General features: G+C 50.7%; 111 protein-coding genes, 1 tRNA gene and 1 pseudogene (1 of these 113 running past the window's edge). 46 read left to right on the forward strand and 67 right to left on the reverse strand.

Annotation, left to right across the window (positions count from 1 at the left end; all coding sequences use genetic code 11):
- Positions 1–210 precede the first annotated feature (210 nt).
- From shiA to FDW98_RS15065, 3 genes are all read left to right on the forward strand, one after another.
- On the forward strand, positions 211–1,533 hold the full coding sequence (shiA, locus tag FDW98_RS15055; protein WP_096757535.1) for a shikimate transporter: 1,323 nt from the start codon (positions 211–213) through the stop codon (positions 1,531–1,533).
- 118 nt (positions 1,534–1,651) lie between these two features.
- Positions 1,652–3,106 carry an AMP nucleosidase gene (locus FDW98_RS15060; protein WP_096757536.1) on the forward strand — a complete coding sequence of 485 codons (1,455 nt, stop codon included), beginning with the start codon at positions 1,652–1,654 and terminating at the stop codon, positions 3,104–3,106.
- A gap of 15 nt (positions 3,107–3,121) precedes the next feature.
- On the forward strand, positions 3,122–4,900 hold the full coding sequence (locus FDW98_RS15065) for an aminopeptidase P family protein (protein WP_096757537.1): 1,779 nt from the start codon (positions 3,122–3,124) through the stop codon (positions 4,898–4,900).
- Positions 4,901–4,955: 55 nt separating this feature from the next.
- On the opposite strand, the gene ptsG is transcribed toward FDW98_RS15065, so the two are convergent.
- The 14 genes from ptsG to yceD form a co-directional block, all read right to left on the reverse strand.
- Positions 4,956–6,389, reverse strand: coding sequence for a PTS glucose transporter subunit IIBC (gene ptsG, locus FDW98_RS15070; protein ID WP_096757538.1), 1,434 nt, complete (start codon positions 6,387–6,389; stop codon positions 4,956–4,958).
- Positions 6,390–6,806: 417 nt separating this feature from the next.
- On the reverse strand, positions 6,807–7,604 hold the full coding sequence (locus FDW98_RS15075) for a metal-dependent hydrolase (RefSeq protein WP_096757539.1): 798 nt from the start codon (positions 7,602–7,604) through the stop codon (positions 6,807–6,809).
- A gap of 10 nt (positions 7,605–7,614) precedes the next feature.
- Positions 7,615–8,619: a DNA polymerase III subunit delta' gene (holB, locus tag FDW98_RS15080; RefSeq protein ID WP_096757540.1), complete on the reverse strand. Its 1,005-nt coding sequence runs from the start codon at positions 8,617–8,619 to the stop codon at positions 7,615–7,617.
- Positions 8,616–9,257 carry a dTMP kinase gene (gene tmk / locus FDW98_RS15085; protein ID WP_096757541.1) on the reverse strand — a complete coding sequence of 214 codons (642 nt, stop codon included), beginning with the start codon at positions 9,255–9,257 and terminating at the stop codon, positions 8,616–8,618. The genes holB and tmk overlap by 4 nt, the downstream gene beginning before the upstream one ends.
- Positions 9,247–10,269: a cell division protein YceG gene (gene yceG / locus FDW98_RS15090; protein WP_096757542.1), complete on the reverse strand. Its 1,023-nt coding sequence runs from the start codon at positions 10,267–10,269 to the stop codon at positions 9,247–9,249. Before yceG ends, tmk begins: the two co-directional genes overlap by 11 nt.
- Before the next feature lie 2 nt (positions 10,270–10,271).
- Positions 10,272–11,081 (reverse strand): aminodeoxychorismate lyase, encoded by an 810-nt coding sequence (gene pabC / locus FDW98_RS15095; RefSeq protein ID WP_096757543.1) that lies wholly within the window; start codon positions 11,079–11,081, stop codon positions 10,272–10,274.
- Positions 11,082–11,210: 129 nt separating this feature from the next.
- Complete coding sequence (fabF, locus tag FDW98_RS15100; RefSeq protein ID WP_096757544.1) at positions 11,211–12,452, reverse strand: beta-ketoacyl-ACP synthase II; 1,242 nt, start codon at positions 12,450–12,452, stop codon at positions 11,211–11,213.
- Between the two features lie 85 nt (positions 12,453–12,537).
- Positions 12,538–12,774 (reverse strand): acyl carrier protein, encoded by a 237-nt coding sequence (gene acpP / locus FDW98_RS15105; RefSeq protein ID WP_000103754.1) that lies wholly within the window; start codon positions 12,772–12,774, stop codon positions 12,538–12,540.
- A 155-nt stretch (positions 12,775–12,929) separates the two neighbouring features.
- Complete coding sequence (gene fabG / locus FDW98_RS15110; protein ID WP_096757545.1) at positions 12,930–13,664, reverse strand: 3-oxoacyl-ACP reductase FabG; 735 nt, start codon at positions 13,662–13,664, stop codon at positions 12,930–12,932.
- A gap of 12 nt (positions 13,665–13,676) precedes the next feature.
- Positions 13,677–14,606 carry an ACP S-malonyltransferase gene (gene fabD, locus FDW98_RS15115; RefSeq protein WP_096757546.1) on the reverse strand — a complete coding sequence of 310 codons (930 nt, stop codon included), beginning with the start codon at positions 14,604–14,606 and terminating at the stop codon, positions 13,677–13,679.
- Positions 14,607–14,621: 15 nt separating this feature from the next.
- The gene (gene fabH, locus FDW98_RS15120) at positions 14,622–15,575 is read right to left on the reverse strand and encodes a beta-ketoacyl-ACP synthase III (protein WP_096757547.1); all 954 of its coding nucleotides are present in this window, start codon (positions 15,573–15,575) and stop codon (positions 14,622–14,624) included.
- 77 nt (positions 15,576–15,652) lie between these two features.
- On the reverse strand, positions 15,653–16,732 hold the full coding sequence (gene plsX / locus FDW98_RS15125) for a phosphate acyltransferase PlsX (protein ID WP_096759432.1): 1,080 nt from the start codon (positions 16,730–16,732) through the stop codon (positions 15,653–15,655).
- 122 nt (positions 16,733–16,854) lie between these two features.
- Complete coding sequence (gene rpmF / locus FDW98_RS15130; RefSeq protein ID WP_003036242.1) at positions 16,855–17,028, reverse strand: 50S ribosomal protein L32; 174 nt, start codon at positions 17,026–17,028, stop codon at positions 16,855–16,857.
- A gap of 16 nt (positions 17,029–17,044) precedes the next feature.
- Complete coding sequence (yceD, locus tag FDW98_RS15135) at positions 17,045–17,566, reverse strand: 23S rRNA accumulation protein YceD (RefSeq protein ID WP_096757548.1); 522 nt, start codon at positions 17,564–17,566, stop codon at positions 17,045–17,047.
- A gap of 197 nt (positions 17,567–17,763) precedes the next feature.
- Between yceD and FDW98_RS15140 the strand changes: the two genes are divergently transcribed.
- Positions 17,764–18,348: a nucleoside triphosphate pyrophosphatase gene (locus FDW98_RS15140; protein WP_096757549.1), complete on the forward strand. Its 585-nt coding sequence runs from the start codon at positions 17,764–17,766 to the stop codon at positions 18,346–18,348.
- A gap of 82 nt (positions 18,349–18,430) precedes the next feature.
- Here FDW98_RS15140 and rluC read toward each other — a convergent pair whose 3' ends face one another.
- The gene (gene rluC / locus FDW98_RS15145) at positions 18,431–19,384 is read right to left on the reverse strand and encodes a 23S rRNA pseudouridine(955/2504/2580) synthase RluC (protein WP_167456044.1); all 954 of its coding nucleotides are present in this window, start codon (positions 19,382–19,384) and stop codon (positions 18,431–18,433) included.
- 699 nt (positions 19,385–20,083) lie between these two features.
- Between rluC and rne the strand changes: the two genes are divergently transcribed.
- Positions 20,084–23,371 (forward strand): ribonuclease E, encoded by a 3,288-nt coding sequence (rne, locus tag FDW98_RS15150; RefSeq protein ID WP_096757551.1) that lies wholly within the window; start codon positions 20,084–20,086, stop codon positions 23,369–23,371.
- Between the two features lie 40 nt (positions 23,372–23,411).
- Here rne and FDW98_RS15155 read toward each other — a convergent pair whose 3' ends face one another.
- Positions 23,412–24,437 (reverse strand): LysR family transcriptional regulator, encoded by a 1,026-nt coding sequence (locus tag FDW98_RS15155; RefSeq protein ID WP_096757552.1) that lies wholly within the window; start codon positions 24,435–24,437, stop codon positions 23,412–23,414.
- Between the two features lie 21 nt (positions 24,438–24,458).
- Here FDW98_RS15155 and FDW98_RS15160 point away from each other — a divergent pair, with 21 nt between their 5' ends.
- On the forward strand, positions 24,459–25,658 hold the full coding sequence (locus tag FDW98_RS15160; protein ID WP_096757553.1) for an MFS transporter: 1,200 nt from the start codon (positions 24,459–24,461) through the stop codon (positions 25,656–25,658).
- A 78-nt stretch (positions 25,659–25,736) separates the two neighbouring features.
- On the opposite strand, the gene flgL is transcribed toward FDW98_RS15160, so the two are convergent.
- The 11 genes from flgL to flgB form a co-directional block, all read right to left on the reverse strand.
- On the reverse strand, positions 25,737–26,690 hold the full coding sequence (gene flgL, locus FDW98_RS15165) for a flagellar hook-associated protein FlgL (protein WP_096757554.1): 954 nt from the start codon (positions 26,688–26,690) through the stop codon (positions 25,737–25,739).
- 14 nt (positions 26,691–26,704) lie between these two features.
- The gene (gene flgK / locus FDW98_RS15170) at positions 26,705–28,375 is read right to left on the reverse strand and encodes a flagellar hook-associated protein FlgK (RefSeq protein ID WP_096757555.1); all 1,671 of its coding nucleotides are present in this window, start codon (positions 28,373–28,375) and stop codon (positions 26,705–26,707) included.
- A 64-nt stretch (positions 28,376–28,439) separates the two neighbouring features.
- Positions 28,440–29,390 (reverse strand): flagellar assembly peptidoglycan hydrolase FlgJ, encoded by a 951-nt coding sequence (gene flgJ / locus FDW98_RS15175; protein WP_096757556.1) that lies wholly within the window; start codon positions 29,388–29,390, stop codon positions 28,440–28,442.
- Positions 29,390–30,487, reverse strand: a complete 1,098-nt coding sequence (locus tag FDW98_RS15180) for a flagellar basal body P-ring protein FlgI (protein ID WP_096757557.1) — start codon at positions 30,485–30,487, stop codon at positions 29,390–29,392. The genes flgJ and FDW98_RS15180 overlap by 1 nt, the downstream gene beginning before the upstream one ends.
- A 12-nt stretch (positions 30,488–30,499) precedes the next feature.
- Positions 30,500–31,198, reverse strand: coding sequence for a flagellar basal body L-ring protein FlgH (locus tag FDW98_RS15185; protein ID WP_096757558.1), 699 nt, complete (start codon positions 31,196–31,198; stop codon positions 30,500–30,502).
- A 57-nt stretch (positions 31,199–31,255) separates the two neighbouring features.
- The gene (gene flgG / locus FDW98_RS15190) at positions 31,256–32,038 is read right to left on the reverse strand and encodes a flagellar basal-body rod protein FlgG (protein WP_045441663.1); all 783 of its coding nucleotides are present in this window, start codon (positions 32,036–32,038) and stop codon (positions 31,256–31,258) included.
- 13 nt (positions 32,039–32,051) lie between these two features.
- Positions 32,052–32,807 (reverse strand): flagellar basal body rod protein FlgF, encoded by a 756-nt coding sequence (locus tag FDW98_RS15195; protein WP_096757559.1) that lies wholly within the window; start codon positions 32,805–32,807, stop codon positions 32,052–32,054.
- A gap of 20 nt (positions 32,808–32,827) precedes the next feature.
- Complete coding sequence (gene flgE, locus FDW98_RS15200; RefSeq protein ID WP_096757560.1) at positions 32,828–34,042, reverse strand: flagellar hook protein FlgE; 1,215 nt, start codon at positions 34,040–34,042, stop codon at positions 32,828–32,830.
- Positions 34,043–34,068: 26 nt separating this feature from the next.
- On the reverse strand, positions 34,069–34,767 hold the full coding sequence (gene flgD, locus FDW98_RS15205) for a flagellar hook assembly protein FlgD (RefSeq protein WP_096757561.1): 699 nt from the start codon (positions 34,765–34,767) through the stop codon (positions 34,069–34,071).
- Between the two features lie 11 nt (positions 34,768–34,778).
- Positions 34,779–35,183, reverse strand: a complete 405-nt coding sequence (gene flgC / locus FDW98_RS15210) for a flagellar basal body rod protein FlgC (RefSeq protein WP_096757562.1) — start codon at positions 35,181–35,183, stop codon at positions 34,779–34,781.
- Positions 35,184–35,186: 3 nt separating this feature from the next.
- Positions 35,187–35,603 (reverse strand): flagellar basal body rod protein FlgB, encoded by a 417-nt coding sequence (gene flgB / locus FDW98_RS15215; RefSeq protein ID WP_096757563.1) that lies wholly within the window; start codon positions 35,601–35,603, stop codon positions 35,187–35,189.
- A gap of 157 nt (positions 35,604–35,760) precedes the next feature.
- On the opposite strand from flgB, the gene flgA reads away from it, so the two are divergent.
- The 3 genes from flgA (at position 35,761) to flgN (ending at position 37,233) form a co-directional block, all read left to right on the forward strand.
- Positions 35,761–36,420 carry a flagellar basal body P-ring formation chaperone FlgA gene (flgA, locus tag FDW98_RS15220; protein ID WP_096759433.1) on the forward strand — a complete coding sequence of 220 codons (660 nt, stop codon included), beginning with the start codon at positions 35,761–35,763 and terminating at the stop codon, positions 36,418–36,420.
- Between the two features lie 93 nt (positions 36,421–36,513).
- Positions 36,514–36,807: a flagellar biosynthesis anti-sigma factor FlgM gene (gene flgM, locus FDW98_RS15225; RefSeq protein ID WP_096757564.1), complete on the forward strand. Its 294-nt coding sequence runs from the start codon at positions 36,514–36,516 to the stop codon at positions 36,805–36,807.
- Positions 36,808–36,810: 3 nt separating this feature from the next.
- A complete protein-coding gene (gene flgN, locus FDW98_RS15230) occupies positions 36,811–37,233 on the forward strand; it encodes a flagella biosynthesis chaperone FlgN (RefSeq protein WP_096757565.1) in 423 nt (140 codons plus the stop codon).
- 83 nt (positions 37,234–37,316) lie between these two features.
- Here the strand turns inward: flgN and murJ are convergent, their stop codons facing one another.
- The 4 genes from murJ to rimJ all read right to left on the reverse strand — a co-directional run bounded on the left by murJ (position 37,317) and on the right by rimJ (position 41,371).
- Positions 37,317–38,852: a murein biosynthesis integral membrane protein MurJ gene (gene murJ, locus FDW98_RS15235; protein ID WP_096757566.1), complete on the reverse strand. Its 1,536-nt coding sequence runs from the start codon at positions 38,850–38,852 to the stop codon at positions 37,317–37,319.
- A 323-nt stretch (positions 38,853–39,175) separates the two neighbouring features.
- A complete protein-coding gene (locus FDW98_RS15240) occupies positions 39,176–40,099 on the reverse strand; it encodes a Gfo/Idh/MocA family protein (protein WP_096757567.1) in 924 nt (307 codons plus the stop codon).
- Between the two features lies 1 nt (position 40,100).
- Complete coding sequence (locus tag FDW98_RS15245; RefSeq protein WP_096757568.1) at positions 40,101–40,751, reverse strand: YceH family protein; 651 nt, start codon at positions 40,749–40,751, stop codon at positions 40,101–40,103.
- Between the two features lie 35 nt (positions 40,752–40,786).
- Positions 40,787–41,371, reverse strand: a complete 585-nt coding sequence (gene rimJ / locus FDW98_RS15250) for a ribosomal protein S5-alanine N-acetyltransferase (RefSeq protein ID WP_096757569.1) — start codon at positions 41,369–41,371, stop codon at positions 40,787–40,789.
- 258 nt (positions 41,372–41,629) lie between these two features.
- Between rimJ and mdtH the strand changes: the two genes are divergently transcribed.
- The 9 genes from mdtH (at position 41,630) to FDW98_RS15295 (ending at position 48,398) form a co-directional block, all read left to right on the forward strand.
- On the forward strand, positions 41,630–42,838 hold the full coding sequence (gene mdtH, locus FDW98_RS15255; RefSeq protein WP_096757570.1) for a multidrug efflux MFS transporter MdtH: 1,209 nt from the start codon (positions 41,630–41,632) through the stop codon (positions 42,836–42,838).
- Between the two features lie 114 nt (positions 42,839–42,952).
- The gene (locus tag FDW98_RS15260; protein ID WP_096757571.1) at positions 42,953–43,513 is read left to right on the forward strand and encodes a lipoprotein; all 561 of its coding nucleotides are present in this window, start codon (positions 42,953–42,955) and stop codon (positions 43,511–43,513) included.
- A gap of 105 nt (positions 43,514–43,618) precedes the next feature.
- Positions 43,619–44,665, forward strand: coding sequence for a dihydroorotase (gene pyrC / locus FDW98_RS15265; RefSeq protein WP_096757572.1), 1,047 nt, complete (start codon positions 43,619–43,621; stop codon positions 44,663–44,665).
- A 74-nt stretch (positions 44,666–44,739) separates the two neighbouring features.
- Complete coding sequence (dinI, locus tag FDW98_RS15270; RefSeq protein WP_096757573.1) at positions 44,740–44,985, forward strand: DNA damage-inducible protein I; 246 nt, start codon at positions 44,740–44,742, stop codon at positions 44,983–44,985.
- Positions 44,986–45,326: 341 nt separating this feature from the next.
- Positions 45,327–45,581 carry a biofilm formation regulator BssS gene (gene bssS / locus FDW98_RS15275; protein ID WP_096757575.1) on the forward strand — a complete coding sequence of 85 codons (255 nt, stop codon included), beginning with the start codon at positions 45,327–45,329 and terminating at the stop codon, positions 45,579–45,581.
- Between the two features lie 128 nt (positions 45,582–45,709).
- Complete coding sequence (gene solA / locus FDW98_RS15280; RefSeq protein WP_096757576.1) at positions 45,710–46,828, forward strand: N-methyl-L-tryptophan oxidase; 1,119 nt, start codon at positions 45,710–45,712, stop codon at positions 46,826–46,828.
- 50 nt (positions 46,829–46,878) lie between these two features.
- Positions 46,879–46,992 carry a YceO family protein gene (locus FDW98_RS15285; protein WP_096757577.1) on the forward strand — a complete coding sequence of 38 codons (114 nt, stop codon included), beginning with the start codon at positions 46,879–46,881 and terminating at the stop codon, positions 46,990–46,992.
- Positions 46,993–47,254: 262 nt separating this feature from the next.
- On the forward strand, positions 47,255–47,821 hold the full coding sequence (locus FDW98_RS15290) for a cytochrome b (protein ID WP_096757578.1): 567 nt from the start codon (positions 47,255–47,257) through the stop codon (positions 47,819–47,821).
- Between the two features lies 1 nt (position 47,822).
- Positions 47,823–48,398 carry a YceI family protein gene (locus FDW98_RS15295; protein WP_096757579.1) on the forward strand — a complete coding sequence of 192 codons (576 nt, stop codon included), beginning with the start codon at positions 47,823–47,825 and terminating at the stop codon, positions 48,396–48,398.
- Between the two features lie 59 nt (positions 48,399–48,457).
- On the opposite strand, the gene FDW98_RS15300 is transcribed toward FDW98_RS15295, so the two are convergent.
- Positions 48,458–49,510, reverse strand: a complete 1,053-nt coding sequence (locus FDW98_RS15300; protein WP_096757580.1) for a rhodanese-related sulfurtransferase — start codon at positions 49,508–49,510, stop codon at positions 48,458–48,460.
- Positions 49,511–49,731: 221 nt separating this feature from the next.
- Between FDW98_RS15300 and FDW98_RS15305 the strand changes: the two genes are divergently transcribed.
- The 3 genes from FDW98_RS15305 (at position 49,732) to FDW98_RS15315 (ending at position 52,482) form a co-directional block, all read left to right on the forward strand.
- On the forward strand, positions 49,732–50,652 hold the full coding sequence (locus FDW98_RS15305) for a Kdo(2)-lipid IV(A) acyltransferase (RefSeq protein ID WP_096757581.1): 921 nt from the start codon (positions 49,732–49,734) through the stop codon (positions 50,650–50,652).
- Between the two features lie 153 nt (positions 50,653–50,805).
- Positions 50,806–52,026: a multidrug efflux MFS transporter MdtG gene (mdtG, locus tag FDW98_RS15310; RefSeq protein WP_096757582.1), complete on the forward strand. Its 1,221-nt coding sequence runs from the start codon at positions 50,806–50,808 to the stop codon at positions 52,024–52,026.
- Between the two features lie 81 nt (positions 52,027–52,107).
- Entirely contained in the window at positions 52,108–52,482 is a 375-nt protein-coding gene (locus FDW98_RS15315; protein ID WP_096757583.1) for a MysB family protein, read from the forward strand.
- Here the strand turns inward: FDW98_RS15315 and FDW98_RS15320 are convergent, their stop codons facing one another.
- From FDW98_RS15320 to mdoG, 3 genes are all read right to left on the reverse strand, one after another.
- A complete protein-coding gene (locus tag FDW98_RS15320; RefSeq protein ID WP_217439126.1) occupies positions 52,483–52,722 on the reverse strand; it encodes a YceK/YidQ family lipoprotein in 240 nt (79 codons plus the stop codon). It abuts the gene before it with no gap.
- 66 nt (positions 52,723–52,788) lie between these two features.
- Positions 52,789–55,317: a glucans biosynthesis glucosyltransferase MdoH gene (mdoH, locus tag FDW98_RS15325; protein WP_096757584.1), complete on the reverse strand. Its 2,529-nt coding sequence runs from the start codon at positions 55,315–55,317 to the stop codon at positions 52,789–52,791.
- Entirely contained in the window at positions 55,310–56,845 is a 1,536-nt protein-coding gene (mdoG, locus tag FDW98_RS15330) for a glucans biosynthesis protein MdoG (protein ID WP_096759435.1), read from the reverse strand. Before mdoG ends, mdoH begins: the two co-directional genes overlap by 8 nt.
- Before the next feature lie 271 nt (positions 56,846–57,116).
- Between mdoG and mdoC the strand changes: the two genes are divergently transcribed.
- Complete coding sequence (mdoC, locus tag FDW98_RS15335) at positions 57,117–58,277, forward strand: glucans biosynthesis protein MdoC (protein ID WP_096757585.1); 1,161 nt, start codon at positions 57,117–57,119, stop codon at positions 58,275–58,277.
- Positions 58,278–58,292: 15 nt separating this feature from the next.
- Here mdoC and FDW98_RS15340 read toward each other — a convergent pair whose 3' ends face one another.
- From FDW98_RS15340 to csgB, 6 genes are all read right to left on the reverse strand, one after another.
- Entirely contained in the window at positions 58,293–59,780 is a 1,488-nt protein-coding gene (locus FDW98_RS15340) for a phospholipase D family protein (protein WP_096757586.1), read from the reverse strand.
- Entirely contained in the window at positions 59,716–60,258 is a 543-nt protein-coding gene (gene ymdB, locus FDW98_RS15345) for an O-acetyl-ADP-ribose deacetylase (RefSeq protein ID WP_096757587.1), read from the reverse strand. Before ymdB ends, FDW98_RS15340 begins: the two co-directional genes overlap by 65 nt.
- A 100-nt stretch (positions 60,259–60,358) precedes the next feature.
- Positions 60,359–60,679, reverse strand: a complete 321-nt coding sequence (locus tag FDW98_RS15350) for a type 1 fimbrial protein (RefSeq protein ID WP_096757588.1) — start codon at positions 60,677–60,679, stop codon at positions 60,359–60,361.
- 150 nt (positions 60,680–60,829) lie between these two features.
- Positions 60,830–61,162, reverse strand: coding sequence for a curli assembly chaperone CsgC (gene csgC, locus FDW98_RS15355; protein ID WP_096757589.1), 333 nt, complete (start codon positions 61,160–61,162; stop codon positions 60,830–60,832).
- A gap of 60 nt (positions 61,163–61,222) precedes the next feature.
- On the reverse strand, positions 61,223–61,678 hold the full coding sequence (gene csgA, locus FDW98_RS15360) for a curli major subunit CsgA (RefSeq protein ID WP_096757590.1): 456 nt from the start codon (positions 61,676–61,678) through the stop codon (positions 61,223–61,225).
- 40 nt (positions 61,679–61,718) lie between these two features.
- Positions 61,719–62,174, reverse strand: a complete 456-nt coding sequence (csgB, locus tag FDW98_RS15365) for a curli minor subunit CsgB (protein WP_096757591.1) — start codon at positions 62,172–62,174, stop codon at positions 61,719–61,721.
- A 763-nt stretch (positions 62,175–62,937) separates the two neighbouring features.
- On the opposite strand from csgB, the gene csgD reads away from it, so the two are divergent.
- Genes csgD through csgG form a run of 4 tightly spaced genes read left to right on the forward strand, consistent with a single transcriptional unit; the run spans position 62,938 to position 65,283 of the window.
- A complete protein-coding gene (gene csgD, locus FDW98_RS15370) occupies positions 62,938–63,588 on the forward strand; it encodes a biofilm master transcriptional regulator CsgD (RefSeq protein ID WP_096757592.1) in 651 nt (216 codons plus the stop codon).
- Between the two features lie 4 nt (positions 63,589–63,592).
- Entirely contained in the window at positions 63,593–63,985 is a 393-nt protein-coding gene (csgE, locus tag FDW98_RS15375) for a curli production assembly/transport protein CsgE (RefSeq protein ID WP_096757593.1), read from the forward strand.
- Between the two features lie 25 nt (positions 63,986–64,010).
- Complete coding sequence (gene csgF, locus FDW98_RS15380) at positions 64,011–64,424, forward strand: curli production assembly/transport protein CsgF (RefSeq protein WP_096757594.1); 414 nt, start codon at positions 64,011–64,013, stop codon at positions 64,422–64,424.
- A gap of 25 nt (positions 64,425–64,449) precedes the next feature.
- Positions 64,450–65,283, forward strand: coding sequence for a curli production assembly/transport protein CsgG (gene csgG, locus FDW98_RS15385; RefSeq protein ID WP_096757595.1), 834 nt, complete (start codon positions 64,450–64,452; stop codon positions 65,281–65,283).
- Between the two features lie 52 nt (positions 65,284–65,335).
- Here the strand turns inward: csgG and FDW98_RS15390 are convergent, their stop codons facing one another.
- From FDW98_RS15390 to ghrA, 4 genes are all read right to left on the reverse strand, one after another.
- Positions 65,336–65,818, reverse strand: coding sequence for a DUF1097 domain-containing protein (locus FDW98_RS15390; protein ID WP_137398877.1), 483 nt, complete (start codon positions 65,816–65,818; stop codon positions 65,336–65,338).
- A gap of 101 nt (positions 65,819–65,919) precedes the next feature.
- Positions 65,920–66,474, reverse strand: coding sequence for a molecular chaperone (locus tag FDW98_RS15395; protein ID WP_096757597.1), 555 nt, complete (start codon positions 66,472–66,474; stop codon positions 65,920–65,922).
- Positions 66,475–66,498: 24 nt separating this feature from the next.
- Entirely contained in the window at positions 66,499–67,236 is a 738-nt protein-coding gene (locus tag FDW98_RS15400) for a phosphatase (protein WP_096757598.1), read from the reverse strand.
- A 119-nt stretch (positions 67,237–67,355) separates the two neighbouring features.
- Entirely contained in the window at positions 67,356–68,294 is a 939-nt protein-coding gene (ghrA, locus tag FDW98_RS15405; protein WP_096757599.1) for a glyoxylate/hydroxypyruvate reductase GhrA, read from the reverse strand.
- Positions 68,295–68,526: 232 nt separating this feature from the next.
- Here ghrA and FDW98_RS15410 point away from each other — a divergent pair.
- A tRNA-Ser gene (locus FDW98_RS15410) sits at positions 68,527–68,614 on the forward strand.
- Between the two features lie 235 nt (positions 68,615–68,849).
- On the opposite strand, the gene phoH is transcribed toward FDW98_RS15410, so the two are convergent.
- From phoH to putP, 5 genes are all read right to left on the reverse strand, one after another.
- Positions 68,850–69,638 carry a phosphate starvation-inducible protein PhoH gene (gene phoH, locus FDW98_RS15415; RefSeq protein WP_168246965.1) on the reverse strand — a complete coding sequence of 263 codons (789 nt, stop codon included), beginning with the start codon at positions 69,636–69,638 and terminating at the stop codon, positions 68,850–68,852.
- 531 nt (positions 69,639–70,169) lie between these two features.
- The gene (gene efeB, locus FDW98_RS15420; protein ID WP_096757600.1) at positions 70,170–71,453 is read right to left on the reverse strand and encodes an iron uptake transporter deferrochelatase/peroxidase subunit; all 1,284 of its coding nucleotides are present in this window, start codon (positions 71,451–71,453) and stop codon (positions 70,170–70,172) included.
- A gap of 5 nt (positions 71,454–71,458) precedes the next feature.
- Positions 71,459–72,586, reverse strand: coding sequence for an iron uptake system protein EfeO (gene efeO, locus FDW98_RS15425; RefSeq protein WP_096757601.1), 1,128 nt, complete (start codon positions 72,584–72,586; stop codon positions 71,459–71,461).
- A gap of 58 nt (positions 72,587–72,644) precedes the next feature.
- Entirely contained in the window at positions 72,645–73,478 is an 834-nt protein-coding gene (efeU, locus tag FDW98_RS15430) for an iron uptake transporter permease EfeU (RefSeq protein ID WP_096757602.1), read from the reverse strand.
- Between the two features lie 742 nt (positions 73,479–74,220).
- Positions 74,221–75,729 (reverse strand): sodium/proline symporter PutP, encoded by a 1,509-nt coding sequence (gene putP, locus FDW98_RS15440; RefSeq protein WP_096757603.1) that lies wholly within the window; start codon positions 75,727–75,729, stop codon positions 74,221–74,223.
- Positions 75,730–76,151: 422 nt separating this feature from the next.
- Here putP and putA point away from each other — a divergent pair, with 422 nt between their 5' ends.
- Together putA and FDW98_RS15450 are read left to right on the forward strand one after the other, a co-directional pair.
- A complete protein-coding gene (putA, locus tag FDW98_RS15445) occupies positions 76,152–80,114 on the forward strand; it encodes a trifunctional transcriptional regulator/proline dehydrogenase/L-glutamate gamma-semialdehyde dehydrogenase (protein ID WP_096757605.1) in 3,963 nt (1,320 codons plus the stop codon).
- 587 nt (positions 80,115–80,701) lie between these two features.
- On the forward strand, positions 80,702–81,097 hold the full coding sequence (locus FDW98_RS15450; protein ID WP_096759436.1) for a lysozyme inhibitor LprI family protein: 396 nt from the start codon (positions 80,702–80,704) through the stop codon (positions 81,095–81,097).
- Here FDW98_RS15450 and rutR read toward each other — a convergent pair.
- A complete protein-coding gene (rutR, locus tag FDW98_RS15455) occupies positions 81,094–81,732 on the reverse strand; it encodes an HTH-type transcriptional regulator RutR (RefSeq protein ID WP_096757607.1) in 639 nt (212 codons plus the stop codon). The genes FDW98_RS15450 and rutR overlap by 4 nt on opposite strands.
- Positions 81,733–81,926: 194 nt before the next feature.
- Positions 81,927–82,100 carry a general stress protein gene (locus FDW98_RS15460; protein WP_096757608.1) on the reverse strand — a complete coding sequence of 58 codons (174 nt, stop codon included), beginning with the start codon at positions 82,098–82,100 and terminating at the stop codon, positions 81,927–81,929.
- Between the two features lie 385 nt (positions 82,101–82,485).
- Here FDW98_RS15460 and wrbA point away from each other — a divergent pair, with 385 nt between their 5' ends.
- Both wrbA and FDW98_RS15470 read left to right on the forward strand, forming a co-directional pair.
- Positions 82,486–83,082: an NAD(P)H:quinone oxidoreductase gene (wrbA, locus tag FDW98_RS15465; protein ID WP_096757609.1), complete on the forward strand. Its 597-nt coding sequence runs from the start codon at positions 82,486–82,488 to the stop codon at positions 83,080–83,082.
- Positions 83,083–83,102: 20 nt separating this feature from the next.
- The gene (locus FDW98_RS15470; RefSeq protein WP_096757610.1) at positions 83,103–83,330 is read left to right on the forward strand and encodes a YccJ family protein; all 228 of its coding nucleotides are present in this window, start codon (positions 83,103–83,105) and stop codon (positions 83,328–83,330) included.
- Between the two features lie 47 nt (positions 83,331–83,377).
- On the opposite strand, the gene agp is transcribed toward FDW98_RS15470, so the two are convergent.
- The 5 genes from agp to FDW98_RS15495 all read right to left on the reverse strand — a co-directional run bounded on the left by agp (position 83,378) and on the right by FDW98_RS15495 (position 88,170).
- On the reverse strand, positions 83,378–84,619 hold the full coding sequence (gene agp, locus FDW98_RS15475) for a bifunctional glucose-1-phosphatase/inositol phosphatase (protein WP_096757611.1): 1,242 nt from the start codon (positions 84,617–84,619) through the stop codon (positions 83,378–83,380).
- Between the two features lie 143 nt (positions 84,620–84,762).
- Positions 84,763–85,269 (reverse strand): protein disulfide oxidoreductase, encoded by a 507-nt coding sequence (locus FDW98_RS15480; protein ID WP_096757612.1) that lies wholly within the window; start codon positions 85,267–85,269, stop codon positions 84,763–84,765.
- On the reverse strand, positions 85,259–85,882 hold the full coding sequence (locus FDW98_RS15485; protein ID WP_096757613.1) for a DsbA family protein: 624 nt from the start codon (positions 85,880–85,882) through the stop codon (positions 85,259–85,261). Before FDW98_RS15485 ends, FDW98_RS15480 begins: the two co-directional genes overlap by 11 nt.
- Entirely contained in the window at positions 85,879–87,759 is a 1,881-nt protein-coding gene (locus tag FDW98_RS15490; protein WP_096757614.1) for a protein-disulfide reductase DsbD domain-containing protein, read from the reverse strand. The genes FDW98_RS15485 and FDW98_RS15490 overlap by 4 nt, the downstream gene beginning before the upstream one ends.
- Before the next feature lie 48 nt (positions 87,760–87,807).
- Positions 87,808–88,170 carry a copper resistance protein gene (locus FDW98_RS15495; protein WP_096757615.1) on the reverse strand — a complete coding sequence of 121 codons (363 nt, stop codon included), beginning with the start codon at positions 88,168–88,170 and terminating at the stop codon, positions 87,808–87,810.
- Positions 88,171–88,520: 350 nt separating this feature from the next.
- On the opposite strand from FDW98_RS15495, the gene dsbA reads away from it, so the two are divergent.
- The 3 genes from dsbA to cbpM all read left to right on the forward strand — a co-directional run bounded on the left by dsbA (position 88,521) and on the right by cbpM (position 90,574).
- On the forward strand, positions 88,521–89,144 hold the full coding sequence (gene dsbA, locus FDW98_RS15500) for a thiol:disulfide interchange protein DsbA (RefSeq protein ID WP_096757616.1): 624 nt from the start codon (positions 88,521–88,523) through the stop codon (positions 89,142–89,144).
- A 204-nt stretch (positions 89,145–89,348) separates the two neighbouring features.
- Positions 89,349–90,269, forward strand: coding sequence for a curved DNA-binding protein (cbpA, locus tag FDW98_RS15505; RefSeq protein ID WP_096757617.1), 921 nt, complete (start codon positions 89,349–89,351; stop codon positions 90,267–90,269).
- A complete protein-coding gene (gene cbpM / locus FDW98_RS15510) occupies positions 90,269–90,574 on the forward strand; it encodes a chaperone modulator CbpM (RefSeq protein ID WP_096757618.1) in 306 nt (101 codons plus the stop codon). The genes cbpA and cbpM overlap by 1 nt, the downstream gene beginning before the upstream one ends.
- A gap of 75 nt (positions 90,575–90,649) precedes the next feature.
- Here cbpM and FDW98_RS15515 read toward each other — a convergent pair whose 3' ends face one another.
- Positions 90,650–91,009, reverse strand: coding sequence for a YcgJ family protein (locus tag FDW98_RS15515; RefSeq protein ID WP_096757619.1), 360 nt, complete (start codon positions 91,007–91,009; stop codon positions 90,650–90,652).
- A 440-nt stretch (positions 91,010–91,449) separates the two neighbouring features.
- Here FDW98_RS15515 and FDW98_RS15520 point away from each other — a divergent pair, with 440 nt between their 5' ends.
- Positions 91,450–92,607 (forward strand): efflux RND transporter periplasmic adaptor subunit, encoded by a 1,158-nt coding sequence (locus FDW98_RS15520; protein WP_096757620.1) that lies wholly within the window; start codon positions 91,450–91,452, stop codon positions 92,605–92,607.
- Positions 92,608–92,635: 28 nt separating this feature from the next.
- A complete protein-coding gene (locus FDW98_RS15525) occupies positions 92,636–95,755 on the forward strand; it encodes an efflux RND transporter permease subunit (RefSeq protein ID WP_096757621.1) in 3,120 nt (1,039 codons plus the stop codon).
- Between the two features lie 133 nt (positions 95,756–95,888).
- On the opposite strand, the gene FDW98_RS15530 is transcribed toward FDW98_RS15525, so the two are convergent.
- Positions 95,889–96,725, reverse strand: coding sequence for an alpha/beta fold hydrolase (locus FDW98_RS15530; RefSeq protein ID WP_096757622.1), 837 nt, complete (start codon positions 96,723–96,725; stop codon positions 95,889–95,891).
- A gap of 349 nt (positions 96,726–97,074) precedes the next feature.
- On the opposite strand from FDW98_RS15530, the gene FDW98_RS15535 reads away from it, so the two are divergent.
- Positions 97,075–98,283 carry a multidrug effflux MFS transporter gene (locus tag FDW98_RS15535; protein WP_096757623.1) on the forward strand — a complete coding sequence of 403 codons (1,209 nt, stop codon included), beginning with the start codon at positions 97,075–97,077 and terminating at the stop codon, positions 98,281–98,283.
- A gap of 39 nt (positions 98,284–98,322) precedes the next feature.
- Here FDW98_RS15535 and FDW98_RS15540 read toward each other — a convergent pair whose 3' ends face one another.
- Entirely contained in the window at positions 98,323–98,805 is a 483-nt protein-coding gene (locus FDW98_RS15540; protein ID WP_096757624.1) for a glutathione peroxidase, read from the reverse strand.
- A 204-nt stretch (positions 98,806–99,009) separates the two neighbouring features.
- Here FDW98_RS15540 and FDW98_RS15545 point away from each other — a divergent pair, with 204 nt between their 5' ends.
- The 5 genes and pseudogenes from FDW98_RS15545 to FDW98_RS15570 all read left to right on the forward strand — a co-directional run.
- Positions 99,010–99,606 (forward strand): urea carboxylase-associated family protein, encoded by a 597-nt coding sequence (locus tag FDW98_RS15545; RefSeq protein ID WP_096757625.1) that lies wholly within the window; start codon positions 99,010–99,012, stop codon positions 99,604–99,606.
- 371 nt (positions 99,607–99,977) lie between these two features.
- Positions 99,978–100,277 carry a putative quinol monooxygenase gene (locus tag FDW98_RS15555; RefSeq protein ID WP_096757626.1) on the forward strand — a complete coding sequence of 100 codons (300 nt, stop codon included), beginning with the start codon at positions 99,978–99,980 and terminating at the stop codon, positions 100,275–100,277.
- Positions 100,278–100,420: 143 nt separating this feature from the next.
- A complete protein-coding gene (locus FDW98_RS15560) occupies positions 100,421–101,272 on the forward strand; it encodes an aldo/keto reductase (RefSeq protein WP_096757627.1) in 852 nt (283 codons plus the stop codon).
- Between the two features lie 388 nt (positions 101,273–101,660).
- The gene (locus tag FDW98_RS15565; protein WP_110498415.1) at positions 101,661–102,887 is read left to right on the forward strand and encodes a site-specific integrase; all 1,227 of its coding nucleotides are present in this window, start codon (positions 101,661–101,663) and stop codon (positions 102,885–102,887) included.
- Between the two features lie 8 nt (positions 102,888–102,895).
- Positions 102,896–103,192 (forward strand): annotated as a pseudogene (locus FDW98_RS15570) (tyrosine-type recombinase/integrase); the annotation flags it as partial.
- A gap of 83 nt (positions 103,193–103,275) precedes the next feature.
- Here FDW98_RS15570 and FDW98_RS15575 read toward each other — a convergent pair.
- Positions 103,276–104,928, reverse strand: coding sequence for a hypothetical protein (locus FDW98_RS15575; RefSeq protein WP_228304187.1), 1,653 nt, complete (start codon positions 104,926–104,928; stop codon positions 103,276–103,278).
- Between the two features lie 140 nt (positions 104,929–105,068).
- Positions 105,069–106,154 carry a DUF4297 domain-containing protein gene (locus tag FDW98_RS15580; protein ID WP_110498419.1) on the reverse strand — a complete coding sequence of 362 codons (1,086 nt, stop codon included), beginning with the start codon at positions 106,152–106,154 and terminating at the stop codon, positions 105,069–105,071.
- A 727-nt stretch (positions 106,155–106,881) separates the two neighbouring features.
- Here FDW98_RS15580 and FDW98_RS15585 point away from each other — a divergent pair.
- Together FDW98_RS15585 and FDW98_RS15590 are read left to right on the forward strand one after the other, a co-directional pair.
- Entirely contained in the window at positions 106,882–108,465 is a 1,584-nt protein-coding gene (locus FDW98_RS15585) for a hypothetical protein (protein ID WP_137398878.1), read from the forward strand.
- Positions 108,466–108,544: 79 nt separating this feature from the next.
- Positions 108,545–109,426, forward strand: coding sequence for a toll/interleukin-1 receptor domain-containing protein (locus FDW98_RS15590; protein WP_087857520.1), 882 nt, complete (start codon positions 108,545–108,547; stop codon positions 109,424–109,426).
- 144 nt (positions 109,427–109,570) lie between these two features.
- On the opposite strand, the gene pilV is transcribed toward FDW98_RS15590, so the two are convergent.
- Positions 109,571–111,100 carry a shufflon system plasmid conjugative transfer pilus tip adhesin PilV gene (pilV, locus tag FDW98_RS15595; protein WP_110498423.1) on the reverse strand — a complete coding sequence of 510 codons (1,530 nt, stop codon included), beginning with the start codon at positions 111,098–111,100 and terminating at the stop codon, positions 109,571–109,573.
- A 182-nt stretch (positions 111,101–111,282) separates the two neighbouring features.
- Between pilV and FDW98_RS15600 the strand changes: the two genes are divergently transcribed.
- Positions 111,283–111,681, forward strand: coding sequence for an H-NS family nucleoid-associated regulatory protein (locus FDW98_RS15600; RefSeq protein ID WP_032667101.1), 399 nt, complete (start codon positions 111,283–111,285; stop codon positions 111,679–111,681).
- A 127-nt stretch (positions 111,682–111,808) separates the two neighbouring features.
- Here FDW98_RS15600 and FDW98_RS15605 read toward each other — a convergent pair whose 3' ends face one another.
- The 3 genes from FDW98_RS15605 to FDW98_RS15615 form a co-directional block, all read right to left on the reverse strand.
- The gene (locus tag FDW98_RS15605; protein WP_032667102.1) at positions 111,809–112,162 is read right to left on the reverse strand and encodes a conjugal transfer protein TraD; all 354 of its coding nucleotides are present in this window, start codon (positions 112,160–112,162) and stop codon (positions 111,809–111,811) included.
- Positions 112,159–112,410, reverse strand: a complete 252-nt coding sequence (locus FDW98_RS15610; RefSeq protein ID WP_032667103.1) for a hypothetical protein — start codon at positions 112,408–112,410, stop codon at positions 112,159–112,161. The genes FDW98_RS15605 and FDW98_RS15610 overlap by 4 nt, the downstream gene beginning before the upstream one ends.
- Positions 112,411–112,612: 202 nt before the next feature.
- A complete protein-coding gene (locus FDW98_RS15615; RefSeq protein WP_223229567.1) occupies positions 112,613–112,945 on the reverse strand; it encodes a DUF3892 domain-containing protein in 333 nt (110 codons plus the stop codon).
- A gap of 681 nt (positions 112,946–113,626) precedes the next feature.
- On the opposite strand from FDW98_RS15615, the gene mobQ reads away from it, so the two are divergent.
- On the forward strand, positions 113,627–115,027 hold the full coding sequence (gene mobQ / locus FDW98_RS15620) for a MobQ family relaxase (protein WP_137398879.1): 1,401 nt from the start codon (positions 113,627–113,629) through the stop codon (positions 115,025–115,027).
- A gap of 286 nt (positions 115,028–115,313) precedes the next feature.
- Here mobQ and FDW98_RS15625 read toward each other — a convergent pair whose 3' ends face one another.
- Positions 115,314–115,343, reverse strand: the 3' end of a protein-coding gene (locus tag FDW98_RS15625; RefSeq protein WP_137398880.1) for a radical SAM protein. The gene runs 927 nt beyond the window's last position; only the last 30 of its 957 coding nucleotides appear in the window; the start codon falls outside the window, past its right edge; its stop codon occupies positions 115,314–115,316.

Consider the following 115,343-nt stretch of genomic DNA (forward strand, 5'->3'; position numbering starts at 1 on the left):
TAAGAAGCCTGCTTAGGAAACTAAGCAGGATTTTTGCTTTTCTACTTTCTCTTTCGTCCTATTTGTCATCTTACTCCGTTGTAACAGATAAAATCGTTTTCTCTTCCCGCCTGTCGCTGTAGTCTCATCACAGTCGCTAATATATCGACTGCAATGTGCGTAACCTTATTCCAATACTAATAACAAAAAATCAGTACAGACAGGATAGCTATGGATTCCACCCTCATCTCCGCGAGTCCTCAGGAGGACTCCTCTTTACATCATCGCGATCGCGCTCGACGTGCCGCACTGGGCAGCTTCGCCGGTGCCGTAGTCGATTGGTATGATTTTCTGCTGTATGGCATCACCGCCGCGTTAGTCTTTAACCGCGAGTTTTTCCCGCAAGTCAGCCCGGCGATGGGCACGCTCGCGGCCTTTGCCACCTTTGGTGTCGGATTTTTATTCCGCCCATTAGGCGGAGTTATCTTCGGTCACTTCGGCGATCGTCTTGGCCGCAAACGTATGCTGATGCTTACCGTCTGGGTGATGGGTATTGCTACGGCGTTGATTGGCATCATCCCCTCTTTTGACACTATCGGTTGGTGGGCTCCAGTACTGCTGGTAACACTACGCGCCATTCAGGGATTTGCCGTCGGCGGCGAATGGGGTGGCGCGGCGTTACTCTCTGTCGAAAGCGCGCCAAAAAATAAAAAAGCCTTCTACAGCAGCGGCGTGCAGGTGGGTTATGGCGTTGGCCTATTGCTCTCGACCGGATTGGTTTCGCTGATCAGTTCGCAAACAACCGATGAGCAGTTCCTGAGTTGGGGCTGGCGCATCCCATTCCTGTTCAGCATCGTGCTGGTGCTTGGTGCATTATGGATGCGTAACCGCATGGATGAATCAGCTGAGTTCGAGCAGCAAAAACAGGAACCTCTGCCCGAGAAAAAGCGGCTGCCGGTCGTTGAGGCGTTAATCCGCCATCCGGGCGCGTTTTTAAAGATAATCGCCCTGCGCCTGTGTGAGCTGCTGACCATGTATATCGTCACCGCGTTTGCACTCAACTATTCCACGCAAAATCTGGGTCTACCGCGCGAGCTATTTCTGAATATCGGTCTGTTAGTGGGTGGGTTGAGCTGTCTGACCATCCCCTGTTTCGCCTGGCTTGCTGACCGCTTCGGCCGCCGACGGGTCTACATTACCGGCGCTCTGGTCGGCACGCTCTGTGCCTTTCCGTTCTTTATGGCCCTTGAGGCACAGTCTATCTTTTGGATTGTATTCTTCGCCATTATGCTGGCAAACATCGCCCACGACATGGTGGTCTGCGTACAACAGCCAATGTTTACCGGGTTGTTTGGCGCCAGTTACCGTTACAGCGGTGCTGGCGTTGGCTATCAGGTAGCCAGCGTCGTTGGCGGCGGCTTTACCCCGTTTATTGCCGCGGCACTGGTGACCTTCTCGGGCGGAAACTGGCACAGCGTAGCCATATACCTGATGGCGGGGTGTCTTATTTCTGCCGCGACCGCAATTCTGATGAAAGATAAACCACACGGCTAAGCCGTTCTGCGAGGGCCGTTCGGCCTTCGCAGATTCTTCCTTAACGTCTGACTTTTGTTTCACATTCCTGTGACATACTATCGGGAGAGCAGCACATCTGTGGAACAAGGAGACAGACATGAACAATAAGGGCTCCAGCCTGACCCCGGCTCAGGCACTGGATAAACTGGACGCATTGTATGAGCAATCGGTTAAGGCTCTGCGTAGCGCCATTGGCAAGTACATTGAAACCGGGACGCTTCCTGACATCATCGCCCGAGATAAAGGTCTTTTTGTTTACCCTTCACTTTCTGTGACCTGGGATGGCAGCGCAACGAATCCTCCAAAAACACGCGCCTATGGCCGTTTTACCCATGCTGGCTGCTATACCACGACCATTACTCGCCCGTCTCTGTTCCGACCTTATCTTGAAGAACAGCTCACCCTGCTGTACCAGGATTACGATGCGCATATCTCTGTCGAACCGTCCCAGCACGAGATCCCCTATCCCTACGTGATAGACGGTTCTGAGTTGACGCTCGACCGCTCAATGAGCGCCGGATTAACGCGCCATTTCCCCACTACCGAACTGTCGCAGATTGGCGATGAAACCGCGGATGGAACATTTCACCCGGCAGAATTTTCTCCCCTGTCGCACTTCGACGCCCGACGCATTGATTTTTCACTTGCACGCCTGCGCCATTACACCGGCACACCGGTAGAACATTTTCAGCCCTTCGTACTGTTCACCAACTACACTCGCTATGTCGATGAGTTTGTGCGCTGGGGCTGTAGCCAGATCCTCGACCCGGACAGTCCGTATATTGCGCTGTCATGCGCAGGTGGAATTTGGATTACCGCAGAAACTGAGGCACCGGAAGAGGCTATTTCCGATCTTGCCTGGAAGAAGCACCAGATGCCCGCCTGGCATTTAATCACCGCCGACGGTCAGGGGATCACACTGGTGAATATCGGCGTTGGCCCGTCAAACGCCAAAACCATTTGCGATCACCTGGCGGTCCTGCGTCCTGACGTCTGGCTAATGATTGGGCACTGTGGAGGCCTGCGTGAGAGCCAGGCCATTGGTGATTACGTTCTCGCCCACGCCTACCTACGTGACGACCACGTGCTGGATGCCGTACTGCCGCCAGATATTCCGATTCCGAGCATCGCCGAAGTCCAGCGCGCGCTGTATGACGCCACCAAAGAGGTCAGCGGCATGCCCGGTGAAGAGGTCAAACAGCGACTGCGTACCGGCACCGTCGTCACCACTGACGACCGTAACTGGGAGCTACGCTATTCTGCCTCTGCGCTGCGTTTTAACCTCAGTCGTGCCGTCGCTATTGATATGGAGAGCGCCACGATTGCCGCGCAGGGTTACCGTTTCCGCGTACCTTACGGCACCCTGCTTTGCGTCTCCGATAAACCGCTGCACGGAGAGATTAAACTGCCAGGCCAGGCCAACCGTTTTTATGAAGGTGCAATTTCCGAGCATCTGCAAATCGGTATTCGGGCAATCGATCGGCTTCGCGCCGAAGGCGATCGCCTGCATTCCCGCAAACTACGTACGTTCAACGAACCGCCGTTCCGTTAAGGCCTGAAGGTAACTATGCATAACTCAACGCCCCTTTCCGCACTGCGCAATCTCCTGTTAGCACAGGGACTGGATGGTATGATTGTTCCACGCGCCGACGCTCATCAGAGTGAGGATTGCACACCACACGACAATAAACTGGCCTGGCTTACCGGCTTTAGCGGCTCAGCTGGTCTGGCATTGGTGCTTCGCGATCGCGCATTGATGTTTGTCGATGGACGTTACCAGGTCCAGGTCCGTAACGAAGTCTCCCTGGACGATTTCGAGATTCATCATTTACACGACGAGCCGCTGGCCGATTATTTGCAGACGCATGTGCCAGCAGGTACCCGCATTGGCTTTGAGCCTCTGCTGATGGTCAACAGCCAGTTTGAGGCGCTTTCGGCCACTCATTGCGAACTGGTCGCGCTGGAATCCGACCCCTTCGATACAGTTTGGCTCGACCGTCCGGCTGCCCCCTGCGGCATCATCCGCGAAATGCCTATTGAGATCAGCGGCGAAAGCAGTGCGCAGAAACGCGCACGGATCGTCGAGCAACTTGCTCAGCATCAGGCTGACTTTCTGGCAATCACCCTGCCCGATAACATCGCCTGGCTGCTCAATGTGCGCGGTTCAGATCTCAATATGGTTCCGGTGCCTTTTTCGTTTGCCTTGCTGCATCGCAGTGGTGAACTGGAGTGGTTTGTGGATGCCAACAAAACGCAGCAGTTACCCGAAGCGCTACTGAACGCATTAACGATTTCGCCACAAGAGGATTTTCTGTCTCGCTGCCAGCAACTTGCCCACGGGAAACGCTTCCTGGTCGATAAAGACTATGCGCCAGTTGCACTGCGATTCGCCATTGAACAGCACGGCGGCGAACTCCTCTGGGCACCCGATCCCATAACGCTTATCAAAGCACATAAAAATGACACTGAACTGGCGGGTTATCGCGAATGTCATGAGCAGGATGGTGCCGCTTGGGTGAACTTCCTCGCCTGGCTGGCGCATGAAGTCCCCTTACGTGAAGCGGCGGGTAATCCGGTAACCGAACTGGAAGCCCAGGAAAAACAGTTGGCGTTTCGCCAGCAGCAGCCTGGGTTTATTGAGCAAAGTTTTGGTACGATCTCAGCATCAGCCAGCAATGCGGCAATGTGTCATTATCATTCCAGCGAAAAAACCAATACCCCCATCACCTCTCAGGCGATGTATTTAAATGATTCTGGTGGTCAGTATCAGAACGGCACTACGGATACAACGCGCACCCTCGCCTTTGGCCCGCAGGATCCACAGCGTCGACTGCATTACACTGCGGTGCTGAAAGGCTTTTTATCACTGATCACGTTGCAATTCCCGAGCGGTACTCAGGGGCATCAACTGGATGCGTTTAGCCGTCGGGCACTTTGGGCGCTGGGCCTGGATTACGATCATGGCACCGGCCACGGTGTCGGACATCAGTTGTTGATCCACGAGCAGCCGCACCGCATTGCGAAGAAAGTGAATCCCTGGCCTCTGGTTGCGGGCAACATTATTACCATCGAACCAGGGTATTATCTGGCCGGACAATACGGTATCCGCATTGAGAATCAGGTGGAGATTATCGACAGTCGCCCTGGCTTTTGCCGCTTCTCCACGTTGACGCTGGTGCCCATTGATTTGAATCTGGTTGAGTTGCATCTGCTGAGCGAGAGCGAAAAGCAGTGGATTGATGATTACCATCAGCAAGTCAGAGAAACCTTGTCACCGCGCGTAAACAGTGATGCTCGTCCATGGCTATTTGCTGCCACCGCGCCGATTCGTGTTCAGGCCAATTAATGCATTAAAAAAGGCAGCCCGCAGGCTGCCTTAGTTCTCCCCAACATCTTATGGCTTAACTGTTACGGATGTATTCATCCATTTCAGTTTTCAGGTTATCGGACTTGGTGCCGAAAATAGCCTGAACACCAGAACCTGCAACCACCACGCCTGCTGCACCCAGTTTCTTCAGGCCAGCCTGATCCACTTTGGCGACGTCAGCCACGCTGACACGCAGACGCGTAATGCACGCATCGAGGTTAGTGATGTTTTCTTTTCCGCCGAACGCAGCAACCAGGGCCGGAGCCATTTCACCCGTTGCGCCCGCTTTGCTGTCTTCAGTCGCGTCTTCACGACCCGGTGTTTTCAGGTCCAGCGCTTTGATCAGCACACGGAAGATGGTGTAGTAGGCGATAGCATAGCCAGCACCGACAATTGGGAACAGCCACAGTTTGCTGCTGTTACCGGACAGAACGATAAAGTCGATCAGACCATGAGAGAACGACGTACCGTCACGCATACCCAGCAGGATACAGATCGGGAATGCCAGGCCTGCCAGAATCGCGTGGATGATGTACAGGATCGGCGCCACGAACATGAAGGAGAACTCGATCGGCTCGGTAATACCGGTCAGGAACGAGGTCAGCGCCGCGGAGATCATGATACCGCCCACTTTCGCGCGGTTTTCTGGTTTTGCAGAATGCCAGATAGCAATAGCGGCAGCCGGCAGACCGTACATTTTGAACAGGAAGCCACCAGACAGCATGCCCGCAGTCGGGTCACCCGCCATATAGCGAGGGATATCGCCGTGGAACACCTGGCCCGCAGCGTTGGTGTATTCGCCAATCTGCATCTGGAATGGAACGTTCCAGATATGGTGCAGACCAAACGGTACCAGGCAGCGTTCAATGAAGCCGTAGATACCGAACGCCACAACCGGGTTCTGGTATGCAGCCCATTGGGAGAATGTCTGAATAGCAGTACCGATCGGCGGCCAAATGAAGGACAGGACCACACCCGTAAAGATGGCAGCCAGACCAGAAATAATTGGAACAAAGCGCTTACCGGCAAAGAAGCCAAGATACTCAGGCAGTTTGATACGGTAGAAACGGTTGAACATATACGCTGCTATCGCACCGGAGATAATCCCCCCGAGAACACCCGTATCAGCAAGGTGTTTAGCTGCGATCTCTTCAGCAGGTAAATGCAGAACCAGCGGCGCAACCACAGCCATGGTCTTGACCATGATGCCGTAGGCAACCACTGAAGCCAGTGCGGAAACACCGTCATTGTTGGTGAAGCCTAACGCCACACCGATGGCGAAAATCAGCGGCATGTTTGCAAAAACAGAACCGCCTGCTTCTGCCATTACGTGCGATACAACGGCTGGCAGCCAGCTGAAGTTAGCGGAACCGACGCCCAGCAGGATACCTGCGATCGGGAGTACGGATACCGGCAGCATCAGCGATTTACCGACCTTTTGCAGGTTAGCAAATGCATTCTTAAACATAATTGAGAGTGCTCCTGAGTATTTGTGCTTATACACTTCATCCTTCCAAGCGCCTCAGCGTTGGCTGCGTTCGTTCACCCCAGTCACTTACTCAAGTAAGCACCTGCGATTCACTCACTTGCCGCCTTGATGCAGCTTGAATGATTTTGTGTATTTCTACGTTCTCACGCATTGGCGAGGGGGGAGAACCTCGCCGTGAACAGGGCATCTAAGTACCCTTTATTTATTACACAGAGTAAAATAATTCAGCTTATTTTTGTTTGACGGTTATCACAATTCAGCTGTGGATAGCCGTTAAATTCGCACAATCCGATAAAATGAGTATCTGAATGTGTCTAACTGGTTATTCACCGCCCATTTCACGGCGGTGAACTTTACTCGGTTTACTTATTAATTACGAGCTTTAAAAAAACTCGGTTAACGGATAGATTGCAGGCGAGAAGCGTTGATGTGAAACAGGCGGGCAAAGTTATCAGTGGTGATTTTCGCCAGTTCTTCAACGGCAACACCTTTTAATACAGCCATATACTCTGCAACATCACGAACCATGGCGGGCTGGTTCTCTTTACCACGATGCGGTACCGGCGCAAGATACGGAGAGTCAGTCTCAACTAACAAACGGTCCAAAGGAACATAGCGTGCGGCTTCGCGCAGCTGTTCAGCGTTACGGAACGTGACGATGCCGGAAAAAGAGATATAGAATCCGAGATCCAGCAATTTGCCCGCAGTTTCCCTGTCCTCTGTAAAACAGTGTAGTACGCCGCCACAATCCGTCACGTTTTCTTCGCGCAGAATAGATAGCGTATCGGCTCGCGCATCACGGGTATGGACAATCACTGGTTTTTGCAGTTCGCGGCCAATCTGAATGTGATGAATGAACGACTCCTGCTGACGCACTTTGGTTTCCGGGGTGTAGAAATAGTCCAGCCCGGTTTCCCCCATCGCCACCACACCGTCTTCCGCGGCAAAGCGACGCAGGTCTTCTACATCATAGGCTTCATCCTGATTTAACGGATGTACACCGCAGGAGAACACCACATTATCGCGCTCGCCAACCAGGTCGCGCATATTGCGGTATCCGGGTAAGGTGGTCGCCACGGCAAGACAAAACTTCACATCACGCGCTGCCGCTTTCGCCAGCACGTCATCCACGTCCTTATGCAGAGATTGATAATCCAGGCCATCAAGATGGCAGTGTGAGTCGACTAAAAACATAATGTCTCTCTCAAAGATGGGGAACAGGCAGTACGGTGCCTGGTTGCAGGTAATGCTCAATACGCAGGATAAGATCGGTTAATACCAGTTCACGATTGACGCCCGTCACGTTGAGCAGTTGCTGACGGCAGTGGCACACATCACCCAGCATCGCCTGAATCTGCGCCACGGAGAACCGTTCAGCAATGGATGAAATCAACGCCAGTGCATCAGGGTTAGTTAAATGGGCAGCACCATACGGACGTTTGAGCGCATCCGTAAACAGCGTTGCCAGCCAGTGTAAGCGGACTGCAGCTTGTTCATGGTTGAGCGCCGCCAGCAGCTGATACCAGTCGCCGGAATGCAAGGTGTTCGCCAGTGCCGCGCAAAAATCGCTACGGTGCGCCCAGCTTTCTGCCTGAAGCAACATGAGTGCCGCCCCAGGAGACCCGGCGCTCAGGCGCAGTGCGCTAAGAAGTGCATCCTGCGGGGCGGTCACTTCGCGGGCCACCCAGGAAACCGCATACGATTCCTCCGGGGGAGCAAGGTGATGCAATCGACAACGGCTACGTAATGTGGCAAGTAAGCGTGCCGGCTCGATAGTAGCCAGGAAAAACCACGTTTGCGCCGGCGGCTCTTCTAACGTCTTTAGCAGAGCATTGGCTGCCGCATCCGTTAACTGGGCAGCATCGGGGATCCACACCACTTTGGCACCGCCCAGACGCGAATGTTCGTACAGCTTTTCAGTGACTTCACGTACCGCGTCAACACCCAGCGTATTCTTTCCTTTTTCCGGCAGCAGAGAATAATAATCAGGATGCGTACCTGCCTGCATCAACTGGCAACCACGGCAATGTCCGCAGCTTTTATGCCCTTCCGGCTGCTGGCACATCAGATAGCGGCTAAGGGCGTAAATCAGCGCGTCGTCACCCATACCGGGTAACGCCTGAATCAGTAACGCATGGTGACCGCGACCCGCCTGGTAACTGGCGACAAGTTTTTCAAAATCGGGTCGTAACCATGGGTACCATTTCATGCGCCTTGCTCCTGTACCCAGTGGGTAATGGTGCTACGGATATCATTCATGACAGCTTCAAGCGGCTGCGTGGCATCTATGGTACGGATACTGGGATCTATCGCCGCCAGTTCCACATAGCGGGCGCGGGTGCGATTAAAGAAGTCAAAAGACTCCTGTTCAATGCGGTCCAGCTCACCACGAGCACGGGCACGCTTTAAACCCACTTCAGGCGTCACATCCAGATAGAGCGTCAGGTCCGGGCGAAAATCACCGAGTACCGCATCACGCAGAGTGGCCAGCATCGTTTGGTCGATGCCACGGCCACCGCCCTGATAGGCCTGGGTCGACAGATCGTGACGGTCGCCAATCACCCAGGTACCTTTTGCCAACGCAGGCTTAATGACGGTTTCGACCAGCTGAACACGTGCGGCGTAGAACATCAGCACTTCCGCTTTATCGGTAATCACTTCGTCACCGACCGACTTGATGTCCAGCACCAGGCTTCTTAACTTCTCTGCCAGTTGGGTTCCACCTGGCTCGCGGGTAAACACCATGTCGCGGATACCGAGTTGCTCAAGTGTCTCCACCACTACATCGCGCGCGGTGGTTTTTCCGGCGCCTTCCAGGCCCTCGATGACGATATAATTACTGCCCATTTTTTTCCTTAAGCACTTTCAGGTAATCCTGCACTGACCGGTTGTGGCTGGCAAGATTGGTATTAAATGTGTGACCACCTTTACCGTCAGCCACAAAATAAAGATACGGTGTTTTTGCCGGATGCGCGGCGGCCTGCAATGAGGCTTCACCCGGCATAGCAATTGGGCCTGGCGGCAGCCCGGTAATGGTATAGGTGTTATAGGCGGTCGGCGTTTCCAGATCGACACGCGACAATTTACCATTATACCGTGTACCCATCCCGTAAATCACGGTCGGATCGGTCTGTAAGCGCATGCCAATACGTAAACGGTTTATAAACACCGAGGCCACCTGATCGCGCTCGCTGGCGACAGCGGTTTCTTTTTCAATAATAGAGGCCATGGTCACCAGCTGATTTTTGTCGGTATACGGTAGACCTTCGGCACGCCCTTCCCAGGCAGTATCAACAGCTTTGACCATTTTCTGGTGCGCACGCTTCAGTAGCGCCACATCCGAGGTGTTGGCGGTATACATCCAGGTATCCGGCCAGAACCAGCCTTCCACCCATTCCGGGTTCTCCAGCTTCAGCGCCTCGGCAACGGTAGCATAGTTATCGTCGCTCAATGTGTGCTTGATATAGGGCGCATCGCGCAGCTGTTTAAGGTAATCACTCAGGCGCATGCCCTCAACCAGACGTAATGGGAACTGTGCTTCTTTTCCGCTTTCCAGCAGTTGCAACATTTCCCGTACGGTCATATCAGGCGTCAACCGGTAGGTCCCGGCTTTAAAATGCGAAAGGTCGGGTTCAATACGCAGTAACCACTGGAATACGCGTGGACGATTAATCACCTTATCTGCATACAGCTGCTCACCCAGAGCCAGACGACCCGTGCCCGCTTTCAGCGTAAAAATCGTTTCATCTTTAATCAATAATTTACTGTCCGCCAGATGGCGTACTTTCCACATTCCCACACCCGTGGCAATGCCCAGCACAACCAGCAATAAAAGAACAACGCATAACAATTTTTTCATGACTAATTTGGGTGCTCACAAAGTGGGGCTAAAAAATCGAATAACAAACGTGAAGACAACATCCTGTCACCACAGGCACGCACGGGAACCACCGGCATTAATGCATTACAGACAACCATCTCATCCGCCTGCATCACGTCCTCTTCCCGCGCATACACGTCGACAATCTTGAACGGTGATTGTGCCAGCATCCGCATACAGAATTGTCGCATAATGCCGTTCACGCCAGCCTGATCCAGTCGAGGGGTATAAACGACATCGTCTTTACGCCAGAACACATTAGCCGCACAGCATTCCGTAACCCATCCCTCACTGTCAAGAACCAGCGCTTCATCGGCGTCTGTCTGCTCAAGATGAGAACGAATCAGCACCTGCTCCAGTCGGTTCAAGTGTTTAATTCCGGCAAGCATCGGATTGCGCCCCAGACGCACAGGACTTACAGCCAGAACAATCCCATCGTTCTGCCAACGAGCGTAATGTGTGGGAAAGGCAGAAGTAGAGAGAATACGCGTGGGCGAATGACAGTTCGCGCCACTATAGCCCCTGCCCCCACTACCACGACTGATGATCACTTTCAGTACACCACGTGTATGCCCGACCGCCAGCATTTGCATTTCATCTTGCAGTTCTGACCACTTATCGAAGGGGATCAGCAATTTTTTGCATGCGTCGTCTAAACGCTGGAGATGCGCCGAAAGAAAACACACATTACCATCGACAATTCGCGCGGTGGTAAAACATCCGTCACCAAACTGCGTCGCACGATCGCTTGCAACCAACGTGCCCTGCTCACGGCCATTAATTAAGAACATGGTGGCTCCTTATACGTGGTCAGCTAGTTTGGCAGGATGCCAAAGCCAGGACAAGGTCGAAAAATCGAATAAAAAAAGGTCCGGCAAGCGGACCTTTTTTTATGACGCCAGGTAAGTTACCTGCGGGACTTAGATCTTTTTAAAGATCACCGAACCGTTAGTACCACCAAAGCCGAAGGAGTTACAAAGAGCATATTCCATGCCGCTGACCTGACGTGCTTCGTGCGGAACAAAGTCCAGGTCACAACCTTCATCCGGGTTATCCAGGTTGATGGTTGGTGGAACCGCCTGATCGCGCAGCGCCAGAATAGAGAAAATAGACTCTACCGCGCCCGCCGCACCCAACAGGTGTCCGGTCATGGATTTGGTCGAACTGACCATCACGCTACGTGCCGCATCACCAAAGACAGATTTCACTGCCCGAGTTTCCGCTTTATCGCCTGCTGGTGTAGACGTGCCATGTGCGTTGACATAGGCAATCTGACCGGGTTCGATAGCCGCGTCACGTAATGCGTTGACCATCGCCAGTGCAGCACCCGCGCCGTTTTCCGGCGGCGAAGTCATATGGTAAGCATCGCTGCTCATCCCAAAACCGACCACTTCAGCGTAAATTTTTGCACCACGCGCTTTTGCATGCTCGTACTCTTCCAGTACCACCATACCTGCGCCGTCGCCCAGCACAAAACCGTCACGCTCTTTGTCCCACGGGCGGCTTGCCGCTTGCGGGTTATCATTACGCGTAGACAGCGCACGTGCTGCGCCAAAACCACCCACACCCAGCGGTGTACTGGCTTTTTCAGCACCACCCGCAACCATCGCGTCTGCATCGCCGTATGCAATGATACGCGCGGCATGACCGATGTTATGCACGCCTGAAGTGCAGGCGGTAGCGATGGAGATGCTTGGCCCTTGCAGGCCGTACATGATGGTCAAGTGACCGGCCACCATGTTAACAATCGTCGACGGAACGAAGAATGGACTGATCTTACGTGGTCCACCGTTTACCAGCGAGGTATGGTTTTCTTCGATAAGACCGAGACCACCAATACCGGAGCCAATAGCGGCGCCAACACGGTGAGCGTTCTCTTCCGTAATTTCGAGACCAGAATCCTGCATGGCCTGAACGCCAGCGACAATTCCATATTGAATGAAGGCATCCATCTTGCGCTGTTCTTTGCGCGAGATAATGTCATCACAGTTAAAATCCTTTACTAAGCCAGCAAATTTCGTTGCATAGGCGCTAGTATCGAAATGGTCGATCAGGCTGATGCCACTCTGACCGGCAAGGAGAGCTTTCCAGGTAGACTCTACGGTATTGCCGACAGGAGACAACATGCCCAGTCCGGTCACAACTACACGACGCTTAGACACGGTTGTCCTCCAGGGAGGGAAAATAATTCAAGTGGGATAAAAAGATAAAACTCAGGCGGTCGAATGACCGCCTGGAGATGTTCACTTACGCCTGGTGACCGTTGATGTAATCAATGGCAGCCTGAACGGTAGTGATTTTCTCAGCTTCTTCGTCCGGAATCTCAGTATCAAACTCTTCTTCCAGAGCCATTACCAGCTCAACGGTGTCAAGAGAATCTGCGCCCAGGTCTTCAACGAAGGAAGCATTGTTGGTTACTTCTTCCTGCTTAACGCCCAGCTGTTCGCCGATAATTTTCTTAACGCGTTCTTCGATAGTGCTCATACTCTTAAATTTCCTATCAAAACTCGCTTTCGCGATGGTTTTCGTAGTGTATAAAATGTTGAAAAATTTGCAACTAAATCCCGGCAGGTCTTACCACGATTTTGCGTTATTTTGAGGGCATTCACCCTAATAACGCAAATTTTTTTATCTCGTGGTTAAACCATGTACATCCCGCCGTTGACATGCAAAGTCTCACCTGTGATGTAACTTGCTTCGTCAGAAGCTAAAAATGCAACCGCATTGGCGATTTCATTTGGGGAGCCAAGGCGCCCCGCAGGAACTGCCGCCAGCGTACCCGCACGCTGCTCATCAGTCAGCGCACGCGTCATGTCCGTTTCAATAAAGCCCGGAGCAACAACGTTTACAGTAATGCCACGAGACGCAACTTCACGCGCCAGTGATTTACTGAAGCCGATCAAACCCGCTTTCGCCGCAGCGTAGTTGGCCTGACCCGCATTTCCCATGGTACCAACCACAGAACCAATAGTGATAATACGACCATGACGCTTTTTCATCATAGCGCGCATTACCGCTTTTGACAGACGGAAAACAGATGACAGGTTGGTTTCGATGATATCGTTCCACTCGTCATCTTTCATGCGCATTAACAGGTTATCACGAGTAATCCCGGCATTATTAACCAGAATATCGACTTCCCCAAATTCTGCGCGAATATTTCCCAGAACAGATTCGATAGATGCAGGATCGGTCACATTCAACACCAGACCTTTACCATTTGCACCTAAGTAATCGCTAATGGCCTGCGCACCGCTTTCGCTGGTTGCAGTGCCAATCACTTTCGCGCCACGGGCAACGAGTGTTTCAGCAATTGCGCGGCCAATGCCACGGCTTGCACCGGTAACCAGCGCGATTTTTCCTTCAAAACTCATGGTTTTCCTCTTTTATTGCGCAAGCGCCGCAGTCAGCGCCGCCGGCTCATTCAATGCCGAAGCAGTCAGGGTATCAACAATACGTTTTGTCAGACCCGTGAGGACTTTACCCGGCCCCACTTCATACAGATGCTCTACGCCCTGGGATGCCATAAACTCGACGGTTTTGGTCCACTGAACCGGGCTGTACAGTTGGCGAACCAGCGCATCGCGGATCGCGTCTGCGTGGGTTTCGCACTTCACATCGACATTGTTCACAACCGGAACGGTCGGTGCGTTAAAAGTGATCTTCTGCAGTTCAACGGCCAGTTTTTCTGCTGCTGGTTTCATCAACGCGCAGTGAGACGGCACGCTAACCGGCAGCGGCAGAGCACGTTTCGCACCTGCGGCTTTACATGCTGCGCCTGCGCGCTCTACGGCTTCTTTATGCCCGGCAATCACCACCTGGCCCGGTGAGTTAAAGTTAACCGGTGATACAACCTGACCTTCTGCTGACTCTTCACAGGCTTTCGCGATGGACGCATCGTCCAGGCCGATGATAGCAGACATGCCGCCCGTACCTTCCGGCACCGCTTCCTGCATGAATTTGCCACGCAGTTCAACCAGGCGTACGGCATCAGCAAAGTTGATGACACCCGCGCATACCAACGCAGAGTATTCACCCAAGCTATGCCCGGCCATCAGCGCAGGCGTTGCGCCACCCTGCTGCTGCCACACGCGGTACAATGCAACAGAGGCCGTTAACAGCGCTGGCTGCGTTTGCCAGGTTTTATTCAGTTCTTCTGCTGGTCCCTGCTGGGTAAGTGCCCACAGATCATAGCCCAGCGCAGCTGAAGCTTCAGCAAAAGTTTCTTCAACAATGGGGTAGGCTGCAGCCATTTCAGACAACATCCCAACGGTTTGAGATCCCTGACCCGGGAACACAAATGCAAATTGCGTCATGTTAAAATCCTTATACTAGAAACGAACCAGCGCCGAGCCCCAGGTGAATCCACCCCCGAAGGCCTCAAGCAATATCAGCTGACCGGCTTTAATTCGCCCGTCGCGGACGGCTTCGTCCAACGCACATGGAACGGAAGCGGCTGACGTATTGCCATGTCTGTCCAGCGTTACCACGACATTATCCATCGACATGCCCAGCTTTTTCGCCGTCGCGCTGATAATGCGCAAGTTTGCCTGGTGCGGTACTAACCAGTCCAGGGCAGAACGGTCGAGATTATTCGCTGCCAGCGTTTCATCAACGATGTGTGCAAGCTCGGTAACCGCCACTTTAAAGACTTCGTTACCCGCCATGGTCAGATGAATCGGGTTCTCCGGATTCACACGATCGGCATTCGGCAGTGTCAACAGTTCGCCATAGCGACCATCAGCATGCAAATGAGTGGAGAGAATGCCTGGCTCTTCTGAGGCACTCAGTACCACCGCGCCGGCACCATCACCAAAAATAATGATCGTCCCGCGATCGGTCGGATCACAAGTACGCGCCAGCACATCAGACCCGATCACCAGCGCGTGCTTCACTGCGCCAGACTTAACGTACAGGTCAGCCACGCTCAGGGCATAAGTAAAACCGGCGCAGGCAGCCGCGACGTCAAACGCCGGGCAGCCTTTAATTTCCAGCATACTTTGGATCTGGCACGCCGCACTCGGAAAAGCGTGCGTTGATGATGTGGTCGCAACCACAATCAGACCAATTTGATCTTTATCGATGCCAGCCATTTCAAGTGCGCGGTTTGCGGCGGCAAAGCCCATCGTCGCAACGGTTTCATTGGGCGCGGCAATATGGCGTTCACGGATACCTGTACGAGTGACAATCCACTCATCAGATGTCTCGACCATTTTTTCCAAATCGGCGTTAGTACGCACTTGTTCAGGCAGATAGCTGCCAGTACCAATAATCTTCGTATACATGTACGCTCAGTCACTTTTTGGTTATATACCGCTACGAACAAATCACGGGTAGGTAGGCTACGCTCTCGACCGCACTATCATCTGCGCGCCCGCGAGCGTGTCGTTTCGCCACCATCCAGCAGTTCGAATCCAGCTGGGTATACAGATTCCAGGCGAGCGGCAATTCGCTGAGGAACTTGTCGCTGCACCGCCTGCACTGCCTGTTCAATCGCGACTTCAAATGCTCGCTGATTGGCCGCACCATGACTTTTTATCACTGTGCCGCGCAATCCTAACAGACAGGCGCCATTATACTGGTCGGGGTTGAGGTGACTGAATCGCCTCGTTAGGCTTTTTTGTAACCAACGTTTTAATAACAGCAGCCACCACGACCGTTTTTTGCCCTCACCCTGAGATTTCAGCAGTGAAAGGAACATTCTTACAACACCTTCCATCGTCTTTAATGTGACATTGCCTGTAAAGCCGTCACAAACCAACACATCGGTTTTGCCAGTCAACAACTCATTGGCTTCAAGATAGCCGATATAGTTAATGGAAGGGATTGTTTTTAGCACAGCAGAAGCATCCCGAATACTGTCGAGACCCTTAGTTTCTTCTTCACCGATATTAAGCAATGCAACGCGAGGGCTGGCAATCCCAACCACCTCTTCTGCCAGCACGGAACCCATGACGGCAAATTGCACCAACATCGTGCTGTCGCAATCAACGTTAGCGCCCAGATCCAGCACTACCGTTTTGCCCTTCTGCTGATGCGGCAACACCGTCACCAACGCAGGCCGCTCAATCCCTTCAAGGGGTTTGAGTAATAACTTCGCCAGTCCCATTAGCGCGCCCGTATTACCGGCGCTCACACAGGCTTCTGCACGACCTTCTTTCACGAGCTCCAGGGCAACACGCATAGAGCTACCACGACTGGCGCGAATAGCCTGCGAGGGCCGGGCATCACTGGCAATAACTGACTGAGCAGGGATAATCTGCAGACGTGAACGTTGTTCGAAGTCAGCTTTGGCAAGTAATGGCGTGATTGTATCGGGATCCCCGACTAAAAGAAGTGTGAGTTGCGAATTAGAATTCAGTGCCTGCAGTGCTGCAGGCACTGTCACGGTAGGGCCAAAATCGCCCCCCATGACATCTAACGCCAGGGTTAGACGTGTCAAGGTATCGTCGCTGCTCGGCCAGGTGTTTCCCCAGTTACCCGGGGAAAGCCTCACTAAGCTTCATCACGCTGGTTCTCTTTGTCTTTCTCACCGAGGTGGGAAATTCATTGAGCCATGCGTGATTACTTAGCGATTACCTTACGGCCGCGGTAGAAACCATCGGCAGTGATGTGGTGACGCAGGTGTTGTTCACCAGAAGTTTTGTCTACAGACAGGCTGGTGACTGCGGTCAGAGCGTCATGAGAACGACGCATGCCACGTTTGGAACGGGTTGGTTTATTCTGTTGTACGGCCATGGACCTTACTCCTCAATTACTTACGCTTTAAGCTGGCTAATACGGCAAATGGATTTGGTTTTTGCGCTTCATCAGGCAATTCACCAAAGACCATGTCCGCCTCGGACACTTCACAGTGTTCAGAATCATGCACCGGAACTACCGGCAAGGAGAGGATAATCTCATCTTCAACCATTGCAAGTAGATCGATTTCACCGAATTCGTTAACCTCAATCGGTTCATACGCTTCCGGCAGTGCTTCAGCCTGCTCGTCAGAACGGACAGGACTAAAACAATATGTTGTGTGGACATGGAGTGGGAACGGTTTCCCGCAACGCTGGCATGCGAGCGTAACCGAGGCCTTCGCATCACCGGTAATAACGGCAAGACGTTGGTTATCGATCGCGAACGACATGGAGCATTCCACATCACTGTCCACACTGACTACAAAATCGGTGACGCGCTCTAACAGATCAGAAGTATAGATACCTTCATAATCGAGGCGTTTTTGAGCCGTACGAACCGGATCAAGAGTCAGGGGTAATTTTACCTTTTGCATAGGGCGCGCATATTAACTTTGTAACGTCATAGAGTCAAAGAAAAAGGCAGCCTGAGGTTGCCTTTTGCCAATAATTCGCACACATTGCGGGTCATCGACTTAAAATCACTCAAGTCTGGCCATAGCAGCCAACTTGAAGGTCGAGAGCCCTAGTTTAAAATGGCTCTCATCATTACGCTATATGCGAGGGAAAAAATATGCCTCAACTCATTCTTGCGTCTACCTCTCCCTGGCGTCGCGCCTTGCTTGAAAAACTGGCCATCCCGTTCGAATGTGCAGCACCTGAGGTTGATGAGACACCGCAGCCTGGCGAAACACCTCGGCATTTGGTATTACGTCTGGCCCAGGAAAAAGCGCAATCTCTTGCCCACCGCTACACATCACACCTCATTATTGGATCCGATCAAATCTGTGTACTTGATGGAGAAATAACCGGAAAACCGTTAACAGAAGAAAAGGCCAGACAACAATTAACCAAAGCCAGCGGCAATATTGTGACGTTTTACACCGGACTGGCGCTGTATAATTCTGCAAACGGACATTTACAAACCGAAGTCGAACCGTTCGATGTTCATTTCCGTCATTTAAGCGAGACGGAAATTGACGATTACGTACGCAAAGAACGTCCGTTACATTGTGCCGGCAGTTTTAAAAGCGAAGGATTAGGTATTGCGCTCTTTGAGCGTCTGGAGGGCCGCGATCCTAATACGTTGGTTGGCCTGCCGCTGATTGCGTTGTGTCAGATGCTACGCCGGGAAGAGATGAATCCGCTGAAAGCCTGATTAATCTTCCTGATGGCGACGCGGTACGTCTTATCAGGCCTACGGCGCATAACGCAATGGTAGGCCTGATAAGCAACGCGCATCAGGCTTTGCTGCGTAATACCTCAAGGCAGCGTTTCAGCTGATTGTCCATCGGGGCTTCAACACGCATGACCTCACCGGTCCCCGGATGGGTAAATTTCAATGCTGCGGCGTGCAGAAACAGTCGGTTCAGCCCCGTACCGGCCAACTGCTTGTCGAACTCACGGTCGCCATAGCGATCGTCAAAAGCAATAGGATGTCCAGCATACTGGGTATGAACGCGAATCTGGTGAGTCCGCCCGGTTACCGGACTACAGCGCACAAGCGTGGAAAACGCATAGCGCTCTTCCACTTTAAATCGCGTCTCCGACGGTTTACCTTCCTGATTTACCCGCACGATTCGCTCACCGCTTTGCAGAATATTCTTTAACAGCGGCGCCTGTACGGTTTTGACATGCGACTGCCACTGACCTCTTACCAGCGCCAGGTAATCTTTTTGCATTCCCTTTTCGCGCAACTGTTCATGCAGCGAACGCAGTGCGGAACGTTTTTTGGCAACCAACAGCACGCCAGACGTGTCACGGTCGAGGCGATGCACCAATTCAAGGAAACGCGCCTCCGGGCGTAACGCTCGCAGACCTTCAATTACCCCAAAGCTTAATCCGCTGCCGCCATGCACGGCCGTGCCTGATGGTTTGTTGAGCACCAGAATATGGTCATCTTCATACAGAATAACATCGGCCAGCGCGGCGACCTTCTGCAGATGCGGTGAAATAGCTTCTTCTTCGCGCTCAGCGACACGCACTGGCGGAATACGCACAATATCTCCGTCCTCGAGCTTGTACTCGGGTTTGATGCGTTTTTTATTCACCCGCACTTCGCCCTTACGCAAAATGCGATAAATCATACTTTTTGGCACGCCTTTAAGCTGGGTGCGCAGAAAGTTGTCGATGCGTTGCCCTGCTTCGTCGGCAGTAATGGCAACAATTTTTACGGCTGGAGTCTCTGTTTTCATGGGTGCCGATTTTAAATAGCCATCAAGATTCGCGCCACACATTTTTCTATGCTTATATTAACTGCTATACCCTATTACACAGGTTTGACAGTTTCGATTTGGTGGTTATTAAACCAATCACTGTACGGAAGTGTAAAAACTGTGAGTAACCGGGTGGTAAATGGCAAAAGTCATCTTGCTATAACAAGGTTAGCAGTGGAATAATGAGGTCGTCTCCGTGTTGAATCTTGTTAAAACAAGAACTTTTCCGGAATGACCCAATTTTGCCCGACCGATCATCAACGCAGCAATGGCGTAAGACGTATTGATCTTTCAGGCAGTTAGCGGGCTGCGGGTTGCAGTCCTTACCGGTAAGTGCTCTATGAATTTCGCGTTGTAGGAAGACGGCAAGTCTGGGAACCCCCAAGAATTTACTCCGGTGAGTGACTGGGGTGAGTAGATGAAGCCAACGCACCGATAGCGTGAAAGACGACGAGCATAATGGAAGCGTTTCTGGAGAGTAACACCCAGACTGTTCCCCTGATAATTGCGCTGTGTTTCCGTATGAAATACAGGCAACCGACACTCTGCGCCTCTTTGAGCTGACGATAACCGTGAGGTTGGCGACGCGAATAGACACGAGGCCATCGGTTCACACCCGGAAAGGCATTACTCTGCCCGCAGCTTAGTCGTCAATGTAAGAATAATGAGTAAGTTACGATGAAAAGAATGTTAATTAACGCGACTCAGCAGGAAGAGTTGCGTGTCGCCCTTGTAGATGGGCAGCGTCTGTACGATCTGGATATCGAAAGTCCTGGACACGAGCAGAAAAAAGCCAACATCTATAAAGGTAAAATTACCCGTATTGAACCGAGTCTGGAAGCCGCTTTTGTTGATTATGGCGCTGAACGTCACGGTTTCCTCCCGTTAAAAGAAATTGCCCGCGAATACTTCCCCGCTAACTACAACTCCCATGGCCGTCCCAACATTAAAGATGTGTTGCGCGAAGGTCAGGAAGTGATTGTTCAGATTGATAAAGAAGAACGCGGCAACAAAGGTGCTGCACTGACCACCTTTATCAGCCTGGCGGGTAGTTATTTGGTTCTGATGCCTAACAACCCGCGTGCGGGTGGTATCTCTCGTCGCATCGAAGGCGATGACCGGACAGAACTCAAAGAAGCGCTGGCAAGCCTGGAACTGCCTGATGGCATGGGGCTCATCGTACGCACTGCGGGTGTTGGTAAATCCGCAGAAGCGCTGCAGTGGGACCTGAGTTTCCGTCTGAAGCACTGGGAAGCGATTAAAAAGGCCGCTGACAGCCGCCCTGCTCCGTTCCTGATCCATCAGGAAAGTAATGTCATCGTTCGCGCATTCCGCGACTATTTACGTCAGGATATCGGCGAAATCCTCATTGATAACCCAAAAGTCATGGAGATGGCGCGTCAGCACATCGCCGCGTTGGGTCGTCCGGATTTCAGCAGCAAAATTAAGCTCTACACCGGTGAAATCCCGCTGTTCAGCCACTATCAAATCGAGTCTCAGATTGAGTCTGCGTTCCAGCGTGAAGTACGTCTGCCTTCTGGGGGTTCTATCGTTATCGATAGCACCGAAGCACTGACCGCAATTGATATCAACTCCGCACGTGCCACGCGCGGCGGCGATATCGAAGAGACCGCATTTAATACCAACCTTGAAGCGGCCGATGAAATCGCTCGCCAGCTGCGTCTTCGTGACCTCGGCGGCCTGATTGTTATCGACTTCATCGACATGACGCCGGTTCGTCACCAACGTGCCGTTGAGAACCGTCTGCGTGAAGCCGTTCGTCAGGACCGTGCGCGTATCCAGATTAGCCATATTTCTCGCTTCGGCTTGCTGGAGATGTCCCGTCAGCGTCTGAGCCCGTCATTAGGCGAATCCAGCCATCACGTCTGCCCGCGTTGCTCCGGCACAGGTACCGTGCGTGATAACGAATCGCTGTCGCTGTCTATTCTGCGCCTGATTGAAGAAGAAGCGCTGAAGGAAAACACCCAGGAAGTCCATGCGATTGTCCCGGTGCCGATTGCGTCTTATCTGCTTAACGAAAAACGTACTGCGGTCAATGCCATTGAAACCCGACAGAACGGCGTACGCTGTGTGATCGTGCCCAACGATCAAATGGAAACACCGCACTACTCTGTTCTGCGTGTTCGCAAAGGTGAAGAGACATCGACCCTGAGCTATCTGCTGCCGAAACTGCACGAAGAAGAGATGGCGTTACCGACGGAAGAAGAGTACGTCGAACGTAAACAGCCTGAACAGCCTGCGCTGGCGACCTTCGCCATGCCAGACGTACCGCCAGAACCTGCTCTGCAGGAGCCTGCCGTTACAGCCGTTGCTGCCGCACCAAAAGCAGCCGCAGTCGCAGCAGGATCCGAACAGCCTGGTTTGTTTGGTCGTTTCCTCGGCGCACTGAAGTCCATCTTTGGTGGCAATGAAGAAGCCAAGCCTGTTGAGCAGCCAGCACCGAAAGCGGAAGAGAAATCTGAACGCCAGCAGGATCGTCGTAAGCCTCGTCAGAACAATCGCCGTGACCGCAACGATCGTAACGATCGTCGTGATAATCGCGATAACCGTGGCGAACGTGATAACCGCGATCGTGATAACCGTAATGAACGTTCTGATAGCAGCGAAAACCGCGATGAAAATCGCCGCAACCGTCGCCAGCCGCAGAATGCCGAAGCGCGCGATACCCGCCAGCAATCCACCGATGTTGCTGATAAAGCGAAGTCAGGTGACGAGCAGCAGGCTCCACGTCGTGAACGCAACCGCCGTCGTAACGACGACAAGCGTCAGGCACCGCAGGAAGTTAAAGAACTGAACCTGGTTGAACAACCGGCACAGGATACGGATCAGGAAGAGCGCGTTCGCCAGCCTCAGACTCGCCGTAAACAGCGTCAGTTGAACCAGAAGGTTCGTTACACCGATAGCGCAACCGTCGAAACCGAAGCCGTAACCGCTGCAGTGGTTACCGAAACGGTTGTGGCTGAGCCTGTGGTACAGGCCGCTGTTGCCCAGCGAACTGAACTGGCTAAAGTCGACCTGCCTGCCGTTGTCACTACCGAGCATGAAGATAACAACGATGCACGTGATAGCAACGATGCACGTGATAGCAACGGTATGCCGCGTCGTTCTCGCCGCTCGCCTCGCCATCTGCGCGTAAGCGGACAGCGTCGTCGTCGCTATCGTGACGAACGTTACCCGACACAGTCGCCAATGCCGATTACTGTCGCCTGTGCATCTCCAGAATTAGCCTCTGGTAAAGTCTGGATCCGCTACCCTGTTGCCCGTGCACAGGAACTGCAGGTTGAAGAGCAGCATCAGCAGGAAGTGGCCCAGGTGCAGCCGGTTATCGCCGAGCAGCAAACCATTGCAGCGGTCGTTGCACCAGCAGTGGAAACCGTAGCGGCATCTGTCGCGGTCACAGAAGCGCCGGTAGTCACCGAAACCGTCGTTGTCGAACCTCAGGTTGTGGCGGTTGAAACCACACATCCGGAGGTTATCGAGACGGCTGTTGAGGAACAACCGCAGTTCATCGTTGACGCTGACGTCCCGGTTGCAGAAGAGGTTGTTGCTGAAGCGGAGCCCGTAGCAAACGTGGTAGAAGCACCGATTACCGAAGAACCTGTCCAGGTTGACGTCGCTGTCGCCCAGCCAGACGTTGCTGAACCGGTTATCGAGGCCGCGCCAATTGCCCCGGTTACGCAGGAAGAAGTCGCACCGGTTGCACCAGTCGTTGTCGCTGAAGCTGTGGTAGAACCTGCGTCTGTTGCCGCTGTACCCGTAACGGTTCACAGCCACGCAACTGCACCGATGACCCGCGCACCTGCGCCGGACTACGTACCAGAAGCGCCGCATCAGAGCGACTGGCAGCGCCCTGCTTTCGACTTCGAAGGCAAAGGTGCCGCAGGCGGTCACAGCGCCACGCATCAGGCTACTGCCCCAGCCACACGCCCGCAGCCTGTTGAGTAAGCCGTAATCAACATCAAAGCCGACCTTCGGGTCGGCTTTTTTATTTCTTATCGATTTGTTTCATTCCCGTCAGCTGCGGCATCACATCCTTCATCAGCGCCAGAAATTTACGCAGTCGGACCGGATAATAACGCGCCCAGGGATACACCAGATGCACCGGCAGCGATGCCGCAGGCCAGTCTGCGAATAGCTCGACTAAACGCCCGTGAACAATATCTTCTTCTACCATCCAGCTTGACACAATGGCTACCCCCAGCCCTGCCAGAGCCGCATTTCTGGCAACATAAATACTGTCTGTGCTTAATCGGGGAGAGATATTTATCGTGATGGGTTCATTTCGCTGTTGATGGCGCAGCGACACACTATGCTGATAAAACGTGTTTACAGCAATCCACGGCAGCGTTGATAACTGTTCGGGATGCGTAGTATCGCCATACTGCGCCAGCAATGCCGGGCTGACCACAATGCTTCGAGGCACTTCGGCCAGCAGAACGGAGACCGTTGCCGGATCAACTTCCGCACCCACTCGGATCGCGCAATCAATATTGTCGCTAAGGAAATCCACCGTTTTGTCATTGAGCATCCACTCCACCGATAACTGCGGATAACGGGCCAGAAATTGCAGCAGCGGTTCAAGCAGTTGTTGCTGACCAAACGCATGAGGCGCTCGTACCCGCAGCGTACCGACGGGTTCATCCTCCGTGATATTCAGCCCATCTTCCAGCGCTAACCAGGCATCGATAATATGCTTAGCATGCTGATATCCCCGTTCTCCGTCATCAGTCAATTTCATCGCGTGGGTGGTGCGTAAAATCAGTTTCACACCCAGCAGTGTTTCCAGGGATTGCAGTCTCCGACTGACGGTCGCCTGGGTGGTCCCCATCTGTTTTGCCGCCGCAGAGAGCGATCCTGCCTCAACGATGCGCACAAACGTCCGCATCAGCTCCACTCTGTCTATACGCTCATTTTTCAAAATAATTACTTTCATCATACGCCAAACGTATAACTGTTTTACCACCACGCCCGCTACCGTGCCAGTGAGGGAAAGATAAAAATAGCCGCACATCCTGTGATTGAGGAATCATTTGTGAACACATCTACCGCACTTTCCCGTTGGGTCATCTTTGTTCTGGCACTTGGCGCCGGTTTCAGCGTGGCGGCTATCTACTATGCCCAGCCTCTTCTGCCACTGATCGGTCAGGACCTGACCCTAAGTCTCACCGGTATGGGGCTGGTGCCGACGCTTACCCAGGCCGGGTACGCGCTGGGGATTTTGTTTCTCTTGCCGCTTGGCGACCGCTATGACCGCCGGACATTAATCTTGCTGAAAAGCATCTCACTTGCCGTGCTGCTTCTGGCCTGCAGCTTTAGCGGGCAACTGCATTCACTGCTGTTGATTAGCTTGCTGGTGGGAATGGCAGCAACCATGGCACAGGACATCGTTCCCGCAGCAGCCATACTCGCCCCTGCGGGGAAACAGGGAAAAACGGTCGGTACGGTGATGACCGGCCTGTTGCTGGGCATTTTGCTCTCCCGCACCGTCAGTGGTCTGGTGGGCGAAGCGTTTGGCTGGCGCGAGATGTATCAACTCGCCGCCATCAGTATTGCCATTATTACGGTGGTGATGTGGAAAATGCTGCCTCACTTTGCGGCCAATTCCACGCTGAGCTATCCGTCGTTAATGCTCTCAATGGCCAAACTCTGGCAACGGTATCCTGTACTGCGCCGGGCGGCGCTGGCACAGGGATTCCTGTCAATTGCCTTCAGTGCCTTCTGGTCAACGCTGGCGGTGATGTTATCCGAGCATTATCACATGGGCAGCGCAGCCGCCGGGGGTTTTGGTATTGCAGGAGCAGCAGGCGCGCTTGCCGCACCGCTAGCCGGACATCTTGCTGACAGAGTTGGCGGCGAAAAGGTCACGCAACTGGGGGCATTATTAGTGACGCTTTCTTTCGCGCTGATGTTCTTACTGCCCGCTCTGCCGGTACAGGGGCAGTGGCTACTGATTGCCCTTTCAGCGGTTGGCTTCGATCTTGGGCTGCAATCCAGCCTGGTGGCCCACCAGAATCTGGTCTATAGCCTGGAGCCTCAGGCGCGGGGCCGCCTGAACGCCCTGCTGTTTACCCTGGTGTTCATCGGTATGGCACTGGGCTCAGTTCTCGGCACCCAAGTTTACGCCCTGGCAAACTGGCAAGGCGTTGTCGGGTTGGCAACCGTCAGTGGCGCGATTGCCCTGATGATAAGACTGACGGGTAATACCGTGGTGAGCCAAACAAAAACGGCCTAAAAAAATGCCCGCGCCGGGGTGTAAGTGGCGCGGGCAGACAAACATATCCAGTTTCATGATATGTTTCAAAAAAAGGCGTTAACGATTTAACTGGAACAACGACATTCCCTGCATATCGGTAAACGCTTTATAGGATGCCTGCAGCGCAGCCTGCTGCATAACATAGGACGAAATCGCTGCGTTCCAGTCGACATCCACCAGGTTACTCATCTGCTGAGTTTGCCCTAACGCACGATCGGCGCCCAGCGAATCCAGCGAGCTCAGTTCACTGAGCTGTGTGCCTAATTCAGCACGGACGGACAGGACGTTATTGAGCGAGTTCTTCAGCCCACGGTTAGTTTTATCAATCGCTTCAGCAGCCTTTGCTTTTGCCACATCATCGCCTTCTATCGGCGTATTTAACGCGGCAATCGCCGTATCCAGCATGACAAATAAATTCGTTTCTGGCTTGCTTCCGTCAGGTTCCGGAACGGCATTACTGGTTACGGAGTTAAAAATTTTGTCCCCGGTGTGGCCAATGACCATCAAACGGGCAGCATCCACCTGTTGAGTGATATTCTCCGTCCCGCCAGAATAGGTACCATCAGTCTGAGCAAACGGCGCCGCTTCCGTTTTGTATCCACCAAAAATATAGCGCCCATTGCCATCAGTACTGTTTGCCAGATTCATTAACTGGTCGCGGATCCCCTGCAAATCTTTGGCCAGGGACGCCCGGTTATCATCACTTAACGTGCCGTTCCCGGCGCTGACGATTTTTTCCTGTGCCGCAGTAATCGCCGTCGTTGCCCGGCCTAAAACGTTTTCTTCCAGTGAAACTTTCTGCGTCGCAAAAGTGCGTGCCAGCGTATACTGGCTATTCTGCGCTTGAGCCTGAGACAGCACCACGGCCTGTGAGGCGGCAATCGGATCGTCAGACGGATTGATGACCCGTTTGCCCGTCGACATTTGCTCGCCGAACTTCATCCATTCAGCCTGAGAGTTAGTGATGCCGCGCATATTCTGCTGGTACATCATCTGGGTACTGATACGCATTATGTCCCTCTCCCTTAGCGAATATTAATCAGTGCATCAAATAGCGTATTCGCGGTTTGCAGCACCTGAGCGTTAGCCAGGTAATATTGCTGATAACGCTGCAAATTGCCGTACTCTTCGTCGAGGTTAACCCCGGAAATAGACTGCTGCTGGTTAGAGATCTGCGTGACCACGTTTTTTTGCGTGGTGCTGCTGGTTTTCAGCGTCGCGGTTTTGTTACCGACATCGCTTACCATCGTGGCATACGCGTCGTTGAAAGTTTTATTCCCGACGGTCGCTTTGGTTTGCAGATCCAGCAGTTTTTGACCGTTACGGTTATCGCTTTTACCCTTGTCTTTATCCGGATCAACGTCGTTCTTAGACACTTCCGCCATGGCGATTTTTGACTCGTCAGTCACCATCACCTTCATATTGACAATGGCATTGCTAACCGGTTTCAGAATAAAACTGTCGTTATCTTTCGCGCCGGTGGGATTATCCGTCACCGTCACTTTCAGACCATCAATGTCCAGTTTACCGTTGGTATCCGGTTTGGCTTCAAACGTTGAATTATCCGCGAGGCGCGTGACTTGCCACTTGCCACCGTTAAACACAACTTTATAGTCAGTCGCCTGCACTTTAGAACTGTCATCAACTTCAGCGGTTAACTCCGCTTTACCGGTGTTTTTAGCATTACTGGTCACCGACGGATCGCCGATGGCGAAGAAATCCTTACCCGCAACGCCATCGGTATCAAAACCGGCTTTATGCTGCGTGTTAAAGGCATCGGCAAATGCCAGAGCCAATTGGCCCAGCGTATTACGTGTCTGGTCCAGTTCCTGAGAGCGGAACGTTAACAACCCACCCAGTGAGCCGGTGTTGAGCAGTTTTTCCGGGATTTCAATATTCCCCGCAACCCCATCGACATAGGCCACGGTGGTGCGGTTTGGATCGGCGCTGGACGGTACAGCAGCAAGCTGGCGGGCGCTGCTGCCCTGCACCAGCGAATAGCCATTCGCCATGGTGATGTTGTAGGTGCCGCCGTCCTGAATGCTAACCTCAACGCCGACAATTTTGTTCAACTCGCTCACCAACTGATCGCGCTGGTCCAGCAGATCGTTCGGCGAAGCCCCCGCGCCGACGCCAGTCAGACGAGAGATTTGGTCATTGAGGCTGGCAATTTGCTTCGAGTAGTTGTTGATCTGGTCAACACTGGCGGAGATCGCGATATTAACCTGCTTATCCTGATCGCGCAGATACTGATCGGTAGTTTTGAACTGGTTGACTAAACCGTCTGCTTTGCCAATCAGCGCCTGACGCGCCGCCGGGTCTTCTGCGTTACTGACCAGCGTTTGTAAGCTGGTGAAAAAGCCTTGCATCGAGGTAGAAATAGAACTGGTCTTGCTGGCAAGCAGGTTATCGATTTTCGACATTTGCTCATAGCGCGTTGTCAGGCCACTGCTTTGGTTCTGCGCGGCGCGTAACTGATTACTGATGAACGAGTCATACTCACGCTGCACGCCAGAAACATAGACGCCATTGCCAACCCAGCCCCCCGCACCCAGCGTGCTGTTCGCTTGCGCCATGATGGTCGTCTGACGGGTATACCCGGCCACGTTATAGCTGGTGATGTTATTACTGGCAGTGTTCAACGCGGCCTGCGCTGCGCTGAGACCACTCATGGCGTTGTTAATCAAGCTGGACATGGAGGTTCCTTGTAATCCTTCAATACTGGTTATTATCGGCAGCGAGTGGGCAGACTTGAGCTATTTAAAACAGATTGTCGAGATTGCTACTGTAGGTTTTGCTCACTTTCTCACTCATCGATTTCAACTGCTGGATCATGGTGGTTAATTTACGCGCATAGTGCGGATCGGTGGCGTAGCCTGCATTCTGCAAGGCCTGTGCACCCTGCTCGGCAGTCGCTGCGCCGGTGACTGCAGCGTAGCGCGGATTACGCGATATCAGCCCGACATAATCCGACAGCGCCTCAAGGTACGAGCTATAGACACGGAATCGGGCTTTCACTTTTTTCGCCTCACCGTTTTCATATTCGGTAGTGGTGATTTCGGTGGTCGGCCCTTTCCAGCTCCCCGAAGCCTTCACGCCGAAAATGTTAAAGCTCGGCTCACCGTTCTCACGGCGGATTTGGCGTTGCCCCCAACCGGATTCCAGCGCCGCCTGCGCCAGGATCAGATGATGAGGTACCCCGCTTTGTTGACTCGCCAGTTTTGCTGGTAGCGATAGCTGAGCAAGGAAGTCTTTACTGTCGCCCGACAGCGGTTCGTCATTCCCTTCCACCGCTTTCGGTAGCGCTTTACGCACCATCTGCGTCAGTGCCTGGTTTTGATAGCTGGTCACCGTTTCCAGTGAAAACTTCATCGGTACCTGCGGCGCATCATCCGCAGGCGTCCCCTGGCCTTCGGTCATCTGCTTAACCATCATTTCAGCCAGCCCCAGACCTTTGCCTGCTGTCATCTGCTGGGCTACTTGCTGGTCATACATGCTGGTGTACAAGCGCGTCGAGTCGCTGCTAAAGACGCCATCTTTTGGCAGCGCTTCACGCATGCTTTTCAGCATCATCTGGACAAACATCCCTTCAACCTGGCGGGCGACCGGACGGATATTTGCCGCCGGATCCTGACCCGCCTTCGCTTTCAGTTCGTTCAGCGATTGCGCATCCCAGGCGGCGCTGGTCAGCAGTTTGCTGTCACCAATCATCAGATAATTTCCAGTTTGGCGCGTAAACAACCCGCACTTTGCATGGATTGCAGAATTGACATCAAATCCATTGGCGTGGCACCGAGCGCATTGAGGGCGCGAACCACATTGTTCAAATTGGCGCTGGAGCGCACGCTCTGCAACGAGCCGCCGCTTTGACGCATATCGATTTGGGTTTGCGGAGTAACCACGGTTTGCCCACCGCCAAACGGCGTATCGGGCTGACTGACGTTGGCCTGGCGATTCACCGTGATAGACAAGTTGCCCTGCGCGACCGCGCAACTGTCCAACGTAACTTCGCGGTTCATCACTACCGATCCCGTACGGGAGTTGATAATCACCTTCGCATCCTGCGGCGTTACGTTCACTTCTATATTCTGGATATCAGCGAGGAAGCGCACCTGTGAGCTATTGCCGCTCGGCACACGCACCTGAATCGTACGCGCATCCAGCGCCGTGGCGCTGCCAAACCCACGCGAACGGTTAATGGTGTCGGTTATCTGCTGTGCCAGGGTGAAGTCTTCATTATTCAGCTGCAGATTGAGGGTGTTTCCGCCACCAAACTGGCTAGGAAGTTCGCGTTCAATAGTGGCCCCGTTGGTGATCCGCCCACCATTGAGTTGGTTCACCTGAACGCTACTGCCGCCCGCCGCAGCACCGGCGCCGCCGACTAAAATATTGCCCTGCGCCAGCGCATAGACCTGGCTATCAACCCCTTTCATCGGGGTCATCAGCAGCGTCCCGCCGCGCAGGCTCTTGGCGTTACCCATTGAAGAGACCACAACGTCAATGGTTTGTCCCTGACGTCCAAACGCAGGAAAGGATGCCGTCACCATCACCGCCGCCACGTTTTTCAACTGCATATTGGTGCCGGTCGGCACGGTGATCCCCAGTTGAGAGAGCATGTTATTGAGCGTTTGGGTGGTGAACGGCGTCTGGGTGGTCTGGTCACCCGTGCCGTCCAGTCCCACCACCAGCCCGTAGCCAATCAGCGAGTTTTCACGCACACCCTGAACGCTGGTCAGATCGCGAATACGATCGGCATGGGCCAACGTGGTTGCCAGCATCAGGACCATTGCAACAAGAGTTTTAAACACAGAAAGCCTCGCTTACATCGGTGACAAATTAAGGAAGAAACGCTGCAACCAGCCCATATTCTGCGCTTCGTTGATATAGCCGTTACCGACATACTCAATACGTGCATCCGCCACCTGGGTTGACGGAACAGAGTTGCTGCCGCTGATGGTGCGCGGGTTAACCACCCCGGAGAAGCGGATAAATTCAGTGCCCTGGTTTATGGCGATCTGCTTTTCACCCACAACGTGTAAATTGCCGTTGACCAGAACCTGATCGACGGTCACGGTCAGCGTACCGCTAAAGGTGTTACGGGCATTGGCGCCACCTTTACCGTTAAAGGAGTTCCCACCGGACGCTTCTACGTCAGCACGCTCGTTGCCAAACAGTCCCTGCAGGTAGCGCGGCACCGTGTCGAAACCAAAGTTTGTTTTGCCATCACGGCTGGCGTTAGCAGAAGAGCTTTTGCTCGCACTGACGTTTTCCTGCAATACGATAGTTAGCGTATCGCCAACATTGCGCGGACGGCGGTCTTCAAATAGCGGCTGGTAGCCATAGTTAACTGGCTGCGCAGACTGAAAAATTGATCCATTCGCCACCGGCGTTGGGCCAGGTATCGGCTGGGCAGAGGTCGCCCCCTGAACCAGCGGCGTGGCCGGGATCCAGGCACATCCTGTCAGTGACACCACCAGCAGGGCCGTAATCGGGTATGGGTGAAGCGCGTTTTTTCGCATTGCCTTCATCTTCTACATCAGTGTGCCGGTGAGGTTTTCACCCCACCGGACAACACGTTAGAGTTGCGTCAGTTTTTGCAGCATCTGATCGGTAGTCGACACCGCTTTGCTGTTGATTTCGTAAGCACGTTGAACCTGGATCATATTCACCAGCTCTTCCGCCACGTTGACGTTAGAGGTTTCAACATAGCCCTGATACAGCAGACCCGCGCCGTTAAGCCCTGGCGTGCTCTCGTTCGGCGCACCTGAAGATTGCGTCTCGGTGTACAGGTTCTCACCAATGCTTTCCAGTCCGGTATCGTTCATAAAGGTGGTCAGGTTGAGCTGGCCTACCTGTACCGGCGCCGCCTGTCCTTGCTGGGTTACGCTGACGATGCCATCACGCCCGATAGTGATGCTGAGCGAGTTCGCTGGAATGGTGATCGCTGGCTGAACCTGAAAACCGCCTGCCGTCACCAGTTGGCCGTTCTGATCCACCTGGAAAGAGCCGTCACGCGTATAAGCAGAGGTACCATCCGGCAACATGACCTGGAAAAAACCCTGGCCTTTAATCGCCACATCTTTGCTGTTATTGGTCTGTGACAGGTTGCCCTGACTGTGTAAACGCTCGGTCGCCACCGGACGCACACCGGTACCGATTTGCAAACCCGAAGGCAGTACGGTCTGTTCAGAAGACTGCGCGCCCGGTTGACGAATCGTCTGGTACAACAGATCTTCAAACACCGCACGCTGACGCTTGAAACCATTGGTGCTGACGTTTGCCAGGTTGTTGGCAATCACATCCATGTTGGTTTGCTGTGCATCCAGGCCGGTTTTGGCGATCCATAATGAACTGATCATAAAATGTCCTGTATTAACTCATCGACAGCAGTTGGTTGGCGCGACCCGCGTTATCATCCACGCTACTGATAATCTTCATCTGCATTTCGAAGCGACGGGCGCTGGCGATCATGTCGCTCATCGCGGCAACCGGTTTGACGTTACTGCCCTCCAGCACGCCCGACATCACGCGGATGCTGGGATCGGCCGGAAGCGTCGGGCCACGGGTCGCCTGTGCTGCCGCGCTCAGGCGGAACATACCGTCATCACCACGCTGCACTTCACTTCCCGTTGCCTTCACCAGCTTCAGACGCCCGACAGGCGCCACGGTATTCGCCGGATCGCCTGGGTTCAGCGCAGAAATCGTCCCGTCAGCAGCAATGGTGATTTCTGAACCTTCCGGTACCGCTATTGGCCCGGCTTCGCCAATCACCGGATGTCCCTGAATGGTCAGTTCACCGGTGGGGCTTACCTGAATTGCGCCATTACGGGTGTACCCTTCACTGCCGTTAGCGGTCTGCACCGCCAGCCAGCCGTCCTGTTGCAGCGCAACGTCCAGCGGGCGGGAGGTGTAGTCCATCTGACCTGGCGTCATATCAGCCCCTGGCGTTGAGGCCACCACCAGCGTACGCGTCGGTAAAGAGAGCCCTTCAACCGGCACCGCACGTAGCGCATTAAGCTGCGCGCGGAAACCCGGCGTTGAGGCGTTTGCCAGGTTGCTGGCCGTCACCGCCTGTTGGTTCAGCGTCTGACTGGCCGCGCCCATGGCGGTATAAATTGCGTGATCCATTAAGCCGTCCCGTCAGGCGCTTAGCGCAGGTTGACCAGCGTGTTGAGGATCTGATCCTGGGTTTTGATGGTCTGCGCGTTCGACTGATAGTTACGCTGGGCGACGATCATGTTCACCAGTTCTTTACTCAAATCCACGTTCGATGCTTCCAGCGCGCCGTTCGTCAGCTTGCCGAAGTTACCGGTACCCGCGGTGCCCAGCAGCGCCACACCGGAGGCCTGAGTTGCCGCCCAGACGTTATCGCCCTGAGAAGCCAGTCCTTCGTTGTTGGCAAAGTTAGCCAGCACGATCTGCCCCAGTACTTGCTTTTGTTCGTTGGAGTAGTTACCGACGACGGTGCCGTCGTTGTTAATCTGGTAGCTCACCAGATCGCCCGGTTTGTAGCCGTCCTGATTCGTCGCAACGATGTTGTTGGCGCCGGTGTTCTGCTGCATAGAGTTCTGGAAACTCATTGCAAAGGTGATTGCTGGTGCGCCATTGAGTGCGCTAGTGGTGATATCAAAGGCGCCCCCCCCGATTAATGCCCCGCTGGTATTAAATTCCAGCGTAGAAGTCGGCGTTGTAGGCACTGCAGCTGCAGGATCGCTGCTATCGATGGTATACACGGCCCATTTGTTATTAGGCTGCTTTACAAAATAGGCGTTAACTTCGTGGGCATTCCCCAGGCTGTCAAAAACGGTGACAGGGCCTTTTTTGTTATAGCTGTCCGCATCTTTCGGATCGAACTTTGTCGTTGTCGGGATTATTTTATCCGATGAGTTCAGGTTGATCTGCATTGATGCTTTGCTGGTTGCCTGTGCCGCCATCAACGTATTCGGAACGGTGATCGGCCCCGGGTTCGCGCCCTGCTGTACTGTCGGCGGTGTGCCGGTGGCCGGATAGCCCGTCAGCTGCAGCCCCTGCATGTTGACGATGTTACGGTTTTGATCGAGCTTGAATTGACCGTTACGGCTGAAGAAAACAGACCCGTTGCTGTCGACCATACGGAAGAAACCGTTCTGGCTAATGGCAACATCCAGCCCACGGCCGGTATTCGTGGTGGTGCCATCGGTAAAGTCCTGGGTAATACCCGCAACTTTAACGCCCAGGCCCACTTTAGAACCGGCAAACATATCCGCAAAGGAAGCGGTACCGGATTTAAACCCGTAGGTCGCGGAGTTGGCGATGTTGTTACCAATGACATCGAGGTTGGTCGCTGCAGCGTTCAGACCGCTGACCGCTTGAGAAAAGGCCATGACTTACTCCTGATAAGTGTGAAGGCTTAGATGATCTGCCGTACTTCGTCGAGGGTGGTGGTTCCATAGGTACCGAGGTCCAGCGTGTTACCGCCATTGCTGCGAATAACCCCCTGCACCAACGCAAACTGAAGCGGCTGTGCCACAAGCTGTGTACCGCCATTACTGGCGGCTATCGCCACGTTGTAGGAACCGCTCGGGGCCGTCGTGCCATCCGTCATGGTGCCGTCCCAGGTGAAGGTGTGAACCCCCGCCTTCAGCTCACCAATATCGATCGTGCGCACGACCTTGCCGTCTTTATCGGTAATGGTGGCAGTGACCTTATCGGCTGGCTGCTGCAGCTCTACGCCAAACGGGGTCGTGGTGGTGGTCGCCCCCTCTTCCGTCCCTTTTCCGGTCAGGATCGTGGTACCTGGAATCATCACGCCATGACCAATCAAGGTACTGGCCTGCAGCGACTGGCTGTTGTCTATCTGTCCAGAAATCGACCCCAGCGTAGTATTCAGCTTTTCAATCCCGCTGACGGTACTGATTTGCGCCAACTGGGTGGTGAGTTCGTTGTTTTGCAGGGGGTTGGTCGGATCCTGGTTTTTCAGCTGCGCGACGAGCAGCGTCAGAAAGCTGCTTTGCAGGTCAGCAGCATTGCTGCCCGTCAGCGAGCTTTTGCTACTGGTGGAATTAACACCCGTGGTGTTCGGGTCATTCGTTTTTACAGCAATTGACATGTGCGCCTCCTTTACTGACCTAGCGTCAGCGTTTTAAGCATCAAACTTTTTACAGTATTGAGCACTTCGACGTTTGCCTGATAGCTGCGTGAGGCTGACATGGTGTTGACCATCTCTCCGACCACATCCACATTGGGCATTTTGACGTAACCGTTCGCGTCCGCCAGCGGGTTACCCGGTTCATAAACCAGCTTGTCCGGCGCCTGGCTCTCAATGACGTCAGCGACTTTTACGCCACCAGTTGCCGCACCCGGCGCGGCGTTAACCTGAAAAACAACCTGCTTCGCGCGATACGGTTGACCGTCAGGTCCGGTTACGCTGTCCGCATTCGCCATGTTGCTGGCCGCCACGTTCAGACGCTGGGACTGCGCGGTCAGCGCCGAGCCTGCGATATCAAAAATATTTAACAACGCCACGAATTAGTTCCCTCCTTGCAGCACGGTCATCATGCCCTTGATTTGTCCACCCAATGCGGTGAGCCCCATCTGATACTTCAGGCTGTTATCGGCAAACTGCGTACGCTCCCGGTCCATATCCACCGTATTGCCATCCAGCGACGGCTGGTCTGGAATACGGTAAAGCAGCTCCGTCGAGGGTGCAGAAAGCGTCTGGGCCGGAATATGTTGTGCAGAGGTCAGCGTCAACGAGACACCGCCGGTTTCTTCCCGTCCACGCACCATGACTTTTTTTAATTCACTGGCGAAATCCAGGTCGCGCGCCTGATACCCCGGCGTGTCGGCGTTGGCAATGTTGGCCGCTAATACTTCCTGGCGTTGGGCGCGCAGATTCAGCGCTTCCTGTTGAAAACGTAAGGCGGCGTCGAGCTTATCGAGCATATCTCCTCCGCAAATGACAAAATTCAGCCGACAGCTTAAATCCCATTACGCGCGCGTTATCGCTGGAATAAGCGCAAAATGCGTCGCTATTTGTTGCGTTGATGGCGGCGTCACACAGGTAAAATCCAGCCACAGCCTGAAAAAGCGAGAGGTATTGATGCAAACGTTCAAACGTGGAATAGCGGTGGTCGCACTGCTGTTCAGCCCCCTGACGCTGGCGCAAGACCTGAATTCGCAGCTTACGGCGTGGTTTTCCGAGCGACTGGCAGGGTTCAGTGACGAGGTGGTCGTTACCCTGCGGACCCCACCCAACCTGCTGCCTGCCTGTGAGCAACCGGCACTCAGCGTGGCCGGTAGCGCGAAGTTATGGGGCAATGTGAATGTGCTGGCGAGATGCGGTAATGAAAAACGTTACCTACAGGTGAACGTGCAGGCCACGGGCGACTACGTGGTTGCCGCTGCCCCTATCGCCCGGGGAAGCGCGCTTAACTCAGCCAGCGTAACGCTAAAACGCGGTCGTCTGGACCAACTGCCGCCGCGTACCGTGCTGGACATTAACCAGGTGCAGGAGGCGGTGAGTCTGCGTGATGTGGTCGCTGGCCAGCCGATCCAGCTCACCATGCTGCGTCAGGCATGGCGGATAAAAGCGGGTCAGCGCGTGTTGGTTATCGCCAATGGAGACGGTTTTCGCGTGAATGCGGAAGGTAAGGCGCTGAATAATGCGGCAGTTGCCCAGAACGCCAGGGTACGGATGCTTTCAGGCCAGGTCGTCAGCGGCGTCGTCGATGCTGATGGGAATATTCTTATTAACCTATAATAGGTTAAAGATTTTTTTGCGGATGCCGATAGATAATCAACCAATGATTAAAGCGGGCCGCTATAGCGTAACCCCTCGATGAGGATAAAAAAAATGAGTATTGATCGTACCTCACCATTGAAGCCAGTTAGCACTGTCCAGCCGCGCGAAGCCAGCGACACGTTGGTCCAAAAAACACGTAAGGAAAAAACGTCCACGACCAACAGCACTAGCGTCATGTTGAGCGACGCGCAGGCAAAGCTGATGCAACCCGGCACCAACGACATCAATATGGAGCGCGTCGAAGCACTGAAAACCGCCATCCGTAACGGTGAGTTGAAAATGGATACCGGAAAAATTGCCGACTCGCTGATCCGCGAGGCGCAGAGCTACTTACAGAGTAAATAAAGTATGACGTGTTTGTCAGAAATACTTGATCAGATGACGACTGTCCTGAATGACCTGAAAACGGTGATGGATGCTGAGCAGCAGCAACTTTCCGCAGGCCACATTCACGGTAGCCAGCTACAGCGTATTACAGAAGAAAAAAGCTCTTTGCTGGCAACCCTGGATTACCTGGAGCAGCAGCGACGTCTTGAGCACGATGCGACGCGCAGCGCTAATGCTGATATTGCCCAACGCTGGCAGACGATTACCACTAAAACGCAGCATTTACGCGATCTCAACCAGCATAATGGTTGGCTGTTGGAAGGACAAATCGAGCGCAATCAACAGGCGCTCGAGGTACTTAAACCGCATCAGGAACCCACGCTGTATGGCGCTAACGGCCAAACATCCTCAGCCCATCGCGGCGGAAAGAAGTTCTCAATTTGACGAATGCCTGACGGCTCGTAGCTTTCAGGCCTGCGTGTTTTGCAGGCCGGATAAGGTGCTCCCCTCATCCGGCAGTATGTTCATTATGCCGTTCGGCGCACAAACTCTTTCACTTTAAAGCCCAGCACGGCCAGCGCGGCAAAGTAAGCAGTAATACCGACCAACACCACCGCCATTAAGCGCAGCAGACGCCACAGCATCGTCCCCTGAGACCACTCCGGCATAATGTACAGCATCCCCACCAGCGCCGCAGACATCACCAGCACAGAGATCACCAGACGCGCCAGGAACCAGGCCCAACCCGGCTGTGGCGTGAATATTTTCTGTTTACGTAACTGCCAGTACAGCAGCGAGGCGTTCAGACAGGCCGCCAGACCGATCGACAGCGACAGCCCGGCATGTTTCAACGGACCGATAAACGCCAGGTTCATCACCTGGGTCATAATCAGCGTCACGATGGCAATTTTCACCGGCGTTTTAATGTCCTGACGGGAGTAAAATCCGGGGGCCAACACTTTCACCACGATCAGGCCAATCAGGCCGACCGAATACGCCACCAGCGCGCGCTGGGTCATGGACGCATCAAAAGCGGTAAACTTACCGTACTGGAACAATGAAACCGTCAGCGGCTTTGCCAGGATCCCCAATGCCACCGCACTGGGCAAGGCGAGCAGGAAGCACAGACGCAGCCCCCAGTCCATCAGGCGACAATATTCATCATGGTTACCGCTGGAAAAACTTTTTGACAGCGAGGGCAGCAGAATAGTGCCCAGCGCGACGCCCAGAACACCTGACGGGAACTCCATCAAACGGTCAGCGTAGTACATCCAGGAAACCGAACCTGAAGCCAGAAATGACGCGAAAATCGTGTTGATAATCAGGGAAATCTGGCTGACGGAAACGCCGAGGATCGCCGGACCCATCTGCTTCACTACGCGCATCGCGCCCGCATCACGAAAATTCACGCGCGGCAGCACCAGCATGCCAATTTTCTTCAAGTGCGGAAGCTGATAAACCAGTTGCAGCACACCACCGACGGTCACGGCCCACGCCAGCGCCAGCACCGGCGGATTAAAATACGGAGCGGCAAACAGCGCAAAACCGATCATGCTGATGTTGAGAAACGTCGGCGCAAACGCCGGAATAGAGAAACGGTTCCAGGTATTCAGAATCGCACCCGCCAACGAGGCCAGCGAAATCAACAGAATATAAGGAAAGGTTATCTGCAACAGCTGGGTAGTCAGCGTAAATTTGTCAGCAGTATCGGCAAAGCCTGGCGCGGTGACCATGATCACCCACGGCGCGGCAAGCATCCCGGCAACCGTCACCACGGCCAACGCCAGCGTCAGCAAGCCAGACACGTAGGAAACAAACACGCGGGTGGCATCTTCGCCCTGCTTACTTTTGTATTCAGCCAGAATAGGGACAAATGCCTGAGAAAACGCGCCTTCAGCAAAAATTCGACGCAGCAGATTAGGAAGTTTGAATGCCACAAAAAAGGCATCGGTCGCCATCCCTGCACCAAAGATTCTGGCGACGATCGCATCACGCGCAAAACCCAGCACGCGTGAGAACATCGTCATTGAGCTGACGGCTGCCAGTGACTTTAATAAATTCATCTATGTTGTATTCCAGACTCTGAGGCAAAACCCCGTATAACCAACATCGCCATCCGGCAATGTCACTGTGCCTGATGGCGACGCCGCAGCGTCTTATCAGGCCTACAAGCCAGCCTATGGTTGAAAAGAGGTGTTATTTTGAGTGGGCATATATACCCGTCATACTTCAAGCTGCATGTGCGTTGGCTACGCTCGCTCACCCGAATCACTTACCAGAGTAAGCTCAACGGGATTCACTCCCTTGCCGCCTGCCTGCAACTCGAATTATTTTGGGTATAGTACCTGGATTACAATGAATTACTACCGCCAGATGTTACAGGGGGTTATTCGTCCATCGCATCCCGCCACAGCTTTTCCACCACGCGCTGCGCCAGAATAGCCTGCTCACCCGCTGTCTCAGGAACTGTCTGATTTTGCACGCATTCAATAAAATGGCGCGCACATCCGGTAAAGCCTCGCTGCTCCAGCGTCGTTTGCCAGCCGGGTATCGGTTGCTGAACGACACCGTGTCCGCGCTCCTCACGCCATTCACGCATATCCGTGACATCAATTAACCCACCGTCGATAACCGCCTGCACGCTCTCGCGCTGACTGCCCGCACGGCGATGCATACTGGTCGTTATCTGCAGCCGGTCGACGCAGAAATGGTGTTCTGCATACAGCATTGCTCCGGACTCATTGGTTAACAGCGTGCCGCTATTTAGCTGTGCCTTTCCCCCTGCCAGCCACAGCGCGGTGTCCACCACATGCAGATAGTCATCCAGCAGCGTAAAACGCAGATCGTGTGGCCCGACGCTATCGCTGCGATGCTTATCCATGCGGATGGAGGCTGGCTGGCTTAACTGCGACTTTAACTCGCGATACAGCGGCGCAAACCGGCGGTTAAATCCGACCATCAACGTCAGTTTTTTTCGCGCCGCCAGCTCCACCAGTTGTTCCGCATCACGCAGGTTTTCCGCCAGCGGTTTATCCACGCAAACGTGGACCCCTGCATGAAGCAATTCGCTGACTACCGCATGGTGCGTCGCAGTACTGGAGTGTACGAAAACCGCATCACAGGTTGCCGCCAGGTTTTGTAATGAATCAACATACGGCATGCGCCAGGCTGCACAAATCCGTTCTGCTTTCTCACGCGAAGGTGACCAGGCCCCCTGTAACGTCCAGTCCGCAGCGGCGCCCAACACGGGTAGCCAGGCCTTTTGCGCGATGCCGCCCAACCCGACGACACCGATACGAAGTTTTTTCACGTTACTCTCCCAGATGCGCCAGCAAGGATTCGAGCCGCTGTTTTAACTCAGCGACTTCGCTTTCCAGCACCTCAACGCGCGCCTGCAAATCGCTGGATGCCGCCTGAGGCTCATCAGCGGTTGTCACCATCGTCAGATCGACGTCGCCACAGAACAGATGCATATAGCGGCTTTCGCGTTTTCCCGGTTCACGCGCCAGACGGACCACGTAAGGACCATCTTCGCGGGTGGCCAGCTGTTCCAGCGTTGACTCCACTTCCGCCACATCGCTGAATTCATACATGCGGGATGCGCGACTACGCAGTTCGCCCGGCGTCTGCGCACCGCGCAGTAACAGCGTGGTGATCAAGGCCACCTCACCGGCGCTGAGCTTAAGGTTACCAAACTCTGAATTGCAGAAGCGCTGTTCGTACTTGGTCACACGATTGCCGAATCCGCTCACCGTACGCAAGAAATGGCGTTTCACCAGATTATCGAGCTGATCCTGCACCTCCGATTCCGACAGATTCATCACCGGTTCACGATTGGTTTTTTGGTTACAGGCGGTCACGACACCATTCACGGAGAGCGGATATTGTTCCGGCGTAGTCACCTGTTTTTCCAGCAAACAGCCAATCACGCGTGCTTCGGTAGCGGTTAATTCATATTTCATCGTCTTCTCCATTCATCAGCCAATACAGCTGAAACTTAGCGACCGGGGGTCCATTCTGATGTTGTTAACGCCGTCAGCACATGATCGCGCCACTGCCCATCTATCAGCAGATAGTCTTTGGCATAACCTTCTTTTTCAAATCCAAGCCGCGCCAGCAAATCGCCGCTACGTTTATTGTGTGGCATATAGTTCGCCATAATGCGATGAATATGCTGCGTGCGCTGCATGTAGCGAATGGCTGCAACCAATGCCTCGTACATCAATCCCTGCCCTTGCCACTTTTGCGCAATGGAATAGCCGAGATAGCAGGCGTGAAACGATCCACGCACAACGTTGGAGAAATTTGCAACACCGATAATCTCTTTCTCTTCCGGGTCGAGCAGCGCAAAGTACCAGGCAGAGCCTTGTTTATGAAACTCGGTGATCATACTCAGACGCGCCTGCCAGCCAGAGGGATAGCAGTGGCTTTCATCGCGAATAGGCTCCCAGGGCTTTAAGAAATGACGATTCTCTGCGTAATAATCTGCCAGACGCCAGGCATCACGCTCATGCACTAAACGCACGACCAGGCGGTCCGTGGTTAAGCGCACTTTTGGCACGTTACTGCGATAGCCAAACATTCTATACCTACTCCTTCCCGCACCGTTTTCAATACGCTATTCGCGATACTATACCTGTACAAATATGCCCGATGAAAAGAGCAAAACACCATTTCTTGAATTATTCACACATTTTGATGAAAACTCTCTATCAAGACCGACTTTTGATAAAAAAATATTGTCCCGCCGAGGGTGGGAAAAGGTCAGACAACCCCGCAGAATAGACAGGCTTACCGTTAAAACTCTAAACAGAGTGACGAGTTTTTCCCTGGAGGGGAAATGTCGCAAGTCTCGCAGGCGAGGAACCTGGGTAAATATTTCCTGCTTATCGATAATATGCTGGTCGTGCTGGGTTTCTTCGTCGTCTTCCCGCTGATCTCGATTCGTTTCGTCGACCAAATGGGTTGGGCCGCCGTGATGGTCGGCATCGCGCTCGGGTTACGTCAATTTATTCAGCAGGGTTTGGGAATTTTTGGCGGGGCCATTGCCGACCGTTTTGGCGCAAAACCGATGATTGTCACCGGCATGCTGATGCGCGCCGCCGGGTTTGCGACGATGGGAATCGCCCATGAACCCTGGCTTCTGTGGTTTTCCTGTTTTCTCTCCGGGCTGGGCGGCACGCTGTTCGATCCCCCCCGTTCGGCGCTGGTGGTCAAACTGATCCGCCCGGAAAAGCGCGGGCGCTTCTTCTCCATCCTGATGATGCAGGACAGCGCCGGGGCGGTCATTGGGGCATTACTGGGAAGCTGGCTGTTACAGTATGACTTCAGGCTGGTCTGCGCCACCGGGGCCATTATCTTCATCCTGTGCGCCGCCTTTAACGCCTGGTTGCTTCCTGCGTGGAAACTATCGACAGTGAAAATTCCGGTGCGTGAAGGAATGAACCACGTGATGCGTGACAAACGATTTGTCACTTACGTGCTGACGCTGGCAGGTTACTACATGCTGGCAGTCCAGGTGATGCTGATGCTGCCGATTATGGTTAACGACATTGCAGGATCCCCGGCGGCCGTCAAATGGATGTATGCCATCGAGGCGTGCCTCTCGTTAACGTTGCTCTACCCGATTGCCCGCTGGAGCGAAAAACGTTTTCGCCTTGAACACCGTCTGATGGCCGGTCTGTTAATCATGTCACTCAGCATGATGCCTATTGGGTTGGTCGGAAACCTACAGCAGCTCTTCACCCTGATCTGCACGTTCTATATCGGCTCCATTATTGCTGAGCCAGCACGTGAAACGCTCAGCGCCTCGCTGGCGAGCGCACGGGCCCGGGGGAGCTATATGGGCTTTAGTCGGCTGGGACTCGCCATCGGCGGCGCCATAGGCTACATCGGCGGCGGCTGGCTGTTTGATATGGGTAAGGCACTGTCGCAGCCCGAGTTACCGTGGATGATGCTGGGTGTTATCGGCATTATCACCTTCCTGGCGCTGGGCTGGCAGTTCAGCCACAAACGCACGACGCGTGGCATGCTGGAGCCTGATGCCTGACGCGTAACCCTCAGCCCGGACACCTTTTCAGTTTTTTTGCTGGTGTCCGGGGCGCTGGTACTGGATGCTGCTTTGTGTCACGATTACGCCATAAGCATCATGTTGAGGAACCCCATGAAAAAGTTTTTTTTTGCTGCTGCACTCATTGTCAGCGGCCTGTTGGTTGGTTGTAATCAACTCACACAATACACGGTAAGCGAGCAAGAAATTAACCAGGCGCTGGCAAAGCATAATAATTTTTCGAAAGATATCGGTTTGCCCGGCGTTGCTGAAGCCCACATCGTGCTGAGCAATCTGACCAGTCAGATAGGTCGTGAAGAACCCAATAAAGTGACCCTGACCGGCGATGCCAACCTGGACATGAACTCACTATTTGGCAGCCAGAAAGCGACAATGAAGCTGAAGTTAAAAGCATTACCGGTGTTCAATAAAGAAAAAGGCGCGATTTATCTGCAAGAGATGGAAGTGGTTGATGCGACCGTCACACCAGAAAAAATGCAGTCGGTTTTGCAAACCCTGATGCCATATTTAAACCAGTCGCTGCGCAATTATTTCAACCAGCAACCGGCATACGTCCTGCGTGAAGACAGCAGTGAAGGCGAAGCGCTGGCGAAAAAGCTGGCAAAAGGAATTGAAGTAAAACCGGGTGAAATCATCATCCCGTTCACCGATTAACACATCAAAGGGCGCATCAGCGCCCTTTTTTTTCGTGCAAACGAAAACGTTTCCGCTTATCCTTTGTTTCCGGCAAAAAAGACTATCCTCAGCCGGAGCATATTGATGACTGCACCATCCCAGGTATTAAAGATCCGCCGCCCAGACGACTGGCATCTTCACTTTCGCGATGGCGACATGTTGAAAACTGTCGTGCCCTATACCAGTGAAATTTATGGACGCGCAATTGTCATGCCGAACCTGGCACCGCCCGTCACTACTGTTGACGCAGCCATCGCTTACCGTCAGCGTATTCTGGACGCCGTACCTGCCGGACACGATTTCACCCCGTTAATGACCTGCTATCTGACGGACACGCTGGATCCCAACGAACTGGAGCGCGGGTTCAACGAAGGTGTTTTCACCGCCGCCAAACTCTACCCGGCTAACGCCACCACCAACTCTACTCACGGCGTGACCTCTATTGATGCCATCATGCCGGTTCTGGAACGGATGGAAAAACTCGGCATGCCTTTGCTGGTGCACGGTGAAGTCACGCATGCGGAGATTGATATATTCGATCGCGAAGCTCGCTTTATTGACACGGTGATGGAGCCATTGCGGTCGCGTCTGACCGCGCTGAAAGTGGTGTTTGAACATATCACCACTAAAGACGCCGCCGACTACGTGCGTGACGGCAATGATCTGCTGGCAGCGACCATTACCCCGCAGCATTTGATGTTTAACCGCAACCATATGCTGGTCGGGGGCATTCGTCCGCATCTGTATTGCCTGCCTATTCTCAAGCGAAACGTCCACCAGCAGGCGCTGCGCGAACTGGTCGCCAGTGGTTTCAGCCGGGCGTTCCTCGGCACTGACTCGGCGCCGCATGCGCGTCATCGTAAAGAATCCAACTGCGGCTGCGCGGGGTGCTTTAATGCCCCTACCGCGCTCGCCAGTTATGCCACCGTCTTCGAAGAGATGAACGCCCTGGCCCATTTTGAGGCCTTCTGCTCGCTTAACGGTCCTCGCTTCTACGGACTGCCGGTTAACGACACCTTTATTGAACTGGTTAAAGAAGAGCAGCAGATACCGGAAAGTATCGCACTGGAGGGGGACACGCTGGTGCCTTTCCTCGGCGGTGAAACAGTACGCTGGTCAGTGAAACGCTAAAAAAATGTCGCCACCTGTTGTCAACTGGTGAAGTTAACTGTATAAATAACCAGTATATTCAACAGGGGGCTATTATGCGTATTGAAGTCACTATTGCCAAAACTTCGCCTTTGCCTGCTGGCGCCATTGACGCGTTGGCAGGTGAACTCTCCCGTCGTATTCACCATCATTTTCCGGATAACGACGGTAACGTCACCGTCCGTTATGCCGGCACAAACAATCTGTCGGTCATTGGCGCGACAAAAGAGGACAAAGAACGCATCAGCGAGATCCTGCAAGAGACATGGGAAAGCGCGGATGACTGGTTCATTAATGAATAAAAAATGATATGCAGTGATGTTTTTTGCCGGGTCGCCCCGGCTTTTTTTATTTTCCCGGATCATAAAGATTTCGAGCAATCTCTCTCAACAAAACAGTTAATGTTTATTTACATGCTGATCATCTTTTAGTCAAAACCACAAAATAACTGCACAACATGCTAAAAAAATATGAATGACATGCCGGTTTATCGTTCAGATAACACTTAAAACAAAAAAATTATGCCCTGTCCTCTTTAAATTTTCAGTGAATACCCTTATTTATTGGTATACTGAACTTGCTTCAGAAAAAAACGCATTGAACCTCGAAAACCGTTGTCTAGTAACACGAATTAGGGGGCATGATGGAAAAGAATAATGAAGTCATTCAGACTCATCCGCTTGTAGGATGGGACATCAGCACCGTTGATAGCTATGATGCGCTGATGCTGCGTTTGCACTACCAGACCCCGAATCGTCCAGACCCAAATGGGACTGAAGTTGGTCAAACGCTCTGGTTAACCACTGATGTTGCCAGGCAATTTATTTCGATATTAGAAGCCGGAATCGCCAAAATTGAATCAGGTGATTTCCCCGCTAATGAGTATCAGCGTCATTAAATCTGATGCACCCAACCTTCAAAAGGCACCTTAACGGTGCCTTTCTTATTTGATGGTTGAACATTCCGGGTTGAATATTCCAGGTCAGTTATTTACCCTGCTACTATCGCGATTGCAGAGAGAAGCGGATGAAATACGACTTAATCATTATTGGCAGCGGTTCCGTAGGCACCGCCGCCGGATACTATGCCACGCGCGCCGGTCTGAATGTACTGATGATCGATGCACATATGCCACCGCACCAACAGGGTAGCCATCACGGCGATACACGCTTAATTCGTCATGCCTATGGCGAAGGTGAAAAATACGTTCCGTTGGTCCTGCGTGCGCAGACATTGTGGGATGAACTCGCCCAGCATAATGAAGAACCTGTGTTTGTCCGTTCTGGTGTTGTCAACCTCGGCCCGGCAGATTCCACGTTCTTATCTAACGTGGCGCAAAGCGCAAAACAGTGGCAGCTCAACGTTGAACAGTTGGATGCCGCTGCCATCATGGCCCGCTGGCCCGAAATTCGTGTCCCGGAAAACTATATCGGCCTGTTTGAGGCCGATTCAGGTTTTCTGCGCAGTGAGTTGGCCATTAAGACCTGGATTCGCCTGGCTGAGGAAGCAGGCTGCGCTCAGCTGTTTAAATGCCCGGTTACCGCAATTCACCATCATGATGATGGCGTAACGGTTGAGACCGCAGACGGCGACTATCACGCGAAAAAAGCGCTGGTGAGTGCCGGCACCTGGGTACAGGCATTAGTACCGGAATTGCCGATACAGCCAGTGCGCAAAGTGTTCGCGTGGTATCAGGCTGACGGGCGCTACAGCGTTAAAAACAATTTCCCGGCCTTCACCGGCGAATTGCCTAATGGCGATCAGTATTACGGTTTCCCGGCCGAGAACGACGAACTGAAGATTGGTAAACATAACGGCGGGCAGGTTATTCACTCAGCCGAAGAGCGCAAAGCGTTTGCCGCTGTCGCCAGCGATGGTTCAGAGGCTTTCCCGTTCCTGCGTTCTGTTCTGCCCGGCGTGGGATGTTGTCTGCACGGTGCGTCATGCACCTACGATAACTCTCCGGATGAAGACTTTATTATTGATACGCTACCCGGACATGATAATACGCTTATTATTACCGGGCTAAGCGGTCACGGCTTTAAGTTTGCCTCGGTACTGGGGGAGATTGCGGCTGATTTTGCCCAGGACAAGCCGTCGGCCTTCGACCTGGCACCGTTCAAACTGAACCGTTTTAAACTATGACCATGATATGGCCTCGCCACTGGGGCCATTTTATTGAAGGAATAATAGTGATGCGCCGCATCGTTGACTATCTGGTGAATAATATACGCGAGCATTTTATGCTCTACATTATTTTATGGTCGCTGCTGGCAATCATGGATGTAATATATATTATGTTTTTCTGATCTTAGCCTGCTGACAATAATTGACAGCAATTGAGATTTCTTTAATTTTTATTGTGATTAATTGAATAATCAGAAACCCTACAAAGTACCGCACATCAGGCTCTACCCGCCCATCTTTCTCTAAACACCTGATGATCAACTCATCATCACATCAAATTTATTGAATTAAAAATAAATATCATCACTATTGTTATTTATTAGTTGCATTAATGTCTTTTACAGGCCATTTTCATTCACTTCTGAAATATCTATCGGTGTATTTATGCAATTCAATAATAGTCCACAGCGCTATGGTGTGGTGTCAGCCGTTTTGCACTGGCTGGTCGCGCTTGCCGTGTATGGCATGTTTGCGTTGGGTTTATGGATGGTCACACTCAGCTATTACGATGGCTGGTACCACCAGGCACCTGAACTGCATAAAAGCATCGGCGTATTGCTGATGATGGGGCTGGTGATTCGCGTGGTCTGGCGGCTGTGCTCTCCTCCTCCTGCGGCATTGAAAAGCTATTCTCGCTTAACTCGTCTGGCTGCGGCCCTGGGCCACCTCAGTTTATATCTGCTGCTGTTCTCCATTGTCATCAGTGGGTATTTAATTTCGACCGCAGACGGCAAACCCATCAGCGTCTTTGGCTGGTTTGAGATACCCGCCACGCTCGCCAATGCCGGGGTGCAGGCCGATCTCGCCGGGAGTCTGCACCTGTGGCTTGCCTGGAGCGTTGTGGTCCTCTCTCTTTTACATGGGCTGATGGCCCTGAAACACCACTTTATCGACAACGACGATACCCTTAATCGCATGTTGGGAAAATCGTCATCTGACTATGGAGCTTAAAATGAAAAAAAACCTGCTGGGACTGACTCTCGCATCTTTACTGTTTACCACCGGTTCGGCCATCGCGGCAGATTACAAAATCGACAAAGAAGGACAACATGCCTTTGTTAATTTTCGTATTCAGCATCTGGGATACAGCTGGCTGTACGGCACCTTTAAAGACTTCGACGGATCGTTTACCTTCGATGAAAAAAATCCAGCCGCCGATAAAGTGAACGTCACCATTAACACCAACAGCGTTGACACTAATCATGCCGAGCGTGACAAGCATCTGCGCAGCGCAGATTTCCTTAACGTCGCCAAATTCCCGCAGGCGACCTTCACCTCCACCAGCGTGAAGAAAGCGGGTAACGACCTGGATATTACCGGGGATCTGACGCTGAACGGCGTCACCAAACCGGTCACGCTGGACGCGAAGCTTATTGGTCAGGGTGGCGATCCGTGGGGTGGCACCCGTGCAGGCTTTGAAGCACAAGGGAAGATTAAACTGAAGGACTTTAACATCACCACCGACCTGGGGCCTGCTTCACAGGAAGTAGACTTAATCATCTCGGTAGAAGGTGTTCAGCAGAAATAGCATCTCAATGCTACCAAAATGGCAGCCGGATGAGGCTGTAGCCCTCATCCGGCATCATTTTATTGCGCAGGGTCCGGAATACCCAGTTTAGTATTCAGACGGCCACGGGACTTATTAAAAATTTTATTGCCATTCTCACGACCTGCGCGACGGCGACGTTGTTCCTCTTCAGGCAACGTACTCTCTTCACAACACAGATCGCTGCAGCACCCTTTGTACTTCTCGGCGCAGGCCGGGCACTGGATAAACAGCAGATGGCAGCCGTCATTTTTGCAGTTGGTATGGCTGTCGCACGCCACACCACACTGGTGACAATGTGCGATAACATCTTCGGAGATCCGCTCCCCCATCCGCTCATCAAAAACAAAGTTTTTACCGATGAAGCGTACCGGAAGTCCCTGTTCTCGAGCTTTACGGGCATATTCAATAATGCCGCCCTCAATGTGCCAGACTTTACTGAACCCGTTGTATTTCATCCAGGCGCTGGCCTTCTCACAGCGAATACCGCCCGTGCAGTACATTACGATTTTTTTATCTTTATGTTCCTGCATCATTTCAACGGCTTTCGGCAACTGATCGCGGAACGTATCTGCCGGGATCTCCATGGCGTTCTCGAAGTGCCCCACCTCATACTCATAGTGGTTGCGCATATCGATAAACACCGCGTCAGGATCGTCAAGCATAGCGTTCACTTCTGCCGCCTTCAGGTAATCACCAACGTTGCTGGCATCAAAATCAGGATCATCGATACCATCCGCCACAATACGCTCACGGACTTTCATGCGCAGTACCCAGAACGATTTTCCGTCATCGTCCAGCGCAATGTTAAGTCGCAGCCCGGCAAATGCAGGATCAAACGCGTACAGCTGCTGACGGAATGCCTCAACCTTGCTTTGCGGCACGCTGATTTGTGCGTTAATGCCTTCGTGCGCCAGATATACGCGCCCGAAAACGTTCAGCTCGGTGAACAGTTGGTACAGCGCATCACGCGTATCCTGAGGATTAACGAGGTTGAAATATTTATAAAACGAAATCGTGGTGCGCGGCTTAGATTCCGCCAACATTTTAGCTTTGAGCGCGTCATTCGAAATGCGGTTGTGTAACACTGGCATGGTGTACGTTTCCTGCAGTCAGTAAAAAGATGAAAATCGGCCGGCATCATAAAGCAAACATCGCCAATTTACATCCACACATTTTACGCTACATTTCATACTTCATGATAAAAGCGTCACAACAATTGACGAAAAACCAGCCATTCTCCCGTCACAAATTTTTGATACGCGCGAAAAAATGCGACAATACAGGGCATTGGTCGTTTAATGACAGGATAGACATGACGAATTTACCCAAGTTCTCGGCTGCACTTTTGCATCCACGTTATTGGTTAACCTGGCTAGGTATTGGCATCCTTTGGTTGATCGTGCAGTTACCCTATCCGTTCCTCTATAAGCTGGGCTGTACATTAGGTCGTCTGGCGTTACATGTGATGAGACGCCGGGCAAAGATTGTTTCGCGAAATCTGGAGCTGTGCTTCCCGCAGATGAGCGAACAAGAGCGTCAGCGGATGGTGGTAAAAAACTTTGAGTCCGTCGGCATGGGCGTAGTGGAAACCGGCATGGCCTGGTTTTGGTCCGACCGTCGTATTACGCGCTGGACCGAAGTAATCGGCATGGAGCATATTCGTGATGTTCAGGCACAGCAGCGTGGGATCCTGTTAGTGGGTCTGCACTTTCTGACGCTTGAATTAGGCGCGCGTCAGTTTGGTTTACAGGAACCCGGTATCGGGGTGTATCGCCCCAACGACAATCCGCTGCTCGACTGGCTACAAACCTGGGGGCGTATGCGCTCCAATAAATCAATGCTCGATCGTAAAGATCTAAAAGGGATGGTCAAGGCTCTGAAGAAAGGTGAAGTGGTCTGGTATGCCCCGGATCACGACTACGGCCCACGCTCCAGCGTCTTTGTGCCGCTGTTTGCTGTAGAGCAGGCTGCAACCACCTCTGGGACGTGGATGCTGTCGCGAATGTCCAATGCATGTCTGGTGCCGTTTGTCCCTCGTCGTAAACCTGACGGCAAAGGGTATCAGTTGATTATGCTGCCGCCGGAATGTTCGCCGCCGCTGGACGATGCTGAAACCACCGCCGCGTGGATGAACAAAATTATTGAGAAATGCATCATGATGGCGCCGGAGCAATATATGTGGCTACATCGCCGGTTCAAAACACGCCCTGAAGGCGCACCTTCCTTGTACTGACCCTTTGTTGCAGCCCGCGGGCTGCAACATCTCGCCCCCCCGTTTAGGTTTTACTGCTCTGCGCATTGCAGCGACTATCAACCAGGCGCATAATTAGTCTGCTTACTTATTTTTACACGATAGCGCAAACAGCGCGCCACACTGCGGATCGCTATGTCACCCTCAGATGTCTCCATCAACTGGAAGCGTAATCTCACGGTTGCCTGGCTCGGTTGCTTTTTAACCGGTGCAGCATTTAGCCTGGTGATGCCTTTCTTACCCCTGTATGTCGAAAGCCTCGGCGTGACGGGACACGGTGCCCTGAACATGTGGTCGGGTCTGGTGTTCAGCATTACGTTTCTTTTTTCAGCTATCGCTTCACCTTTCTGGGGCGGCCTTGCAGATCGCAAAGGCAGGAAAATCATGCTCCTGCGCTCAGCGCTGGGGATGGCTGTCGTGATGCTGCTAATGGGGCTGGCGCAAAATATCTGGCAGTTTTTGATCCTGCGTGCGCTGCTGGGACTGCTTGGTGGGTTCATTCCCAATGCGAATGCGCTGATCGCCACCCAGGTGCCGCGCAATAAAAGCGGCTGGGCGCTGGGAACACTTTCAACCGGCGGCGTCAGTGGCGCACTGCTGGGCCCGCTGGCGGGAGGCTTGCTTGCCGACCAATACGGATTGCGCCCCGTTTTCTTTATTACCGCCAGCGTGCTGCTGCTTTGTTTTATGCTAACATTATTTTTTATTCGTGAGCATTTTCAACCGGTCAGCAAAAAAGAGATGTTGCACATTCGGGAGGTCGTCGGATCCTTAAAAAATCCAAAGCTGGTACTGAGTCTGTTCGTCACCACACTGATCATTCAGGTCGCAACCGGATCCATCGCACCTATCTTGACGCTGTATGTGCGGGAACTGGCGGGTAACGTCGGCAATATCGCTTTTATCAGCGGCATGATCGCTTCCGTTCCCGGCGTGGCCGCTTTACTCAGCGCGCCGAGGCTGGGAAAATTAGGCGACCGCATAGGCCCGGAGAAGATCCTGATTGTCGCTCTGGTCATTTCCGTATTGCTGCTCATCCCCATGTCATTCGTCCAGACGCCCTGGCAGCTTGGCGTCCTGCGCTTTTTGCTGGGAGCCGCCGACGGCGCACTGCTCCCTGCCGTACAAACGCTGCTGGTCTATAACTCAACCAACCAAATAGCCGGGCGTATTTTCAGCTACAACCAGTCATTTCGTGATATTGGCAACGTGACGGGGCCACTGATGGGCGCAGCTATTTCAGCCAACTATGGTTTTCGCGCGGTCTTCTGCGTGACCGCGGGAGTGGTCTTGTTTAACGCGCTCTACTCCTGGAACAGCCTGCGCCGACGTCGCGAAACCCAGCGCACGCAATGATTTTTGTGCATTCATACTTGCATTAGCAGAGAATCAACTATTATTTCCCTGAATACCTCATTAAATCAAAGGGAGACGCTGATGACCATGTATGCCACGCTGGAAGAAGCCATTGATGCTGCCCGTGAAGAGTTTCTGGCTGATAACCCCGACTTAGATGCGGACGACGCCAGTGTTCAGCAGTTGAACGTACAAAAGTATGTGCTACAGGATGGTGACATCATGTGGCAGGCTGAGTTTTTCGCCGACGAAGATGAGGAAGGCGAATGTCTGCCGATGCTGAGCGGTGAAGCGGCACAAAGCGTCTTTGATGGCGATTATGATGAGATTGAAATTCGCCAGGAGTGGCTGGAGGAAAATACCCTCCACGAGTGGGATGAAGGCGAATTCCAGCTTGAACCACCTCTGGATACCGAGGAAGGTCAGACGGCAGCCGACGAATGGGATGAGCGGTAATTACTCGTAGGGACCATGGTGGATGTCAAGGGGCAACAGCAGCGTATCAAACACCAGTGAAAAAGGCAGATCGATCAGGGTGACATAGCGCCATGCTGAATCCCGGACATCCCACTGCACGCCGGGATAGTATTGATTTCCGTGACCTTGCCCCGGGATCGTGCGGCTAATAATACTGCCGCACCCGCTCAGCAAGATGACCATGATTCCAACCGCAAGTATTCGCACCTGAACCCTCATTAATAACATTGTCATCCACACAAAAAAATACCGGCACCAGGCCGGTATTTTCACATTTCAGGCGTTCTATTTCTTCCTGAGTGCCCGCGGGTTCAGGGTTATCCCCTGATAATAATTAACCCACGACGAATACTTATCCGGCGAGCTCCAGAGGCGATAATGTAAACGCGCCATGGTCACCGGATCGCTCAACAGCACAAGGCGGCGATCGCGATTCAGTTTCTCAGGTGTATCGTTCAGCGCCTGCTCGACATGACGGTCACGGGCAATCTCCAGCACGTTACTGGCGCGGTGACGCGCGGTCGCCATCGCCGTAGCCAGTGCGTTAAATGACGGGTTAAACACCGCGTGCATAAAACCGTCATCCAGCGAGCGATTGCGGTTCATCACCAGGTAGTTATCCGTATCCACCAGCACCTGCGGAGGAGAATACTCTTCCGGGATCAGGAACAGCTTCCAGCGCTTGGTACGTAACCCTATCGTTGAACGGCTGGAAATCACCGACACAAACGGCGACAGGATCAGGGAGAAGACTATCGGTGCCAGCCAGAACAGGAAGCGCAGATCCAGCCAGGCCATACCGACCGCCCAGACCAGACCCAGCAGCAGCTGGGAGCCGTGACGCATAAACGCTTCACCCCACGGAGTGGAGTCATCATCACGCTGCGGCGAGTTCCAGACGACTTCCCAACCGAGGAAAGCACTGACCACGAAGACGGTATGGAACAGCATACGCACCGGCGCCAGCAGCACGGAGAACAGCACCTCCAGCAGCAGCGACAGCGTCACGCGGACAAAACCGCCGTACTCTTTCGTCCCTTTGCACCAGATGAGCAAAATACTCAGCAGCTTCGGCAGGAACAGCAGCACCATGGTTGAGGCAAACAGCGCAATCGCCAGTTCAGGACGCCACTGCGGCCACACCGGGAACAGCTGACGCGGCTGCAGGAAATATTGCGGCTCCGTCAGCGCATGCACCACCTGCAATGCGGTTGAAAGCGCGAGGAACATAAACCACAGCGGGGCAGACAGATAAGACATCACGCCCGTCAGGAACACCGCACGGTGAACCGGATGCATCCCTTTGACCAGGAACAGACGGAAGTTCATCAGGTTGCCGTGACACCAACGACGGTCACGCTTCAGCTCATCAAGCAGGTTTGGCGGCAGCTCTTCATAAGAACCCGGCAGATCGTAGGCAATCCACACCCCCCAGCCTGCACGACGCATTAACGCCGCTTCCACGAAGTCATGGGAGAGGATCGAACCCGCAAACGAGCCTTCACCCGGTAGCGGTGCGAGCGCACAATGCTCAATAAACGGCTTCACGCGAATAATCGCGTTGTGACCCCAGTAGTGCGACTCCCCGAGCTGCCAAAAGTGAAGCCCGGCGGTAAACAGCGGCCCATACACGCGCGTAGCAAACTGCTGGCAGCGCGCATACAGCGTGTCCATACCGGACGCTTTTGGCGACGACTGAATAATACCGGCATTCGGGTTCGCTTCCATCAGACGCACCAGACCGGTCAGGCAATCGCCGCTCATCACCGAGTCAGCGTCCAGGACGACCATGTAGCTGTACTGATTCCCCCAGCGACGGCAGAAGTCATCAATGTTGCCGCTTTTACGCTTCACACGACGACGACGACGGCGGTAGAAAATCTGTCCTTCGCCCTGCACTTCAGCGATCAGCTCCATCCAGGCTTTTTGTTCCGCCACGCAGATATCAGGGTTGTAGCTGTCGCTCAGGATGTAGACATCGAAATGCGCAGCATTACCCGTGGCTTTCACCGATTCCCATGTGGCGCGCAGCCCCGCGAATACGCGGTCAACGTCCTCGTTACAGATAGGCATGATAAGCGCAGTGCGGTGCTCAGGGTTTAAAGCTTCATCCCCCACCGTTGACGCGGAAATACTGTACTTATCGCGGCCAATCAGCAGTTGCAAGAACCCCATCAGCGCAGTCCAGAACCCTGCCGAGACCCAGCAGAACAATACCGCAAACAGAATCAGGATACCGGTCTGGAGCACATAGGGCAGCAATTGCATAAAGGAGACCCACAGGTCCTGCCCCATCATGTCTGCCGGATTAATGAACGCCCAGCCCTGGTACGGAAGAATAGTCTTCATATACCAGGTCGCCACGACCGTTTGCGCCAACGTTAAGATAAGCAGCGTATAGCGGCGAATCGTCCCGACGGTACGCCATTTCTGTTCACTTTCTTGTTCTTCTTTCGTCAAACGAGAAAGATAACGCGGCGTAACATCGCGTCCACGCAGACGATCCCAAAAACGACCTACCGGGTTGGTACGCCAGGGATCGGGAAACATAGATGTACGCGTAGCCTTCGGCATAGCCTTCAGCTGGTCGCGTCCTTCATCGTCTTTGATTAACTGCTCTTTGGCCAGAGAATCTGGCCAGGCTTGCTCTAGGCGAGCTTTAACAGACCCCTGCGGTGAATCGTCTTCGCGCGAGTAAGTACGATGCTCGGCATCCAGCGCCTGATGAAGGGCGCGGATGTCAGTTTTCGGCAGTGCCGCTTTCTCGATATCCGAAAGCGGCATTGCGTCAATATACTCAGTTGTCTTATTCATTGGCAGGTAACTGGTAGCTCCAGGTTTCACTCAACGGCTGATCGGCATTGACCAACGCAGCACGCATTTCAGTGGTTTTCTTCGCATCTTTCACTTTCACGCGCAGCATCAGACGCCAACCCTTAGTGACCGGGTTATAACGCACCGTACTCTCAACGATTTCACCGTTATCACCAATGCTGGTTTGCGCGGTGACCGGGGTATCCTGCGGCAGTTTTTTCATATCTGCGCCGGCAAAATCCACGATAAATGCAATCGTGCCGTCAGGCTGACGAATGAGGTTCGATTGTTTGACATCACCGGTAGAACGACGCGTCTGCTGTACCCAGGCATTATCCGGCGCATGAAGTTTGTCTTCATCGCGGGTAAAGGTCAGCGTGTACTTGAAGTTCATCTCTTTGCCTGCTTCAGGCAGTTGGTCCGGCGTCCAGTAAGCGACGATGTTGTCGTTGGTTTCATCGTTGGTTGGGATTTCAACTAACTCAAGTTTCCCCTTGCCCCAGTCACCTTTCGGCGTTACCCAGGCACTCGGACGCAGGTCGTAGCGGTCGTCGATATCTTCAAAACGCGAGAACTGGCGGCCACGTTGCAGCAGACCAAATCCCTGCGGGTTTTCCATCGCAAAACTACTCACCGCGAGGTGTTTCGGGTTATTCAGCGGACGCCAAATCCACTCGCCGTTGCCTGCATGGATAGACAAACCGTTAGAGTCGTGCAGCTCCGGACGATAGTTGGTCGCCGGAGACGGTTGGTTCGGCCCGAACAGGAACATACTGGTCAGCGGCGCAACGCCCAGTTTGCCTACTTTGTCGCGCAGGTAAACTTTGGACTGAACGTCCACCACCGTGTCACGGCCTGGCATAATCACAAAACGATAGGCCCCGGTGGCGCGTGGGGAGTCCAGCAATGCATAGATGGTTAAACGTTTGTCAGTCGGTTTTGGACGCTCGATCCAAAACTCGCGAAAGCGGGGAAATTCTTCACCGGAAGGCAGTGCGGTATCAATAGCGAGGCCGCGTGCAGAAAGGCCATAAACCTGACCGGCTCCCAGGACGCGGAAATAGCTGGCACCGAGCATGCTGACGATTTCATCGTTTTTATCTTTGCTGTTGATCGGGTACAGCACCTTGAACCCGGCGAAACCGAGATCTTTTACCGTGTCTTTATCATGCTGAACATCGCCGAAATTAAAATAATCCGGGTTGTATTTGATTCTCTTTACCGCTGTGGCGGTAACTTCGTTGATCTTGACCGGCGTGTCGAAGTACATACCCTGGTGGTAGAACTCGAGCTTAAATGGGGTCTTGAGATTGCTCCAGTAGGCTTTATCGTGATTGAACTGGATCTGCTGATAATCCGCATACTTCATGTCGCGGAAAACGGAGGGCAAGTTACTTTTAGGCGCCTCATAGCCTTTATCGGCTAAGGATTGAGCTTGCTTTGCCACATCATCAATACTGAATGCCCAGCTCGAAGATGTGTACAGCGTTAACATGACTGCTGCACCCAACCAACGCATTTTCATCATTTGTAGTTTATGTTTCATAATTAGTAAGCACTTCCCCCTTTGTGTGCTTATATTGATCCGATCCATTTTAATGGATAATCGGGTATTCCGACAACTGAATCCCTGTATTGTTCGCGCGCTGGCTCATGGTTTAATCAGGTTCATCTGCCTGTTTTCACTTTGCGTGCTTATCCTGGAGACAGGTTGTTGGACTTCGTGTAGGGTTGCCCTCGAATGTAACCATTATTCGTCTTAGGGATAAGACGAAAAGTCTGAGAATACGTAACTGTTTATGAGCTCTGTATCCCCTCCGCGTGAATATTTTCTTGACTCCATCCGCGCCTGGCTGATGTTGTTGGGGATCCCATTCCATATCTCATTGATCTATTCCACACACACCTGGCACGTGAACAGTGCAGAACCGTCGTGGTGGCTATCCTTGTTTAACGACTTCATCCATGCGTTTCGCATGCAGGTGTTTTTTGTTATTTCGGGTTATTTTTCCTACATGTTGTTTTTACGCTATCCATTAAAACGCTGGTGGAAAGTGCGTGTTGAGCGCGTGGGGATCCCGATGTTGACCGCGATTCCCTTGCTCACCCTGCCGCAATTTATCATGCTGCAATATGTAAAAGGGAAAGCAGAGAGTTGGCACACGCTCAGCGGGTACGATAAATATAACGCCCTTGCCTGGGAGCTCATTTCTCATCTGTGGTTTTTGCTGGTCCTTGTGGTGTTAACGACCGTGAGCATGTGGGTATTTACCCAAATTAAGAAGCGTCAGGAAAGCCAGCAGGGAACGCCAACTGCCCCAGCGTCAATGGTAAAGTTAACGCTAATTTTTGCCTTGCTTGGTGTGGGCTACGCCGTCGTCAGACGAACCATTTTTATTCTCTACCCTTCGTTTCTCAGCGACGGCATGTTTAATTTTGTCGTCATGCAAACGCTGTTTTATGTGCCTTTCTTTATGCTCGGCGCGCTGGCATTCATTAATCCCAATCTGAAGGCGCTGTTCACCACCCCCTCGCGTGGTTGCACTCTCGGTGCAGGAGCGGCTTTTGTGGCGTACCTGCTCAACCAACGATACGGCAACGGCGACGCCTGGATGTATGAAACTGAATACGTGGTAACCATGGTTCTGGGGCTGTTGATGGTTAACGTGGTCTTTTCGCTCGGCTATCGTTTATTGAATTTTCAGTCAGCGCGCGTAACCTATTTTGTCAATGCATCGCTGTTTATTTATCTGGTGCATCATCCGTTAACGCTGTTTTTCGGCGCCTATATCACACCGCACATCTCATCCAATCTGCTGGGCTTTCTCTGTGGACTGCTGTTTGTGGTCGGGATCGCGGTGATACTGTACGAAATTCATCTCCGGATCCCGGTACTGAAGTTTTTGTTTTCAGGAAAACCGCCGGTTAAGCAGGACAAAAACAAGGCCGTCACCGGTTAGCTTGCGTTATGTCGTTCAGAGCAACCATTCAATCGGTAATATCGAGGCCAGCTTCACCAATACCCGCTTCCAGAATCCGGTGGCGGGTTCTTTCTTCAGCACCAGCTCATGGCCCTGCTGGCGGTCAACCCAGTTAATCCGTCCCCAGCGATCGAGACGCAATTGCCAGGCGACATCATGCTGACTCTGCATAAAACGGTTATGAATCAGTGCAGCCAGGCTTTCGCTTTCAATCACAAATCCCATTTCCGTGTTGAGCAATGTGGAGCGCGGATCAAAATTAAGCGAGCCGATAAACACCTTACGCCCGTCAATACTGAAAGTTTTAGCGTGCAAACTGGAACCCGAGTTACCGGTTAAGCCACGATCGTGTACAGCCGTGGCGCGATCGCGTGTCGGTTTAAGCTCATATAATTCCACACCATAGCGCAGCAGTTTTTTTCGCCAGCGCGCGTAGCCGGCATGAACAATTGCCACATCATTCGCCGCCAGCGAATTGGTTAGAATGGCAATTTTGACCCCTTTTCTCACCAAACGCAGCAGTTGGGCCACGCCCGCCCGGGTAGGCACAAAATAGGCGGAAATAATATCAATACGCTCGCCAGGTGAGCCCATAATATCGAACAAGCGCTGAGGTAATAGCGAATGGCGCGGAGCCTTCCCCTCACCTTTTAGCGGGTCGTCGCTGAGCAGGCGTGTTTTGGCCCAAATCAGCGGCAACGCCCCCCGATCGAGACTGGCCATAAACTGGCTGGTTTCCAGCTTATTCAGGTAACGGCGAGTTATATCATCGTTATACCAGGACTCCGGCAGGTCAATACGCTGGGTAGGTTCAGGCTCTGACAGTGAGAGCACTTTTTTGAGTGTTGAAACGGACTGACACTGCCAGTAACGTTCAAAATCATCCGCAACCTCGGTCACCACCGGCCCAACGGCCATTACATCCAAATCAGAAAATAACGGCTGTTCGCCTGCGCCAAAATAGGCGTCACCGATATTGCGCCCGCCAACCAACGTGACCACCCCGTCGGCGGTATAACTTTTATTGTGCATGCGGCGGTTAAGGCGGGCAAAATCGGTTAAATAGCCCACCGCTCGCAAGATGCGAAAAGAGAAAGGATTAAACAGGCGGACTTCGATATTCGGATGGTTATCCAGTAATTGCAGCGTATCATCCAGACCCGGCGTGTTGTTGTCGTCCAGCAACAAACGGACCCGCACGCCACGTTTCGCTGCGGCCAGCAGTACCGAAAACAATAGCAGCCCGGACATGTCGTTCTCCCAGATGTAATACTGCACATCCAGGGAGCGTTCCGCCATTTCAGTGAGTCGATAGCGAGCGGCGAACGCATCCAGACTGTCATCCAGCGCAAGGATGCCGCATTGTTCAGGATGGCTGGCGCAAAGCGGAGTAATTGCACGCTCGAGCCGCGTCATATCAGGCTGGGTTAACATCGCCTTGCTGGGTGAGTAATCTGTTATAAAGTTGGGCCGTTTCGTCATCAAAACACACGAAGTAAATCTGCTCAGGTAGCGCCCGGCGGGTCGTGAATCTCAACACCGTGTTGACGGCGATTTCCGCTGCTGCTGCGCGCGGATAACCATACACTCCCGTGCTAATCGCCGGAAAAGCAATGGATTGATAGCCATTGGCTAAGGCCAGTTGCAGCGTGTTCAAATAGGCCTCTTCGAGACGTTCAGCTTCATGATGATCGCCCCCCTGCCACACAGGCCCCACGGTATGAATAACCGCTTTCGCAGGAAGATTGCCAGCCAGAGTGATGACCGCATGACCCGTTGGACATTCTCCCTGCTGTTGGATAACCTGTTTACAGGCCTCCAACAATGCCGGTCCGGCAGCGCGATGAATTGCCCCATCCACGCCACCGCCTCCCAATAGGGACGAATTGGCAGCATTGACGATCACATCAACAGCCATCGTCGTAATGTCGCCCTGTACCACATGAACACGCGATTGCATAAACTTCCCCTGACAAAACACCTTCTCTTCAGTGTACAGCAGGGTTTTCCAGGAAATCTCACTTTTTAACGAAACGGCTGCATATCTACGCCAGAACGACTTATTTATATTCAATGTTAAGAATAGCGAGGGTTTTCTGCTCATTGAGGTAGTGCATGTTAGCGCTCGCAATTTGCTTAACATTCTGCGGCACCAGAGTGACCTGTTGCGCATTAAAACGGCTACTTTGCATCTTGCCGTCGCGTATACATGACATTTCTATCTGTTGTTGCTGGGTGCTAACTTCACAAGGCGGTTCCACTATTTCACCGCGAAAATGAATAATCCCATCCGCTGAGATTTGTTGAGCACTTACGGATACTGTAAAAAGAGAAAAAACACCAATGCCAATACTCAGAATTCTGTTCGCTAAAGTACACATAAAGGTTCCTCAATGATTAGTCCTCTTGAGGGATCGGTATGATCCTTCACCGCTGCGATTAACGACCCGCTAAAAACATCTTCACGTTTCTATATTCATAGAACAGCAATGCGCTCCCAGCCACACCCGATCTGCAAATACTTCAGTCCCTCAAGAATGACCGGATGAGTCTGTCCATTGTTGTGAGAGATGCAGCGATTGCCCATCCGAAACGGTGACAATAATTTTTACTGAGTCCTCAGCGGAAATATTAAAGCTCAGCTTAGTTAAATCAATCGGCCGATTAGCAGGGACCGAAAGGCTTGTTTTCTGCTGCGTTTGGCTTTGCCCCCCCTTCCCTTCACGTATCGCGAAGACTTGTACCTGACATTCACAGGGTTGCGTTAACGTTACCTGAGGAATAATGGTGTACATTTCGCCTTGCTGGGTTGTATTAAAGGTGATTTGATTTGACAGCGCGGCAATAAGTAATAGCGTATGCATACTATTCTCCCGAAAAAAAACAGGGCTTTCGCCCTGTTTATTCTCAGTCAGCAGACTGAATTAATGTTGGTTAGCCGTGACGTTGTTGCCAAAACCAACCTGACGAACCAGAACGTTGGAGTCAGACGCAGTCTGATTAACCACCGCACCGTTGCGACCACCGTATTGAGTCACGTTAATGTCCGCACGTTTAGCATTCCACTGATTGATGTCAGCGCTGTTGCTGAAGCCTGACTGTTTCAGACTAATGGTACTGTCATCAGCACCTTGTCCGACGGTTGCCCCGTTACCACGCCCATGCTGGGTGATGGTCACATCGGATTTACGTGCATCACTTTGCAGCGCATTCGCAATGTTGCCAGAACCATACTGGTAAATACTCATTGATGATTCTGGACCAAAATTATTACCACCACCATGGTGATTGCCATTGCCGCTCCATTGCGGAACAACACCAGCCAGAGCACTGCCAGAAACTACGATTGCTGCGAATGCTGCCACTTTTAAAAGTTTCATGGTAAACCCCCATCGGATTGATTTAAAAGTCGTTCATGGATTAGCGTTGAGTCACGCGAATGGCCATTTGCGACTGTCTCTGCACCACAACTGCTGTTTTTTGTGTACCGTACTGGGTAATATTTGCTTTATTACCCGAACCTTTCTGGATAATAACGGCCGTATTACCGTAAGAACCTTGTTTTATACTCGCATCATTGGAACTACCCGCCTGATCTATATATGCAAGATTATATGATCCTGCCTGATCTATTTTCGCTCGGTTACTTGAACCATCCTGCGAAATGACCGACAATAGCTTCGAGCCCGACTGGCGTGTATTGGCACTGTTCCCAGTGCCTACTTGACCAATAATGGCTGCCTGATTAAATGAAGACTTACTTAATTCATTTACCGCAAAGTTATATTCTGCATTAGCCATGTCATAACTTGTTGCGGACACAATTCCAGGCACACCCAGCATTGTAAACATCATAAATAACAACTTGTTTTTCATGTTGTCACCCTGGACCTGGTCGTACATGAAGTTGAATTATTTACCACTCAAGTTTTGTTGTTAACATGACTTAAACTTGTTAATGCCACGTTACGATGAAGAGTATGTCCGTTGAAACATTTTAAATAACTCACCCGCGAGTGGTATTTTTATATTCAGATTCACCCCAAAGTACTAATTAACAGCCAATAACGCTGTTATCTGTATACATTTTATTTTGGCTTTAGCGTGAGATGTGCATTTCTATGCAGAAGCATAAAAAACCAATCTTCAGCGACTTCAGGCCCTCGCAGCGCGAGGTGTTGATAGGCCTTGGCGCAAGTCGTGACAAACATCATTTTTTTCTGTCGAAAATTACCCAACGTAAAGTGAGACAAAAAATTCAGAATTCATTAGAAAGCTAAAACGAAAGAACTATAAATAAACATCTTATTTATCATGTAATTAATATAATTTGTATGATTTTTTAAATCTATGCAATAACAGTAAAGTGTACAACTTTCCTATCAAATCTAAACTCAATAAAAACCTTAAAATCACATTTTAATATATAAATTTACATTCTGTAACAAGTTTAACACTTGCTTTAAGATTTGTAATAGCTAGATTGAAATCAGTTGAAGTCCATTTGTTTTAATATTTTCACCCCCTTGGGTCGATATTTTATTTCTACACAGCAGTGCCGCATCTGTCAGTACTTCTGGTGCCTCTATTTTAGTAGAGGCAGCTGTCAGGTGTGCGACTATAAAAGTGGAGTTTCATCATGTTTAATGAAGTCCATAGTATTCATGGTCATACATTATTGTTGATCACTAAACCGTCCCTGCAGGCAACTGCATTATTACAACATTTAAAGCAATCGCTGGCGCTCACCGGAAAACTGCATAATATTCAACGTTCTCTGGACGATATTTCCTCCAGCTGCATTGTTTTACTGGATATGATGGAGGCAGATAAAAAGCTGATCCATTACTGGCAAGATAACTTAAGTAGAAAAAACAACAGTATAAAGACGTTATTGTTGAATACACCCGATGATTATCCGTACCGGGATATTGAAAACTGGCCGCATATCAATGGTGTATTTTACGTAGCAGAAGATGAACAGCGTGTGGTGGCCGGGTTACAAGGCGTTTTACGCGGTGAATGCTACTTCTCGCAAAAGCTCGCCAGCTACCTGATCACACATTCTGGAAACTATCGTTATAACAGTACAGAGTCGACACTACTCACACATCGTGAAAAAGAGATCCTTAATAAACTGCGTATCGGCGCCTCAAATATTGAAATCGCACGCTCACTGTTTATCAGTGAAAATACGGTAAAAACGCATCTTTATAATCTTTTCAAAAAGATAGCTGTGAAGAACCGTACGCAGGCGGTCTCGTGGGCCAATGATAACCTCAGGCGATAATGCCATGAAACGCTATTTGAACTGGATTGTGGCAGCAAATTTATTCCTTGCTGTCGGGAATCTACACGCCGCTGTAGAAGTGGAGGTTCCCGGACTGTTAACCGACCACACTGTCTCTTCAATCGGCCATGATTTTTATCGTGCGTTTAGCGACAAGTGGGAAAGTGAGTACGCAGGAAACTTAACCATCAATGAAAGGCCCAGTGCACGTTGGGGAAGTTGGATCACCATAACGATCAATCAGGACGTTATCTTCCAGACTTTTTTATTCCCGACGAAAAGAGACTTCGACAAAATAGTCGTCTTCGCTCTGGCTGAAACAGAAGATGCATTAAATCGTCGGCAAATAGATCAAACACTATTAAGCACAAGCGATTTAGCGCGTGATGAATTCTAAAACATGATTTTGTCCGGAGGCTTTCATGCGTGTCAAACATGCAGTGGTTTTGCTCATGCTAATTTCACCATTAAGTTGGGCCGGAAACATGACGTTCCAGTTCCGCAATCCAAACTTTGGTGGCAACCCAAATAACGGCGCTTTTTTGCTGAACAGTGCGCAGGCGCAAAACTCGTATAAAGATCCAAGTGGTGACGATTTCGGTTTTGAAACCCCATCGGCCCTGGACAACTTTACCCAGGCCATCCAGTCACAAATTCTCGGCGGTCTGCTTACCAATATTAATACCGGTAAGCCGGGCAGGATGGTAACCAATGATTTTATCATTGATATCGCCAACCGAGATGGACAGCTGCAACTCAATGTCACAGACAGGAAAACGGGCAAAACATCGACGATAGAAGTGTCGGGTTTACAAACACAGTCAGCCGATTTCTAAGCTATAGCTACGAAAGGAAAAAATCATGCAGCGCTTACTTATTTTGGTTGCAATATTCTTACTCAGCGGATGCTTAACAGCCCCGCCACAAGAAGCCGCTAAACCGACATTAATGCCGCGTGCCCAAAGCTATAAAGACTTGACGCACCTGCCAATGCCTACGGGCAAGATTTTTGTCTCGGTTTACAACATTCAGGATGAAACGGGTCAATTTAAGCCTTACCCGGCAAGTAACTTCTCAACGGCTGTCCCGCAAAGTGCCACGGCGATGCTGGTCACCGCATTGAAGGATTCTCGCTGGTTTGTACCGCTGGAGCGTCAGGGATTACAGAACTTGCTTAACGAACGAAAAATTATTCGTGCTGCGCAAGAAAACGGTACCGTTGCTGTAAATAACCGTATTCCGCTTCAGTCACTGACCGCCGCAAACGTAATGGTGGAAGGGTCTATCATCGGTTATGAAAGCAACGTTAAGTCTGGTGGGGTTGGCGCGCGTTATTTCGGTATTGGCGCAGACACGCAATACCAGCTTGATCAGATTGCGGTCAACCTGCGTGTGGTCAACGTCAGCACGGGTGAAATCCTTTCTTCGGTGAACACCAGCAAAACCATTCTCTCCTATGAAGTCCAGGCTGGGGTATTCCGCTTCATTGATTACCAACGTCTGCTGGAAGGTGAAATCGGTTATACCTCTAACGAACCCGTTATGCTGTGCCTGATGTCAGCCATTGAAACTGGGGTTATTTTCCTGATTAACGACGGGATTGATCGCGGATTATGGGACTTGCAGGATAAGAAACAGGTCGATAACGATATTCTGGTTAAATACCGTCATTTGTCGGTACCGCCGGAATCCTGATACTGAATATGAAAAGACAACGACAAGCGTGAGGGTAACCTCACGCTTTTTATTATTTACTGGTCAACGAAGGTGATTCTCGGTTTTCACGGCGGGACGCCAGCCACAGTCCGCTGTTCTTCATTGCATAGCCAAACACCAGTCCCACTGCTAACGAAGGCAGAACCAGACGCCAGTCCCCCTGCCCTGCAAATGTTGCACATGCACCAATAAACGTACCCGGCACAAATGAAAGCAACCATTGCTTAGCCTGAATGCACATGAAGAAGGCAACAATCCCCGTGATGACATAGCCGATGATGTCCATATGCGGGGCAAGCGCACTACCGTTAATAATCACCAGCGCCCACACCACACCGCTTAACAGCGTACACGCTGAGATCCACAGCCCTTTTAGCCCACCTTGTGGACAGGCAAAATAGGCCGTACAGCCTAAAAAACCCGCCCAACTGAGTAAACCAAGAGAAACGGCCACCCATCCCCAGATACCGGAGAGAATGCCCGTTGTGATTGCAATAGAAAGAAGTATGTTCATGCCGCGCATCTTAGCAGAAAAACGGCATGATAATGAGATCGTGCACACAATTTATGCAAGCTGATAAATTGCGTTGCAGAATAAAGTGACTTAAATCACATTTACTCTTCTGTATCTTCCTGCAACTCGTCCCACATCGCGCCAATCGCATCGCGCGTCAGCGGCGCCATGGTACGCCAGAATGGGGAACTGGCATGCGCTTCCACTTTGCCAAGGAACGCGTCACACCACGGGAGCAGATAGTCAACGAATAACGTTTCCAGCGCTTCACTTTCATCTTCAGCAGACTGATCTTCAAGCCATGACGCAGCCAGCAGCAATGTGCCGATATGATCAGCAGGAGTATCCGACAGCGGCATGCCGCGCGCAGAAAGGAATGCGCGAACATCGGATTCCTTAGCACCTTCAACCCAGGCGCTGCGATAAGGTGGCACCGCACACTCTTCACCGACAAACAGCGCGTTATAATCTGCAGCCACCTGCGGCATATCACAGCTTTTCTGTAAGCGAGCCAGCAGTTCATCCTGCTCCAGTGGCCAACTTGCTGACAGTTTACCCTCACCGATCACGGTAAAAAGAGGAACCAGTAACGGGTCCTGCGGTTGGCGGTAAAACAGCGATCCCAGGACGCGACACAGGATAGAAAACTCGTTCATTGTTGTATTCCAGTTAGTTCACAATTAAAGTTCAGCAAATTCCGCGATAGGCTCCATGCCGCGCGATTCCAGAAACGCCAGCAGGCGTTTTGGCGATACGTTTAAAATTCTGTCCTCCGGGAAGTTCACTTCCTCCAGGATTTTACGGCATTCACCAAATTCCCCCAGCGTGAAGGCGGTATGGGAATCCGATCCTAACGCCACCCATCCACCGGCATCACGTACCGCTGCGGCGACTGCGCGACAGTTGTCTTCACTGCCCTTACGTGAATGCAGGAATGAGGAGTTATTGATTTCCAGTGCTACCTGGTATTTCGCTGCCGCCTGTGCGACGGCGGTAAAGTCTAACTCATACTTTGGATTTCCTGGATGACTGATAATGTGCACATTACCACTCGCCATTGTGGCAATCATCGCCTGGGTATGCGTGTCTTTATCAACAGGTGCGAAAACCGGCTCATGGAAGCCTGCAATGACTAAATCCAGGGAAGTAAACATCGGACCGGAGCAGTCGATCTCGCCGTCAATATTTTTAATATTCGCTTCAATACCGCGGAGAATTCCCACCCCGTCCACCAACCTTGGCCAAATGCGCATATTAATAAAATGCCAGTGATGCGGGGCATCTGCCATGTCCGGCCCGTGATCGGTGATCGCAAACAGCTTGATACCTTTGCGTTTGGCTTCGGCGATGTAATCACTCAGGGTACTGTAGGCGTGGGTGCTGGCGACGGTATGCATATGCAGGTCAACGGGATACATAATTCTCTCCTGTAGTCATTTTTCGTCAAGGATAGCAGGTATCTCCACCATTAATACCCTAAATAATTAGAGCTGTAGGACGGTGTTTAGACGAAACCCGGCGGCTGGCCGGGTTGTTATCAATATCCCCTAACGCGATCGACTTGACCCGTTACGGCTTTCCCACTCTCAAGGTTTAAAATGGTACGTGAGATATAGTCTACGGCCTCTGCAGGACGCGTCACGGCGGCAATATGCGGCGTCATCGCCACGCGCGGATGTTTCCATAGAGGGTTATTTTCCGGTAGCGGCTCGCTGCTGTAGACGTCCAGCATCGCGCCCTTCAATTTTCCGGTATTCAGCGCAGCCAGCAGATCGTCTTCCTTCAGATGAACCCCGCGTGCCAGGTTAAGCACGTACGCCCCATCCTGCAATTGATTCAGCAGCCCGGTGTTAATAATACCTACCGTTTCTGCCGTATTTGGCAGAAGATTAATCAGCACCCGCGTTTGGCTCAGGAACGCCGCCAGCTCTGCGGTACCGGCAAAGCTTTCCACACCGGGCCAGGACTTACGCGTCCGACTCCAGCAACGCAGCGGGAAGCCCCATGCTTGCAGGCTCTCAGCCACTTTAGCCCCTAATACCCCTGCCCCCATAATCCCGACAGTAAACTCTTCGCGGGTATACTCTTGCAGCGGTTGCCATTTCGCCTGACTTTTTAGCGCCTGATAGTCATCAAAGCGTCGAAACCAGTGCAGCACCTGACTCACCGCATATTCCTGCATTTGCAGACCCATACCGGTATCTTCCAGACGGAAAAGCGGGATTGACGCATCCAGCATTTCAGGGTGGGCTTTTAGCTTGCTGAGGATAGAGTCCACGCCGGCGCCCAACGCGAAAACAGCTTTTAACTTGCGACCTGCCAGCATATCAACCGGTGGATGCCAGACGAGGGCGTAGTCAGCATGCGCATTATCACCCCGCTTCCATTCACGGACATTTGCGCCTGGGATTGCCTTAGCCAATGCCTTCAGCCACCAGGCCGTATCGAATGTCGGGTGATAGAAAAGTATTTCCATATTAACTCCTGAGCAGTGTTATGCGGAACTTTCTCGCACTTATCATCATTTTCCAAGGAATATCAGAATAGCAAATTTTAGGATGCTGGCAAAAAAAGCAATTCTTGCTTATTTACGCCCCATGTTGCTTGAAGTTTGTGTAAATGCACGTTTTTTTTAAAAAGTAGATTGACGTCGGGGCGGTGTTTCCCCTACATTAGCGCCCGTTCCGCTAACGCAGGAACAACAATACGGTGAGGTGTCCGAGTGGCTGAAGGAGCACGCCTGGAAAGTGTGTATACGGCAACGTATCGAGGGTTCGAACCCCTCTCTCACCGCCATATTTGAAGAAGAGCTCGTACGCAAGTACGGGCTTTTTTTTCGTCTAAATTTACCGGATGCGGTGCCGGCACCTAATCCGGTCTACCACGCATATCCCCGTAGGCCGGATAAGCGAAGCGCCATCAGGCATCCTGCAAAGAAGCGTGTCTGTGTTTTTTATATGCATATAAACGATTATCCCTGCTTATAAAAAAACAAAGCCCGGTTCCCCGGGCCTTGAAGACGCAGAACCTATCAGCTGTAAGCGTTAAGCGTCCGCTGACAAAGCGCCGAGCGAACGCAATCATCTTTATTGAAACGAACGATTCCAATCATGTCATCTTCTTCGAAGCGGGCCAGCGCATCGTTTAGCCCGGATCGAACATGCGCCGGTAAATCGCACTGGGTAATATCCCCGTTCACAATTACCGTCACATTCTCCCCGAGGCGCGTCAAAAACATCTTCATCTGCGCTGCCGTCACATTCTGAGCCTCGTCGAGAATGACAACAGCATTTTCAAATGTCCGACCACGCATATACGCGAACGGCGCGATTTCCACCTTTCCAATCTCAGGTCGCAGGCAATATTGCATAAAAGAGGCACCCAGACGTTTTACCAGCACGTCATACACCGGGCGAAAATAAGGAGCAAACTTCTCGGAAACATCCCCAGGTAAGAAGCCGAGATCTTCATCAGCTTGCAGAACTGGACGGGTGACAATGATCCGGTCCACATCTTTGTGGATCAGAGCCTCTGCTGCTTTTGCCGCGCTGATCCAGGTTTTACCACACCCGGCTTCACCGGTGGCGAAGATCAGCTGTTTACTCTCAATAGCATTCAGGTAGTGCGCCTGAGCCTCATTTCGCGCCGTGATAGGTGTGGCGTCGCGACTGTCACGCGCCATACCAATCGCTTCTACGCCGCCCATCTGCACAAGCGAGGTGACCGATTCATCTTCACGTTGTTTATGACTACGCGAATCCCGTCTCAGCACACGTTTTGCTTCACGACGAGCTTTGATCACTGCTTTTTGTCTTCCCATGGATAGCACCTTGAGTTGTAGGTATACATCACACGCGCCATCTTCGGCACGATTATGCGCACGAACATCTGAGGGTTGGCTTCCTTGTAAGCCATTGCTTGCCTACGAATAAGACACCACACACGGCTACGCGCACCGTATAAGGCGTCAGTAACAAGGATAAGATGTGGGAGAGAGAGGAATTTAGCGGTGACGAGATGGCTACCGGAAGAGAAACGTCCGCGTAAGGTGGTGATAATGTAAGAAACCTGTCCAATACAGGACGTTACCATTCGCGATCTCCATAGTGAATGACTATCACTGCCGGGAACTACCGCTGTTACATATAAGTACAACAGAATTTATTCTCAATGCAACAATATTTTTACTTATTGTTAACTAAATTCCATCTTATCGTTGGCAACAGTCTCTTACAGAGAGATGACAGAATTATTTCACTGCAGCACGTATCACGAAAATTAATTATTTCGTTCATCGCTGTATCAGGTCAGCATGTGAGGAATTGCCCCGCACAGGCGCGGGGCACGGGAATCAGGCTTGTAGCAGAGATTGTCCGAGGTAGTGGTCCGGTGTTTTTACGCCCGGTAAAGCAAAGAAGTAACCGCCGCCAATCGGCTTAACGTACTCCTCCAACGCTTCACCATTCAGGCGTTTCTGTACAGCCAAAAAACCTTTCTGCAGATCGTGTTGATAGCAAACGAACAGCAGCCCCATATCCAGCTGTCCAGATTGCGTCACACCGAGCGAATAGCTGTAGCCACGACGCATCATCAGGCTGGATTCGGTCTCTTTGGTCCGCGGGTTCGCCAGCCGGATATGGCTGTCGAGCGCAATCACCTCTCCTTCAGGGTCATTGGCATAGTCCGGTACATCATGCTCATGCTGCATTCCCAGCGGAGCGCCGGTCTGTTTATCGCGCCCAAAAATGGTCTGCTGCTCTTTAAGCGGCGTGCGATCCCAGAACTCCACGCGAAACTGAATAAGTCTCACCGCCTGATAGCTGCCCCCTACCGCCCATGCAGGCTCGCCCTGATCGGCCGTGACCCACACCACGTTTTGCATCAGCTTTTCATCGGTACCATCCGGGTTCGCGGTCCCGTCTTTAAAACCGAGTAAATTTACCGGGGTTTCTTTGCCTTTACTGCGTGCAGCATGATCGGAGATAAATCCCTCTCGCTTCCAGCGCACGCTGAGCAGATCCGGCGTGTGCTTGATGATATCGCGCAACGCGTGGATAACGGTGTCCTGCGTGTTGGCGCAAATCTGTAACAGCAGATCCCCGTGGCACAGCGCCGCATCCAGCGAATCATTCGGGAAGCGCGTCATTTTTTGCAGCGTTTTTGGCATTTGTGCTTTCAGGCCATAGCGCTCATCAAACAGTGAATGGCCGACCGACAGCGTCATCGTCAGGTTGTCCGGGGCAATGTAAGCCCCCAGTATGCCGGAGTCCATTGGCGGCAAGCGCGGATTCGGCGTTTCTGGTGCCGGGCCGCCGGTGGTCAGGAACGCAAAGCGATGGGTCAGTAAACGGAACAGACGTTCAAGATCTGCTTTGTCGCTGGCGAGGACATCAAATGCCACCAGCATCATCGAGGCCTGCTGCGGCGTCAGGATCCCCGCCTGATGCGGTCCATAAAAGGGCTGTACATCATCGCGCGCATTGGGTGACAGAGTGCCTGGCGCACTGTGCGGTTTTTGCGCATGCGCAACCGGACAGCCGCCCGCCAGTGCCAGCGCGCCGCCCAATGCTCCCATGCCCTTTAACAGACGTCGGCGTGAGGGTTCACTCACGCCGTTTTCATTATCTTGTTGCATGATGCTTAATCCAGACCCAGTACGCCGCGTAATTGCGACAAATCTTCTGCCAGCGTCGTAATCGGTCCTTTCAGCGCGTTGCGGTCAGCATCGGTCAGTTTGTCGTAAGTTTCAAACCCTTCTTTGGTGCGATACTTGCTCAGGATGCTATCGACTTTTTTGAAGTTCGCATCCACTTTTGCCAGCAGTTCAGCATTGGATTTTTGCAGTTGAGGACGCAGGAGATCGACAATTTTCTGCGCGCCATCGACGTTGGCCTGGAAATCCCACAGGTCGGTGTGGCTGTAGCGATCTTCTTCGCCGCTAATTTTACTGGCGGCCACTTCTTCAATCAGACCCGCCGCTCCGCCAACCACTTTAGACGGTGGGAAGGCCAGTTCACTGATGCGCGTTTGCAGGTCGATAACATCGGTGTTCAACTGGTCGGCGTATTTATCCATCCCCTTGGTGGTATTGTCGCCAAACAGCGCTTTTTCCAGACGGTGGAAGCCGGTGAATTTAGGATCGGCGGCCTTTTGCTCGTAATCATCTTCACGTGCATCGATGCTGCCATCGAGGTCAGAGAACAGCTCGGCAATCGGTTCAATACGTTCATAATGCTGGCGCGTCGGCGCATACAGGGATTTAGCTTTCTCGATATCCCCGGCTTTAATGGCATCTGTAAACGCTTTGGTCCCCGCCACCAGCTGTGCGGTTTCTGCGGTTACATAGGCTTTGTATTCGGTAATTGCACCGCTCAGGCTCAGCAGGGCGTCACTCTGTGCCGCATCTGCCGTTGCGCTGCCCTTGACGATCAGCTTCCCTTTCGGGTTCGTCAGCAGGCCGCAGGTCATATCATATTCGCCAGGTTGCAGGTTGGCGGTCATTTTCTGGCTAAATCCCGGCGCAATATTTTCACGCTCTTCCACCACCATCACGCCTTTGAGGATTTCCCACTCCAGCGCTTTCTGACTGTGGTTCTGAATAATGAACTGGGTTTTTCCGGCATTAACCGTGATTGTCATCGGTTCACACTGTTTGTCGTTAACCGTGACATTGACCTTGGGAATATCTGCGGCGTGTGAGGCAAAAGCAGAAGTAAACAGAGCAGCCATACCCAGCTGCAGCGCACTACGGCGAAAGTTAATCGTCATGACCTATCCCTATAAATAAGTATGTTGTAACTAAATGATATTCTGCGTCGCGTTGTTATCAGGGTGCAGTACGAGACGCCGTAGAGCCTGAACGAGGCGGTAATGCAAACATAATCAGCGCCGGGATCAGGTAGATAAACCAGACGGCAACCTCACTGACACTTGGCGCTTCCTGGTAACCAAAAATCCCTTCCATCAGCGTGCCAAACAGCGAGTGCGTAGACAGCACGCTGCTCAAATCAAATGCCACATCCTGGAAATGATTCCATAACCCGGCTTCGTGAAACGCGCGAATGGCTCCGGCGGCAAGACCTGCGGCCACCAGCAAAATGAACAAGCTGGTCCATTTGAAGAAGGCCCCGAGATTCAGTCTGATCCCGCCGAGATATATCAGGTAGCCCAGAACGACGGCTGTTGCCAGTCCCAGCATCGCCCCAACCGGTGGCCAGATACCCACATCCTGCTGAAAGGCCGCCAGCAGAAAGAAAACCGACTCCAGGCCTTCACGAGCGACGGCAAAAAAGACCATCATCACCAGCGCCCATCCGTGATGATTGCCACGCTGTAACGCGTTATCGACCGCCTGCTCCAGTTGAACTTTGACGTTGCGCGAAACTTTACGCATCCAGAAGACCATCCAGGTGAGGATCACCACGGCAATCACTGCCACGATCCCTTCAAACAGCTCCTGCTCTTTTTGCGGAAATTCACCGGTGGTTTCATTGATGAAAATCCCCAGCGCCAGGCATAGTGCCGCCGCCAGCAGAACACCAATCCACATCACGCCAATCCAGCGACCACGCTGAGTCCGTTTCAGGTAACTGGCTATCAGGCTGACAATCAGCGCGGCCTCTAAGCCTTCGCGCAACATAATCAGAAATGGAACAAACATGCGAAGTACCCTTAAACGTTATTCTCAGTCAACTCGTGAAAAGAAAAGTAAATTACAGTGATAGTGATTATCATTACAGAAAAGAAAAACTCAAGCAGAATGTTTTGAGAATGATGACTTAATGTAAACAGTTAGTCTGATAAGGGTTACTGTGATTTTGCGAAGCGGCATAAAAAGCCCGCGCGTGGTGCAATATTGTTCAGTTGAGCATGTATGGAGAACATTTTACCCTGAATAAGTTTCCGTTCAGCCGTCAACGCCTCATCGATTTTCAGCCGGACCAGGGTGTCGCTTCAGCGCTTTCGCTTTCAGCTATATCCGTTTTGCTGTTCAGAGATATTCAAGTAAAAGCGCAGGTGGTCAGTTGTGGGCTGGTCCGGCTGAAAATTGCCGACGTGTTTCCGTAAGGCCGGGTGAGCCAGCATGGATGCTGGCTCAGGGCGCGTTTTGCAGGGACGCTACCTCGCGTCCGGCCCGATAGCCTGGAGGAATAAGCGGAGGGGATTGCGAAGCAACAATTTTCCTGCCGGGAGCCGGGATTGTAAAGGGCGTGGCGGAGAACGCCCTTTACACGTTCACAGGAATCGGTGCTTCAGAAAAACGATGAGCATGAGGTGAACGGAACCTTTCTCTGAGATAGCATGTTCATTGCCTCCGCCAGCACATCTTGATGCCTTCTGAAACTAGTCGTTAACTGAACGGCATTGCCCGCACGCGGCGGGCTGTAGAAGCAATAAGCAGATTACTCAACCTGTAAACGTGACGGCGGTGCAGAATGATAATGCGCATCAGCTTCAGCAAAGCGTTTTTGCATTGCGGCTGAAGGTGCTTTACCCAGCAAGCTGAACACCACGATACCGATACTGCCGAACACAAAGCCCGGGATGATTTCATACAGGCCCAGCCAGGCGAACTGTTTCCAGACGATAACCGTAACCGCACCAATGATCATCCCCGCCAGCGCACCGTTACGGGTCATACGCGACCACAGTACGGAGAACAGCACCACCGGTCCGAATGCCGCACCAAAGCCAGCCCAGGCGTAGCTCACCAGACCGAGAACGCGGTTTTCCGGGTTAGCCGCCAGAGCAATAGAGATCAGCGCGACTACCAGTACCATGACGCGGCCAATCCACACCAGTTCTTTCTGGCTGGCATTTTTACGCAGGAACGCTTTGTACAAATCTTCCGTAATGGCACTGGAACACACCAACAGCTGGCAGCTCAGCGTCGACATCACCGCCGCAAGGATAGCCGACAGCAGAATACCGGCAATCCACGGGTTGAACAGGATTTGCGCCAGTTCAATAAACACCCGCTCGGCGTTCTGGTTCACCGCACCGGCCAGTGCCGGATTGTTATTGAAGTAGGCGATACCGAAGAAACCAACGGCCACCGCGCCCGCCAGACACAGGATCATCCATGCCATGCTGATGCGACGTGCATGCACGATGCTATGGTGAGAATCTGCCGCCATAAAGCGTGCCAGGATGTGCGGCTGACCGAAGTAACCCAGCCCCCAGCCCATCAGGGAAATAATGGCGACAAAGTTCAGGCCTTTGAGCATGTCCACGTTCTCAATGCTCTTTTGTTTGATCACTTCCAGCGAGTCTTCAAAGCCGCCGACGCCAATAATCACCATCACCGGCGTCAGGATCAGAGCAAAAATCATCAGGCTGGCCTGCACGGTATCGGTCCAGCTGACGGCCAGGAAACCACCAATAAAGGTATAGATAATCGTCGCTGCCGCACCCGCCCACAGCGCTGTTTCATAACTCATGCCGAAGGTGCTTTCGAACAGACGCGCCCCTGCAACAATCCCTGAAGCACAATAGATGGTGAAAAACAGCAGAATAACCAGCGCGGAAATAATACGCAGCACGCGGCTTTTATCTTCAAAACGACCGGTAAAGTAATCCGGTAGTGTCAGAGCATTATTATTGAACTCGGTGTGTACGCGTAAACGTCCGGCCACCAGCTTCCAGTTGATCCATGCGCCTAATGTCAGGCCGATGGCGATCCAGCTTTCTGAAATCCCCGACAAGAAAATCGCCCCCGGCAGCCCCATCAGCAGCCAGCCGCTCATGTCGGATGCCCCGGCGGAAAGCGCGGTGACAAACGGCCCCAGGCTGCGTCCACCCAGAATGTAATCATCAAAGTTTTTGGTTGAACGCCATGCAATAAACCCAATCAACAACATGCCAAAAATATAGACACAGAATGTCACTAACATCGGTGTGCTAATAGCCATCAAAACTCTCCAAAATTATGTATCGACAATGCCGTGGCTTGCCGTTTTATTACCCTGCCGGAACGTGGCAAAGATATCTATGTTGACCTGGGCGACCGTATCCTGCCGGAAGCAAGGATCATTCACAATCGATTTAACACACCATTTACATCAATTTTGATCTCGAGTAGATAGCATTTTTCTGGAGGTTGCACTCTCTCACACTTTTCGCGGTTGCACCTTTAAAAAGTGTTAACTGCCGCAGAGAAAAAGCGCTCGTATTTTTTACAGACATCTCAACAAACACCACATTTATTAACATTTCATTCATTTTCAAGCTTGCAAACCAAGTCACATTTAACACGGTTGCACAAAGTTGCAACATGGTGGATATTTCTCAGTAACTATCAGTCCCGTATTTCAGCACAACAGGAGTAAACGGCATGGGAACCACCACGATGGGGGTTAAGCTGGACGACGCCACACGCGAGCGTATTAAAACAGCCGCAACACGAATCGATCGCACGCCGCATTGGCTGATCAAACAAGCCATCTTTAATTATCTCGAAAGACTGGAAAATGACGATGCCCTGCCTGAGCTGCCTGCCCTACTGGCGGGTGCAGCCAATGAAGGTGATGACGCCTCGGCATACCAGAATGAAACTCACCAGCCTTTCCTCGAGTTTGCCGAGCAGATCCTGCCGCAGTCTGTTTCCCGGGCGGCGATCACCGCCGCGTATCGTCGTGCAGAAACCGACGCCGTACCGATGCTGATGGAACAGGCGCGCCTGCCGCAACCGATCGCTGAACAGGCTCATAAGCTGGCATATCAGTTAGCCGACAAACTGCGTAACCAGAAAACCGCCAGCGGTCGCGCCGGCATGGTACAGGGACTCTTGCAAGAGTTCTCGCTGTCCTCTCAGGAAGGTGTTGCGCTGATGTGCCTGGCGGAAGCCCTGCTGCGTATTCCCGACAAAGCCACGCGCGATGCGCTGATCCGCGACAAAATCAGCAACGGTAACTGGCAGTCGCACATTGGACGCAGCCCGTCGTTATTCGTCAACGCGGCAACCTGGGGACTGCTGTTTACCGGACGCCTGGTCTCCACACATAACGAAGCCAGCCTCTCGCGCTCGCTGAACCGCATCATCGGTAAGAGCGGCGAGCCGCTGGTCCGCAAAGGCGTCGATATGGCGATGCGCTTGATGGGGGAGCAGTTCGTCACCGGGGAAACCATCGCCGAAGCACTGGCTAACGCACGGAAGCTGGAAGACAAAGGTTTCCGCTACTCCTACGACATGTTGGGAGAAGCCGCACTGACCGCCGCTGACGCGCAGGCCTATATGGTGTCTTACCAGCAGGCTATCCACGCGATTGGTAAAGCGTCTAATGGACGCGGCATTTATGAAGGGCCGGGGATTTCGATCAAGCTGTCGGCGCTGCACCCACGCTACAGCCGTGCGCAGTACGATCGCGTAATGGACGAGCTTTATCCACGCCTGAAGTCGCTCACCCTGCTGGCGCGTCAGTACGACATTGGCATCAATATTGACGCCGAAGAAGCAGACCGACTGGAAATCTCCCTCGATCTACTGGAAAAACTGTGCTTCGAATCTGAGCTGGCGGGTTGGAACGGGATTGGTTTTGTCATCCAGGCCTACCAGAAACGCTGTCCGTACGTGATTGATTATCTGATTGATCTGGCCACGCGCAGCCGCCGTCGCCTGATGATCCGCCTGGTAAAAGGCGCATACTGGGACAGCGAAATTAAACGCGCCCAGATGGACGGTCTGGAAGGGTATCCGGTGTATACCCGTAAGGTCTACACCGACGTTTCCTATCTGGCCTGCGCCAAAAAACTGCTTGCCGTGCCGAATCTGATCTACCCGCAATTTGCCACCCATAACGCCCATACGCTGGCGGCCATTTATCAGTTAGCGGGTCAGAACTATTATCCCGGACAGTACGAGTTCCAGTGCCTGCACGGCATGGGTGAACCCCTGTACGAGCAGGTTACCGGCAAAGTTGCGGATGGCAAACTGAACCGCCCATGCCGTATTTACGCACCGGTAGGGACCCATGAAACGCTGCTGGCGTACCTGGTGCGTCGGCTGCTGGAAAACGGCGCGAATACCTCATTCGTTAACCGTATTGCCGACACCACTCTGCCGCTGGATGAACTGGTCGCCGACCCGGTCGAAGCCGTAGAAAAACTGGCGCAGCAGGAAGGCCTGGCGGGTCTACCGCATCCGAAGATTGCGCTGCCACGCGACCTGTACGGCAAGGGACGCGAAAACTCAGGCGGACTGGATCTGGCGAACGAACATCGCCTGGCCTCGCTGTCCTCTGCCCTGCTCAACAGCGCACTGCAAAAATGGCACGCGAAACCGATGCTGGAGCATCCGGTGACTGACGGACAAATGACGCCGGTAATTAACCCAGCGGAGCCGAAAGATATTGTGGGCTACGTGCGTGAAGCCTCCCCGAATGAAGTGGAGCAAGCGTTACAAAGCGCGGTAAATAATGCGCCGATCTGGTTCGCTACGCCGCCGCAGGAGCGCGCCGCTATTCTGCATCGCGCCGCCGTTCTGATGGAAGGCCAGATGCAGCAACTGATTGGCATTCTGGTTCGCGAAGCAGGTAAAACCTTTAGCAACGCCATTGCCGAAGTGCGTGAAGCGGTCGACTTCCTGCATTATTACGCCGGGCAAGTCCGCGATGATTTTGATAACGAAACCCATCGTCCGCTCGGCCCGGTGGTCTGTATCAGCCCGTGGAACTTCCCGCTGGCCATCTTCAGCGGGCAAATTGCCGCCGCGCTGGCTGCAGGCAACAGCGTGCTGGCAAAACCGGCAGAACAGACACCGCTGATTGCCGCCCAGGGGATCGCCATTTTACTGGAAGCTGGCGTGCCGCCAGGCGTGGTACAACTGTTGCCTGGCCAGGGTGAAACCGTCGGGGCACAGCTGACGTCCGATGAGCGCGTACGCGGCGTGATGTTCACCGGTTCAACGGAAGTCGCCACGCTGTTACAACGTAATATTGCTCGCCGTCTTGACGCGCAAGGCCGTCCGATCCCGCTGATCGCCGAAACCGGTGGAATGAACGCGATGATCGTCGACTCCTCGGCGCTGACGGAGCAAGTGGTCGTTGATGTGCTGGCCTCCGCCTTTGACAGCGCCGGACAGCGCTGCTCGGCACTGCGCGTCCTGTGCCTGCAGGATGACATCGCCGAGCACACACTGAAAATGCTGCGCGGCGCGATGGCCGAATGCCGGATGGGCAATCCGGGCCGCCTGACCACTGACATTGGGCCGGTTATTGACGATGAGGCCAAAACCAATATTGAGCGCCACATTCAGGCCATGCGCGCCAAGGGACGCCCGGTATTCCAGGCTGCACGTGAAAACAGCGAGGATGCGCGGGAATGGCAAACCGGTACCTTTATTGCGCCGACGCTGATTGAGCTGGAGAGCTTCGACGAACTGCAAAAAGAGGTGTTTGGTCCGGTGCTGCACGTCGTACGCTACACCCGCAGCAATCTGGGCAATCTGATTGAGCAAATCAATGCTTCCGGCTACGGCCTGACGCTGGGTGTGCATACCCGTATTGATGAAACCATCGCTCAGGTCACCGGCTCCGCACACGTGGGTAACCTGTACGTCAACCGTAATATGGTTGGCGCGGTGGTCGGCGTGCAGCCCTTCGGCGGCGAAGGCTTGTCAGGCACCGGTCCGAAAGCCGGCGGTCCGCTGTATCTGTACCGTCTGCTGGCTAACCGTCCGGAAAATGCGCTAAGCCTCACCCTGGCGCGCCAGGATGCCGATTACCCTGTCGATGCACAGCTCAAGGCGGCGCTGATCCAGCCGCTGGATGCCCTCACCGAATGGGCAGCCGATCGCCCGGCGTTGCAGACCCTGTGCCAACAGTTTGCTGAACTGGCGCAGGCCGGAACCCAGCGTTTGTTGCCTGGCCCTACCGGCGAACGCAACACCTGGACGCTGTTACCTCGCGATCGCGTTCTGTGTATTGCCGATAACGAACAGGACGCGCTGGTTCAGGTCGCCGCCGTGGCTTCCGTGGGCAGTCTCATCCTGTGGCCGGATGATGCTTTCCACCGCGATCTGGCAAAACGTCTGCCTGCCGCTCTTTCCGGGCGCATCCAGTTTGCCAAAGCGGATAATCTGACCGTACAACCGTTCGATGCCGTTATCTTCCACGGTGATTCCGATCAACTGCGCGCGTTATGCGAGGCGGTTGCCGCACGGGATGGCGCAATTGTCTCGGTACAAGGCTTTGCCCGTGGTGAGAGCAATATCCTGCTGGAGCGGCTGTATATTGAACGCTCATTGAGCGTCAACACCGCTGCTGCTGGCGGTAACGCCAGCCTGATGACAATCGGCTAAGGGTATGGTTAATTAAGGCTCCGGTAACGGCAATACCATTCAGTTAAGCATGTAGGGTGAACATGTGATTCTTGCTCAGGGTTCCGTTCACCTCAGCGGTATCATTTCTCTGAAGCTCAGGTACCCGGGTGTCGCTTCAGCGCTCTGGCTTTCAGCTATATCCGTTCTGCTGTTCAGATATATTCAAGTAAAATCGCAGGTGGTCAGGTGTGGACTGGTCCGGCTGAAAATTGCCGACGTGTTTCCGTAAGGCCGGGAGAACCCGCAGGGATGCGGGTTCAGGGCGCGTTTTGCAGGGACGCTACCTCGCGCCCGGCCCGATAGCCTGGAGGAATAAGCGGAGGGAACCACGAAGTGGCAATTTTCCTGCCGGGAGCCGGGATTGTAAAGGGCGTGGCGGAAAACGCCCTTTACACGTTCACAGGAATCGGTGCCCCAGAAAAACGATGAACATGAGGTGAACGGAACCTCTCTCTGAGATAGCATGTTCATCACCTCCCCAACACGGGTTGATGCTTTCTGAAACTGAGTCGTTGACTGAACAGCATTACCGGTAACGGGGCTTTTTTATGGAGTCAGAGAAAAGCATGAAACGAATTGTACTGACATGTGCGGCACTGCTGCTCAGCAGCCCGGCGCTGGCAGAAGACTGCACCAGCGCGAACACCCAAACTGAGATGAACACCTGCGCCGCTGAGCAGTTTAAAACGGCGGATGCAAAGCTCAATGATACCTATCAGAATGCGCTTAAGCGTGCAGCGCCCACTCAACGTGAATTACTGAAAAAGGCGCAAGTCGCGTGGATAACTCTGCGCGATGCTGACTGCGCGTTAATCAGCTCAGGTACGGAAGGCGGCAGCGTGCAATCGATGATCGCGAGCCAGTGTCTGACCGATAAAACCCACGAGCGCGAAGCGTTTCTCGCCTCGCTGCTGCAGTGTGAAGAAGGTGATTTAAGCTGCCCGTTACCGCCCGCCGGTTAACGCACGCGGATCCCTTCGATAATCATCCGCTGGACATTCTCAACCGTTTGGTTAAAAAAGGCTTCATCGCGTAGTGTCGCACCCGTCACTGCTTCCACCTGTGGAGCAAAGTCGGCGTAGTGCTGGGTTGAAGCCCAAATCATAAAAATCAGATGATGCGGATCGACCGGAGCCAGTTTGCCGCTACTGACCCACCCGGCAATCAGCGCGGATTTCTCATCAATCAGCGTTTTGAGATCTCCCGTCAACTCGGTCATCAGCAGCGGCGCGCCTGCCAGCATCTCCATACAAAACAGCCGCGATGCCTGCGGGTAATCGCGGGAAACTTCCAGTTTGAGGCGGATATATTCTTTGATCGCCACCAGCGGCGCAAAGTCTTCACGAAAGGCCTTCAGCGGCGCCAGCCAGATGTCGAGGATCTGGCGTAACACGGCAATATAGAGCACTTCTTTTGACGGGTAATAATAGAGCAGATTGGTTTTTGACACGCCCGCCTGCTCAGCCACCTGTTCAAGACGCGTTCCGTGGATCCCAAACTGGGAGAAGATATTTAGCGCCGCAGTTAAAATGGCCTGGCGTTTCGCGTTGACCGCCTGCGAGCGTTTACCTGTTTTTTTCTCTACGCCTTGAGCCATCCGCCCTCTCCTTGTTGTGAGGGCGTCAGCATAACAAATCATACGGTGAATGGATAAATTAAAGCGGCCACGGGAAGTAGTTACCGTGCATCCTTCAAACAAAAAAACCGCCGGACAATCCGGCGGCGGTGGCTTTGCGACGTCTGTCGTTGAACGCTCAGACGTCACGATGTAGTTAACAGACAGCCTGGCAATTACGTTTTGTTATTGCCGTGGCTATTTTTGCCCCCTTTTTTGCCTGCCTCTGAAGCGCGTTGCGGGTCATTCTTGAAATTCCCCCCGCTGTGCTGGCCACCTTTTCGACCTGCTTCTGATGCTCTTTCGCGGTCTTCCGCAAAGTTGCCGGAACCGCCTCGATGGTTTGCCATTACTGACCTCCGTCATTGATTAGACATCATATTGCATAGGTACTGAGGAGTGATACCTCACGCAAGCTGTGGGCAATGCCCGATGTTCGCTGCGTGGGATTAAGCATAGTGAAGACTGGCCTGACAACCGGCTAACGGTAATATTCTGCAACAGGTTTGCCGGTATTTGGCGAATAATCACCACCTAAAATCAATAAGCCTTTCTTATGACTAGCAAATCCAACCTGCTCAAAAATGTATCATTTTGCGACAAAAAAGAACTGCCATTAAAATTGTTATAAATCAAAGAAATGATGGTGAAATTTGCACTCCTGGCAGTACGTCATATCTTTAAAGAGAGGTAGCGATTCGCTACACAGACGGTTAACTCGAGGAGTAGTGTAAAATGGCAAAAGTTCTGGTGCTTTATTATTCCATGTACGGACACATTGAAACGATGGCCCATGCAGTCGCAGAAGGTGCAAATAAGGTCGATGGCGCGGAAGTCATTATTAAGCGTGTGCCAGAAACGATGCAGCCTGAGATCTTCCTGAAAGCGGGAGGTAAAACACAAAACGCCCCCGTCGCCACCCCACAGGAGCTGGCTGATTACGACGCCATTATTTTTGGCACCCCTACCCGCTTTGGCAATATGTCAGGCCAAATGCGTACCTTCCTGGATCAGACCGGTGGCCTGTGGGCTTCTGGCGGCCTGTACGGCAAACTTGCCAGCGTATTCAGCTCAACGGGGACAGGCGGTGGTCAGGAACAAACCATTACCTCAACCTGGACAACACTTGCCCACCACGGGATGGTCATCGTTCCTATTGGATATGCCGCGCAAGAGCTGTTTGATGTCTCACAAGTTCGCGGCGGGACGCCGTACGGCGCAACCACCATTGCCGGGGCCGATGGCTCTCGCCAGCCAAGTCAGGAAGAGTTGTCTATCGCCCGCTATCAGGGTGAATACGTCGCCGGTCTGGCAGTAAAACTCAACGGCTAATCCGCAACAGGAGGATTCGTATGCCAACTCAAGAAGCGAAAGCCCATCGCGTCGGTGAATGGGCGCGTCTGCGCAACACGTCGCCGGAAATCGCCGAGGCTATCTTTGAAGTCGCCCATTATGACGAGAAACTGGCGGAGAAAATTTGGGAAGAAGGCAGCGACGAGGTGCTGATCAAAGCCTTCGAGAAAACGGACAAAGATTCACTCTTTTGGGGTGAACAGACTATTGAACGTAAAAACGTCTAGCGTCATGACTCCCCCGTCTGCACGGGGGAGTTTCTTGTTATTTCACTCTACTTTGCCGCCGCATTCAGCACGCTATCGAATTTATCGATCGGGCAGAAGCCATTCGCATCTATCGGGCAGCCTTTCAGTTCCAGCGTCACGCGCTGCGCGGGTGATTTCAACGTCAACACCTGTGCATCACGCAGCTGCTGCGAGCTCTGATAAACATACTCGATTTTCATCAGATCCCGGTTAGCATTACTGTCATGCCAGCGCTGGAAGACAATCTTCCCGCCAATCGGCGTGCGTTCGTTCTGGTCATGCAGCTGATACGGTTTGAAATCCAGCGCGGTGAGTAATGACGCAATGTTGGAGTCGTGACCGACCAGCACGGTAATTTTCGGCGCTTTTGTACGCTCGGTCACCAGTGCGTTATCGATATATTTCACCAGTGGCTTGGCCACATTTTGCGCCACGGCCGGCGAGGTAAACAGGCTGTCCTGATAGCCATTTTTCAGCTTCGACAGCACTTTCCACTGTTGGTCAGATTTGATCTCACCCCAGGCTACCTCATTTAGCGGGAAACCTTCGTAATATTGCAACGTGAACGCATCCACCAGCGAGTTACCGACCTTCAACGGTCCTGAAACCCCAGGCTCCTGTTGGTACTTCGCAGTAAACGTGTCTTTGGCGTCGGTCAGTGAGCACTGCTGTTTTTCTTTACAGGACGGTGAGTCTTTATAGTTCGTCATTTGCTCTAGCAACTGGTAGCTGTCGCTAAGCTGCATTTTGCTGCGCTCTTTTTCCATCGCCTGCACGGCCTGCTGACTAAATGCGGCAGAGTCGTCAGTGATTACCGGGTTGAAGGTGGGATCCATGGTGCCCATTTTTTCTTGATGGTGCACGGGTACGTCGCAACCCGGGAACGCACCGGTCACAAAGAACTGCGCCGTTGCGACCGTACGCTGCAGGCTATTGGCGTAGGTATACACCGTATCCGGGGCCGGACATTCACCGGATTTCACCATCCCCTGCTCTGCCAGCCATTCACGCATGTAATGGCCCATATAGATTTCCAGCACCCCGCCTTTGGTGGTGAGCTGACCGCCCGGTACATCCCATTGTGGCCACTGCTTCGGCGTCGATTGCTCCAGAACGCTGCCATTATTGGCTAAAGGTGCACGTAAGTTATGTCGGCTCATCATCAATACTTGCTGGAGTTGATAGCCCTCCGGCGCGGTCTGCGCCTGTGCGGCGGATGACAGTAATACGGCCCCTGCCACGGTTGCGGCGATTAACGATTTATTCATCCCTACGACCTCTTGTTGTTATCAATCACCACTGAGTGTGACAGAAACAAGACATTTTTCCGGGAACACTTTCGCAAAAATGCAGGTGTAGTTAAGGGTTTATCTTAGCTGTGAAAAAATGCCGGGTTTCCCCGGCACGATATTCAGAACGTTTTTGCCCACCACAGCCGCAATTTCATGCCCCAGTAACTGGTCCAGCCGCTGGTTGTGGAGACCACGCGGCCTTGCGACATCACTACCAGCGTCGGCGTGACGCTAACCTCCCAACTGCGGGAGAGCGCGCCATCGGCGTCGTTGATGACCGGGAAATCCACGCCTTTGCGCGCCAGCCAGCGAGACACTTCCGCTTCACTGCCGGAGCGTAACGCAATGGTCATCACGTTCTCGCCTTCCCGCTGCAGCCGGGCAACGTCCGGTGTGGTGAAGCGGCAAACGCCACACCAGCTGGCCCAGAAATAGAGCAGCACAGGTTCTTGTTGACTGAGCGCCGCCAAGGTAACGGTTTCACCCTGCAGCGTCTGCAATGGCGTGCTGTCAAAAGCGGTGGGGAGCGTGGGCGCTCGCCACGCATCCATCAGCAACATCGCGCCCGCAATCAGCACCAGTAAGATGAGCCCTTCGCGCAGCCAGCGGCGCAGTTTACTGAGCATTGGCCGCCGCCAGCTTTTCTTTGACCACGGCTTCCAGCGTTTCCCACGGTACGGCGCCTGGGATCAGTTCATCGCCGATGATCGTGGCAGGCGTACCGCGCACACCTACCAGCCGCGCCAGTTGCAGGTTGGTGCTCAGCGTTTCCATACTTTTATCATCCAATGTGACCGGGGTCGCCGCCGATTTTTCCTGTGCCTGTTTAATACTGGCAGCAGTATGGTAGCCTCTTTTCTGCATCAGTTTTTCATGTAACGCCTGGAACTGCTGCGGGTGCTCACGCCAAGTCATCAGTGCGGTGCGCGCCGACAGCACCGAGCTTTCACCTTTAAACGGCAGCGGTTTAATCACTACGGCTACGTCCGGGTACTTTTGCACAATTTTTTCCAGCATCGGATCCAGCTGCTTGCAGTACGGGCAGTTGTAATCGGTAAAGTTAATCAGCGTCAGTTTTGCCTGCTTCGCGCCAATGCGCGGACTGTCAGGATCGTTAAACAGCGCTTCCTGAATTAACGCTTCAATTTGCTTTTCCTGCTCCGGGGTAAACGGCGCGGGCTCTTGCGCCACACTGACGGCAGAAAACAGGGACAACAGCAAAACAATCAACAGTTTCATGGCGTGACTCCTTTAGCATCTACCAGCGTGTTTAACACCGCATCGCGGGTTAACAGCGTCGGCAACGCCTGGCCTTCCGGCATGCCGGGGCCATAAATTTGGTTAAACGGCACAGCAACCTGGCCGCGTTTTTTTAGAAATTCGGTCATTGCTTCAGAGGGCAGCGTCCAGTCACCGCGCAGTGCCACCACATCGGGCTGCTGCAGGGCGGCCTGCACGTCTTCTTTATTCAACACGTTGTATTTGTTGACCTTACAGGTAATACACCAGTCGGCGGTCACATCGATGAAAACACGTTTATGCTGAGCCAGCGCGTCGGTGATGGCCTGTTCACTAAGCGGCTGCCAGTTGACGCTCTCTTTGGCGGCACTTTGGCTGGTAAACCCCAGATGCGGGAGCAGCAACGTTGCCAGCCAGATGGCTGAACCAAGCATCATCACCCCGAGCAAACGCCGCAGGATAGTCATCCAGCGTCCCGGACGCGGTAAACGCAGCGCCAGACCCGGGTGCAGCGCCACCAGCAGCCACGGTAAACTCATTCCCAGCCCTAGAGCCAGAAACAGCCCCCACAGCGTGGGTAGTGAAGCCGTTAGCGCCACCGCCACCGCCGTACCCAGGAACGGCGCACTGCACGGCGTGGCAAGCAGCGTCGCAAACGCGCCCTGCCAGAAATGACCGGCCAGGCCATTGCCACCGTGGGTCGCCAGCGTAGTGGTCATCTTTGAAGGTAAACGGAATTCAAACAGCCCGAACAGGCTGGCACTGAACGTCAGCATCACCAGCACCATCATGCCGATAAACCACGGACTCTGGAACTGGATCCCCCAGCCGAGTGCCTGATTGGTCATCCGCAGCACCGTCATCAGCGCGGCCAACGCCATAAAGGAGAGCACTATCCCGGCCACCGAAGCCAGAAACTGGCGGCGAACCTGGCGACGGCTTTTCTCCTCGACGAGTAAAATTGAACCCAGCTTCATCCCAAGAACCGGCAGCACGCAGGGCATCAGGTTGAGGATAAGCCCGCCCAGAAGCGCCATCAACACCACCTGCCACAGCGGGAGCGCCACGCTTTCAGCTGCCGGCGCGTCACCAATGACAAGACGACTTTCCTGAGCGACACCGTTATCTGCCAGCACCAGCGTGAGCGATTTACCGCGCAGATCCGGCGCACCCTCACCCCAGCTGTCATGCACCGGGATCGTGGCGCGCAGCGTTTCACCCTCCACGCGCATTGTCGGCATGCCAAAGTCCGCCTCATCGACAGTATCCAGGTACACCCCCGGTGTAGACCAGCCGCCCTTACGCTGCGCCTCGACGACCAGTTCTCCGGCGCGCGCCCCGGCGTGCAGAGAATCCGTCAGACCACTGGCAAGTGGGATCTGCCCCATGGCCTGTGCATAGTCATGGGCAAAAGTGGCGTCCTGGACAGAAGGCGTCACAGAAAAGGGATAATCTGTCAGCAGACAGACGTTGCTACAGGTCGACAGCGTCAAAACGCCGTTCAGCGTAGCCGGTGACGTACCGCGCACCACCATCGGGAACGTCACCCGATCGTGATAGCCCTGGGTGGTAATGTTGGCGACTTCAAAACGTGCAGGCGTGGGCCAGAACCAGTCCACGGTTGGCATGGCGCCCTTCCAGGCAATAGACGGCGCGACGCCGCCCTCGCCCGGTGAGCGCCAGTAGGTTTTCCAGCCATCCTCCAGTTTGACGTCCAGCAGCAGCCGGGTTTCCCCCTCGGCAGACGTATCGGCACGCAGCCGCACGCTGGCATGGTCGTTCTCAGCTGAGCGCAGCCAGCCGATGTCAGCCGCCCAGGATACGGGCAGCCATAGCAATAACAGACAGAGCAGCGCCTGCCTGAAAACAGTCATCATATTTTTTCTCCGTGAATAATTATCTAGCAGTCAGCAACGGCTGCTCTGTCATTCACGGAAGACGCAAAACCTGAGATGAACCCGCAGTGTGGGCGGCGAGATAGCTCGCGGTGGGAAAAACGGCAGACGAAAAGCCCGCACCGGCGCCAGTAGCGACAGAAGCAGGCAAAGCACCAGAATGGCGCCTTCAAACAGCACCGGAGGCGAAGCCAGCAATGACTTCGCACTCAGTTCGCAAGGGGTCACGGGTGAGGCGTCATCAGCCTCTGTTTGCGCGCTGGCAACAACGGTTGCGGCAGCGGTGTTCATCTGCAACGCGTGCAGACCCGCCATGCGCTGTGCGGTGCATACCATCACCACGACACATGCCAGGCACAGGAACCACCATCCCATCCGTTGATGTTTTGCCATTTTACCCTCACTGATTGACGCGGTTATCTTAGCTACTGGCGAGGTTTTGGCAACCTTTACGCTGTAAAGTTATGTCGGTGCAGGACATTCATCCGCCCTGCTTGTATGTCATGGAAACAAATAATCGCCACCGTAAAATATAACGAGGGAAATCTTTCGCCATTTCCGATGACTCCAAAAAAAATAATTCACCCAGGCATTTAAATACGTTATTAAAAAGCATCCATGCGTAAATCAAAGTAAGGAGCAGCGCATTATAAAATAAATGCTTTATTATAATGATGGCGTAATGGACATCGCGTTCATTATAAACATCTTTGTTTATAATATGTTATTTAGAGTATATGAAAATGAAAAAATATCTACTCCCGCTGATCGGATTGCTGTTTACCGTGAGTGCTCAGGCCGCAACATTTACCGATGGAAAAGAATTTATCACGCTGGAAAAAGCCGTACCGTCAGCCCCTGCTGCACTGAAGTTTTTCTCCTTCTACTGCCCCTCTTGCTATCAATACGATGAGGTCATGGAAGTTACTGATAATGTGAAAAAAGCTTTACCTGAAAATGTTAAACTCACGGATTACCACGTCGATTTTTTAGGCCCTCTGGGAGCCGATATGACGCACGCCTGGTCGGTCGCCATGCTGTTAAATGTGGAAGAAAAGGTTAAACCTTTACTTTTTGATGCCGTGCAGAAGAAGCAGTCAATTAAAACCGCTGATGATATTCGCAACGTGTTTATCCAGGCAGGCGTGAGCGCCAGCGATTATGATGCCGCATGGAATAGCTTTGCGGTGAAATCACTGACCGCCAAACAGCAAGAATTGGCCAAAGCCGTCGATTTGAAAGGCGTACCGGCTATCTTCATTAACGGCAAATATATGATTAACCCGAAAGGATTAAATTCCGATAACGTGAATGCCTTTGTGCAGAACTACGCAGAGACGGTCCGTTTTCTTATTACCAAATCCTGATCATTAATATTGCACGACGCACCACCAACAGAAACCATCTGCTACCGTTGGTGGTGCACAATGTCCGATTCATGCCGTCAGGCGCCACTGTTTTCCGTCCCTTTCATAGTTGGCATTCACACTTTTCAGGATTACCCTAAACTTACGGTGATGCCTTTCCCGAGGGTATCCTTCTTCATGGGTTGATTCATACGAGATAACACTATGGAATTAAAGGATTATTACGCCATCATGGGCGTGAAACCGACGGACGATCTCAAAACCATCAAGACCGCCTATCGTCGACTCGCCCGCAAATACCATCCTGACGTCAGCAAAGAAACCGACGCCGAAGCGCGTTTTAAAGAGGTTGCTGAAGCCTGGGAAGTCTTAAGCGATGAACAACGTCGTGCCGAATACGATCAGTTGTGGCAGCACCGCAACGATCCGCAATTCAGCCGTCAGTTCCAGCAAGGTGAAGGTCAGAGCTACAACGCCGAAGATTTTGACGATATTTTCTCCTCCATTTTTGGTCAACACGCTCGCCAGTCACAACAGCGCCACGCCCGTCGTGGACACGATATCGAAATCGATGTGGCCGTGTTCCTCGAAGAAACCCTTGCTGAGCATAGCCGCACCATCAGTTACTCCCTGCCGGTCTACAATGCGTTTGGCCTGGTAGAGCGAGAGATCCCCAAAACGCTGAATGTGAAAATTCCAGCAGGTGTAGGCAACGGCCAGCGCATCAGGCTGAAAGGCCAGGGCACGCCCGGTGAGAACGGTGGCCCGAACGGTGATTTGTGGCTGGTTATTCATATCGCGCCGCATCCGCTATTTGATATCGTCAATCAGGACCTAGAAATTGTCGTGCCCCTTGCCCCATGGGAAGCCGCACTGGGCACAAAAGTGACCGTGCCAACACTCACAGAGAGTATCCTGCTGACGATCCCACCTGGCAGCCAGGCCGGACAACGATTACGCATCAAGGGCAAAGGGCTGGTGAGTAAAAAACAGACCGGCGACCTGTACGCGGTGATCAAAATTGTGATGCCACCCAAACCTGACGACAACAGCGCCGCATTGTGGCAACAGCTGGCGGACGCGCAGAAGACCTTTGATCCACGCAAAGAGTGGGGGAAAGCATAATGGCTAACGTTACCGTCACCTTTACCATTACCGAGTTTTGCCTGCATACCGGCGTTTCCACCGAGGAGCTGACTGAGATTGTCGGCCTGGGGATGATCGAACCCCGCGAAGATGAAAGCGCCCACTGGCAGTTTGACGATCGCGCATTAAGTGTCGTACGACGGGCTTTGCGATTACGTCAGGAACTGGCGCTTGACTGGCCGGGGATAGCCGTTGCGCTCACGTTACTGGAAGAGAATGCGCAGTTGCGTCAGGAAAATCGCCTGCTGCGCCAGCGTTTGTCACGCTTTGTCACGCATTCGTAATGTATTGAGATTAACGCCCGATTGATAACGTGAAATACCACGGGTAAGCGACGAATTCAGCGCTTACCCGTGTAGTCAGGATTTATCCGTCTTGCCGAACAGCAACGCCGTGTAGTGGGTGTTCACTTTGCCACTGCGTTTACCGTCTGGTCCAAAATATCGGTCATCCCGGCACAGACGCTCAGTGGTGTCGCAGAACAGACCGCCCTGGAAGGTAAAGGCCGTCGTGTCAAATTGTCCGGCCGCTGCCAGTTTATCACCCTGCTTCTTTCCGACATACTTCGTGGTCAGCGCCACCGACAAGCCGTGCTCATCCGCACAGATATATTTGTCGCACAGTACGCCCGCGACAGGGCTGTGTGGTCCGGTGGTCGCGGCGTACGCGGGCAGTGACAGGATACCAACTGCCAGCAGGCTACCAATTTTTATCATCATACTCTCCCTATATTCTTCGCCTGACGTGATTAATATTGTACACCAGAAACCATCTATAACCATGAGCTACAATTATATTACTTTTAGATAATCAGCTGCGCGCTTGATGACAATAATGTGCAAAGGTTTACTATAAACCTGTCTTTTTTAGTAGGGAATTAAAATGAACAAAATAAAAGGCGTAATGATTCTGGCCCTGACATTCGCCCTGTCGGCGTGTGCTTTAAATACGATAGTGCAAGTATAACTCGCCATCACACATTGGGTGAACCTGAATTTAAATAACGTACTCTGTTACCTGTAATTCACTTGCTAAATCATTAGCCAAAAATAGGCTTTATCCTTCTTATGTCTGATCACCTTATGCTATTTATCGATGACATCCCTCCCCTGCATACAATGCAAATTACTGTGTACGTCAAATTTATTCAGGGATTACTATGAACAGAAAACGCTTACTGCTGATACCATTGTTTTTTAGTGTCGCAATTATCACCGCGTGTGACAATCAATCCTCAGAAAAAAACATCACCAGAGAACCCGAAGTTGGGATTATTACTCTGAAACCCTCTTCCGTTGATATTAAAAGTGAACTTCCGGGCAGGGCCGTATCGTTCGAAATTGCTGAGATCAGACCGCAGGTCAGCGGTATAATTATTAAGCGGGATTTTATTGAGGGTGATAAAGTCAGCAAAGGTGAATCGCTCTACCAAATTGATCCGGCGCCTCTGCAGGCAAAACTCGATGCGGCCAAAGGCGCTCTGGCAAAAGCGCTGTCCACTGCCAATAATCTACGTTTAACATTCCAGCGCCAGTCAGCTTTATTAAAATCCAATTACGTCAGTCGTCAGGATTATGACACCACGCGTTCACAGCTTAATGAAGCTGACGCTAACGTTGCCGTCGCCAGAGCGGACGTCGAGCAGGCCGCCATTAACCTTCATTACGCCAATGTCACCTCGCCTATCGATGGCATTAGCGGCACGTCTTCCGTTACCGTTGGCGCACTGGTCACCGCGAATCAGGAAAGCGCGCTGGTCACCATTCAGCAATTAGACCCAATTTACGTCGATTTAACCCAGTCGGTGCAGGACTTCTTACGCCTGAAAGAAGAAAAATCCAGTGGAAAAATCGCCCAGGAAAAAGGCCAGATCCCGGTTGAATTGATGCTGGAAAATGGCAAACCCTACCGCTATACCGGGGCGCTGCAGTTTTCCGATCCCGCCGTCGATAAAGTCACTGGCTCCGTGACCCTGCGCGCCATCTTCCCGAATCCTGACGGCGAGATTTTACCCGGTATGTACGTTACGGCTTTACTGGATGAAGGTCGCCAGCAGAACGTTCTAATGGTTCCTCAGCAAGGGGTTACCCATAACGAGCAGGGAAAGGCGACTGCCCTGATCCTCGACCAGAAAAACAGGGTGCAACTGCGCGAAATCAACGCAGTAAAAGCTGTCGGTAACCAATGGTTAGTGACCGCAGGATTACGTCCCGGCGACCGGGTTATTGTTTCCGGATTACAACGAATCCGTCCGGGAATGAAAGCCCGGGTTCTCTCTTCGCCATCAAACAGCCCTGACACGGTAACCGAACAGTAATATTTCAGGTATTAAGGACACCTTCTTCATGGCTAACTTTTTTATTGAGCGCCCGGTTTTTGCCTGGGTGCTGGCGATTATTCTGATGTTTACCGGGGGGATCGCTATTATGAACCTGCCGATCGCCCAATATCCGCAAATAGCGCCCCCGACGATTACGATTAACGCCGCCTACCCTGGCGCAGACGCAAAGACCGTAGAAGACTCCGTCACTCAGGTGATTGAACAAAATATGAATGGTCTTGATGGCCTGATGTACATGTCGTCCACCAGCGACGCGGCAGGCAATGCGTCAATTATCCTGACGTTTAAAACCGGCACATCACCCGATATTGCACAGGTTCAGGTGCAGAATAAACTGCAGTTGGCGATGCCCTCCTTGCCGCAGGAGGTTCAGCAACAAGGGGTCAGCGTGGATAAATCCAGTAGCAATATCTTAATGGTTGCCGGCTTTATCTCGGATAACAACAGCCTGAGCCAATATGATATTGCTGACTATGTTGCCTCAAACATTAAAGATCCTCTCAGTCGTACTGCCGGGGTGGGGAGCGTGCAATTATTCGGTTCACAATACGCCATGCGCATTTGGTTGGATCCGCAAAAACTCAATAAATATAGCCTCACACCGCAGGACGTTATTGCGCAAATTAAGATACAGAATAATCAGATATCGGGGGGACAACTGGGGGGGATGCCTCAGTCGGCAGACCAGCAGTTGAATGCGTCGATCGTTGTTCAGACTCGCCTGCAAAGTACCGATGAATTTGGCAAGATCTTTCTGAAAGTCCAGCAAGACGGTTCTCAGGTTCTGTTGCGTGACGTTGCGCGAATTGAGCTAGGGGCGGAAAATTATTCGACGGTCGCACGGTATAACGGCAAACCTGCCGCCGGGATCGCGATTAAGCTTGCCGCCGGCGCAAATGCCCTGGAAACATCCCAGGCGGTCAAAAAAGAGCTGGACAAATTATCGGCCTGGTTCCCGGTCAGCATGAAGACCGTTTACCCCTATGACACCACCCCGTTTATCAAGATTTCAATTCAGGGTGTTTTCCAAACATTGATCGAGGCAATTATCCTGGTCTTCCTCGTCATGTATCTATTTCTGCAAAATTTCCGCGCGACGCTTATCCCCACAATCGCAGTTCCCGTGGTTATTCTCGGCACATTTTCCATCTTGTCTGTCGCCGGTTTTACGATTAATACACTGACGATGTTTGGCATGGTGCTGGCAATAGGACTTTTAGTCGATGATGCCATCGTGGTGGTCGAGAACGTTGAGCGTATTATTTGCCAAGAAAAATTGCCGCCAAAAGCGGCAGCGCATAAAGCGATGAGCCAGTTGCAAAGAGCGCTGGTCGGTATTGCCGTGGTGTTATCTGCCGTTTTTATGCCGATGGCCTTTATGAGCGGCGCGACAGGTGAAATCTTCCGTCAGTTTTCCATCACCTTGATCTCCTCTATGACGCTATCGGTATTCGTGGCGATGAGTCTGACACCCGCACTTTGCGCCACGCTGTTGAAAGCCGCGCCTGAGGTGGGGAACACAAGAACACATTTTCTGTTCACCCATTTCAATCATTTCATGGAGAAGTGCACCCGGCACTACACGGACAGCACGCGTAAACTCTTGCGTTGCACAGGCCGTTATATGGTCATCTATTTGGTGATCGGGGCCGGCATGATTGGCTTGTTTTTACGCACCCCAACCTCCTTTTTACCTGAAGAAGATCAGGGGGTATTCATGACCACGGCACAATTGCCTTCAGGTTCAACGATGGTCAATACCCGCAAAGTCCTCGACGAAATAACAGATTACTACCTGACGAAAGAACAGAAAAATGTTGCGTCTGTTTTTACCGTTGGTGGATTTGGCTTCAGCGGCCAGGGGCAAAACAACGGGCTGGCCTTTATCAGCCTGAAGCCATGGTCAGAACGTGTTGGTGAAGAAAATGCAGTTACCGCCATTATTCAACGGGCAATGGTGGCTTTAAGCGCCATTAATAATGCCGTGATTTATCCGTTCAATTTACCTGCGGTAGCAGAACTGGGAACCGCTTCAGGGTTTGATATGGAGCTGCTGGATAACGGTAATCTCGGACACGAAAAAATGATGCAGGCACGCAATCAGTTGCTGGAGCTGGCCAGTCAGTCATCCGGAGAGGTCGCCGGGGTGCGTCCTAACGGGCTGGAAGACACACCGATGTTCCATGTTAATGTTGACGCCAAAAAAGCTGAGGCCATGGGCGTTTCACTCGCGGATATTAATCAGACCCTCTCCACGGCGTTTGGTAGCCGCTATGTCAATGATTTTCTTAACCAGGGCCGCGTTAAAAAAGTGTATGTTCAGGCTGATACGCCGTTCCGTATGCTACCTGGCAATATAAACCACTGGTACGTGCGCAACGCCTCCGGCTCTATGACCCCGCTTTCCGCCTTCTCAACCACCGAATGGACCTATGGTTCACCCCGTCTTGAACGTTACAACGGGCAACCTGCGATGGAAATTCTGGGACAGCCGGTTGCCGGGAAAAGCAGCGGTGATGCAATGAACTTTATGGCATCCCTGATTAATAAACTCCCTGCCGGCGTCGGCTACGCGTGGACGGGTCTGTCTTATCAAGAGGCATTATCCACCAACCAGGCCCCCATGCTATATGCCATTTCGCTCGTGGTAGTCTTTCTTGCGCTGGCAGCACTGTATGAAAGCTGGTCCATTCCTTTTTCCGTGATGCTCGTAGTGCCCATTGGCATCGCCGGTGCGTTGCTGGCTACCGACCTGCGTGGTTTGAGCAATGATGTTTACTTCCAGGTCGGCCTGCTCACCACGATGGGCCTGTCGGCTAAAAACGCCATTCTGATCGTTGAATTTGCCGTCGAGATTATGCAAAAGGAAGGTAAAACACCGCTTGAGGCTGCCGTCGACGCGGCGCAAATGCGTCTGCGCCCTATTCTGATGACCTCACTGGCCTTCATTTTAGGTGTAATTCCACTGGCTATAAGCAACGGCGCGGGTTCTGGTGCACAAAATGCCGTCGGTACCGGCGTAATCGGGGGCATGCTGGCGGCGACCGTACTGGCGATTTATTTTGTCCCGGTCTTCTTTGTGCTCGTTGAAAACACGTTAGCGCGATTTAAAATATCGCGCTGATATAAATAAATATAATATACCTGTATATGATAAAAACTCTGGGGTTACATTATGTAACCCCAGAGTTTTTAAATAATCGATTAACAATGATTTAATGCATATTCTGAACATTCACCGCAACTTCAGAATATTTTCAGGCCTGAATGAAGTGCAACAGATCGTTATTAATCACCTCGGCATGGGTAGTATGCATCCCATGCGGATAACCTGGATAAATCTTCAGAACGCTGTTAACGAGCAATTTATCCTGCAACAGCGCTGCATTTTTATAAGGAACGACCTGATCATCATCTCCTTGCATCACCAAAACGGGCAGCGTAATGGCTTTTAAATCATCGGTATGATCGGTTTCAGAGAACGCCTTAATTCCTTCGTAGTGCGCTTTTGCACTCCCCATCATGCCCTGTCGCCACCAGTTTTGAAGTGTTCCATTGGATACCTCTGCCCCTTCCCGATTGAATCCATAAAAAGGCCCGGTTGCCACGTCAAGATAGAACTGCGCGCGATTGGCGGCAAGCGCCTGGCGGAATCCATCGAAAACGCTGAGCGGTGTCCCTCCCGGATTATTATCTGTCTTAACCATCAGCGGTGGCACGGCGCTGATCAGTACGGCTTTCGCCACGCGACCTTGCGGTTGTCCATATTGAGCGACATATCTTGCCACCTGCCCCCCTCCCGTGGAGTGACCAATATGCACGGCATTATGCAGGTCAAGATGCTCCACCACGGCCGACACGTCTGCCGCATAGTGGTCCATATCATGACCGTCGCTCACCTGATCTGAACGTCCATGCCCGCGACGATCGATGGCGATAACACGATAACCGTGATTAAGGAAGAATAACATCTGGTTATCCCAGTCATCTGCGCTCAGCGGCCAGCCATGATGGAATACGATAGGTTGCACATCTTTCGCCCCCCAGTCTTTATAAAAAATGTTTACACCATCTTTTGTTTTTACAAATGACATAGTTGTATTTCCCTCGAGAGGATATTCCGCCTAAAGATCGTTGATACCACATTGATCGCGCAACGTCTTACCAGCATGTTACACATCAACGCGAATGAACCTGCGTAAGGCCTAGTAAGTATAGTTGCAAAAAAAGAAACCTTTTAATTTTGGTTTTACTGGATATATAACGTATGCCATCAATAGATCGTTAAAAACAAAGCGTTATTAGCCAACATCCACTTACCTGAAAATTAAAATTCACATTATTAATGAATACCACTCATAGCGCCTATCCTCTTGCTGACCATTATCTGCAAGCACAAACCCGTTAACATGGTCCTGTCTTTCAATATCCAGATGGTTCAGCATGCTTAACCTACAAGCACAAACGCAGTCAGCGACGGCTAAAAAAACCGGTCTTACCTTTGTCCTTATCCTTAGCGCCTTAATGGCCGTGACCTCCTTATCAACCGATATCTATCTGCCGGCAATGCCCATAATGGCAAAAGATTTACACGGCGATGCTGAGTTAACCATCACCGGTTTTCTCATGGGTTTTTGCATTGCACAACTGATTTGGGGACCGATTAGCGATCGTTACGGGCGGCGTCTGCCGCTATTCATTGGTTTGAGTTTATTCGTTATAGGTTCAGTCGGCTGCGCATTATCAACGGATATTGTACATATTGTCTTCTGGCGTGTTTTTCAGGCGCTAGGTGCCTGTACCGGCCCGATGCTGGCGCGCGCAATGATCCGCGACCTGTTTAGCCGTACTCGCGCAGCACAAATGCTGTCGACCCTGATGATCATCATGGCTATCGCGCCGATTGCCGGTCCTCTGATTGGCGGGCAAATGATTAAGGTCACCTCGTGGCACACCATTTTCTGGCTACTGGCGATAATCGGTACATTCATGCTGCTGTCGTTATTCTGGCTACCGGAAACCCTGACGGAAGACAAACGTTCCCAGGCTTCCATCTCCAGCGCCTTTCATCATTATTCCGCATTACTGACCAACACCAGATATATGCGCTTTACGCTATGCCTGACGTTTTACTACATCGCGGCCTACGCCTTTATCACCGGTTCCCCGTTTGTGTACATCACGTACTTCGGCGTTGATCCGCAGCATTATGGCTGGTTATTTGCCATCAACATTGTGGGACTGATGGCCGTGAGCATGGTCAACAGACGCCTGGTTTATCGCTACCCACTGGAAGCGTTACTTAAGATTGCTGTCTTCATCGCTACCGTTGCCGCCATCGTGCTGGCTGTTACAACGGGTCTGGGCGCGGGAGGGATCACGGTGATTGTCGGAGCCGTATTCGTGTTCTTCTCAATGAATGGCATCATCGCCGCGACGTCTACGGCATATGCACTGGACGCCGCGCCGAATGTTGCCGGTTCCGCATCGGCGCTAATGGGCGCGTTGCAATACGGTAGCGGCATCATCTCCTCGCTGTTGCTGGCACTCTTTAGCGATGGCACACCTTGGACAATGAGCTGGGTCATTGCGGTATTTACGACAGCCAGCGCCGTCATGGCACTGAGCATTCAGGTAAAAAATCCGCAGTAGCACGAGATACTGCTATTCCCCCAGAGAATGGCAAAACACTTAGATTTCCAGTGCAGCAAGAATTGTGGCTTCTATTTTCTCTGGGGTGGTGAACGGTGCAAAACGCTTGAGCGGTTTACCGTCGCGTCCAATCAGGAACTTAGTGAAGTTCCACTTGATCCGCCCACCCAGCACGCCTGGCAATTCGTCTTTCAGGTAGCGAAATACCGGATGCGTTGCACCGCCGTTGACCTCCACTTTCTCGAACATCGGGAAACTCACACCGTAGTTGATGTGGCAGGTCTGAGCGATTTCGTCGGCACCGCCGGGTTCCTGCTTACCAAATTGGTTGCAGGGAAACCCCAGCACCACCAGACCCTGCGCAGCGTACTTCTTGTAAAGCGCCTCAAGACCTGCGTATTGTGGCGTAAAGCCACAATGGCTGGCGGTGTTAACGACCAGAACCAGCTTGCCAGCGTAGTCAGCCATAGAGATGAGCTGACCCTGCAGGCTGGTGGCAGTAAGTTGATGAAAAGTGGTCATGTCGGGATCCTCAGAGCAGACGTCGACATTGCCATGCAGCGGGTTGCTGCTGGGGTAATCGTCGCGGGTCGTGGAGAGGAGATCCAGCTCCCCATTGATTAACACCCTATTATACGAACAATATCCGTTTCCTCATCATTCATTAGTTACGCCACTGCCATTTTGTTAATCTTCGTTACTGGTAATCAGAATGGATGTCAGGAAATGAGCGAGCAGATAAAGATAGATATTCCGCCACAGGAAGGTCGTGGCTTTTGGGTTGCTAAAGGTCAAACATTCAGTGTTATTGATCCTGAAGGGCAGCAGGTTGCGGACTTGTGGGCAATGTCTATCAGCGCTGGTGAAATTGACTGGCTAAGCACATCTCAGACGCGAGATATAACAGAGCGATTATTCCCCGCACCGGGAGAGTCTTTTTACAGTGAAAAAGCCAAACCCTTACTCACATTAGTGCAGGATAACTCACCATGCCCGCATGATATGCTGTTCCCGGCCTGCAACCCTGGACTTTACGAACGAGCTGGCCTGTATGATCACCCGAACTGTCGTGACAACATGCTGAGAGCACTGCAGGCGGCAGACATATCACTCCCCATCGTTCCCGATCCGGTCAATTTTTTCCAACGCTCAGAACCGCAGGCTAACGGTAAGCTTGAGGTATTGGCTTCGAACAATCCCCCCGGAGGAAATGTGCTATTACTCGCGGAAACAGATCTCTATGTGGTGGTTACTGCCTGTTCTGTTGATTTCCACCCGACCAATGGGGGCCACTGTACTGGTATCCAGATTATCGTTGGTTGAAATTCTGATAGATTAGGACTGGGCTATCACCGACTTCCAGGACGTACACAGCAGGTGCAATAAGCCTTTCGGGGCACTTTTATTTGAGGTTAACGATGGCCGCGATCGATCTGAGCTGGACGTTCCTTGCACACAGAGCACGCGTTTTATTACGGACTCCTAAAGCGGTGAGATTTGCCAATCGTATAGGCGCTGTTGCTATGGGTGGTGCCGCTGCGGCTATCGCTGCACGCAACTAATACCCTAAAAAGTCTGCTGGCCATTTGTCGGCAGATTTATTAAATCTGAGCGTCTGTTTCTGGCTCTGACCGGCCCTTGAGGCTGGCATTATCCGTAAAAAACCTTGTACCATTTTTAATGAAGGAGTTCGCATGCTAAAAGTCATCGCCGAAGATTTTATCAAACCTGAATGCGTCGACAACGTTCTCCCTTTATACCGCGAACTCATCGCGGCAACGAAGAAAGAGCCCCTGTGTATTGCTTATGATTTGTACCGGGATGAAAAGGATCTGGGGCATTTTATTTTCATTGAAGAGTGGCCTGACCGGGCAGCACTCGATACACACTGTGCCAGCGAGCATTTTACTCGGCTTGTTCCTTTGATTGATCAATACGCACGTAAAGCGGCGCAGTATATCCTGATGGATGGTCGGGTGGAGCCGGAGAGATAAAGTCCGCTTCCGGCTAGAAGCCGACCGGCGTTGTTCCATAAGATTAATGAATCCATCTAATAAAGCTTAGTGAATTACTCCATCTAATCAAATAAATCAGTTTGCGTTATGCTGTTACGGGACAACAGTTGAAGGATAACGTCATGCAAACAGTCACACTGAACAACGGTATTAACATGCCCCTGTTGGGCTTTGGTGTATTCCAGATGACGGATGCCGCCGAGTGCGAGCGGGCGGTGATTGACGCCATCGAAACGGGTTATCGCCTGATTGATACCGCAGCCTCTTACCTGAATGAAACTCAGGTCGGCAACGCGCTAAAACAAAGCGGCGTCGCCCGCGATGAGCTTTTTGTGACCACCAAATTGTGGTTACACGATACAAACTACGAAGGTGCGAAGGCCCAGTTCGAGCGGTCACTGAACCGACTACAGCTCGACTATGTTGACCTGTATTTGATTCACCAGCCTTACGGCGATGTCCACGGCGCATGGCGAGCCATGGAAGAGCTGCAACAGGCAGGTAAAATTCGCGCTATTGGCGTGAGCAACTTCCATCCCGACAGACTGGCCGATCTTATTGCCTTTAATAAGGTCACCCCGGCGGTGAATCAGATTGAAGTGAACCCTTTCAATCAGCAGTTGCATGCCGTGCCGTGGATGCAAAGTCGTGGCATTCAACCTGAAGCGTGGGCCCCGTTTGCCGAAGGGAAAAACGGTCTGTTCCAGCATCCTGAGTTAACAGCGATAGGTCAGAAATACGGCAAAAGCGTCGGTCAGGTTGTCCTGCGGTGGATCTTCCAGCGTGGCATCGTATCACTGGCAAAATCGGTGCGTAAAGAACGTATGGAAGAGAATATCAACATCCTCGATTTTGAACTGAGCGCGGAAGATATGCTGCACATCACCGCGATCGACACCGCAACCAGCGCATTCTTTTCCCATCGCGACCCGGCCAGAGTGGAATGGTTGGCTGGCCGTAAGCTCGACGTCTAATCCGCGACACAAACAGAGGTTTACTGTCGCAAACACGTTATCTCGGTCAATCCTGGCTCGACGTGTTGGCGACAGGACTCGGTTTCATGGGGTTAAGCTACGGCTTACATGACTAACACGCTGAATCTGTTTGCCTGACACGTTAAATGCCGCAACCAGAACCGAATAAAACGAAAAAACCCAAGTCGCATAACGACTTGGGTTTCGTATTTGGCGGAAGCGTAGTCCGCCAAATTAATGTCCGAGAATGCCAGAAATAGTCCATTTTTACCATTAATAAACAATATGTTGTCAAAATTGATTGTTCGAGGACGTCTTGCTACATCCGAAAAAATCTGACATTTTATGCAGTACCTTATGCATGGCGGTTTGTATGACAGGATTTACTATGCCGAAAAAAGCAAAAGAACTCACCGGACTGGCTGTTGCCAAGCTAAAAACTGAAGGCTCTTATGCTGTTGGTGGCGTTGACGGTTTATATCTCCGGGTCCGGGGTCAGTCCCGTTCATGGGTGCTTTGCGTTGCTATGGGGGTAAGAGTAAATGCTCTAGGAAGAACCGTTCCGAGACGTTTAAACATGGGTCTTGGCCCCTACCCTGAAGTTTCATTAGCGGAAGCGCGTGACAAAGCTCGTGAGCTGCGTAAACAAATCCGTAATGGTATTGACCCTCTTGCAGAAAAGCACGCCCATAAAGCGCATCAGGAACGTCTGGCCCACAAGAACAAATCCTTTGCTAGCTGTGCTGAAGACGTTATCGCAATTAAGACCAAAGAGCTAAAGAACCAGAAACACATTGCCCAATGGCGGTCCACGCTGGAAACGTATGCTTATCCTGTTATTGGTCAAAAACCCATCGCTGAGATTACAAAGACTGACCTATTAGCGATACTTGAACCAATCTGGTTAACAAAAAACGAAACTGCCAGCCGTCTGCGTGGTCGCATTGAAGCGATCATTGATTACGCAAAAGCGAAAGAATACTTTGAGGGCGATAACCCTGCTTCATGGAAAGGTATGCTTAAGCCCCTCCTGCCAATGCCAAGCAAAGTTCAGACCCAAAAACATCATGCTGCATTACCCTACAGCGAGATCGGCTCGTTCATGACCGAATTACGTAAACGAGTAGGCATTTCAGCGCGAGCACTTGAGTTTTCAATACTTACAGTTTCGCGCTCTGGTGAAGTCCGTGGCGCTGAATGGTCAGAAATAGATCTGAAGAACAAAACGTGGACCATCCCTGCCAGCAGAATGAAAGCCAGCAAAGAACATAGGGTTCCGCTGCCTGATGCTGCCATTGCCCTGTTAAAGGACTTACCCCGCTTCAAAGACAATAATCTTGTATTCCCAGCCCCAAGAGGTGGAATGCTTTCTGATATGTCATTGCTGGCAGTCTTGAAACGAATGGGACATAGTGGTTTAACACAACATGGCTTCCGTTCAACATTTCGTGATTGGGCTGGTGAAACCACAGACCATCAACGTGAGGTAATTGAACATGCGCTGGCTCACCAGTTAGCTGATAAGGCTGAGGCAGCGTATCAACGTGGGACGTTATGGCCTAAGCGTGTGGCGTTGATGGATGAGTGGTCAGGCTATTGTCTTACCCATGTTTAGCTGTTCTGTCTGAATATACCATCAACAAAGCCCTTCGCAATATGGGCTATGACACGAAGCAGGACATCTGTGGACACGGTTTTCGCACGCTGGCCTGTAATGCCTTAATTGAGTCAGGTTTGTGGTCAGAAGACGCTGTAGCGCTTCAAATGAGCCATAAGGAAAGCAATAGCGTCCGTGCTGCTTATACCCACAAGGCCAAGCACCTTGACCAGCACCGCCTGTTGCTCCAGTGGTGGGCTGATTATCTGGATGCGAACAGCAACGGTATGGTTAGGCCGTTTGAATTTGCTCAAAGAAGATAACAATAGAGGCCAAGGATGGCCTTTCACCATACTTTACCCCTATCTTTTATTATCTAAAATGAAGATTAAGTGGCTAACCTTATTTATTCCTTCTCACTTTGACCTGTAATCATTGACTGAAGATATTTATATTCAGACCTCAAAGAATTATATTGCGAAGCAGTTAGAAGTCTATTTGAATTTAACTCAATAACATTAGCATCATGTTTAAATTCATTTAAAGCATCATTTTCCATTGCGCATAGTATTATTTGATAATCCTGAGGAACACTACGCATTAATTCTTTAATAACAGTTTCATAACGGTATCCCGCCTGTTCCTGCTGGTTGGGTGTATCGATAACGAAAGGAGGCACTACGCAAGATTTAGCACCATGAATTTGTTGTAGTATAGAGAGTTGATAAGCAAGTAGTCCCCTAGCAGCCTCAGCAGCACCACCACCAAGCAACTGTTTATAATCAGTGGGTGATTTAACTTTGCTAAGATTTATCCCTGTCGAACCTAGTGCTTCAATATTTGCCAACAGTTTGGACATAAAGGACGAATTCAGTTCTTCCCTTTCTTTGGTAGAAAGAAGTTTTTTCTGGTCTTTTTTTAAATCCTTGATAGAACTGTTGGCTTTGTTGATGTTAAGGTCTTCATTATCGATTTTAATTTGAATATTTTTTGAAACATTTTCAGTAGATATGGTATCAATTACTTGAGCAATGAGATCTTTTTCAACTGCATCGTCGTCTGTAATGTATTTCTTATTTATCCTATCGATTTCGTTAGTAATAAACTGAGCGTCATCATTTAATGAGTTCAATGAAGAATTGAGCTCCGCTATTTTAGATGCTATTGAATTTGCCTCATTAAGCAATGAATCCTTTTCTGAAAGAAGCAACGCTCTGTTAGGTAGTGAGTTATCATGAAGAGTGCCACACAATGGACACTCTAAATTGTCAGTAGGTATGGATTCTACCGCAAACTTATAATCTTCCTCGAGTTCATTTGCAGAAGTAATGGCTAACGAATACTGACTTTCGAGATCGTAAATATTTGAAGTGATAGTAGTCTGAGCATCATAAAGTCTTGTTTGGTAATCGATCAAGTCGTAAAGTTCATTTTTTATTTCATTCTGAATCTTAATGAAATCATCATTATCTAAAGCTATAGGCGAATCAACCGAGTTATCAACTATAACTTCAACCGCGCTTTGAAATTTTTCTATTTTATGTGCTGATTCTTTCTTGATTTCACTATATTCATAAATATTTTCCTCAATATCAAAATGCTCAGGCTTAAGATAACCAGTAAAATATTTGATTAATGGAACTTTCCAGTTAGAATATTGCCCTAAGTTCTCGAATGAATTCCAAGGTGAACTCCAGCTTTTTATCTGGTCAATATAAAATGGTAAAAAATAATATGCTGGAGGAGGCGTCTCTAAGTTTCCATCACCACGATTAGGAAGCTTCATTTTGAAATTGACGAGATCCGAGAAATCTTTCGAAAAATCACCAGTTATATTTATATATCTTTGAGCTTCATCGCCGATAGCTCCCAAAATTATTGAGTGGGTTCCACGACATGAAAAATATTCTTTGTTATTTATAGTAAAGTATAAAATGGATTTGATGTCATTTGATTTCCACTCTTCATCGAAAACAGGATCGCATCCTAAAGACCACATTAAACTTTTTGCTAGAGTGGACTTGCCAATACTATTATCTTTTCCGGTAATTAAATTCAATCTTTTCTGGAACGAGAACTGATTCGCAAGTCTTTTCGAATCTGATATCAGAACTAATCGTTGAAATGTCAAGTTTCTCATTTTTCTTGTTCCTTAAATTCCGAATTAATAATTTATAGTTATCTTTATTGCTTACAATATTATTCATGCATCACCTTTAAAAAGCTATAAATTACCTCGCATAATATATCGTCATATTCTGGCACTTTATCTTCAATATTAAGCTCTTGAGTTTTTAAAATAACTGACTCAATGTAATCACGGGTTTCTGTAAAGTCTTCTTCAGAGACACTACTTAGCGCCTGCTGGACTGTTCTCATTATATTCATATCAAAAGCCGACGAATGTCCGGTTCGGCGCAAGAAAAGTTGTTTTATTTTTTTATTAATCTTCCGATAGGTTAAGGTGTTCCATTTCATGTCATTTTTAGCTAAGTACTCAAAGTCTTTCTCAAAGTCTTCAAATTTTGGGCATGTTGTATTAACAGCTATAACATGCTTTACCTTATGAGATGTTAGAGATTTATCCTCAACCATTTTCTCCCAAAAAGTAAAATCGTAACTATTCTGTCCTTTGCGATGAATTTCATCGATTATCGCTCTATAAATATTAACGGCATTGCAATGACTATTTGGAAATATTTCATTTACTAATTCAGCAAATCTACCAATGACAAATTCTTCTTGGTTCTCTAATTTTATTTTTGGAACAATAAACTTTAGATTTTCTGGCAAGAGAGATATTCCAAGCTCATCCTTTAATTTTCCAGTTAACCCCGACAAGCAATCTACACTAAGATCACCTGAAGTTATAACGTCTAATTTTAACTTCTTATCTCTTTGTTCAAATGAGAAACCACTGGAGGACACAAGACCTATTTCCGTAATTCGTGCTTCATAGTCTGTACCAATACATGAGCTTAAGAGCTTACCGAGAATGGAACTCTTAGCTCCCTCAGCACCTTGCTCTCGTTTGGTTAAGGCGTCAGAAGTGAAGGGTTTTCCAGTGTTCTTTACTTGAAAAAATTCAAATTTTGCCGAACTTCCATACAATGAGTCTGCGATAACGACATCCTCATGATATTCGATCAATAAGGCATAGTCAGAATTTGATTTATGCTTTTCAATTATTCTGCATAGAGCCCAATGATATTGAAAATCATATTTTCCAAATGTGGTTGCTCCTGAAATTTCTCTTTGAGCATGACCCAAAACATTACGTTCCATTGAAAACCCCACCTTTACTTAAGGAATCGCTACTGACTTTTCTAACCAATCTAATTTAGGAAGGGCAAAAAGTCTATAAAATCGTGGTCTTAGCCCGTTCTGAAGTAGAACTATCACAACACAGAACATTGCAGATAAACAGAACCAGTATTTTTTTAACATATGCTACCAGCATCTCATACTCATGTCGGTAATCGAGTGATAAAGACAATGATAATGACTATCAGGAATCAATATTGATGGTTATATGGTGGCATTGACAGGTCAACAGGCAATTCATTATGCAATATGGTTATATGAAAAGCAAAAGTCATTCAGATATGCCATAAATAAGACGACAGCGTCCACATTATTTACACTCTTAGGCAAACATCTTGATCAGCTCCTTTTGATGTTGCAGTGGTGGATTTGTTATCTAAATAGCAATGTCTAATACCACTACACTTACGCTGACTGGCATGTAACATGTTGCGTAAAGGCATACATCGTAGACCTGATACAGCGTGGCAGACAGAGAAAACAGCACCAAAGTCTTACGCTATGAATGGATTACAATCCCACACAGCTATTTAGGTGCCAATATTAATGACATGGTCATGCTATCTCAATTTGCTCGCAGCAAATAAAGACCTGAAAGCTAAGGATTACGTTGCCTTATACAGTAGACATATTCAATATAAGGATTTAATCTAGACAAGTCAGTCATAGTAAAGAAATGGAGTTTGTAGTGATCATTGAATATGCTGTGGAAAAAGAAACAAAACAGATCATGCATATTGATGATGTTCCTAATGGAGCTAAGTGTAATTGCATATGTAAGTCATGTAATGATGAATTAATTGCTCGCAATGGTGGAAAATTAAAAAAACATCATTTCGCCCATAGAAATCTGATTGAAAATCGTGCTTGCCGAATGACACAGTTGCATTTAGCAATGCAACATTATTTTCTTAGCTTAGATGTATTAACAATACCTCAAATGACTTTTGCGTATAAGAATCACACGCTAAAAACACCACTAGTAAAAACCAAAATACTATCCGCAACCTTAGAACATAGAATTGGAACCTATGTGTCAGATGTCTGTCTTAACACAGATACTGGATTATACATCGTCGAAATCTGCGTAACACACAAATGCGAGCCTGAAAAAGTACGTTACTTTAAAAATAACAAAATAAATGCAGTAGAGTTAGTGTTTAAATACTCTGAAGATATCGAGATAGAAGAATGGTATCAACGTGTTAAAAACAATCAAGTTCCCAATGAATGGTTTTATTACTCTGAGTGTATTAAAGCGATTGAATGTCATGAGTTAGCTGTTGAAAAAGAAATAAATGAAAGACGTTCAAGAAGATTAAAAAACACACTAAATTCAATCAACAAAACACTGAAAAATAAAACTATATTCCTGCCAAGTATTCATGAGAGTATAACTTATGAAGAATCTAATGAGATTTTTACTGAAAGCTTCTGCCTTTACAAAAAGAAGAATCGTGCCGTTGATAAAATATCGGTTATACAAAAAAACGATGATTGTTTTATCCTACGTGGAGACACTTTGCATAAAGGGAAAGAATTTCATATATGGATAATATATTTACTAAATGAATTTGATTTTAATCGAATGGATGATTTTGAAGGAAGTGTAATTATAAGATTCTATCCTATAGATAGTAACAAACCTCAATGGCGCTGGTTGAAATATCCATCACTTGAAAAAGAAAAATCACGACTACGATCTCATTTCATTAAAGATTGTAAAGAAAGAATACACATAAAATCCCTAACAATTCATATGAGCAATAGATTGAAAAATCGCTCATATGAGTATTTAGACATGACTGATGAACTATTCAATAGAGACTACAGCACATGGAATAAATGGCTTATAAACAATAAGCTATTTACTCCGAGCATGCAGAGGAAGTGGCCAAAATTACCTATAACGCTTAAAGAAATGAAAGAATCACCAAGCCTGTGGATGTTCCAGAGATGGTCAATTTTAATAATTAGCATTATGCTTAATATAATAGATAACATACCAAATGGAAGCAGCATTACTGTTTATAACATATTTGATGAAATGAGTGACATCCTACCTCTCGATCCTGAATTTATATCATTAGAAGCAGAGGCAATCGCCAATAAGAAAACCATTCAATTACCTCATCGCCCTCTTATTTTTAGAAGACATATAATCCATGAGACCCTGAAACCTTTGATTGATAGAGGTATATTAATAACTACTGGAGATATTATCATTAAGAAAACCCCACTACGGCAATTATTTTCGCAGCCCGTGGAGTAATATAAAACATCGAGAGAAAGCTTTAAAATTCATTAGCGACGTAGTATATTGCACACAATATCGTCTGGGAGAACATCTAATGTCAATAAGTAATACCATGTCAAATATCAACAGACTACAAAAAGACATTGCTAATTTACAAAAACAACTTTCCGACGAGCAACGTAAAGAAGCTCAACTTTCAGGAAAAATAAATCAAATAGAACGTAGTATCACTAAATCGACATCATTAAATACCTTGAACTCAAAAATGTCAGAAATCAATCGTTATAATAACGATGTTACAAAATGTAGTTCTAAAAAAGCAGATATCAATAAAAAAATAGCAACTAAAACTGGAGACTTACATCGTTATCAAGTCCAACTCCTTAAAGAGCAAGATAATGAGCAGAAAAAAAGGATTGCAGCTCAAAAGAAAATTGAAAAAGAACAGTTAGATCATCAGAAAAAAATCACAAGGGAGTTGGAATCACAAAAAAGAGTAATATCTTCAAACCATAATTTCAATCGTCAAATTATCAACAAACATGATGAGACAGAAGATATTCTAGAGAGTTATGATGTTTTTATCTCTCATGCAACAGAAGATAAAGATAGTTTTGTCCGTCCACTTGCTGAGTTGTTAAAAGCAAAAGGGATAAATGTATGGTATGACGAATTCTCTTTAGGTTGGGGTAAAAGTCTACGTAAGACAATCGATTATGGATTAGCAAACTCTCGTTTTGGAGTTGTTGTTTTATCTAAATCCTTTATCAAAAAGGACTGGACAGAGTATGAATTAAATGGTTTGACTGCCAGAGAGATGAACGGTGAAGACCGAGTAATACTACCTATCTGGCATGAAGTATCTAAATCTGATATCTTAAAATTCAGCCCTACACTAGTAGATAAAATGGCATTAAATACATCGATAAATACCATTGATGAAATTGCTGAACAACTTGAGTCATTACTTAAATGAAATAAATATTTAAACAAGAGGGCCTAACGGCCCTTTCGTTTTCCCTTAAAGGAAACTCACCATTGGAAAGAATGTATATTCCCACACATGGGGCAACTAAATCAGCCTCAGCGGAAATAAACTGTTCGTAATGCCGCCAGTCACCTAATTACATGTATATAATCTTCTGTCTGGCTCTCTACAGTTACTTCCACCATTATTACATTCATTTCCTTTATATCTTGACACTTCTATTTGTTTTAGACGATTAGGATCGTTTGGACAAGTACAACCTCCTGTATCTTTATTTGGAACATAACACTTCCCTTCAACAATAATAAACATCCTATTTACACTTCCGCCTCCTTCTTTCCATACACCATTAGTACAAGATAATATAGAACCATCAACTGCTCGCCCTTGCAAACCATTAGGAGAACATCCATTTCCAGCATAGGCCACTCCATTTAGATGAAGATACTCTCCAACTGTTGTTCTACCACCTGACACAACTCCACCAGCACCATAAACTTTTCCAGCTGCATCAATATTGCCGTTAGAGTGTACGTAGTTAGAATTAAGGTTTCCTGATGCCCATACATATCCAGCGTTAACTGTTCCATTAGCATCTATATTCCCGGTTGATTTAACGTATCCGCCATATAATCCTGCTGAAGTCTGAATGTTTTTACCATTATATGCTGTTATAGTATTGGAATCTGTCATATTCCATCCACCACCATATTTTTGGAAATAAATCCCCCCATCTCCCATAGTTCTGAACCAGTTATTAGTATAGGTCTCACCTCTGGACGTTATGGTTGTTCCTGATACGCTATTATTAGAATTTAAATTTCCATTGACTTGGCCATTACCCGCTACAACCAAATCAGAGTTTAATGTTGCCACACCGCCAACGTCTAATGTTGTGCCTATCACCGCTACCCCGCTAGTTCGTAATGCCTCCGTAGTTGTGATTCCCACTGCCGTTATGTTTCTGGCATTATTTATGTCCTGATTACCCATGTTTAAATTACCTGTCATAGGTAATGTGCCATCACGACGCAAATACACTGAATACATAGAAGAATCGTATCCAACACGATACGCCAGTAGACCCGCTGCAGTAATATTATTAAAAGCTGATGATGTCTCGGTCCATGCGCCCTGTAGACCTGATACTAAAGCTGCTGATTGCGTCATTCCGCTATCAATACCCGCTTCCTGCATAGCTTTACCTAATAAATCGTAGCGAAGTTTTCCGCTTTCACTCCAAGGTAAAGTTGTTGTGATTAAGCCATTAACCACATAGTTAGGAGTAGCTCCTGAACGTTTTAACATTATCTTATAAGAAGATTTCTGGGCATTTACCCCGGTATATGATACTGGCAATAACCCTTCATTAATGAGTGTCTGATAAGTGATTTCACAACCTGAACCATTACAGGTACGGGGACCCGGATCGCTTGACTGACTACTGCTTGACGTCAGCGTAGAAAGCTTGTCATATCTGATATTGATATAGCCATTTACCGCCTCACCTATCTGCTTCATCTGTTGACCAACAGCCTTAGCCATAACATTTTCTTGTTCAGTTTTCATATCCTGAAAACGCATAAAAGCCATCATACTACCAACACCCAGCACCAAAATGAGTTCAAGTAATGAGAACCCTTTTTTATTTTGTTTTTTCATTTTCATCGTCCTTTTTGTTTCACGTACATATCAATTAACAAAAATAAAAAAGAGGTCAAGGTTGGTTAAGATATAATCCATAAAAAAGACTTAACAATAAATTTTAGGCGGGGTAATTTTATCCATTATCGTCTTTTGTATGTTATCCTGCTTATGATTTTAAACACTCAGGATAAAAGATAATGACTTACGCTATTAAAACACTTAATAACATCCGTACCCTTCGCGCTCAGGCACGAGAAACAGATCTGGCTACACTGGAAGAGATGCTGGAAAAATTAACTGCTATTGTTGAAGACAGACGCCAAGAAGAATCACTTGCACTGCAACAAAATGCTGAACGTCAGGCCAAAATTGAAGCGCTTCGTGCGCAACTGCTTGAAGATGGTATTGATCCATCTGAACTGCTGGGCAATCCTAAATCTTCCCGTCCGGCTGCTGTTCGTGCTCCTCGTCCTGCTAAATACAAGTACATTGACGAAAATGGTGATGAAAAGACGTGGACGGGTCAAGGTCGTACACCAAAAGCGATTGCTGCTGCACTCGAAGGTGGTAAAGTTCTTGAAGACTTTGCCATCTGAGTTTGGTTGTGATTTATTGCCACGGATGGCAGTAAAAATTGACTACCGCGCCCTCTGGGACTTGGTCAACAGCTCCCCAGCCTAAAACAAGTTTTAAGCCGGAGAGCTGTTCGGACGTGAAATGGTTTTATGGTCTGAATTTCTTGAGAACTCTTTCAATGTAGATTTGTCCATTTACTTTATACCGTTCGATATCATGTGTATGTAAGGATGGAACCTCCAACAACAAACCAAATAGTAATTGTTTATCTACCTCACTAATATCACAGTTTAAAACCTTGGCAACCTCTGCACCAAGAATTATTTTTTGTCGTGTGTTTTCTTTTTTGCTATCTCTTTTTTCTTTTGCTTTAAGGTAATTTAACTTATTTTGTGCTCCAGCAATTTTCTGCTCAAGAGTTTTCTTAATTTCCGTTCTGCTTCTATCACTCTGAAAAACATTGCCAGTCAGATAGGTGTTTTTTATTTCATCATCACTCATTCTTTTCTCCACTGATTTCTATGATTATAAGGGACATTACTTCTGAACTCATCATCTGAAAGTGCACGCTTAATTGATTTAATCCGAGATCGGAACTGTTGTTTTTCCTGTTTCTTTTTAAACTCAACTCTCACTTTTGTGATTATCTTTTCTGCTTCACTATACGCTTTTTCCAGATCCGTATAGATTCCATTATCAAGTAATCGCTTTGCCTCAAGATCGATAGCTTCATCGTTATTTTTATACATAAAACCTCCTTGTCTTTATTTCCTTAACACCAATTAGCATAATTAACGAATTAATCAATAGTATAGGAAGAATATTTTAATTATATATCTCCAAGTCTTTTAATTAACTTTCAAATTATCTCTATAGCTAACTATATTTAGAAGTGACAATGGTAAGCGTGGTAAATAGTAATAAAGGGCCAATAGGCCCTTTATTTAACACTCATGCGCACTCAGGAAGACTCAAAAGGTTATTAGGTTGTTCGCCATCATTTTGTGTTTTCAAGTATTTGTTACCAGAAGCGCTAACAGCAACAATCACCCACACTGAGTGTCCTCCTGCATTAACATAAAATCTCCATTTCCCAGATTCTATTCCGCTTATAGCCTCTTGCTGTGTGAGCTTCCATCTGGTGCCATCAGCATTCTTACCGCCAATATGAGTTATCCTTTCATGAGCACTCTGGCGATTGCTTTTATTGATACATAACACTTGATGTTCGGACATTTTATCCTCGTTATAATTGCTGTATGTAATTAATAAACTGATCATCATTCCCAATGCATCAAACTGCTTTAAGAAATGATGCAGACTGAGTTTAGGCCATATCCTCACGATTTCCAGTCAACAAGAACCTGAATCGCGCACTTTGTAATTTATGCAACACAAGTGATAGCAACTACTAACTTAAAATATCTGATACTCTCCGCGTTACTTATTTTTGTTTATATATGATTTTCATTTCACCTTTCGGTTTTTCACCCTAGTTTTTAAACCTCACCTGTTAATTATATAACGGAGAAGTCATCTCTAAATTTAACTATTTTATTTATGTTTTAGTTTTTCCCGCCTTACGGCGGGATAAATTAACACTCTTTTTGTCCTTCGGACGCTATCAAAACCCCATTTATGTAATATCGTGGAACACTTCGCCCTTTCATCCAGATTGCGCCGCTTAATTCGGCGGTTTGTTTTACAGACATTCATATATTTAGTATTAATTAATAAAGGCAGGCCTTCTACATTGCCGTTATTTTTGAGCCATTTATGGCGATAAAAAATAAAGCAATGCCCACTTACGCATTATCGCTTCGCTCTAATGCCGTGGGGTCTACCGACGGTTGCCTGCCGCAGGCTAAAACCGTTTCCTTCGAAAACAAAATCAAGGTCAACGTCAACCCCAGCGTTTTCCTTACGTAAAACGAAAAGCAGCATTTGGCATTGAGGAATATTTGGATGGCGATATACAGTTTTAAAATGGAGAACATCAGCAGAGGCGAAGGTCAGTCTTCGGTTAACTCTGCTGCATATCGTCATCGTAAAGTTTTCTTCGATAACAGAACAGGTGAAGTGTGTGGGCGCAAAACAGCACATAAAAAGGACCTTGCCTTTGCGCAGATTTTTGCACCTGAACATACCCCTCCTGCCCTGATTGTTGACAGTGAAACACTCTGGAATGCTGTTGAAGCCTCAGAGAAGAGAAAAGATGCCCGTCTTGCCAAAGAGTTTAAAATTGCTCTCCCCGCAGAGCTAGCACCAGAACAGAACATTGAACTCACCGCAGCTTTTGTTCTTGAGCACTTTACCAAGCAAGGCATCATAGCCGATGTTGTTATCCACGATATTAATGGTCATAACCCGCATATCCATATCATGGGAACAACCCGTGAGGTTCTCTCTACCGGCTTTGGTAAAAAGATCCGTGAGTGGGATAAGCCTGAAACCCTTGATATCTGGCGTAAAGGCTGGCAGAACATCTGTAATGGGTTCCTTGAGCTGTATGGTCATGATGAACGCGTTGATCACCGTTCTATCAGAGTTCAGTATGAAGAAGCCCTTGAACAGGCTACTGTTGCCGCTACCAATGAAGAGAAAGCGATCTGGCTGGCTAAAGCTATTGAAACGAACCGCGATCAAATACTTCATATCCCTCGTGATCGCTGGGGCACTGTAGCCGCTCAGGAACAACGTGCTGCAGAGCAAGCCATACGTGATGAGCTGAAAAAAGAAGCTGTTGAAGCCTACTTTGCCTTTAAAGATCTACCATTAGACATCGTTGTTGATGTTGCCAGCTTTAGGGTTCATGCACTGGCTGAACCGGAAGAAATTGTTATCCCTGATAACACAGGTAGAGCTTCATCTACAGGCTCGCAGAAACCTATGCTGGTGGCTCCTGCACCTCATACACGCACTACGCTGAAAACCACATCCTCTTCAGCAGCCAGAGCACTTAAACGCGCTCCAGTCAAAGTTAAGAGGAAGAAAGTTGAACCTCGTCAGAGCGGTGTGTTCAAGCGCTTCACCTTACTGGTAGTAGATTTTATCAGAGAGAAATTCATCTGGGTCAAGAATAAGCCAGCTCCTGTTTCAGTAGATACTGAGCACGATAAGCGTATAGCTGAAAACTATGTGTTTGATGAGGTTCAGGGTATCTATGTGCCACGCGCTGAGCATGAAAGACGAGCAAGATTTAACAGTGACACTTATAGTCCAACCAAAGAGGAGATCAGACGTTTCCCAAGTCGACCGCTTAAGCCTGAACAAACAGATAACGATTTTGATTCCATACCAACACTGACGGCAGACAGAAAAAAGCCAGTACCTAAAATGAAGCCACCGGATTTTTATAATCATTGAATATAAACCATACCCAGTGGGAGGATAATAACTTGACTCGTAAAATCCCTATGAAATGTTTACCATGTTTAGATTTCATATAATTTGATGAGCACCATTAACAGGCCAAAATACTCGCAAAATTCAACAATGATGATTACAAGCCTTCCAAAGAAAGCTCATTCTCTTTCCAATTCATTCAAAGCAGATAATTTTTTATTTCGATAACAACACAAGTCTGACTCTATCGAGTTGAGCAACGTAAACTAAAGGATCACCATCTAAAATAAATCCATTCTAAAAATATTCAATTATAATTCATGCGTGCACTAGCTAA

Origin of the sequence: Citrobacter sp. wls711, from assembly GCF_005281055.1 — a bacterium.
In the GTDB taxonomy this organism is placed as follows: domain Bacteria; phylum Pseudomonadota; class Gammaproteobacteria; order Enterobacterales; family Enterobacteriaceae; genus Citrobacter; species Citrobacter gillenii.

Coding starts and splice junctions, on each gene's coding strand:
- shiA (WP_096757535.1), top strand. CDS start 211: ATGGATTCCACCCTCATCTCCGCGAGTCCTCAGGAGGACTCCTCTTTA.
- FDW98_RS15060 (WP_096757536.1), top strand. CDS start 1,652: ATGAACAATAAGGGCTCCAGCCTGACCCCGGCTCAGGCACTGGATAAA.
- FDW98_RS15065 (WP_096757537.1), top strand. CDS start 3,122: ATGCATAACTCAACGCCCCTTTCCGCACTGCGCAATCTCCTGTTAGCA.
- ptsG (WP_096757538.1), bottom strand. CDS start 6,389: ATGTTTAAGAATGCATTTGCTAACCTGCAAAAGGTCGGTAAATCGCTG.
- FDW98_RS15075 (WP_096757539.1), bottom strand. CDS start 7,604: ATGTTTTTAGTCGACTCACACTGCCATCTTGATGGCCTGGATTATCAA.
- holB (WP_096757540.1), bottom strand. CDS start 8,619: ATGAAATGGTACCCATGGTTACGACCCGATTTTGAAAAACTTGTCGCC.
- tmk (WP_096757541.1), bottom strand. CDS start 9,257: ATGGGCAGTAATTATATCGTCATCGAGGGCCTGGAAGGCGCCGGAAAA.
- yceG (WP_096757542.1), bottom strand. CDS start 10,269: ATGAAAAAATTGTTATGCGTTGTTCTTTTATTGCTGGTTGTGCTGGGC.
- pabC (WP_096757543.1), bottom strand. CDS start 11,081: ATGTTCTTAATTAATGGCCGTGAGCAGGGCACGTTGGTTGCAAGCGAT.
- acpP (WP_000103754.1), bottom strand. CDS start 12,774: ATGAGCACTATCGAAGAACGCGTTAAGAAAATTATCGGCGAACAGCTG.
- fabG (WP_096757545.1), bottom strand. CDS start 13,664: ATGAGTTTTGAAGGAAAAATCGCGCTGGTTACCGGTGCAAGCCGTGGC.
- fabD (WP_096757546.1), bottom strand. CDS start 14,606: ATGACGCAATTTGCATTTGTGTTCCCGGGTCAGGGATCTCAAACCGTT.
- fabH (WP_096757547.1), bottom strand. CDS start 15,575: ATGTATACGAAGATTATTGGTACTGGCAGCTATCTGCCTGAACAAGTG.
- rpmF (WP_003036242.1), bottom strand. CDS start 17,028: ATGGCCGTACAACAGAATAAACCAACCCGTTCCAAACGTGGCATGCGT.
- yceD (WP_096757548.1), bottom strand. CDS start 17,566: ATGCAAAAGGTAAAATTACCCCTGACTCTTGATCCGGTTCGTACGGCT.
- FDW98_RS15140 (WP_096757549.1), top strand. CDS start 17,764: ATGCCTCAACTCATTCTTGCGTCTACCTCTCCCTGGCGTCGCGCCTTG.
- rluC (WP_167456044.1), bottom strand. CDS start 19,384: ATGAAAACAGAGACTCCAGCCGTAAAAATTGTTGCCATTACTGCCGAC.
- rne (WP_096757551.1), top strand. CDS start 20,084: ATGAAAAGAATGTTAATTAACGCGACTCAGCAGGAAGAGTTGCGTGTC.
- FDW98_RS15155 (WP_096757552.1), bottom strand. CDS start 24,437: ATGTGCGGCTATTTTTATCTTTCCCTCACTGGCACGGTAGCGGGCGTG.
- flgL (WP_096757554.1), bottom strand. CDS start 26,690: ATGCGTATCAGTACCCAGATGATGTACCAGCAGAATATGCGCGGCATC.
- flgK (WP_096757555.1), bottom strand. CDS start 28,375: ATGTCCAGCTTGATTAACAACGCCATGAGTGGTCTCAGCGCAGCGCAG.
- flgJ (WP_096757556.1), bottom strand. CDS start 29,390: ATGATTGGTGACAGCAAACTGCTGACCAGCGCCGCCTGGGATGCGCAA.
- FDW98_RS15185 (WP_096757558.1), bottom strand. CDS start 31,198: ATGCGAAAAAACGCGCTTCACCCATACCCGATTACGGCCCTGCTGGTG.
- flgG (WP_045441663.1), bottom strand. CDS start 32,038: ATGATCAGTTCATTATGGATCGCCAAAACCGGCCTGGATGCACAGCAA.
- FDW98_RS15195 (WP_096757559.1), bottom strand. CDS start 32,807: ATGGATCACGCAATTTATACCGCCATGGGCGCGGCCAGTCAGACGCTG.
- flgE (WP_096757560.1), bottom strand. CDS start 34,042: ATGGCCTTTTCTCAAGCGGTCAGCGGTCTGAACGCTGCAGCGACCAAC.
- flgD (WP_096757561.1), bottom strand. CDS start 34,767: ATGTCAATTGCTGTAAAAACGAATGACCCGAACACCACGGGTGTTAAT.
- flgB (WP_096757563.1), bottom strand. CDS start 35,603: ATGCTCGATAAGCTCGACGCCGCCTTACGTTTTCAACAGGAAGCGCTG.
- flgA (WP_096759433.1), top strand. CDS start 35,761: ATGCAAACGTTCAAACGTGGAATAGCGGTGGTCGCACTGCTGTTCAGC.
- flgM (WP_096757564.1), top strand. CDS start 36,514: ATGAGTATTGATCGTACCTCACCATTGAAGCCAGTTAGCACTGTCCAG.
- flgN (WP_096757565.1), top strand. CDS start 36,811: ATGACGTGTTTGTCAGAAATACTTGATCAGATGACGACTGTCCTGAAT.
- murJ (WP_096757566.1), bottom strand. CDS start 38,852: ATGAATTTATTAAAGTCACTGGCAGCCGTCAGCTCAATGACGATGTTC.
- FDW98_RS15245 (WP_096757568.1), bottom strand. CDS start 40,751: ATGAAATATGAATTAACCGCTACCGAAGCACGCGTGATTGGCTGTTTG.
- rimJ (WP_096757569.1), bottom strand. CDS start 41,371: ATGTTTGGCTATCGCAGTAACGTGCCAAAAGTGCGCTTAACCACGGAC.
- mdtH (WP_096757570.1), top strand. CDS start 41,630: ATGTCGCAAGTCTCGCAGGCGAGGAACCTGGGTAAATATTTCCTGCTT.
- FDW98_RS15260 (WP_096757571.1), top strand. CDS start 42,953: ATGAAAAAGTTTTTTTTTGCTGCTGCACTCATTGTCAGCGGCCTGTTG.
- pyrC (WP_096757572.1), top strand. CDS start 43,619: ATGACTGCACCATCCCAGGTATTAAAGATCCGCCGCCCAGACGACTGG.
- dinI (WP_096757573.1), top strand. CDS start 44,740: ATGCGTATTGAAGTCACTATTGCCAAAACTTCGCCTTTGCCTGCTGGC.
- bssS (WP_096757575.1), top strand. CDS start 45,327: ATGGAAAAGAATAATGAAGTCATTCAGACTCATCCGCTTGTAGGATGG.
- solA (WP_096757576.1), top strand. CDS start 45,710: ATGAAATACGACTTAATCATTATTGGCAGCGGTTCCGTAGGCACCGCC.
- FDW98_RS15285 (WP_096757577.1), top strand. CDS start 46,879: ATGCGCCGCATCGTTGACTATCTGGTGAATAATATACGCGAGCATTTT.
- FDW98_RS15290 (WP_096757578.1), top strand. CDS start 47,255: ATGCAATTCAATAATAGTCCACAGCGCTATGGTGTGGTGTCAGCCGTT.
- FDW98_RS15295 (WP_096757579.1), top strand. CDS start 47,823: ATGAAAAAAAACCTGCTGGGACTGACTCTCGCATCTTTACTGTTTACC.
- FDW98_RS15300 (WP_096757580.1), bottom strand. CDS start 49,510: ATGCCAGTGTTACACAACCGCATTTCGAATGACGCGCTCAAAGCTAAA.
- FDW98_RS15305 (WP_096757581.1), top strand. CDS start 49,732: ATGACGAATTTACCCAAGTTCTCGGCTGCACTTTTGCATCCACGTTAT.
- mdtG (WP_096757582.1), top strand. CDS start 50,806: ATGTCACCCTCAGATGTCTCCATCAACTGGAAGCGTAATCTCACGGTT.
- FDW98_RS15315 (WP_096757583.1), top strand. CDS start 52,108: ATGACCATGTATGCCACGCTGGAAGAAGCCATTGATGCTGCCCGTGAA.
- FDW98_RS15320 (WP_217439126.1), bottom strand. CDS start 52,722: ATGAGGGTTCAGGTGCGAATACTTGCGGTTGGAATCATGGTCATCTTG.
- mdoH (WP_096757584.1), bottom strand. CDS start 55,317: ATGAATAAGACAACTGAGTATATTGACGCAATGCCGCTTTCGGATATC.
- mdoG (WP_096759435.1), bottom strand. CDS start 56,845: ATGATGAAAATGCGTTGGTTGGGTGCAGCAGTCATGTTAACGCTGTAC.
- mdoC (WP_096757585.1), top strand. CDS start 57,117: ATGAGCTCTGTATCCCCTCCGCGTGAATATTTTCTTGACTCCATCCGC.
- FDW98_RS15340 (WP_096757586.1), bottom strand. CDS start 59,780: ATGACGAAACGGCCCAACTTTATAACAGATTACTCACCCAGCAAGGCG.
- ymdB (WP_096757587.1), bottom strand. CDS start 60,258: ATGCAATCGCGTGTTCATGTGGTACAGGGCGACATTACGACGATGGCT.
- FDW98_RS15350 (WP_096757588.1), bottom strand. CDS start 60,679: ATGTGTACTTTAGCGAACAGAATTCTGAGTATTGGCATTGGTGTTTTT.
- csgC (WP_096757589.1), bottom strand. CDS start 61,162: ATGCATACGCTATTACTTATTGCCGCGCTGTCAAATCAAATCACCTTT.
- csgA (WP_096757590.1), bottom strand. CDS start 61,678: ATGAAACTTTTAAAAGTGGCAGCATTCGCAGCAATCGTAGTTTCTGGC.
- csgB (WP_096757591.1), bottom strand. CDS start 62,174: ATGAAAAACAAGTTGTTATTTATGATGTTTACAATGCTGGGTGTGCCT.
- csgD (WP_096757592.1), top strand. CDS start 62,938: ATGTTTAATGAAGTCCATAGTATTCATGGTCATACATTATTGTTGATC.
- csgE (WP_096757593.1), top strand. CDS start 63,593: ATGAAACGCTATTTGAACTGGATTGTGGCAGCAAATTTATTCCTTGCT.
- csgF (WP_096757594.1), top strand. CDS start 64,011: ATGCGTGTCAAACATGCAGTGGTTTTGCTCATGCTAATTTCACCATTA.
- csgG (WP_096757595.1), top strand. CDS start 64,450: ATGCAGCGCTTACTTATTTTGGTTGCAATATTCTTACTCAGCGGATGC.
- FDW98_RS15390 (WP_137398877.1), bottom strand. CDS start 65,818: ATGAACATACTTCTTTCTATTGCAATCACAACGGGCATTCTCTCCGGT.
- FDW98_RS15395 (WP_096757597.1), bottom strand. CDS start 66,474: ATGAACGAGTTTTCTATCCTGTGTCGCGTCCTGGGATCGCTGTTTTAC.
- FDW98_RS15400 (WP_096757598.1), bottom strand. CDS start 67,236: ATGTATCCCGTTGACCTGCATATGCATACCGTCGCCAGCACCCACGCC.
- ghrA (WP_096757599.1), bottom strand. CDS start 68,294: ATGGAAATACTTTTCTATCACCCGACATTCGATACGGCCTGGTGGCTG.
- phoH (WP_168246965.1), bottom strand. CDS start 69,638: ATGGGAAGACAAAAAGCAGTGATCAAAGCTCGTCGTGAAGCAAAACGT.
- efeB (WP_096757600.1), bottom strand. CDS start 71,453: ATGCAACAAGATAATGAAAACGGCGTGAGTGAACCCTCACGCCGACGT.
- efeO (WP_096757601.1), bottom strand. CDS start 72,586: ATGACGATTAACTTTCGCCGTAGTGCGCTGCAGCTGGGTATGGCTGCT.
- efeU (WP_096757602.1), bottom strand. CDS start 73,478: ATGTTTGTTCCATTTCTGATTATGTTGCGCGAAGGCTTAGAGGCCGCG.
- putP (WP_096757603.1), bottom strand. CDS start 75,729: ATGGCTATTAGCACACCGATGTTAGTGACATTCTGTGTCTATATTTTT.
- putA (WP_096757605.1), top strand. CDS start 76,152: ATGGGAACCACCACGATGGGGGTTAAGCTGGACGACGCCACACGCGAG.
- FDW98_RS15450 (WP_096759436.1), top strand. CDS start 80,702: ATGAAACGAATTGTACTGACATGTGCGGCACTGCTGCTCAGCAGCCCG.
- rutR (WP_096757607.1), bottom strand. CDS start 81,732: ATGGCTCAAGGCGTAGAGAAAAAAACAGGTAAACGCTCGCAGGCGGTC.
- FDW98_RS15460 (WP_096757608.1), bottom strand. CDS start 82,100: ATGGCAAACCATCGAGGCGGTTCCGGCAACTTTGCGGAAGACCGCGAA.
- wrbA (WP_096757609.1), top strand. CDS start 82,486: ATGGCAAAAGTTCTGGTGCTTTATTATTCCATGTACGGACACATTGAA.
- FDW98_RS15470 (WP_096757610.1), top strand. CDS start 83,103: ATGCCAACTCAAGAAGCGAAAGCCCATCGCGTCGGTGAATGGGCGCGT.
- agp (WP_096757611.1), bottom strand. CDS start 84,619: ATGAATAAATCGTTAATCGCCGCAACCGTGGCAGGGGCCGTATTACTG.
- FDW98_RS15480 (WP_096757612.1), bottom strand. CDS start 85,269: ATGCTCAGTAAACTGCGCCGCTGGCTGCGCGAAGGGCTCATCTTACTG.
- FDW98_RS15485 (WP_096757613.1), bottom strand. CDS start 85,882: ATGAAACTGTTGATTGTTTTGCTGTTGTCCCTGTTTTCTGCCGTCAGT.
- FDW98_RS15490 (WP_096757614.1), bottom strand. CDS start 87,759: ATGATGACTGTTTTCAGGCAGGCGCTGCTCTGTCTGTTATTGCTATGG.
- FDW98_RS15495 (WP_096757615.1), bottom strand. CDS start 88,170: ATGGCAAAACATCAACGGATGGGATGGTGGTTCCTGTGCCTGGCATGT.
- dsbA (WP_096757616.1), top strand. CDS start 88,521: ATGAAAAAATATCTACTCCCGCTGATCGGATTGCTGTTTACCGTGAGT.
- cbpA (WP_096757617.1), top strand. CDS start 89,349: ATGGAATTAAAGGATTATTACGCCATCATGGGCGTGAAACCGACGGAC.
- cbpM (WP_096757618.1), top strand. CDS start 90,269: ATGGCTAACGTTACCGTCACCTTTACCATTACCGAGTTTTGCCTGCAT.
- FDW98_RS15515 (WP_096757619.1), bottom strand. CDS start 91,009: ATGATGATAAAAATTGGTAGCCTGCTGGCAGTTGGTATCCTGTCACTG.
- FDW98_RS15520 (WP_096757620.1), top strand. CDS start 91,450: ATGAACAGAAAACGCTTACTGCTGATACCATTGTTTTTTAGTGTCGCA.
- FDW98_RS15525 (WP_096757621.1), top strand. CDS start 92,636: ATGGCTAACTTTTTTATTGAGCGCCCGGTTTTTGCCTGGGTGCTGGCG.
- FDW98_RS15530 (WP_096757622.1), bottom strand. CDS start 96,725: ATGTCATTTGTAAAAACAAAAGATGGTGTAAACATTTTTTATAAAGAC.
- FDW98_RS15535 (WP_096757623.1), top strand. CDS start 97,075: ATGCTTAACCTACAAGCACAAACGCAGTCAGCGACGGCTAAAAAAACC.
- FDW98_RS15540 (WP_096757624.1), bottom strand. CDS start 98,805: ATGACCACTTTTCATCAACTTACTGCCACCAGCCTGCAGGGTCAGCTC.
- FDW98_RS15545 (WP_096757625.1), top strand. CDS start 99,010: ATGAGCGAGCAGATAAAGATAGATATTCCGCCACAGGAAGGTCGTGGC.
- FDW98_RS15555 (WP_096757626.1), top strand. CDS start 99,978: ATGCTAAAAGTCATCGCCGAAGATTTTATCAAACCTGAATGCGTCGAC.
- FDW98_RS15560 (WP_096757627.1), top strand. CDS start 100,421: ATGCAAACAGTCACACTGAACAACGGTATTAACATGCCCCTGTTGGGC.
- FDW98_RS15565 (WP_110498415.1), top strand. CDS start 101,661: ATGCCGAAAAAAGCAAAAGAACTCACCGGACTGGCTGTTGCCAAGCTA.
- FDW98_RS15580 (WP_110498419.1), bottom strand. CDS start 106,154: ATGGAACGTAATGTTTTGGGTCATGCTCAAAGAGAAATTTCAGGAGCA.
- FDW98_RS15590 (WP_087857520.1), top strand. CDS start 108,545: ATGTCAATAAGTAATACCATGTCAAATATCAACAGACTACAAAAAGAC.
- pilV (WP_110498423.1), bottom strand. CDS start 111,100: ATGAAAAAACAAAATAAAAAAGGGTTCTCATTACTTGAACTCATTTTG.
- FDW98_RS15600 (WP_032667101.1), top strand. CDS start 111,283: ATGACTTACGCTATTAAAACACTTAATAACATCCGTACCCTTCGCGCT.
- FDW98_RS15605 (WP_032667102.1), bottom strand. CDS start 112,162: ATGAGTGATGATGAAATAAAAAACACCTATCTGACTGGCAATGTTTTT.
- FDW98_RS15610 (WP_032667103.1), bottom strand. CDS start 112,410: ATGTATAAAAATAACGATGAAGCTATCGATCTTGAGGCAAAGCGATTA.
- FDW98_RS15615 (WP_223229567.1), bottom strand. CDS start 112,945: ATGATGATCAGTTTATTAATTACATACAGCAATTATAACGAGGATAAA.
- mobQ (WP_137398879.1), top strand. CDS start 113,627: ATGGCGATATACAGTTTTAAAATGGAGAACATCAGCAGAGGCGAAGGT.